The sequence below is a fragment of the Escherichia sp. WS2035 genome (assembly GCF_046487065.1).
Classification (GTDB): Bacteria; Pseudomonadota; Gammaproteobacteria; order Enterobacterales; family Enterobacteriaceae; genus Escherichia; species Escherichia coli.
In genome coordinates this window covers 230,685-346,027 of record NZ_JBJQKD010000002.1, presented here as the reverse complement: position 1 = coordinate 346,027, position 115,343 = coordinate 230,685, and the positions used below count along the sequence as shown (strand labels likewise).

Here is a 115,343-nt window from a genome sequence, read left to right as displayed (position 1 = left end):
CAAGGAAAATCCTGGAAAAATTTGAACTATGATTGCAAGCTAACATGCTGTTTTTATTGTACTTATAAAAAAGACAACGGCAGTGAGATTCAATGAGCAAAACTTATGCTATGAATCTTCACTGCCGTTTTTAATTACTTACTGACCGACACTTCCAGTCAGGAATTTGTTACTCGCTTAACAGCTTCTCAATACCTTTACGGAACTTCGCCCCTTCCTTCAGGTTACGCAGCCCATACTTCACAAACGCTTGCATATAACCCATTTTCTTTCCGCAGTCGTAACTGTCCCCAGTCATCAGCATTGCGTCAACTGCTTGTTTTTTTGCCAACTCAGCAATGGCATCAGTCAGCTGAATACGTCCCCATGCACCAGGCTGAGTACGTTCCAGTTCCGGCCAAATATCGGCAGAAAGCACATAGCGACCTACGGCCATGATGTCTGAGTCCAGCGTCTGCGGCTGATCCGGTTTTTCGATAAATTCAACAATGCGGCTGACTTTACCTTCACGATCCAGCGGCTCTTTAGTCTGAATGACGGAGTATTCAGAGAGGTCACCCGGCATACGTTTTGCCAGCACCTGGCTGCGGCCCGTTTCGTTGAAACGTGCAATCATGGCAGCAAGGTTGTAACGTAGCGGGTCGGCGCTGGCATTGTCGATCACAACGTCTGGCAGTACCACGACAAATGGGTTGTCACCAATGGCAGGTCGCGCACACAAAATGGAGTGGCCTAAACCTAAAGGTTCGCCCTGACGCACGTTCATAATGGTCACGCCCGGCGGACAGATGGACTGTACTTCCGCCAGCAGTTGACGCTTCACGCGCAGTTCAAGGAGAGATTCTAATTCATAAGATGTATCGAAGTGGTTTTCGACCGCGTTCTTGGACGCATGAGTTACCAGGAGGATTTCTTTGATCCCTGCAGCCACAATCTCGTCAACAATGTACTGAATCATTGGCTTGTCGACGATCGGTAGCATCTCTTTGGGAATCGCCTTAGTGGCAGGCAACATATGCATCCCTAGACCCGCTACAGGAATAACTGCTTTTAAATTCGTCATTATTTCATCCACCTGTAAAATGGTTGCTGAATTATAGCTTGTTCGATTTTTTTCGCCAGCATCAATTACCCTGAATTGATTACTGAATTACTTGTGATGTTACGCCGCTTCGTTGTGGATTGCAGTAGCATTGTTCCTAAGTATGACTCCATTTTTCCAGGAATGGTCGCAAATCTACTCTCTCCGTTCCGGCAATCTAAAGTTAATCTTTTCCACATTAACAATATGGTGATTAATCCTGTCGATATCGACGGAGCTTTGCCCTTTTTCATTCACCGCATGAACATTTGCAAGAGACAGCAGTGTTTCTTTTTTCGCCATAAACACGCCTCGAACGTCTTTGCGCATGTCAAAGTTCATGCTCAATGCTGGTCCAACTGAGGATTCCTGCATCACATTGATATTACGCATAAAAAGATGTTGCGGTTTGTTGTGTAACTCCAGCGACGCACGCTTCATCTCAATGTTAGTCAGCGCCACAAAGGAGACAGCATTCCCGGCGGAGATTTGGATGCCGCGCAATTTATAAGCAAGATGAGTATTATCCAATTGAATATCATTCACTCGGAAATTCTGCGGTATCGAGAGATATTTGCCTTTAATTACCCCATAGCCGATTAACATCCCGGCACTATTAATCATTTCAATATTATCAATCACAAAGTTGTCACAACCATAAATAGCAACTGTGGCGTTATCAATACCTGCTTTCTTACTGAAATCCGGCGTGATATTACGAGCTTTGATATTACGGATAACAAAATGTTTACCATTTTCAACATGGATCAGTTGCCGACAATCCGATCCCGTGATATTCGCCACGACAAAGTTTTTCACTGCCTGATCTTCTGGGTAATTATTATCATAAGTGCTTCCCGCAAGGCCTATGCCAATGCCCCAGTTGATTTTGCCATTAGTACAGTTGATGCGCTCGATGACATGGTCGGATATCAAAATATCACTGTCGTTAATCGCCACGTTCCATTCAATAGCGTCGCCCTGTAAGTCGCTGAACTTACAGTTGGTGATGTTGGCACCGATTATCTGGTTATGAAATCCCTGGCGTAAGATGGCGTAATTAGCGTGGCTAACGGTCAGGTTATCGATGGTCAGGTTGTGCATGACCCGTTTGTTTTTGCCGCCGATATAAATCTGCGTTACCGGACCAAAGCCGCTCATCGCCAGCCCTTTGATGGTGCAGTCAGAGCCGCGCACATCCAGGGTGATGTTATGCATACTGCCGCCCCCCTCCCCTGTCACCTGGCTGCCGTCCTGTAAGACAAATCGCCCTTTGCCGTTGCCGCGCAGGCTTCCAAGGATGTGTAACGTTTTGCCAGGAGGAATGAAGATGCCGGTGTTGATATTGTCACAAACCAATCCGGCGGGCACGACGACCGTTTGCCCTTCGCTGAAGGCTTGTTTAAATGAGGCGATCCAGTCGTGAGGGTTGTAGTCGTTAATGTTAACGCTTTGTTGAGCGGGAAGTGCGCGGGCGAAAGGCGTATGGAGGAAGGCAAGCACAGAACTTGCCGTCAGGAAGGTGCGTCGGGAGAGTTTTTTAAATGGCATGCGTTCTCCTCTATAAAGCCTGCAGCAAGCTGGCGAGTTCTCGATTGATCACCTGCTGGTTAAAATCGTGTTCGACTTTTTCGCGAGCACGTTTGACGACAGGAGCCAGTTCGTCGCTGTCCAGTTGGCTAAACGCCGCCAGTCGTTGCGCCAGTGCGCGAGCATCGTTCTCAGGCACCAGCCAGCCGGATTTGTCAGCCTCCACCAGTTCAGGAATTCCGCTATGCAGAGTAGAAACCACCGGAATACCGACCGCCATCGCTTCCATTAGCGCCACCGGAATACCTTCCATATCGCCATCCGCACCCGTAACCGATGGCAACAGGAAGACATCCGCGTCATCGAGCATCTCTTTCACTTCATGGCTCGGTTTAAAGCCCGGCATCTCCACCACATCTTCCAGTTGATATTGTTCGATGAGGGTGCGCAGGCGTCGTTCCCACGGGCCAATGCCGAGGATGCGATAGCGAAATGCCACGCCCTGCTCTTTCAACTGACGGCAGGCTTCAATCGCCACATGCAGGCCTTTTTTCTCGGTTAAGCGTGCGACGGAAATGATTTCCAGCGGCGTTGCAGGCGCTTTCACCGGACGCGGGCTAAAGCGCGTCATGTCCACGCCCATGCGCGATACGGCGATTTTTTCCCTCGGGCAGCCCATTTTTTGCAGCCTTCCGGCCCACAGATCGCTTATTGGTAGCATCAGGTCGCCACGGCGAAACAGTTGCTGATATTCGGGAGTGTAATGGTTGAGCACCTCCCGACTGGAGATATCAATGCCGTGGAAGATAGTGGCAATTTTGCCGCGAATGACACCCAGTTCGCGGAGTTTTGCTGCGGTTACCCCCGCAGGGCCAAAATGTGCGATAAAGACATCGGCATGTAACGATGTTGCGACCTGACCACAAATGGCAGACAAAATCAGGTTCCGCGACTCTGCGCCATAGCGTTTGAGGTTGAGCGCCTGCCAGGTATTTTTACGATGAATGCCGCGTAAGGTCTGGCTGGCTCGGTGGCGCAGCTTCGCCACTTTGCCCGTAGGTTCGTCCTGTAACCAGCGGGTTCTGGCGGCAAGGTTGTATTTCGTCCATGCCGCGTGGGTGTTTTGTGTGTCGCCTTTTTGCAACGCGACAATCTCCACCTCAAAGCCCATATCAATAAACGCAGTGATTTGGTTGAGGACGAAGGTTTCCGACGACAGCGGAAATTTCAATAAAAAGAAGCCGACCTTCATTTCACCTCCCCGATGCGCTCAAGCACAGACTGCACCATCTGCATTCCTGTCTGACGTTCGCGACTGACGGCTTCGTTAAGTCGTGCGTTCAGCGCCGGAAGTTGGCCTAAGGTATCCGCAACCATCGCTTGCAGGCTGCCGTCTAATAAATGACGGATATCAATCGCCATCTCCGGTAGTCCCAGCTGCTGCATGATCCCGGCGGATTTATGTTCATAGTTGATGGCAATCGCCGGGGTGGCAAAGTTCATTGAGATAATGGCGGAGTGCAGGCGCGTACCGACGGTGAGTTCACAGGCCCCCAGAATTTTGCCCATTTCCAGATCGTTGAGTTCATCCATCACCACGTGGTAACGGGCAGGATCGCTGATGTGCTGGCGCAGATTGAGCGCCACCATGCGGTCGTCTTTGTTATAGCTGTCGATGCCCGTACAGGTGGAGAGCGCAATCACCTGATAGCCTTCGTCGAGAATGCGATTGACCACCCCGGCAAAGGCTTTTTCATACGCTTGTTGAGTGGTGCCGAGGCGTTTGTCGAACGGTGCCAGTTCACGCAGGGTAATGGCCACCGCTTTCTGTTGTGCGGCAACGTCCAGCCAGTGTTGAACAGCATAGCTGGCGGTGAAGTCTTCTGTGTGGTGATCGACCAGCCACGCGGTATCGACGCCATGTTCAACTTTTGCGGTAGTGATATTGCTGCGTTTCATCAAATCAAGGCTGACCGATTCGCGCAGGATCAGCGCGTCGCAGTGACCAAAAACGTAGTTCGCCAGTTGGTTAAATTGCTTATCCTGGAACGGGCCGACGCTGTGACCAATCATAAACAGCGGCTTTTTCGCCATAAACGTGCAAAGCGCATGTTCAAACTGCGGCACGCCATAGAGATCGACAAAAAACGATCCGCCGACCTGAATAATGGCGTCGTAACCTGACAGCAGGCGCACGAAGTCAGTGAATCCCTGGGCGATGGCGATATTACGCAACTTGCCAGTGTCGGTGACGCGTGAGAGCAGTACCTGATGTTGGTAACGGCGACGGAGGACTTTTTTAACGCGCCCGACAACGCCCGCTGCACTGTTGTGTTGTTTCATTTGCAGGAACAGCGGATCGCCCATTACCGGGCGGTTGAGCAGCCAGGAAGAACTGACCGGATAGCGACTCATCACGTCCACTTCGGCATGTGGATTGAGGATATTGATGGCATCAAGTAAGCCGCGCAGGATGGCGCTGTCGCCGCGATTGCCGCAAGTGTGGTTGCCCAGAATAAGTAATTTCATTTTTTCCTCATAAATTTGATGCCAGGTGAGGCTGTGTTTGTTGTTTTCATTGCTGTTTTTTGCCTGATGCGACGCTGACGCGTCTTATCAGGCCTACAAGATCCGAGCACAGAACCGTAGGACGGATAAGGCGTTCACGCCGCATCCGGCATTCAGTGCCTGATGCGACGCTGACGCGTCTTATCAGGCCTACAAGACCCGAGCACAGAGCCGTAGGACGGATAAGGCGTTTTACGCCGCATCCGGCATTCAGTGCCTGATGCGACGCTGACGCGTCTTATCAGGCCTACAAGATCCGAGCACAGAACCGTAGGCCGGATAAGGCGTTCACGCCGCATCCGGCATTCAGTGCCTGATGCTACGCTAACGCGTCTTATCAGACCTACAAGATCCAAGCCCAGCCCCCCAGGACGGATAAGGCGTTTTACGCCGCATCCGGCAACCGTTGCCGGAACCGAAAACAACCATTCACCCCGCCCGTAAAAGCATTTTCATTTTTTCGCTGCGACAAAACTGACGCTTCACTTCCACCACCAGCGGATGGCGCGACAGCACAATCATCACCACAAACGCCAGCACGCCCGTGGCTATTTGCACCGCCAGCAGCATCCCCAGCGCCAGTTGCCCTTTCAGCACAATGCCCAGCGCATAACTGACCACCAGCGTCGGCAGCGAGAGATAAAACGGCAGCCACAAACTCAGGATGTACTGGCGATAACTGGAACCGAGCACCGGTTTAATCATCACGAAATAGCTCAGAATGGTGTTGATAATCTGCACCAGCAGGAAGCCAAGCGTGACGCCGATTGCGCCCGCCATCTGCCCACCAATGATGATTGCCGGAATAAACAGAAAGGTTTTGAATACGTTGAATTTAAAGCTGATATCGACCCGCGCTTTCGCCATCAGCAGCGAACCAATCGGGTTACCCACGGAGCGCAGTAGCCCCACAATACACAGCAATTGCAGCACCGGAATAATGCTGCTCCACTTTTCGCCAAATACCAGCGGTACAAAGTTATTCGACACCACCATTAGCCCCAGCAGCGCCGGAAAGTTGATAATCCCCACCACCGACAGCAGCTTGTAGAAGTTGACGCGCAGCTTTTCTGTATCGTCCTGAATTTTGGCGAACGCCGGAAACAACACGCGGGTGATGATCGGGTTCAGCTTCATCGGTGGCACAACGGCCACGTTGTACGCCAGGTTGTATCCCCCAGCCACGCCCGCGCCGAGAATACGCGCCAGCACCAGCGTTGAAAGGTTGGTGTTGAGATAGTTGATGATGCTGTCCGCCGTCAGCCAGGCACCAAAGCGTAAGTTCGGTGCCACCGACGCCAGCGAGAAATGCAGACCGGGGCGATAAATTTTGCGGCCAAAGTAGCCAAACAGCAGCGTTCTCACCGCACTATTGACCAGATAACCGAGAATCGCGGTCATCGCCAGCGGCCAGAAATGGGCGCTAACCACCGTAAAAGTAAAGCCCGCCAGCACCGCGCTGGTTTCGATCATGCCGATTTTGTTGAACTCCAGCTCCTTTTGCATCAACGCGCGGAACTGTTGCCCGTGGGGGATCACCACAAACGCCAGCGACAATGTTTTAATCAACGGTGCCAGGTCCGGGTTATTCAGCAAGTCGCCGATGAGATCACTCAACAAAAACACCGCCACGCACACCACGATCCCCAGCCCGACGTTCAGCCAGTACAGCGTGGTGAGTTCAAGGTGGCTGATTTCTTTTCGCTGAATAATGGAGTTAGCGATACCGAAGTCAGAAAGCGTATCTGCCAGCGCGATGATCACCAGCGACACGGTAAGCAAACCGAACTGGTGGTTATCTATAATCCGCGCCAGCACAGTCATTTGCACCAGACCGAGGCCGATGATGATCACCGTGGCAATCGCCGACCACTTCGCGCCGCTGATGGTTTTTTCACGTAAGCTCATATCAATATGCCGCTTTGTTAACGAAGCCCTTGAATACCGTCAGGAAAACGATTTTGATATCGAACCAGACGCTCCATTCGCGGATGTACTCAAGGTCGAACTCGACGCGTTTTTCCATTTTCTCCAGCGTGTCGGTTTCGCCGCGCCAGCCGTTAATCTGCGCCCAGCCGGTAATGCCCGGTTTCACTTTATGGCGCAGCATGTAGCCTTCAATGAGCTGGCGATACTGTTCGTTATGCGCCACCGCGTGCGGACGCGGACCGACAATCGACATCCCGCCAGTCAGCACATTGATAAACTGCGGCAATTCGTCCAGCGAGGTGCGGCGCAGAAAGTTCCCCACTTTGGTGACGCGCGGATCGTTCTGCGTCGCCTGGGTCACCACTTTGTCGTTCTCCATCACTTTCATGGAACGGAACTTCCACACTTTGATCGGCTTGCCATCCATGCCGTAGCGAGTCTGGCGGAAAATAACCGGCCCCGGTGAGCTCAGTTTCACCGCCAGCGCAATGCAGCACAGCACCGGGGAGATCAGCAGCAGGATAAGCGTCGCCAGCACAATATCTTCCGCACGTTTTATCAGGCGGTTAACCCCGGAAAGCGGCGTGTCATACAGCGGCACCACCGGTACGCCGTTCATCTCTTCGATACGGGAATGGAGAATGTTGAAGGTAAAGACATCGGGGATCAGCAGCACCGAACAGGTGGTGTCCGCCAGTTGATGGACCAGTTTTTTCACTCGCGCGCCGTCGCACATCTGCATCGCGATATAGACGTTATGAATCTTGCCCGCTTTCGCATCCTCGACCAGCTGTTGCAGATTACCCGCCCAGTCGTTAGAAACGCCACCCGGTTTCGGGTCGTGGTAAACGCCCACCACTTCAAACCCTAACCACGGCTGATTACGGAAGCTCTCCATCAGCATTTGTCCGGCGGCTAAATCCCCCGCCACCGCGACCATGCGCTTGTTATAGCCATGATTACGCAGCCAGCCCGCCCCAATACGAATACATGAACGGCAAACCACCAGTCCGATGCTGGTCAGCCCATACCACGCCAGCCAGATTTTCAATTGCGTGTCGAAATCATTGTTGAACGCCACCAGTCCGGCGCTGAAAATCACGCTTAACGTCCAGTTTTGTAGCAACAGGGCAAATTCTGTCGCTGCCCGAACACCGCGCCATGAGCGATAAAAATCGGTGATGCCGCCCAGCATCTGGAACACCACCAGCGTAATCAGCGCCACCAACAGGTGCATGTAGAGGAATGACAGTCCGCTCACTTCGCAAACCAGCCATAGCCCGGCAAACATGATGGTGATATCTGAAAAGCGTTGCACCATAGAGATTAACGATGCATTGGTTTTCGCTCGCTCGCGCTTTTTTAGATTTGTCATCGTTGTTCCTGTTTTTAGCCCCTTACCCGCAGTGGGGGTAAGGGAAGATCCGACATTACTCGTTCAGCAACGTCAGCAGAGTTCGCGTTCGCGCTTCCATCAGCGGCACATCACCGCGTGATTCCACATTCAACCGCACCACCGGTTCGGTGTTGGAGGAGCGCAGATTAAAGCGCCAGTCGGCAAAGGTCATGCTGATGCCATCGGTACGATCCACCGCCAGTGCCTCACGGCTAAAATGCTGTTCCACGCGGTTAATCGCCTCAACGGGTTGCGCCAGTTTGCTGTTGATCTCACCGCTTGCCGGGAATGCCGCCATCCGGTCGCGCACCAGTTCGCCCAGCGTTTTTCCTTTCAGACACACCAGTTCGGCGACCAGCAGCCACGGGATCATGCCGCTGTCGCAGTAAGCGAAATCACGGAAGTAATGGTGGGCGCTCATTTCGCCACCGTAGATGGCGTCTTCCTTGCGCATACGTTCTTTAATAAAGGCGTGTCCGGTTTTCGACATTACCGGGGTGCCGCCTGCGGCAGTCACCACATCAACGGTGTTCCAGGAGAGACGTGGATCGTGGATGATCTTCGCGCCGGGATTTTTTTCGAGGAACGCTTCTGCCAGCAAACCGACAATGTAGTAACCCTCGATAAACTGCCCTTTTTCGTCAAACAGGAAACAGCGGTCAAAATCGCCATCAAAAGCAATGCCCATATCCGCGCCGTGTTTAATGACCGCATTGCGGGTGTCGTCGCGACATTCCGGCAGTAGCGGGTTAGGAATACCGTTGGGGAAATTGCCGTCCGGCGTGTTATGCACTTTGATTAACTCCACCGGTGCGCCGAGGGCTTTAAAGCGGGCTTCAATGGCGTCCACCACCGGACCCGCCGCGCCGTTCCCGGAGTTAATCACCAGCTTGAGCGGCGTGAGGTTTTTGACGTTGATATAACCGAACAGGTGATCAACGTAAGCGTCACGCAGATTGATTTGCTGATAGCGACCGCGTTTGGTTTCATCGACGGGAGGAAAGTCGTTGGCTTCTGCCAGACGCTGGACGTCGCGCAGTCCGGTATCGCCGCTGATCGGGCGAGCCCCTTCGCGCACCAGCTTCATGCCGTTGTAATCCATCGGGTTATGGCTGGCGGTAACTTCAATGCCGCCATCCACGCCGAGATGGAACGTGGCGAAATAGATTTCTTCGGTGCCGGACATGCCGATATCCAGCACGTCGACGCCCGCATCCTGTAAACCTTTCGCCAGCGCCAGTTTTAAGGTTTCGCTGGTGAGGCGGACATCACCGCCTAACACAATGGTTTTCGGTTTGAGAAATTCGCCATAGGCGCGACCAATGCGCCAGGCGATATCTTCATTCAGTTCTTCGCCTAATTTCCCGCGAATATCATAGGCTTTAAAGCAGGTTAATTTTTTCATATCGTTACCCTTTTTCAGGCAATAGTTGGCCCTGACCGAAACGGCCAATTTTGTTTTTGTCGTTATTTACATCGCGGTTTCGCATTCATTGCCTGATGCGACGTTTACACCCGTCCGTAGCGATCCGCGAAGCGCACCACATCATCCTCTTCGAGATAAGAGCCGGAGCGCACTTCAATTAAATCGAGCGGAATTTTCCCCGGGTTTTCCAGGCAATGCGTCGCCCCCAGCGGAATATAAATGGACTCGTTTTCACCAAGCAGTTTGATATCACCGTCGATAGTGACTTTTGCCGTTCCCGCGACAACCACCCAGTGTTCCGCGCGGTGATGATGCATCTGTACCGACAACCCTTCGCCCGGTTTCACGGTGATGCGTTTCACCTGGTAGCGGTCGCCCGCGTCGATAGAGTCATATTTGCCCCACGGACGATACACTTCGCGATGCACCCGATGCTCATGGCGACCATCAGCTTTGATCTGCTCGACCACTTTTTTCACATCCTGCACCGCGTTACGGTCAGCAATCAGCACTGCATCTTTGGTCTGCACTACCACCAAATCTTTCACCCCGACGGTGGTGACCAGGCCAGATTCGGCATACACATAGCTGTTTTCAGTTTTGTGATTAATCACATCGCCATGGCAAACGTTGCCCTCGGCGGTGTGGGCACTGATCTCCCATAAAGAGGACCAGGAACCGACATCACTCCAGCCCGCATCCATCGGCACCACAACGGCATCTGCCGTGCGTTCCATGACCGCGTAATCTACCGACTCTTCCGGACAGGCGAGAAACGCCTCTTCATCCACACGAATAAAATCGAGATCCGGATCGACGGCGCTCATCGCTTTTTCACAGGCATCGAGAATATCCGGACGATACTTTTTCAGTTCTTCGAGATAACGTCCGGCACGGAACAGGAACATACCGCTGTTCCAGTAATATTCGCCACTTGCCACATAGGCCTGCGCGGTTTCCAGATTCGGTTTTTCGACAAACTGCGCCACTTCAAAGGCCACCGTATCCTGCTCACCCGCCGACACTTCACCGCGACGAATATAGCCATATCCGGTTTCAGGTAGATCCGGCACAATGCCGAAGGTCACCAGCTTGCCCGCTTCGGCATACGGCATGGCATTACGCACGGCGGCACGGAACGCGTCTTCATCGGCAATCACATGATCCGCCGCCAGCACCAGCATTAATGGGTCGTTCTCCGGGCTATGACGTTTTGCCGCCAGCGCCGCCAGCGCAATGGCAGGTGCGGTGTTACGCCCCGCCGGTTCGAGAATAATGTTCTCGGTGAGTTTATTTAGTTGACGCAGCTGTTCCGCGACAATAAAGCGGTGCTGCTCATTGCAAATCACCACCGGGCTTTCGCACTCCACGCCGTTCAGGCGGCAGATGGTGGTTTGCAGCATGGTGAGATCGCCTTTCAGGCATAAAAACTGCTTGGGGTAAAGTACGCGGGAAAGCGGCCATAAGCGGCTACCGGAGCCACCTGCCATCACAACTGGATAGAGTTTCGACTGCGCCATAATTATCCCCGAATATCATTTATAAATTGACGTAACACGTTCTCTTTATCGAGCGTGCGTTCGGCATATTCACGTGCCACCGTGTTGTGTTTGGGCAGCAGGAGCGCCTGACGAATCCCCGCCACCAGCGCCTCGACCGATTCCGGTTCCACGCAAACCGCAATGCCCGGAAAGGTTTCGCAAAGCTGCCCCAGTTCGGTGTGGGCTTCTGCGGTAATCACCGCGTTACCGCCTACCGCCAGAATATTGGTCAGTTTCGACGGCAATACGGCATCTGCCGCGCCGCGTTTTTGCACCACCAGATGGCAATCCCCCATCTTCAGCAGTGCGGGTAAAGCGTCATACGATTGCAGCGGAAAAAATTGCATGTTGCGCAGTCCACGCTGCTGCGCCATTTTTTCCAGCCGCGCTTTGCCGCCGCCCTGCCCGACAATGGCAAAAATAAGCGGTTCATCGCGCAGGCGATCGGCAGCTTCAATAACGTTTTCCAGCCCCTGCTTTTCACCAATATTGCCGGAGTAAAGAATGATTTTTTTGTTATCCGGCAGGCCAAGCTGGTTACGAAGGGCATCAACATCGGCGTCTGCGACATGCTGAAAACGGGCGATTTCCGACCAGTTTGGGAAGAAAATGACGTTTTCCGCCGCCACGCCTTTTTCGATGGCTTTATTCATCATCGAACGCGAAATCGTGGAGACGTTATCGACGTTATGCAGTCCGCTACGTTCGAACGCCGTCGCCAGCTGTGCCACTTTGCCGCCTTTGCCTTTTCCGGCAAGGCCCAGCCCCAGCATGGCGTCCACTTCGTAATCCTGAATATGCAGCACGGTACGCGCACCAGAGAGTTTCGCCAGCAGGCGCATTCCCGGCGTGCAAAACAGCGTTGGCACTACGCCGATAATGCGATCCGGCTTCCAGCGACGTTGCGCCATCAGTGGAAAGAAACTGCTGACGGCAAAACTGCCGAGATGCAACAGGCGTTTCAGAGTGCTCGGCTGTTTTGGCACGTACAGCGGGCAGCGCCACACCATGGCGGCCCCCTCTTCCCGTTTGTACCGCCAGGCGGAATAGTTCTCGCCCACCTGCCACTGCGGGTAGTAAGGCGGCGCGGTAATGACCCGCACCTCATGACCTTGTGCCGCCAGCCATTCCACCATCTCGCCGGTGTATTTGCCGATGCCGGTTAACTCCGGCGAGTAGTTAATGCCGTAGACCAGTATTTTCATAATCCGGGTACTCCGGCACGCTTCTCAGCGAGAAAATAGGCGCGGCTGTTAGCGTGAACATTGTCACTGGCGAGCAACGCGTCCGGCGTCAGCCAGCGGTAATCGTCATGCTGCTCATCCGGCAGTAACAGCTCTTCCTCCGCTACTCTGAAGCGAAAACCGAGCACCACATAGTGAGTGGTAAAATCCGAGCCGGAGAAGTTATCGTCATAAAAGTGCTGCCAGACACCGTAAAACTGGCCTGCTGTTATCGGCAGACGCAACCCCAGTTCCGCCATCGTCAGCCGCTCAAATGCGGCTTCCAGCGTTTCGTCTTTCTGCACGCGCCCTCCCGGCACAAACCAGTAACCCTGCGCCGGGCGGTTGGTTCTTTTGCCAAGCAGAAACTCGCCGCGACTGTTCTCGACAATAAAGTCGAGAGAGACAAGCGGAGTGGAGCGCACTACCGTGGCAAAGTCTTCCTGACGTAAAAACATCATTACCCCCGAAAGCGGTCTTGATTCTCAAGGAACCACTGGTAAGTGCTGGCAAGCCCCGCTTCCAGTGAGATTTCGTGATACCAGCCAAGCTGATGCAGCCGCGTCACATCCAGCAGTTTGCGCGGCGTGCCATCCGGTTTGCTGGCATCAAAAACCACCCGACCTTTGTAACCCACCACTTTGGCGATGGTTTGCGCCAGCTCACGGATAGTGCAGTCAACGCCCGTGCCGACGTTAATGTGCGACAGCATCGGCTGGGTGTTCTCCTGCCAGACTTCGTGTGCCAGCTCCATGACATGAATGCTCGCCGCTGCCATATCATCAACGTGTAGAAATTCGCGCATCGGCGTACCGCTGCCCCACACCACCACGTCCGGCGCATTCTGTGCCGTCGCCTCATGGAAGCGACGCAGCAATGCTGGGATCACATGCGAATTACTCGGGTGGAAGTTGTCGTGTGGCCCGTACAGGTTGGTTGGCATGACTGAGCGGTAATCCCGTCCGTACTGGCGATTGTAAGATTCACACAGTTTGATCCCGGCGATTTTGGCAATGGCGTAAGGCTCGTTGGTCGGCTCCAGCGTGCCCTGCAACAACTCGCTTTCTGCCATCGGCTGTTTTGCCAGTTTCGGGTAGATGCAGGACGATCCGAGAAACAGCAGTTTGTTCACGTCGTTCTGATGCGCGGCGTGAATGATGTTGCTCTCAATCATCATGTTCTGGTAGATGAAATCTGCCGGATACGTGTTGTTGGCAACAATACCACCCACTTTCGCCGCCGCCAGATAGACCTGGTCAATGCTTTCGCTGGCAAAGAAATCATGCACCGCGCGGCTGTCCAGCAGGTTCAGTTCATCGCGGGTGCGTAATACCAGCTCCACATCACCGCGCTGTTCGAGCTGCCGCCTGATGGCGGAACCGACCATCCCGCGATGGCCAGCAATAAAAATGCGTTGTTTACTCATGCTTATGACTCCAGCGCGATCGCCACGTCGTAGCCGTGAGATTTCAGCAGAGAGTGTTTTTTCGCCGCTTCAAGGTCATTAGCCACCATTTCAGACACCATCTCTCTGAGGGTGATTTCCGGTTTCCAGCCCAGTTTTTCGTGCGCTTTGGTCGGGTCACCGAGCAGCGTTTCAACTTCTGCCGGACGGAAGTAGCGCGGGTCAACGGCGATAATCACATCACCCGGTTTAACGCCCGGCGCGTCATGCCCGGTGACGGAAACCACAATGCCCTTCTCTTCAACACCCGTGCCTTCAAAGCGCAGTTTGATGCCCAGTTGTGCCGCCGCCATTTCCACGAACTGACGCACGGAGTACTGAACGCCGGTGGCAATAACGAAATCTTCCGGTTGTTCCTGTTGCAGCATCATCCACTGCATTTTTACGTAGTCTTTGGCGTGGCCCCAGTCACGCAGGGAATCCATATTGCCGAGATACAGGCACGACTCCAGCCCCTGGGCGATGTTGGCGATTGCGCGGGTGATTTTGCGGGTAACGAAAGTCTCGCCACGGCGCGGGGATTCATGGTTGAAGAGAATACCGTTACAGGCGTACATGCCGTAGGATTCGCGGTAGTTAACGGTGATCCAGTAGGCGTACAGTTTGGCAACCGCATACGGAGATCGCGGGTAGAACGGCGTGGTCTCTTTCTGCGGAATTTCCTGCACCAGACCGTACAGTTCAGAAGTAGAAGCCTGATAGAAACGGGTTTTCTTTTCCAGACCGAGGAAGCGGATCGCCTCGAGCAGGCGCAGCGTACCCATCGCATCGACGTCTGCGGTATATTCCGGTGACTCAAAAGAAACCGCAACGTGGCTCATTGCCCCCAGGTTGTACACTTCATCCGGCTGCACTTCACGCAAAATGCGCGTCAGGTTGGAGGTATCACTCAGGTCGCCATAATGCAGATGGAATTTCGGGTTGCAGGTGTGCGGATCCTGATAAATGTGATCCACGCGCTCGGTGTTGAATGACGATGCACGACGCTTAATACCATGCACCTCGTAACCTTTTTCCAGCAGAAACTCTGCCAGGTAAGAACCGTCTTGTCCGGTTACACCGGTGATGAGAGCGACTTTTGACATGTCTTATTCCTCTGTATTTTTTGAATTTATTCAGTTTCAACGCGTTTGCGTATCACCACTGCGGGGTGCCCCCGACAAACCACATTTGCCGGAAGCGATTTAAAAACACTGCTTCGCGCACCCACGACGGTGCCGTCGCCGATCGTGACGCCAGGGGCAACAAAGACATCGGTTGCCAGCCAGCATTTCTCGCCAATCACAATAGGCGTGGCGTTAATGGTGAAATGTTGACTTGCATGGTCGTGGCTACCAGTGCATAAATAACTTTTTTGCGATATCACCGAATGTGCGCCAATGGTTATTTCACCGAGGGTATATAAATTGACCTCATCGCCGACCCACGCGTAATCACCTAACGTTAATTTCCACGGATAGGTAATTTTTACTGACGGACGAATGACTACGTTTTTTCCTATTTTTGCGCCGAATAAACGTAATAAAAATGCCCGCCAGCGATACAATACTTGTGGCGACCAGGCAAATATTGTTGCCTGTACTGCCCACCACAATTGCACTTTAATAGCGTTGCCACCCCGGAACCCTTTCGGCACCGAGAATCCACTTAAATCCTGCATCGTTTTCCCTTATATTCAGCTTTTGTTATATAAGGCTTTCGTCTTTGAGGTCGTACGTTGGCGTAAATGCCAGGATAATTCAGCCCAAAAGCCAGGCACGTGCAATATTTGCCGTTGGACTTTTTTGGCGTCAGCACACAATTCCATATTATTGGTGGTAGATACCCCACCCATAGAAAATTCAGACACCAGGCCATTGAGTTTTTTAAATGCATAACCGGCTTTATACATTTTGGCCGCCAGCGCGTAATCGGAAGAAACTTTATACTCCAGGTCATAACGCCATTTCTTCAAGCCGGACACCGGGAAAAATATCGCCTGATGACTGGCGGGCAGGCTGTGGTAAATATACCAACCCGGTTTGGCGCTACGTTTAATTTTATGCCCGTCGCCAAAATCCAGCAGCGCATCGCCGGTGATCATCACGTTATCTTTTTGCACTTTTAACTTACGGACAAAATATGCGGCATCCTGATGAAAAATATCGCCCGAGTTGAGAAACAACGCGAACTTGCCTTGCGCCATTTCAATACCTTTGTTCATGGCGTCGTAGATACCGTTATCTGGTTCGCTGACAAAGTGTAAGTTATAGATACCATTGAGATTTTCCAGATACTCACGGGTGCCGTCGTTGGAACCGCCATCAACAACAATCCATTCGAAGCTGATATCGTCCGCCTGCGCCAGATGCGCCAGCGAGGCGTGTGTTTTGACTATTCCTTCGAGGTTACGAAACGCGACAGTGATTATGCTAAGCAACATGTTTTACCTCGTAATACCCGTCATACTTCAAGCTGCATGTGCGTTGGTTTTCCTCGCTCACCCACTTCCTGCAACTCGAATTATTTAGGGTGTATATTTAACGCTTTTCGCAAAATAAACGGGCAGACGATTAAAAACGCATATTCTGGGCTAAATATCGAACCGGTAAAAAACAGCGATACCGGAGTAAAAAGATATAATTGCACGCGAAAATTGCGGTTATCACCAAAAGCGTTGATCATCATTTTTATCACTTTTCCCATGTACCACAGCGATAAAAACACTGCGAACCAGGAAAAATAAATAATCAGCAGATACAAACCATTGTCTATGGTTTTTCCGACATCCGCACCGTTAAATATTCCGAATGATGCGACATATTCATAAAGTGAGCCAAATCTGACTACACCGTCAATATGGGTTAAAGAATAACCGACCATCACCAGCGGACCGACAATACGATAATACGATGACGATCCTTCTGTACCTAAATCGCCCAGACGGGTGGAAATATAAGGGAACGCGATTACCACACCAACCAGGAATACAGCCAGAGAAATCAATGCTAACGGTAACTTTTTCTTAATCGCCTCTTTATTCAGATATTGAAATGCCCACTCCAGCAAATAAAAAAGGATAAAGGTCATAACCCCTGAAAATGAACCGGATAATATTATCCCTGCGAGAATCATAGCATCTGTTTTAGGCGTTTTGATACCAAACTGTTTGATGCTGAGCCAAATTGAGATTAATGCCAGAGCGAAAAATGCCGGTTCGAAATAAAGTGCTGTCGTGCGCTTGCCGCCGAATTTAATGAAATTCAGCACATAGCTGTTGCTGTAAATCAGATATTTCGAAATCGACTCCATAATACTGCTACCGCCGGTGAGGATAATTTGCGCCATCTCCACCGCCGCCAGCACCACCACCAGCCCGACCACCAGATAAAAGAAACGTAATATCTTGCGATGGTTGTGTGGCGAAATCGTTTTAAAGCGAATACTCCACACCATGCCAATAATGATCACAATATAGACAAACAGCATGGTTGAAGTGACGTATTTACTGGCATCCAGCGACTGACCAAACAGGTAGTTAAACGCCGTAAGTCCCGCGCCAATCCCCAAGGCAATCATCAATTTTTTAACGCTGATGCGCTCTAAAAACAGCAGTAACAGGACAGGTAAAAAAGTGACGATGGTGATGGGGAAACTTTCGCCAAGCTGGGCGATTTTGACGTTAACCAGCAGGTAGATCAGCGGCAGCAGCAGGTAGCTACAGATTCTGATAGAAGTTGACATACTCCTCCAGCATCTGTTGTCCACTGTAGGCGGCGCGGCTGCGCTGGCTGAATTCAGCCAGCGTGGTACCAAATATCGCCTGTGCGATTTCCGGTTTGCTTAACTGCACCAGTTGCAGCACATCTTCTTCGCTGACGGTTTTACCACCGGATTTTTGCAGCACTTCCCGCGCCGCATCGCTATGGGTGGCGATCACCGGCACGCCAATCGATAACGCCTCACACAAAATCAGCGGGTAGTTATCGACGCGAGAACTGAACACCAGCGCATCCATCTGATTGAGCACGCTCATTAACTTGCGCTTGTCAGTTTCAAAGCCGTGATTGACAACGTTACCAGCGGTGAACGGCGAGAACTTACCAAAGGTATGCAGTTCGATTTTGTCACCCAGCGCCATCATCTCGCGTACCAGTTGCTGGTTAGTTTTGCCGTCGTAACGCAGGTCATGCGCCACCACCGCGATTTTCGGCTTGCCCTGGGTTTCGCGTACCGGAGGCAAGTCCGCCAGAATCGCTTCGGTTGCCATATCAATGCCATTATTGATAATCCGGCAACGCCCTGGACCGTACAGACTATTGAAAGCATCAGCCACATGCTGGCTGGGGGAAATAAACTGACAGCCCAGTGCCAGCATCTCGCGGAATAACTGGCGTTTACCCGCCACCAGCTGGTGCGCGCGATCAATCTTCACCGGTGGATAGTTATTTAAGGTCGGGCATTTCTGGCAGCCCGTTTTCCAGCCTTCGCAACCGTCGGTAAAGGCGCAGCGTCCGGTAACGCTCCAGTGGTCGTGTAGCGTCCAGACCAGAGTGACATCCGGTTTATGGTTTTTCACTTTTTCGCAAAAGCGCACCACGCTCTTAAGATTCAACCAGTAGCTGTGCAGCACATGAAAATGCAGAACCACCGGGCCCGGTGTGCGAGTAATGGTGCGATATAACTCATTGAAATTGCCGAACAGATCGCGATTAAGCAGACGAAACAACGCAATGTTCGCCATCGCGGTCATCCGTGGCGTATGTTTGATGACCTGCGGATAGTTCTGATGGCTGACGCTCTCTTTGCCGCCTTTGCCGTAGCCGTAGACAAAATGTGACGCCAGCCCCTGTTGCAGCGCGCGCTGGTGGAGATCTAATGCCACACCTGCTGCCCCGCCTTCCGCCAGTCGCACATTAAATTGCAGAATATTCATTTAATTACCTTCACTCGCGCTTTTTCTCCCACCACCAGCGCGTTGTCCGGGACAGAGTCGAGCACCACGCTGCCCGCGCCCACGGTGACGTTGTTACCAATCGTGATATCACCAAGAATAATGACGTTGGCACCGAGTTCGACGCCGTTGCCAATGTGTGGACATGCCATGTTATCGGCACCACGATTGCCGATAGTGACGCCGTGACGAATGGTGAAATCATCCCCCGCGACCACGTTTTTATTGATCACTACGGCGTAACCGTGATGGATAGTAAAGCGTCGGCCTATGGTCGCGGCGGCCTGGATTTCATAACCGAAAAAGCATTCGGTGATAATGCGATACAGCACCAGCAGCGGGGCCGCCCAAAGATTGTTGAGGACGTTCTTTTTGCGCCACACCGAACAAAAATGAGCGGCACGATAGGCAAGAACCATGCAGCACGGGCGTAAACTCCAGCTGTTGGCGCGCAGATCTTCCAGCATCTTTAGCGCCCCCGAATACCATCAGCCAGACGTTTGCCGTTACGCACCGACAGCAGCGTCAGCAAAGTGCGCCAGGTCATGCGTTTATTGCGGATCTGGTAGAGGGTAAACAGCTGATATTTTTTGCTGGCGCGGTCGAATTTGTCTTTGTGCTTGCGGTAAAAGTGGAAGTATCCGGAGAATTTTTTCGGTGACGAGGTGATCTGCATTTCGCCGTGATTGATATGCAGGATCTGCGTCGCCTCTTCCACTTTCCACGGTTCGCCGTACTCCACCACCATCCGCAGGAAGATGTCGTAATCCTGTGCCGCTTTCAGTTCGGTATCGAACAAGCACTCTTTGAAACGCCACGCCCAGGTAAAGACCTGATTGCCAATGATATTGCGTTTGTAAAACAGGCGGCGTGAATACGGCGATTTGGGATACAGCGGCAAGCTTGCCGGTTGGGAATAAACTTCGCCCTGGCAAACGTAGTCGTTAGCGTACAAAAAGGCGTGTGTGACCAGTTGCTGTTTATGGGCGAGGAAGACGCTCAGGCGGTTGGGTGTCCATTCATCATCGTCATCGATCCCGGTGATGTATTCCCCTTGCGCCAGCATAATCGCCTGGTTACGTACCGCGCACGCCCCGCTGTTAATGTCGTTGTGAATGTAAGTGATACGCGGATCGTTGAGGGCGGTGACGTACTGTTGTAGTTGTTCCCAGGAGGTGGAGCAATCATCCACGATGATCATCTCCCAGTTGTTGTAGTCCTGGCGCAGGACCGATTTTATCGCCCGAATCGCCAGTTGTTGGCGGTTCCAGGTCGGCATATAGATTGAAATCAGCGGATTGTCTTTCATAGGTTGTTCTCCCGGAGTATCGAGATGTTCTGCCGGTTTATAAGCTGGTTTACAGGTTCTGTTGCCGGATGCGGCGTGAACGTAGGTCGGATAAGATGCGTCAGCATCGCATCCGACAGCGGATCTCGTTATTTCGCATCCGACTTATATTCGTATTCGTAATAGCCATAATCCTGATACGCGCTGGCGCGGCGGAAGATGGAGTTCAGAATCACCCCTTTCACCGGAATACCGTTTTGCTCAAAGCGGCTCAGACTGGTTTCCACTTCTTTCAATGTGTTGACCGCATAACGCGCCACCATCAACGTGGTTCCGACATGACGACCAACAATTGCCGCATCGGTCACTGCCAGAATCGGCGGCGTATCAATCAACACCAGGTCGTAGTTTTTACTCGCCCACTTCACCAGTTCGGCAAAGCGTTCGCTCATTAACAGTTCAGAAGGATTTGGCGGTACCTGACCGCGCGGGATCAGGTCAAATTTGGCAATAGAGGTCGGTTTAGCAGCGGTAGTAATATCGCCCTGTCCAATCAGAATTTCCGACAGGCCATTAACGTTATTAGTGCCCAACAGCTCGTGGGTGTAGCCTTTGCGCATATCGCAGTCGATCAACAACACCCGTTTATTGGTCTGGCTAATCACCGCCGCCAGGTTGGCGCAGACAAAGGTTTTACCGATTGACGGGCTAACCCCGGTCATCATCAACACATTGTTCTGTGCCTGCATCATCGCGAAGTGCAGACTGGTACGCAGACTACGGATGGCTTCAATCGCCAGATCGGTTGGATTCCCCACCGCCAGTAGCTGGCTCTGTTTATAGCGTTTAATCCCTTTGATGGTTTTGACGCTATCGCGCGCTTTCTGCCACTCCGACAGCGGGATGCTGGCATAAACGCTGATACCGTGTTCTTCCAGCACCTGCGGGCTTTCGATACCGCGATTAAACAACGAGCGCAGCAGCACACCCACGATAGAGAGCATCAGGCCAAGGATAATCGCCCCAAGGATAATCAGCACTTTCTTCGGTTTCAGTACACCTGGCTGGGTGATTGCCGGGTCGACAATGCGCACATCGCCGACGGTGCTGGCTTCGGTGATTTTCAGCTCCTGCTCTTTATTCAGCAGTTGCATATAGACCTGCTGACCAGACTCGACATCGCGGGTCAGACGCACAATTTCCTGCTGGGTTTTCGGCATCGCCGTTACGCGACCATTAAGTTTGGCTTTTTCGTCTTCCAGCGCCTGCCGTTTCTCCAGCAGCGTGCGGTACGCCGGGTGAACTTTGGTGTACAGCTTGGAGATTTCCGCCTCTTTAAAGGTCAGTTCGTTCAACTGCGCGTCGATGTTCACCATCGAATCGAGCACCGCTTTCGCTTCCAGCGGCAGATCAACTGAATCTTTATCCTGACGGAAGGCATTCAGTTTGTTTTCGGCAACATCAAGGCGGCTACGTACTTCCGGTAACTGTTGCGCGAGGAAAGCGAGGCTTTTCGACGCTTCCGCCGATTTGCGCTCAATATTTTGTTCCTGATAGTTACGGGCGATGCTGTTAAGAATGTCGCGGATCTGTTCGCGATCTTCACCGGTGTAAGTCAGGCTCAGAACACCTGCGTCTTTGCCGTTCTCCGTTACCGTCAGGCTGTTTTGCAGTTGGTTGATCATCCCCAGCGTGGAGTATTTGGTGACGGTAAACTCACTGCCCGGGCTGGCGTGAATGGCTTCAACCATCAGCGTGACGCCTTCTTTTTTCAGCATCTGGCCCGCTTGCCCACGGGCGCTAAAGCCGCCATCGCTGCTCAGGGTGTAGTTTTTGTTGTCCAGCACATTAAGCGTAAACACCTGATCCGCCATCTCCTTCGGTCGGTTAAAGGTGGTCACTTTCACCGTCTCGTTCTGGCGTCCCGTCAGGCGCTCCCAGCCCGCACCGAAAATCGGGAACGTGTTTTTGCTCACCGCAATATCAAGGTCGAGATCGTCCACCGTTTTACCAAGCACCAGACGCGAACGAATCAACTGGATCTCGGCGTCCGATGCAGGCGGTTTGTTGGCTAATGCCGATCCGATATCCTGCACTAACGAATTGCCGCTGCTTTGTTCGATTTGTACCAGTGCGTCGGCGCTGTATATCGGCGTAGCGAAGAAGGTGTAAACCACGGCACAGAGGGCGAATACGGCGGTAATGCCAATCACCCACCAGCGTGCTTCAATGATGGTGCCAACCAGGCGACCAATATCGATTTCATCACTGCCCGTTACCGGAGCGGCATGTTGTTTTACTTTTTCTGTCATTCTTATACCTGCTCTGCGTTCAATGCCTGCGCCCACTGGTGGGCAGACCGTTCAAGTAATGCGTACACCGCTGCAAACGTTTCCCGGCTTTTGCGATATGGATCGGGGATTTCACATTCGTTATCCCAGTGACCAAACAGCATCACTTTGCCGCGCATCTCGGGTGCCATCTCGCATAAGCGTTCGATATGGCGCTTTTCCATGGTCAGAATCAGGTCGTAGTTGCGACACAGGCGGCGGCTGATTTGCCGTGCACAGTGACCTTCCAGGGACAGTTGATGTTCTGCGGCGACGCTGATAGCGGTAGGATCAGCGCCCTTACCGACCAACGCGCCGAGTCCAGCGGACTCCACTTTTAGCTCCGGGTGATAACGTTGCAGTAAGCGTTCCGCCGTCGGGGAACGGCAAATATTGCCGACACAGACAACTAAGATGTTGTTAAACATGACGATTACCAGTTATGAATGTCGCTGGCTGTATCCGTCATGTAACGGACACCGCTAATAGTTGGCAGCAACTGATTGATCAGACGGTTCCAGCGGGATACCGGGGCGGTGGTGACATACACCACGTCATAAGGTTGCAGGCGGAATTCTGTCGCCATTACCAGCGACGTCGCATCGGACATATCCAGCTGGTAGATATTGGCAATCTTGCCGTTACGCCCGCTCTCGCCTTTCAGCGGACGAATGACAAAGATGCCGCTGGCGTTGGAGGTGGTCATGTCGATGCCTTCAGCATTGCCCAGGGCTTCAGTCAGGGTCATGCCGCTAAAGTCCATTTTCAGGGTGCTCTGTTTCTTCACTTCACCCATCACAAACACTTTCAGATCATCATTACGTGGCACGTAAAGAATATCGCCGGGGTAAAGCAGTCGGTTCTGATTGAGGTCGCCGTTTTGCATCAGCGCCTGCAAAGAAATGCGCTCTTCACGACCATTGTGTGTTAGCACCACGTTGCGCCAGTCAGCGGTGTCGGTCAGGCCACCTGCGGCGTTGATGGCGTCGAGAATGGTCAGTGGCACGTTGGTAATGGCCTGTTGACCGGATTTATTCACCTGACCGGAGATATAGGCTTTTTGCGAGCGGAAGGCGGCGATATTAACGTCCACCTGCGGGTCAGCGATGTACGTCGCTAAGCGCCCGGTAATATCACTGCGGATTTCAGCGAGCGTTTTCCCCACCACGTGAACTTTGCCGATATACGGGTAGAACATGGTGCCGTCAGGCTGTACCCAGTTGCCGGTGTCGCTGGAGCTGCGGTACTGACCGGCTGGCGTGGTGAGTTCCGGGTGATCCCAGACGGTGACATTAAGAACGTCCCCCGGCCCGACGCGATACTGGTAATTCGCGATCTCGCTTTCCAGCGTCATATTGGGGCGCGCTACATTCGGGCGTGGGCGTAATTGATCAATCAGGCGCGGGGTCAGCGGATAAACATTCACCATTTTGTCGAGATCGAAATCAGCGTCCTGCTGTTTGATGACGTCTTTCCCCAGCGTCGACATATTGCTGCCCGGAAGTACTGTGCAACCGCTTATCAAGGTTACTGACACCAATAATGGCATCAATTTCATTTTGGATTTCATCATTGTTTATTTATCACTTTGGCAGAGTAATTATCCTGTGCACTATTAATAGCAATGTCGCCATGCACATTTACCTTGCAGTTAATTGAATAAAAATTTAACTGGCATCAGTCCTAAAAAAAATTGATTTCATCCGCAGGCTATTGACAGAATAATTCAGACTGGTCTTTCAGGCATCCAGACACGCTACCGCCCCTGGCTTTTTAGCTACCAACACACTGATTTAGCTTAATTTTTCACACCCTCTCTGCATACAGTCGTTGATGAGAAAGGGTTATTGCGGAAATTAACTTCCGAATATAAGGTGACATTATGGTAATTGAATATTGGCTCTCCAATAATGCAGGAGGAAGTGTTACAGCTAACGGAATAGCAGGCAAGGTAACAATTCGGCAATTGGCTATTTTTAAGAATTATATTAAGTGTCGTTCAATATGGTTTTTAGGAGTTTCTTTAGATTGACAATATTTAATATAGTGTCTCCACATGCGATATTTCTTAAATAATGTTTTATTATTAGCACCTTTAATTCTGGGATAATGTGAGGTTATAACCCTCAAATAATATGAGATAAATAGTGCTGCAACATTGCATTTTTGCCCCGATTTATCCATGATCGAATTGTGACATTTGTCATACAACGAATAGGTTTTGTACTTACTATGGAATGGATTGCCGATCCGTCTATCTGGGCTGGGTTAATCACGCTGATTGTGATCGAACTGGTCCTCGGCATTGATAACCTGGTCTTTATTGCCATCCTCGCCGAAAAACTGCCGCCGAAGCAGCGCGACCGCGCACGGGTTACCGGGCTGCTGCTGGCGATGTTAATGCGCCTGTTACTGCTGGCGTCAATCTCCTGGCTGGTCACCCTGACTCAACCGCTGTTCAGCTTCCGCTCGTTTACCTTTAGCGCCCGCGATTTAATCATGCTGTTTGGTGGTTTCTTCCTGCTGTTCAAAGCCACGATGGAGCTGAACGAACGGCTGGAAGGGAAAGACAGCAATAACCCCACGCAACGCAAAGGTGCGAAGTTCTGGGGGGTGGTGACACAAATTGTGGTACTGGACGCCATCTTCTCACTCGACTCGGTGATTACCGCCGTCGGGATGGTCGACCATTTACTGGTCATGATGGCCGCCGTGGTTATCGCTATCAGCCTGATGTTGATGGCCAGCAAGCCGTTAACGCAATTTGTTAACAGTCACCCGACCATCGTTATTCTCTGCCTAAGCTTCCTGTTGATGATTGGCTTTAGCCTGGTGGCAGAAGGTTTCGGCTTCGTCATTCCGAAAGGCTACCTGTACGCTGCTATTGGTTTCTCGGTGATGATCGAGGCGCTCAATCAGTTGGCTATCTTTAACCGGCGACGTTTTCTTTCCGCTAATCAGACGCTGCGCCAGCGGACTACCGAAGCGGTAATGCGCCTGCTTAGTGGGCAAAAAGAAGATGCGGAACTGGACGCCGAAACCGCGTCTATGCTGGTGGATCATGGTAACCAGCAAATCTTTAATCCGCAGGAACGGCGGATGATTGAGCGGGTACTTAATCTTAACCAGCGTACCGTCAGCAGCATTATGACGTCGCGCCACGATATTGAGCATATCGATCTCAACGCGCCGGAAGACGAGATCCGCCAGTTACTGGAGCGAAATCAGCATACGCGGCTTGTCGTTACTGATGGCGATGACGCAGAAGATTTGCTCGGTGTTGTTCACGTTATCGACCTGCTACAACAGTCACTGCGCGGCGAACCGCTCAACCTGCGGGTGTTGATTCGCCAGCCGCTGGTGTTCCCGGAAACCTTGCCGTTGTTACCTGCCCTGGAGCAGTTCCGTAATGCCCGCACACACTTTGCTTTTGTGGTGGATGAGTTTGGCTCGGTGGAAGGGATTGTGACATTAAGTGACGTCACTGAAACCATTGCCGGTAACTTACCGAACGAAGTGGAAGAGATCGACGCCCGCCATGATATTCAGAAGAATGCGGACGGTTCCTGGACGGCGAATGGTCATATGCCGCTGGAAGATCTGGTGCAATATGTGCCGTTGCCGCTGGATGAAAAACGTGAATATCACACCATTGCCGGGCTATTGATGGAATATTTGCAACGTATTCCAAAACCTGGCGAAGAAGTTCAGGTGGGGGATTATTTGCTTAAAACGTTGCAGGTGGAAAGCCATCGCGTGCAGAAGGTGCAGATTATTCCGCTGCGTAAGGATGGCGAGATGGAGTACGAGGTGTGATGGCATCGGCCATTTTACCCAATGCTGCGTAACGCCTTATAACTTCAGCAATGAAGCGTTGTCTGTGGTACATGGACATCACAGCGGGGGTGTGGGTCCGGCTGTAAATCGCCGAATCGTTTCCTGTAGGCCGGGGCAGCCCACATGGATGTGGGCTGAGGGCGCGTTTTACAGGGATGTTACCTCGCGCCCGTACCCGATAGCCGAAAGGAATAAGATGAGGGAACCGCGCCAGCGGCGATTTACCGCCGGGAGCCCGGGTTGCCAGGGTGGTGGCGATTGAGCCACCCTGGCACGTTCACCGGCTTGAGCGTTCCATAGTAGCGAGGAACATCAAGTGAACGGAACAGCCTTCGATCTTACATATTCAGAATATAATGGTGCCGCCACGAACGCCTGATGCGACGCTTTACGCGTCTTATCAGGCCTACAGGACAGGTCACCTGGTAACCTACATCTTCTCCAGCAACTTCTTCACATCTTTGCCATTGCGGGAATCTTTATTCCGCTCGGCCCAGTCGTTAAGACGGCGTTTTGCTTCATCCTGTAGATGTTTACGCAGTAACTGATCCACTTGCAGGCTGTAATTAAGTTGCTGCCAGTTGCCATAAACCCGCAGCGGTACTGGCGTTTCTTTGAGGAAATCAATCAGTTTGCTTTCCCCGTTCCAGCCACCCACGACCCGAATATCAAACTGGGTGTCGCAGGTTTGATCTGCCAGATTCAACATGCCTTCCCCTGTCAGCGCCAGCACAGGCGATTGACCTTGCATGTCGTTTAACGTCACGACGCCATCCTTCAACGTCAAATCGGTGGTAAAGCGGTCAAGACGCGTCACGTTATCGAAGTTTTCAGCGGCCTTCACATCACCACCATTACGTTCTACCGCTTGCTGAATCATCTGCTGGAAGTTCATCCCTTCCATGCGTGTATCAGTCATTTCGACATGTGCCTGTCCTTGCCAGTTGTGGCGGAATGCGTCGGCATCTATGTCAGCACCGGAGAAATCACCAGCCAGTGACATCTTTCCGGTCAACGAAATCGGATAGTTAAACGCCTTCAGAATGGTGCCAATCTCAACGTTTTCCAGCCGTGGCTGGAAGTTTATCCGCGGATTTATTGATGTCGCGTCCAACGTGCCCGGCAGTGAAACCTGTCCACCGTTAAGTTTGCCCTGCAGTTGAGTAATTTCCAGCAAACCCGACTTGTTGGTCATTTGCGTGGCAACATCTGTAAAATTCATTCCGCGCCAGCGCACGTTACTGGCCTGCAACAAAATATCAGCCGTAAAGCCTTGCAGTCCCTGATAGGCCGGTTCATCAATACGCGAAGAAATGACCGGGCGCGGCAACGTTGATTGGCTCTGCCCTTGCTGCGCGGCACCGTTCTCACCGTTCGCTGTTTCATTAAGGGGGATGAGGTTGTCAAGATTCAGTTGCGGGAATTGCAGTCTCAGCTGCCATTCCGGTTTCTCTGTCAACGTGACCTGTGCTTGCCCGCTCAGCGTACTGTCATTGGCGGTCAAACTGATTTGGTTAAATGAAAGGCGTTTATGTGACTCCTGCCACTGGGCCTGGAAACTCCCCTGCCCCTGAATACCTTGTTTTGGTAAATCGGCCCCCTGCAACTGCCAGTTAATTTGTTCAATAGCCGCCGTTAAATCATGCGGATAATCAGAAGCATCTACTGTACCGTTAAGGGATAATGTGAGATCGCGCTGATCGCGATTAACCCGCCCGGAAAACTCAAATGAGCCACGATGTTGGGGATCTTGTTCCATTTGCAGGCGGATATTGCGGATTGTCACCTGCTCGTCATCTTCATGCTGGAACACCAGAACGCTGTCCGCCACCTTAAGACTGGATATATCAAACGACCATCCGCGATCGTCTGACAGATCCGGCAAGGTATTGTCGCGCGGTGCAACCGGAGCGTCTTCACTGCGCACCGCTTCCGTCTGCGGCGTCAGTTGGATCACTGCCCCTTTTAGCATCACCTGCTTAACGCTCAGTTGATGACTCAGTAGTGGTAAAAGCGCCACGTCCAGACGCATGTTGTCGGCGCGAACCAGTGGCTGGCTTGCGCCCTGGGCGGTGAGAGACATTCGCCCGGAGAGGATACTAAGCTGCGGCCAGACGTGCCAACGCAGTGGCCCGTCGAGCTGCAATTGATAACCGCTACGTGCAGCAACTTGCTTGACCATATAGTCGCGGAAATCATTCGGATTCACCAGCAACACTAACGCAGATAACCCGGCCACCAGCACGACCAGGAGTATCATCAGCGTCGTCAGAAATCGTCTCATGGTATCCTCAATGGGCCTGAATTAGTCTTTATCGATTCGGCTGGCTACCGCGCCCTGCTGGTTGCGATATTTCGCATCTTCACGGCGGTTGTAAGGTCGCGCCGCCGGGCCGGAGAGCGGCTCAAAGCTCAGCGCACCAATTAACATGCCCGGACGCAGCGCCAGCGGCAGCTTACCGGAGTTGTAAAACTCCAGCACAATGCAGCCAGACCAGCCCGGATCGATACGGTGCGCGGTGACGTGCACCATCAGCCCCAGACGCGCCAGTGAAGAACGCCCGTCCAGCCAGCCCACCAGATCGGCTGGCAGCGTCACCGACTCCAGCGTCACCGCCAGCGCCAGCTCTCCTGGGTGAAGATAAAACGCCTCGCCCTCGTCGAGCACGATTTCATCGCTCATCACGCGGTCAAGCGCGGCGCTCACTTCATCTTTGGGACCGCTCAGATCGATAAACGCTGCCGTGTGACCACGGAAGGTACGAAATTTATTGCCCAGGCGCACATCCACCGTCGCGCCGTTAATACGCTCCACTGGCGGACGTGGGTTGATCGACAAACGGCCTTCATCAAGCCAGGCTTCAATATCTCGGTCACACAGACGCATGGCATTTTCTCCTTTCGAGCATCACTCCCTTAACGCCAATTACGTCAAGGGCATACCAGGTTATCACTGAACGGTACACAATTTATCAAGCTTATTCAAAGAACTGACTTATTTTCGCTTTCAATATATCGATCGCGATGCGGTTTTTCCCGCCGCGCGGCACGATAATGTCCGCATATTGTTTAGAAGGCTCAATGAATTGCAGGAACATCGGGCGCACGGTTTTTTGATATTGCGCCATCACTGAATCCATTGAACGCCCACGCTCGTTAACGTCACGCTTGATGCGGCGCATCAGACAGATATCCAGCGGGGTATCAACGAAAATGGAGAAGTTAAGTTCGTCACGTAAACGCGCATCCGTCAGCAACAAAATGCCTTCGAGAATGATGACCTTCTTCGGCTCAACCGTCACCGTTTCTTTCATACGCGTATGTTCAACATAGCTGTAAACCGGCAGGTCAATTGCCGAGCCGCGTTTCAACGCTTGTAAATGCTCAAGCAGCAGGCTGTGATCCATCGCGCTGGGATGGTCGTAGTTGGTCTTAACGCGTTCTTCCATCGACAGATGGCTTTGATCTTTGTAATAGCAGTCTTCGGGAATTACGCCGATGTGTTCATCACCGACTTGCTCACGTAATTCACGATAAAGGGTACTGGCAATAAGACTCTTGCCGGAAGCCGATGCGCCAGCGATACCGATAATGACGCACTGATGAGACTGATCAGTCATATATTTAGCGACCTGATTAACCTGGATGTTAGGAAGGGGGCGACGAAGCGCCAAACGCGGCAATTATAGGGATTTCATCCGCCTGATACCAGTCGAATAGCGTTGCCGCGCGCTCAGAGTTAATTGTTGACGAAGAATTCCCGGTGGCAAATTACGTTGATCAGTTTTATACAAGGTAAAAAATGTTATACGCAGTTGCGCAAATTATCCGCCTTTACGTCACTTTATGAGCAATTCGCATATAAAATGTAAAACTTTTGTACTAGCATGAACACAGAAACGAATACTGACGACCTGGCCTTGCGGATAAAGCGGTAATGAGCAAACAATCACAGCATGTATTAATTGCCCTGCCCCACCCGCTGCTTCACCTGGTCAGTTTAGGTTTAGTCTCGTTTATCTTCACCCTTTTCTCACTTGAGCTTTCGCAGTTTGGCACCCAACTCGCCCCACTGTGGTTCCCGACGTCCATCATGATGGTGGCGTTTTATCGCCATGCCGGGCGCATGTGGCCGGGAATTGCGCTGAGCTGCTCGCTGGGAAATATCGCCGCATCCATCCTGCTTTTTTCCACCAGCTCGCTGAACATGACCTGGACGACCATCAATATTGTTGAAGCCGTGGTCGGGGCAGTGCTGCTACGTAAATTGCTGCCGTGGTATAACCCCTTGCAAAATCTGGCTGACTGGCTGCGTCTGGCACTCGGCAGCGCCATTATTCCGCCTCTGTTGGGGGGTGTTCTGGTTGTCCTGCTGACGCCCGGAGACGATCCTCTCAGGGCATTTTTGATATGGGTACTGTCAGAATCCATCGGCGCTCTGGCACTGGTGCCGCTGGGATTGTTATTTAAACCACACTATCTGCTGCGCCATCGCAACCCAAGGTTGCTTTTTGAGTCGCTGCTCACGTTAGCTATCACGCTGACGTTAAGCTGGCTTTCGATGCTGTATCTGCCGTGGCCTTTTACTTTCATTATTGTGCTGTTGATGTGGAGCGCCGTGCGCCTGCCACGAATGGAAGCCTTTTTGATCTTCCTTACCACAGTGATGATGGTATCGCTGATGATGGCCGCGGATCCCTCTCTGCTTGCTACGCCGCGTACGTACCTGATGAGTCATATGCCGTGGCTACCGTTTTTGCTGATCCTGCTGCCCGCCAACATCATGACCATGGTGATGTATGCCTTTCGTGCGGAACGCAAACACATTTCCGAAAGCGAAACCCGCTTTCGGAACGCGATGGAATATTCCGCCATCGGCATGGCATTAGTGGGCACCGAGGGACAATGGCTGCAATCCAACAAAGCGCTCTGCCAGTTTCTCGGTTACAGTCAGGAAGAACTGCGCGGACTCACCTTTCAGCAACTGACCTGGCCGGAGGATCTCAATAAAGATCTGCAACAGGTTGAAAAGCTGATCAGCGGTGAAATAAACACCTATTCAATGGAAAAACGCTACTACAACCGCAATGGCGATGTTGTCTGGGCGTTGCTTGCCGTCTCACTGGTGCGCCACACGGATGGCACGCCGCTCTATTTTATCGCTCAGATTGAAGACATTAACGAGCTAAAACGCACCGAACAGGTGAACCAGCAACTGATGGAGCGCATCACGCTGGCTAACGAAGCGGGCGGGATTGGCATCTGGGAGTGGGAGCTAAAGCCGAATATTTTTAGCTGGGATAAGCGGATGTTCGAGCTGTATGAAATTCCTCCGCATATCAAACCGAACTGGCAGGTGTGGTACGAGTGCGTGCTGCCGGAAGATCGCCAGCACGCCGAAAAAGTGATTCGCGATTCATTGCAATCACGCTCTCCCTTTAAACTGGAATTTCGCATTACCGTGAAAGACGGCATTCGCCATATCCGCGCCCTCGCTAACCGGGTACTGAATAAAGAAGGCGAAGTCGAACGCCTGCTCGGCATTAATATGGATATGACCGAGGTTAAACAGCTTAACGAGGCATTGTTTCAGGAAAAAGAGCGCCTGCACATTACGCTGGATTCCATCGGTGAAGCCGTGGTCTGTATTGATATGGCGATGAAAATTACCTTTATGAATCCGGTGGCGGAGAAGATGAGCGGCTGGACGCAGGAAGAAGCGTTAGGTGTTCCGCTCCTGACGGTGTTGCATATTACTTTTGGCGACAACGGACCATTAATGGAGAACATTTACAGTGCCGACACCTCACGTTCCGCGATTGAACAAGATGTGGTGTTGCACTGCCGAAGCGGCGGCAGCTACGACGTGCATTACAGTATTACGCCGTTAAGTACTCTGGACGGCAGCAATATTGGTTCGGTTCTGGTGATTCAGGACGTCACCGAATCGCGCAAAATGCTGCGCCAGCTGAGCTACAGCGCCTCCCATGATGCACTGACGCATCTCGCCAATCGAGCCAGTTTTGAGAAGCAACTACGCATCCTGCTGCAAACGGTAAACAGTACACATCAGCGACATGCACTGGTGTTTATCGATCTTGATCGCTTTAAAGCGGTGAATGACAGCGCCGGGCACGCCGCTGGCGACGCTTTACTGCGCGAACTGGCGTCATTGATGCTGAGTATGCTGCGCTCCAGCGACGTGCTGGCGCGACTCGGTGGCGATGAATTTGGTCTGCTGCTGCCAGATTGTAATGTCGAAAGTGCGCGTTTTATCGCTACACGCATTATCAGCGCCGTGAATGACTATCACTTTATCTGGGAAGGACGTGTACATCGGGTAGGTGCCAGTGCAGGGATTACCTTGATTGATGACAACAATCATCAGGCGGCTGAAGTGATGTCGCAGGCTGATATCGCCTGTTATGCCTCCAAAAATGGTGGCCGGGGCCGGGTGACGATTTACGAACCGCAGCAAGTTGCCGCACATAGCGAACGGGCTGTGATGTCGCTTGATGAACAGTGGCGGATGATTAAAGAGAATCAGTTGATGATGATCGCCCACGGTGTCGCTTCGCCGCGGATCCCGCAAGCGCGTAATTTGTGGCTGATTTCACTTAAGCTCTGGAGTTGCGAAGGCGAGATTATTGATGAACAAACATTTCGTCGTAGCTTCAGCGATCCGGCACTTAGCCATGCTCTTGACCGACGGGTATTCCACGATTTTTTCCAGCAGGCCGCAAAAGCGATTGCCAGTAAAGGCTTAAGCATCGCCCTCCCCCTTTCCGTTGCCGGTTTGAGTAGCGCCACGCTGGTGAATGAACTAATTGAGCTGCTGGAAAATAGCCCTCTATCACCACGGTTATTACATCTGATTATTCCGGCAGACGCGATTTTAGATCACGCAGAAAGCGTGCAAAAACTGCGGCTGGCGGGATGTCGGATCGTATTCAGTCAGGTGGGCCGCGATCTGCAAATCTTCAACTCGCTGAAAGCGAATATGGCAGATTACCTGCTACTTGATGGTGAGTTATGCGCCAACGTGCAGGGAAATTTGATGGATGAGATGCTGATTACGATCATTCAGGGGCACGCTCAGCGGCTCGGGATGAAGACCATCGCCGGGCCAGTCGTTTTACCCTTAGTGATGGATACGCTTTCTGGCATCGGCGTCGATCTGATTTATGGCGATGTGATTGCCGATGCCCAACCGCTGGATTTGCTGGTGAATAGCAGTTATTTCGCGATTAACTAAGGGAGCGTTTGCCCATTGCCTGATGCGACGCTAACGCGTCTTATCAGGCCTACAAATCGCTCATTCCCCAGGCCGGATAAGCTCGCACCGCATCCGGCAACCAACGTCATGCTTCGTCTGGTTGCCAGCCTTCCGTATACCAGATATGCAACAACGCATAAGAACGCCAGGGCTTCCAGCGTTCGGCATAACGGCGGATTTGTGCCGGTGTCATTCCCGGAAATCGCTGTTTAATCAGATAATCATCCGGCAGAAAAACATCTTTCGCCTGCCAGCCACGCAAAGCAAAATAATTTGCCGTCCAGCGCCCGATACCCGGAAAGGTTTGCAGCGTTTTCATCGCTTGTTCTACGTCGCCCGGTATTGTCATTGGTAAGGTGCCCTCCAGCGCCGCATTTGCCAGATGAATCAGCGCCTCTGCCCGTTTCAACGGCATACCTAACGCTTTTAATGCCTGCGGGTCGGCTACTGCCAGCCGCTGAGGCGTGGGGAAGCAGACATAATCCGGAAAATCATCCAGCCGTTCGCCATAAAGCTGTGCCACTCTGGAGGTCAATTTTGCCGCCATCGCCACGCTCACCAGTTGGCCTAAAATCGCCCGCACGCCCTGCTCAAAAGCGTCAACACAACCAGGTAAACGCAATCCGGGCCGCCCCGCGCCTAACTTTCCCAACGCACCGTTAACAATCTGCGGGTTACATTGCAGATCAAACAGGCGGCTCATTTTCGCCAGACACTCAGCGGCAACAGGTTCTAAACCTACACTTAAATTTATGTGCAGAGTATGGCGGGCTATATCCGGAATAGCAGTCACCACGCCGCGATATTCGCCTACCGCCAGACTACGGGCATAATAACTGTCCGCGACCGTTTCCACGCCGCTCACCGCACGGGCGGCGAGAAATCCCAACATCCACGACCAGTCATACGGCGGCTGCCAGTTCAGGGTATACATCGCATCTCCTTGTTAATCCGCTTTCAGCATAAACGTTATTCAGACGTTACGCTTTGCTTTCATATTCCGGTTGTCGCGACGGCAACATTTCGCTAAAGTCACGCCCCTTCTTCACCGGCATGGGGATTATTTCGTGTTTATTGGTTTTGATTACGGTACAGCAAACTGTTCAGTGGCGGTCATGCGCGACGGTAAACCGCATTTGCTAAAAATGGAAAACGACAGCACGCTGCTGCCTTCAATGCTTTGCGCGCCAACGCGTGAAGCGGTAAGCGAATGGCTGTACCGCCATCATGATGTTCCGGCAGACGACGATGAAACGCAGGCGCTGTTGCGTCGGGCGATTCGTTATAACCGCGAAGAAGATATCGATGTCACGGCGAAAAGCGTGCAGTTCGGTCTTTCTTCACTGGCACAATACATTGATGATCCGGAAGAAGTGTGGTTTGTGAAATCACCAAAATCGTTCCTCGGTGCCAGCGGCTTAAAACCGCAGCAGGTAGCGCTGTTTGAGGATCTGGTCTGCGCAATGATGTTGCACATTCGCCAACAGGCGCAGGCGCAGCTGCCGGAGGCAATTACTCAGGCGGTGATTGGTCGCCCGATCAACTTCCAGGGGCTGGGCGGTGATGAAGCAAACACCCAGGCGCAAGGGATTCTGGAACGCGCGGCGAAGCGTGCCGGGTTTAAGGATGTGGTATTCCAGTACGAGCCGGTCGCGGCTGGGCTGGATTACGAAGCCACCTTGCAGGAAGAAAAACGAGTGCTGGTAGTGGATATCGGCGGTGGTACGACTGACTGTTCATTGCTGCTGATGGGGCCGCAATGGCGTTCGCGTCTCGATCGTGAAGCCAGCCTCCTGGGTCATAGTGGTTGCCGTATTGGTGGTAACGATCTGGATATCGCACTGGCGTTTAAGAACCTGATGCCGTTACTGGGCATGGGGGGCGAAACCGAAAAAGGCATCGCCCTGCCGATTCTGCCGTGGTGGAATGCGGTTGCCATCAACGACGTACCTGCGCAAAGTGATTTCTACAGTAGTGCCAACGGTCGTCTGCTTAACGATCTGGTACGCGATGCCCGCGAACCGGAAAAAGTGGCCCTGTTACAGAAAGTCTGGCGTCAGCGTTTAAGCTATCGCCTGGTACGTAGCGCAGAAGAGAGCAAAATTGCGCTTTCAAGCGTAGCGGAAACCCGCGCCTCACTGCCGTTTATCAGCGATGAACTGGCTACGCTGATTAGCCAGCAAGGGCTGGAAAGCGCCCTCAACCAGCCACTGGCGCGGATTCTGGAACAGGTGCAACTGGCGCTGGATAACGCCCAGGAAAAACCGGATGTTATCTATCTGACCGGCGGTAGCGCCCGTTCACCGCTGATTAAAAAAGCGCTGACAGAACAGTTGCCGGGCATTCCGATTGCAGGTGGCGATGACTTTGGCTCCGTCACCGCCGGGCTGGCACGCTGGGCGGAAGTGGTGTTTCGTTAATTGAAAACTGGCTCAGCAACGGCTTAAATCAGCCTGCGCCTGAGCCAGTTTTTCTGCCGCCTGACGTAACGGTTCCATCAACGGCATGGTCCGTGCTGGAGCTTGAAGGCGGAATCGCTGCAACTCTGTCGCACCGACAGTCAGCGCCGATTCCAGCCGATGTCGTTTGGCGGCCATTTTTGCCATTACCGCTTGTCTGTCTGCAGGCGTTACCGCTTCGTTCGGCCTGAAAACAAAACGGCGTTCGCAACTCGCTTTCCAGTCGATAACCGCCTGGGTCAGATGATCACCAAAACCCCTAACTTGCTTAACGCTCCGTCGGGTAACGTCCGCTGCTGTTTCAATACCAAAGGACCGTAACGCCGCTTTACGCGCAGGGCCAACGCCGGGAATAGAGGCAACATCAATAAAAAATCCCTCCAGAAACTTCTGCTTCTGCCGTTCCCTTGCGGTGTCGTGAAGTGCTGCCAGATCGCGCTTTTCTTCTTCCGGTAACCCAAGAATTTCGTCCTTCATTTTTTCGAGCATCGCCCGTTTGGCGATAAAACCTTCCAGCCCGCCCAACTGTTGGATCTGGCTGACTAAATGGTCATAGTCCATTTTTGCGCGATTAAAAGCCTCTCTTCGTCGCTGGACTTCTACTTTGTACGCTTTGCTTGTCAGGCTGCCAATAATCCAGATAGCCGCCAGCACGGGAACCAAAATGATATAACGCGGTTCTGTCTGAAGGCCGCAAAGCAGCAGCGATAACCCTGACAGTGCGATCTCAATCAGAATGATGTATTCGCGCCTTAACAGGCCTGAAGGAAGCGGCCTGCCAGCAGCCTGGAAATGATCGGGTAATGGCAATTGCAATGCTGGCGGTGCTACTGACGCCATCACCATCGCCCAGACTTTCGCCAGCACAAAATTCCCGCCGGTGGTAATGACCTCTTCGCCGAGATCAATAAAATAGATAACACCTTGATTATCCAGCGCACACCATGGGCAGTCAGCCAAATGACCGGGATAAACATGCATTGCCGAAACGGTACATTTCTTTAACTGTTGGCGTAGTAAATCAAGTGCCGCTACCCACGCTTTTGCCGTCGGACGCCCGGTTGCCACGCCACTTTCCGTGAATGCCTGCTGAAACATGGCTTCAACATCGCCCGGTAACATCGACAGCGGAATCGATCGTGGCGGCGGTTTTAAACCACGTCGCTGATTATCTGACGCGTAGGCATAACGGAAATGGGCAATATCCGTCTCCAGCGCATTACCCGCATCAGAGATAAGCGGTACACCGGAATAAGGATGCCGCCCACCAAACAAGACGTGAAATATCAGCAACGCAAGGCCAAAATTATCGTGATTTTCTGTGCGTTCAAAGCCGACAAATGATGGCATGGTTTGCAGCTCTGGCGGCGTAAAATGCGACACGCCGACTTCGCATAAATGCAGTGTACCATTGGCATTAATCTGAAAGGAGTCGCTATCAATCATCACCACTTTGCTGTCGCGACCTACCATAAAGCTGTTCTGGTTTACGTCACCCACGACGTGCCCGTGCTCGTGAACCGTAGCAAAAGATGAAGCAATATTGCGCGCAACATAGAGTAGAAAATCCCACGCACAATGAGGGTAACTCTGGCGACGATGTGCCGGGCTATAGATCATATGAATCGGTTCTTTACCAGAAACTTTTGGCATCATAAAACCGATAACTTTTCCACCTCGTCCACCGTGAAGCGTTGCCTGCGGCCAGGCGACATAATTCAACAACTGCGCGTCAGCTGTCGCAGCCATAAAGGCAAGTTTGTCCTGTTTTAAGGCGGGAGGCGACGTGTGATAAATCTTGGCGACGCTCTCGACAAACTCCTCGATATCATAAACCGCACCTTCGCCGCCTTTGCCCAGTTCACGGCCTGGCGTAACGCACTCACCAGTAGCAGTATATAAAGTGGGTTTCATGGTAACCACAGCGCCAGTGCCAACGTTTTATCATCATCCGTACGCTCGTTTACCGCCGGGCTGGACAAAAACTGCTTTAACAATTCAGGTAATAAATCGAGTTGTTCCTGCGTTGCTGACGCCAGTCCATTGAAAAACGGGGTAAAGAAAGGCATATGCGGAGAATTATCCAGCATATTTAACGCCAGTCGCTGAATACCATCCGTAAATGCTGCAACTTTGTGCGCACGCTCAGTGCTGGTGAAAGTATCCAGTCTGGAAACGGCATCTTCATCAGTAATGAAGTGCGTCATATTGGCATATTCCCCCACCATCGGCGTGAGCGGCAGTTGCAAACCGTGACCCAAATCTACCACCACGCCGCCATCGCCAATCTGCATAATCAAGGTGCCATTAGCTGATGAAATCAATCCCAAAAACGTGCAGGCAAAATCGCGAACCGCTAATTCTTTGGCTTCCGCCTCGGCAAAAAGTCGCTGACGAATGGTCAGCACAATGTCCGTTGCGAGGACATCATTAAGCCCCAATTCCCCGCCCTGCACTTTTTGCGACATATAAGCCATCGCTTCATTGACGGCGAGCATCGCACCTTCGCCTCCCTGCGAGGCGCTACCTGCGCCATCAGCGACAAATACCGACAATAATGGCTGCTGGTCATTTAGCCAGGCAACCTGTATCTGGCAGGCATCCTGGCAAGGCAAGTCCGCACTGATGTGCGACGTTCCAACGGCTGATGCATAGACCAGTCGCCAGCTCACACTGACGTCCAGCCTTTTGGCGCTTCCAGCACAACTTCCGTTCCCGGCGTGGAGCGGGAAACCGAACGCAGCGAACTGGATAACCAGCTAAACAGTTCACGGAATTGTAATCCCTGCAGTGGCAAAGGCTGACGAACGCTGATTTGTGCCAGCGTCTTCATATCCGCCCCCTGAACGCCGATGGTAAAGAAGGCAAACTTCTTATCTTCTTCCCCCTGAAACACTTTGTTGGCGGCAGCCTGCCACTCATCGGTTGGTGCACCATCGGTGATCAGGAAAATCCACGGACGATAATAGGAAATACCATTGGCACGATATTCACGTTTCCGCTCCTCAACCATATCCAGGGCTTTGGTAATGGCAGAGCCCATTGGTGTATCGCCCTGGGCAAACAGGATGGGCGGGAAAAAATTAGCGGCGCTGGTAAAGGGTTGTTCCACATGCACCGGGCCGAACGTCACAATGCCGAGTTCCACTCTTTTTAAGGCCAGCGAATCGGCAAGCAGCTCATCGCGAAAGGTAACCAATCCGGCGTTAAGTTCATTAATGGGTCTACCGTTCATAGAACCAGAAACATCCAGCAGCAAAATGCAGGGGCAACGTGGTTCCGGGTTACTGGCAAAATCGCTGGTGGCAAACGTGATTTGTTCGCTCATAAGAAATCCTTTCTTAGAGAATTATTGAGGTCCGGTATCATACCGACTGCAATAATGAAATAAGAGCAAACGAAGAAACTTTCAGAATTAGGCCCGGCGGCGCAGAAGATTTTGCTATTCGCCTCGCAAGAACGTGGGCTTACAGATTGACAACAAGGGTTGAGTGACATAATTTCAGGAGTGAGGGTAGAGCGGGGTTTCCCCCGCCCTGGTAGTCTTAGTATGCTGGGTAGCTAATGACTAAGAGCACCACGATGATGAGTAGCTTCATCATGACCCTTTCCTTATTTAAGGCCCCTTCCTCGGGAGGGGCTTTCCCGTTTCAGCGTCCCGCTGAAATCTTCGGCTTACCTCCTTTCGCCCTGTATGCAGTCTATCGCTGACTTGCGGATAAAATAGTTTCAAGTGTGATTATTGCGTAACGACTCGCAAAGAATATTTGCTGGCAGGATCGCAGACTGCAAAGTCTGCGGATTGACAATTGGACCGTGAAGGCATACTTTCAGGAATGAGGGTTGAGCGGGGTTTCCCCCGCCCTGGTAGTCTTAGTAAGCCGGGAAGCTTATGACTAAGAGCACCACGATGATGATCCACTTCATCATGACCCTTTCCTTATTTATGGCCCCTTCCTCGGGAGGGGCTTTCCCGTTTCAGCGTCCCGCTGAAATCGTCGGCTTATCTCCTTTCGCCATGCAAGCAGTCTATCGCTAACGCGTAGATAAAATAGTTTCATGTGTTATTACTGGATGCGTGCTCGCAAAAGTGCCCGTCATTCAGACGATTCCCGACAGTGTTTCATAATTCCTCCATTTTTCTCCCTTATTGGCTGGCTACACTAGTATCATTCCGCGAAACGTTTCAGGAAGAGAAACTCTTAACGATGAAAGGCAGTTATAAATCCCGTTGGGTAATCGTAATCGTGGTGGTTATCGCCGCCATCGCCGCATTCTGGTTCTGGCAAGGCCGCAATGACTCCCAGAGTGCAGCCCCTGGGGCGACGAAACAAGCGCAGCAATCGCCAGCGGGTGGTCGCCGTGGTATGCGTGCCGGCCCATTAGCTCCTGTTCAGGCGGCGACCGCAGTAGAACAGGCTGTTCCACGTTACCTCACCGGGCTTGGCACCATTACCGCCGCTAATACTGTTACGGTGCGCAGCCGCGTGGACGGTCAACTGATGGCGTTACATTTCCAGGAAGGCCAGCAGGTCAAAGCCGGCGATTTACTGGCAGAAATTGACCCAAGCCAGTTCAAAGTTGCATTAGCACAAGCCCAGGGCCAACTGGCAAAAGATAAAGCCACGCTCGCCAACGCCCGCCGTGACCTGGCGCGTTATCAACAACTGGCAAAAACCAATCTCGTATCTCGTCAGGAACTGGATGCCCAACAAGCGCTGGTCAGTGAAACCGAAGGCACCATTAAGGCTGATGAAGCAAGCGTCGCCAGCGCGCAGTTGCAACTCGACTGGAGCCGTATCACCGCACCAGTTGATGGTCGCGTTGGTCTCAAGCAGGTTGATGTTGGTAACCAAATCTCCAGTGGCGACACCACCGGGATTGTGGTGATCACCCAAACACATCCTATCGATCTGGTCTTTACTCTGCCGGAAAGCGATATCGCCACCGTTGTGCAGGCGCAAAAAGCCGGAAAACCGCTGGTGGTAGAAGCCTGGGATCGCACCAACTCGAAGAAATTAAGTGAAGGCACACTGTTAAGCCTTGATAACCAAATCGATGCCACTACCGGTACGATTAAAGTGAAAGCACGCTTTAATAATCAGGATGATGCGCTGTTTCCCAATCAGTTTGTTAACGCACGCATGTTAGTCGACACCGAACAAAACGCCGTGGTGATCCCAACCGCCGCCCTGCAAATGGGCAACGAAGGCCATTTTGTCTGGGTGCTGAATAGCGAAAACAAGGTCAGCAAACATCTGGTGACACCAGGCATTCAGGACAGTCAGAAAGTGGTGATCCGCGCAGGTATTTCTGCGGGCGACCGCGTAGTGACGGACGGAATTGATCGCCTGACCGAAGGGGCGAAAGTGGAAGTGGTGGAAGCCCAGAGCGCCACTACTCCGGAAGAAAAAGCCGCCAGCCGCGAAGACACGAAAAAAGGAGCACGCTCCTGATGCAGGTGTTACCCCCGAGCAGCACAGGCGGCCCGTCGCGCCTGTTTATTATGCGTCCTGTCGCCACCACGCTGCTGATGGTGGCGATCTTACTCGCCGGGATTATCGGTTATCGCGCCCTGCCCGTTTCGGCGCTGCCGGAAGTGGACTATCCAACCATTCAGGTGGTCACGCTTTATCCAGGTGCAAGCCCGGATGTCATGACCTCTGCCGTTACCGCGCCGCTCGAACGCCAGTTCGGGCAGATGTCTGGCCTGAAACAGATGTCGTCGCAAAGTTCCGGCGGTGCGTCAGTTATCACTTTACAGTTCCAGCTAACATTGCCGCTGGATGTCGCCGAGCAGGAAGTGCAGGCCGCGATTAACGCTGCGACCAACCTGCTACCGAGCGATCTGCCTAACCCGCCGGTTTACAGCAAAGTGAACCCGGCAGATCCACCGATCATGACGCTCGCTGTCACCTCAACCGCCATGCCGATGACGCAGGTGGAAGATATGGTGGAAACCCGCGTCGCGCAGAAAATCTCGCAGATTTCCGGCGTAGGGCTGGTGACACTTTCCGGCGGGCAGCGTCCGGCGGTACGCGTAAAACTCAACGCTCAGGCAATTGCCGCTCTCGGCCTGACCAGCGAAAGTGTGCGCACCGCCATTACTGGCGCGAACGTTAACTCAGCGAAAGGGAGCCTTGACGGCCCTTCTCGCGCGGTCACGCTGTCAGCGAATGACCAGATGCAATCCGCCGAAGAGTATCGCCAGCTAATCATCGCCTACCAGAACGGCGCACCAATTCGTCTTGGCGATGTCGCAACCGTAGAGCAAGGAGCAGAAAACAGCTGGCTCGGCGCGTGGGCGAACAAAGAACAGGCCATTGTGATGAATGTTCAGCGCCAGCCCGGTGCTAACATTATCTCCACCGCCGACAGCATCCGGCAGATGCTACCACAGCTCACCGAGAGTCTGCCGAAATCGGTGAAGGTGACGGTACTTTCTGACCGTACCACCAATATCCGCGCATCGGTCGACGATACCCAGTTTGAGCTGATGATGGCTATCGCGCTGGTAGTCATGATTATCTACCTGTTTTTGCGCAATATTCCGGCGACCATCATTCCCGGTGTTGCTGTACCGCTGTCGTTAATTGGCACCTTTGCGGTCATGGTGTTTCTCGATTTTTCAATCAATAACCTGACGTTGATGGCGTTAACTATCGCCACCGGATTCGTGGTCGATGACGCCATCGTGGTGATCGAAAACATTTCCCGCTATATCGAAAAAGGCGAAAAACCGCTGGCAGCCGCGCTCAAAGGCGCGGGTGAAATCGGCTTTACCATTATCTCGCTGACCTTCTCGCTGATTGCGGTATTGATCCCCCTGCTGTTTATGGGCGATATCGTCGGGCGACTGTTCCGCGAATTTGCTATTACCCTGGCAGTCGCGATTTTGATCTCAGCAGTGGTGTCGCTGACCCTGACACCGATGATGTGCGCGCGGATGCTCAGCCAGGAGTCGCTGCGTAAACAGAACCGCTTCTCCCGTGCCTCGGAGAAAATGTTCGACAGGATAATCGCCGCCTATGGTCGTGGACTGGCGAAAGTGCTGAATCATCCGTGGCTGACCTTAAGCGTAGCGCTCAGCACGCTGCTGCTTAGCGTGCTGCTGTGGGTGTTCATTCCGAAAGGTTTCTTCCCGGTACAGGACAACGGCATAATTCAGGGCACTTTGCAGGCACCGCAATCCAGCTCCTTTGCCAATATGGCCCAGCGGCAACGCCAGGTCGCGGACGTGATTTTGCAGGATCCGGCAGTGCAAAGTTTGACCTCATTTGTTGGCGTTGATGGCACTAACCCGTCGCTGAACAGTGCGCGTTTACAGATCAATCTCAAACCACTGGATGAACGAGATGACCGGGTGCAAAAAGTCATCGCCCGTCTGCAAACGGCGGTGGATAAAGTGCCGGGCGTAGATCTCTTCCTGCAACCAACGCAGGACCTGACTATTGATACTCAGGTCAGCCGCACCCAGTACCAGTTTACCTTGCAGGCCACGTCACTGGATGCGCTCAGTACCTGGGTGCCACAGTTGATGGAAAAACTCCAGCAGCTGCCACAGCTTTCTGATGTCTCCAGCGACTGGCAGGACAAAGGGCTGGTGGCGTATGTCAATGTCGACAGGGACAGCGCCAGCCGTCTGGGGATCAGCATGGCGGATGTCGATAACGCCCTGTACAACGCGTTTGGTCAGCGACTGATTTCCACTATTTATACTCAGGCTAACCAGTATCGCGTGGTGCTGGAACACAACACCGAAAATACCCCAGGCCTCGCGGCGCTGGATACCATTCGCCTGACCAGCAGCGACGGTGGCGTGGTGCCGTTAAGCTCAATTGCCAAAATTGAGCAGCGTTTTGCGCCGCTTTCCATCAACCATCTGGATCAGTTCCCGGTAACGACTATCTCCTTTAACGTGCCGGATAACTATTCGCTGGGCGATGCGGTGCAGGCGATTATGGACACAGAGAAGACGCTGAATCTGCCGGTGGATATCACCACGCAGTTCCAGGGCAGCACCCTCGCCTTCCAGTCGGCGCTGGGCAGCACTGTCTGGCTGATTGTCGCGGCGGTGGTGGCGATGTATATCGTGCTCGGCATTCTGTACGAGAGCTTTATTCACCCGATCACCATTCTCTCGACGCTACCCACCGCAGGGGTCGGCGCGCTGCTGGCGTTAATGATTGCCGGTAGCGAACTGGATGTGATTGCCATTATCGGCATTATTTTGCTGATCGGTATCGTGAAGAAGAACGCCATCATGATGATCGACTTCGCGCTGGCTGCTGAGCGCGAGCAAGGCATGTCGCCGCGCGAAGCTATTTACCAGGCCTGTCTGTTGCGTTTTCGTCCGATCCTGATGACCACTCTGGCGGCTCTGCTTGGTGCGCTGCCGCTGATGTTGAGTACCGGGGTCGGCGCGGAACTGCGTCGTCCGTTAGGTATCGGCATGGTCGGCGGTCTGATTGTCAGCCAGGTGCTGACGCTGTTTACCACGCCGGTGATTTATCTGTTGTTCGACCGTCTGGCATTGTGGACCAAAAGCCGTTTTGCCCGTCATGAAGAGGAGGCGTAAGTGAAGTTTTTTGCCCTCTTCATTTACCGCCCGGTGGCGACGATTTTACTGTCGGTCGCCATTACCCTGTGCGGCATACTGGGTTTCCGTATGCTGCCAGTCGCCCCGCTGCCGCAGGTCGATTTTCCGGTGATCATGGTCAGCGCCTCGCTGCCCGGTGCGTCACCAGAAACAATGGCGTCTTCCGTTGCCACGCCGCTGGAGCGCTCACTTGGGCGCATTGCCGGAGTCAGCGAAATGACCTCCAGCAGTTCGCTCGGCAGCACGCGCATTATTTTGCAGTTTGATTTTGACCGGGATATCAACGGCGCAGCGCGCGATGTGCAGGCGGCGATCAACGCCGCGCAAAGTCTGCTACCCAGCGGGATGCCCAGCCGTCCGACCTATCGCAAAGCGAACCCATCGGATGCGCCAATTATGATCCTCACGCTGACATCCGATACTTATTCGCAGGGTGAACTGTACGATTTCGCCTCGACACAGCTGGCTCCGACGATTTCGCAAATCGACGGTGTCGGTGATGTCGATGTTGGCGGCAGCTCGCTGCCCGCCGTACGCGTCGGGCTGAATCCGCAGGCGCTGTTTAATCAGGGCGTCTCGCTGGACGACGTACGCACCGCCATCAGCAATGCCAACGTGCGTAAACCGCAGGGGGCGCTGGAAGATGGTACTCACCGCTGGCAGATCCAGACTAACGATGAACTGAAAACCGCCGCTGAATATCAGCCGCTGATTATTCATTACAACAACGGCGGAGCGGTTCGTCTGGGCGATGTGGCGACGGTGACCGACTCAGTACAGGATGTGCGCAACGCCGGGATGACCAACGCCAAACCGGCTATTTTGCTGATGATCCGCAAGCTGCCGGAAGCCAATATTATCCAGACGGTAGACAGCATCCGCGCCCGTCTGCCGGAATTACAATCCACCATCCCGGCAGCAATTGATCTGCAAATTGCCCAAGATCGCTCCCCTACTATCCGCGCGTCGCTGGAAGAGGTTGAGCAGACGCTGGTAATCTCAGTTGCACTGGTGATTCTGGTGGTGTTTTTGTTCCTGCGTTCGGGTCGCGCCACCATTATTCCCGCCGTTGCGGTGCCGGTTTCGCTGATTGGTACGTTTGCGGCGATGTACCTGTGTGGTTTCAGTCTCAATAATCTTTCGTTAATGGCGCTCACTATCGCCACTGGCTTTGTGGTGGATGACGCCATCGTGGTGCTGGAAAACATTGCCCGTCATCTGGAAGCGGGGATGAAACCGCTACAGGCCGCGCTACAAGGTACTCGCGAAGTCGGCTTTACGGTGCTGTCGATGAGTCTGTCACTGGTGGCGGTGTTCCTGCCGCTGCTGTTGATGGGCGGATTGCCGGGTCGCCTGTTACGCGAGTTTGCCGTGACGCTTTCTGTCGCCATTGGTATTTCGCTGCTGGTTTCCCTGACGTTAACGCCGATGATGTGCGGCTGGATGCTAAAAGCCAGCAAGCCGCGCGAGCAAAAGCGACTGCGTGGCTTTGGTCGCATGTTGGTAGCCCTGCAACAAGGCTATGGCAAGTCGCTGAAATGGGTGCTCAATCATACCCGTCTGGTGGGCGTGGTGCTGCTTGGCACCATTGCGCTGAATATCTGGCTGTATATCTCGATCCCGAAAACCTTCTTCCCGGAGCAGGACACCGGCGTACTGATGGGTGGGATACAGGCTGACCAGAGTATTTCGTTTCAGGCGATGCGCGGTAAGTTGCAGGACTTCATGAAAATTATCCGTGACGATCCGGCGGTGGATAATGTCACCGGCTTTACCGGCGGTTCACGGGTGAACAGTGGAATGATGTTTATCACCCTTAAACCACGCGGCGAGCGGAGCGAAACGGCCCAACAGATTATCGATCGCTTGCGTAAAAAACTGGCTAAAGAACCGGGAGCGAATCTGTTCCTGATGGCGGTACAGGATATTCGCGTTGGCGGACGTCAGGCTAACGCCAGTTACCAGTACACGTTGTTATCCGACGACCTGGCGGCACTGCGCGAATGGGAGCCGAAAATCCGCAAAAAACTGGCGACATTGCCAGAGCTGGCTGATGTTAACTCCGATCAGGAAGATAATGGCGCGGAGATGAACCTTATTTACGATCGCGACACCATGGCGCGATTGGGAATTGACGTGCAAGCCGCCAACAGCCTGTTAAATAACGCCTTCGGTCAGCGGCAAATCTCGACCATTTACCAGCCGATGAACCAGTACAAAGTGGTGATGGAAGTGGATCCGCGCTATACCCAGGACATCAGTGCACTGGAAAAAATGTTCGTTATCAATAACGAAGGAAAAGCGATCCCGCTGTCGTATTTCGCTAAATGGCAACCGGCGAACGCTCCACTGTCGGTGAATCATCAGGGATTATCGGCGGCCTCGACCATTTCGTTCAACCTGCCGACCGGGAAATCGCTCTCGGACGCCAGTGCGGCGATCGATCGCGCAATGACCCAGCTTGGTGTGCCTTCGACGGTGCGCGGCAGTTTTGCCGGAACAGCGCAGGTGTTCCAGGAGACGATGAACTCACAGGTGATCCTGATTATCGCCGCCATCGCCACGGTATATATCGTACTGGGTATCCTTTACGAGAGTTATGTGCATCCACTGACGATTCTCTCCACCCTACCTTCGGCGGGCGTCGGAGCGCTGTTGGCGCTGGAGCTGTTCAATGCCCCGTTCAGCCTAATTGCGCTGATAGGGATCATGTTATTAATCGGCATCGTGAAGAAAAACGCCATTATGATGGTCGATTTTGCGCTTGAAGCCCAACGGCACGGTAACCTGACGCCGCAGGAAGCTATTTTCCAGGCCTGTCTGCTGCGTTTTCGCCCGATTATGATGACTACCCTGGCGGCGCTGTTTGGTGCGCTGCCGCTGGTATTGTCGGGCGGTGACGGCTCGGAGTTGCGGCAACCATTGGGGATCACCATTGTCGGCGGTCTGGTCATGAGCCAGCTTCTGACGCTGTATACCACGCCGGTGGTGTATCTCTTTTTCGACCGTCTGCGGATGCGTTTTTCGCGTAAACCTAAACAAGCGGTAACCGAGTAAATGACAGATCTTCCCGACAGCACCCGCTGGCAATTGTGGATTGTGGCTTTCGGCTTCTTTATGCAGTCGCTGGACACCACCATCGTTAACACCGCGCTTCCCTCAATGGCGCAAAGCCTCGGGGAAAGTCCGTTGCATATGCACATGGTCATTGTCTCTTATGTACTGACCGTGGCGGTGATGCTGCCCGCCAGCGGCTGGCTGGCGGACAAAGTCGGCGTGCGCAATATTTTCTTTACCGCCATCGTGCTGTTTACTCTCGGTTCACTGTTTTGCGCGCTTTCCGGCACGCTGAACGAACTGTTGCTGGCACGCGCGTTACAGGGCGTTGGCGGCGCGATGATGGTGCCGGTCGGCAGGTTGACGGTGATGAAAATCGTACCGCGCGAGCAATATATGGCGGCGATGACCTTTGTCACGCTGCCCGGTCAGGTCGGGCCGCTGCTTGGCCCGGCGCTCGGCGGTCTGCTGGTGGAGTACGCATCGTGGCACTGGATCTTTTTGATCAACATTCCGGTGGGAATTATTGGCGCGATCGCCACACTGATGTTAATGCCGAACTACACCATGCAGACGCGGCGCTTTGATCTCTCCGGCTTTCTGTTGCTGGCGGTTGGCATGGCGGTATTAACCCTGGCGCTGGACGGCAGTAAAGGTACAGGTTTATCGCCGCTGGCGATTGCTGGCCTGGTCGCAGTTGGCGTGGTAGCACTGGTGCTTTATCTGCTGCACGCCCAAAATAACAACCGCGCCCTGTTCAGTCTGAAACTGTTCCGCACTCGTACCTTTTCGCTGGGCCTGGCGGGGAGCTTTGCCGGACGTATTGGCAGTGGCATGTTGCCCTTTATGACACCGGTTTTCCTGCAAATTGGCCTCGGTTTCTCGCCGTTTCATGCCGGACTGATGATGATCCCGATGGTACTCGGCAGCATGGGAATGAAGCGAATTGTGGTACAGGTAGTGAATCGCTTTGGTTATCGTCGGGTACTGGTGGCGACCACGCTGGGCCTGTCGCTGGTCACCCTGTTGTTTATGACTACCGCTCTGCTGGGCTGGTACTACGTTTTGCCGTTCGTCCTGTTTTTACAAGGAATGGTCAACTCGACACGTTTCTCCTCCATGAACACCCTGACGCTGAAAGATCTCCCGGACAACCTGGCGAGCAGCGGCAACAGTCTGCTGTCGATGATTATGCAATTGTCGATGAGTATTGGCGTCACCATCGCCGGGCTGTTGCTGGGACTTTTTGGTTCGCAGCATGTCAGCGTCGACAGCGGCACCACACAAACCGTCTTTATGTACACCTGGCTTAGCATGGCGTCTATCATCGCCCTTCCGGCGTTCATCTTTGCCAGAGTGCCGAACGATACGCATCAAAATGTGGCTATTTCACGGCGAAAAAGGAGCGCGCAATGAAGTTCTGGCGACCCGGTATTACCGGCAAACTGTTTCTGGCGATTTTCGCCACCTGCATTGTCTTATTGATCACGATGCACTGGGCGGTACGTATCAGTTTTGAGCGCGGCTTTATCGATTACATCAAGCATGGTAATGAACAACGGCTGCAAATGCTCGGCGATGCGCTTGGTGAGCAGTACGCCCAGCACGGGAACTGGCGCTTCCTGCGTAATAACGATCGCTTTGTATTTCAGATCCTACGTTCACTGGAGCATGATAACAACGAAGATAAGCCCGGCCCCGGTATGCCGCCACACGGCTGGCGCACACAATTTTGGGTGGTTGATCAAAACAACAAAGTGCTGGTTGGCCCGCGAGCACCAGTTCCACCCGACGGCACACGGCGGCCCATTATGGTCAATGGTGCGGAAGTTGGCGCGGTGATCGCCTCCCCTGTTGAACGACTGACCCGTAATACTGATATCAATTTTGACAGACAACAGCGGCAAACCAGTTGGCTGATTGTGGCTTTATCTACCTTATTAGCGGCGCTGGCGACATTCCCACTGGCGCGCGGTTTGCTGGCTCCGGTAAAACGACTGGTGGATGGCACGCACAAACTGGCAGCGGGTGATTTCACTACTCGCGTAGCCCCCACCAGCGAAGATGAGTTGGGCAGACTGGCAGAGGATTTCAATCAACTCGCCAGCACACTGGAGAAAAACCAGCAGATGCGCCGCGATTTTATGGCCGATATTTCTCATGAACTGCGCACGCCTTTAGCAGTACTGCGCGGCGAACTGGAAGCCATTCAGGATGGTGTGCGTAAATTCACGCCGGAGACGCTGGCTTCTTTACAGGCAGAAGTAGGTACACTGACAAAACTGGTTGACGATCTCCATCAATTGTCTATGTCTGATGAAGGCGCTCTCGCCTATCAAAAAGCACCGATAGATTTGATCCCACTGCTGGAAGTGGCGGGAGGCGCATTTCGCGAACGATTCGCCAGCCGTGGCCTGAAATTGCAATTTTCCCTGCCAGACAGTATTACCGTATTTGGCGATCGCGATCGTTTAATGCAGTTGTTCAATAACTTACTGGAAAACAGCCTGCGCTACACTGACAGCGGCGGCAGCCTGAAAATCTCTGCCGAGCAGCACGACAAAACGGTGCGCCTGACCTTTGCCGACAGTGCGCCGGGTGTCAGTGACGATCAGCTACAAAAATTGTTTGAACGTTTTTATCGCACCGAAGGTTCCCGCAACCGCGCCAGCGGTGGTTCCGGGCTGGGGCTGGCGATTTGCCTGAACATTGTTGAAGCACATAACGGCCGCATTATTGCCGCCCATTCGCCTTTTGGCGGGCTTAGCATTACAGTAGAGTTACCGCTGGAACGGGATTTACAGAGAGAAGTATGACCGAGTTACCAATCGACGAAAACACACCGCGTATTTTGATCGTGGAAGATGAACCGAAGCTGGGGCAGTTGCTCATTGATTATCTGCGTGCTGCGAGCTATGCGCCAACGTTGATTAGCCACGGCGATCAGGTACTGCCATATGTGCGCCAGACACCACCGGATCTGATCCTGTTGGATCTGATGCTCCCTGGCACCGATGGCCTGACGCTGTGCCGGGAAATTCGTCGTTTTTCTGACATTCCGATCGTGATGGTGACGGCAAAAATCGAAGAGATCGACCGCCTGCTGGGGTTGGAGATTGGCGCAGATGACTATATCTGCAAGCCGTACAGCCCACGGGAAGTGGTAGCGCGCGTCAAAACCATTTTGCGCCGTTGCAAACCGCAGCGTGAGTTGCAGCAACAGGATGCTGAAAGCCCGTTGATTATCGACGAAGGTCGTTTTCAGGCTTCCTGGCGCGGTAAAATGCTTGACCTGACGCCTGCAGAATTTCGACTGCTGAAAACGCTCTCTCATGAACCAGGAAAAGTGTTCTCCCGCGAGCAGTTGCTGAACCATCTTTATGACGACTACCGCGTGGTAACCGACCGTACCATCGACAGCCACATTAAAAACCTGCGCCGCAAGCTGGAATCTCTCGACGCCGAACAGTCATTTATCCGCGCCGTTTACGGCGTCGGTTACCGCTGGGAAGCCGACGCCTGCCGCATCGTTTAACATTTTTACCTGCCGGATCTGGCCTTCAGACCAGATCCGGCAACATTATCCCACGCATAGTCAGCAAACTGACATGATCTCTCCGCCCTGGCAGGCACCAGAAAATCGCTCATACTTTAATCGGCAAACAGTCCTTTTAGATGCTGTTTTCGATACGCAATTTCAATCAAGGAGTCATTATGGCTGGTTGGTTTGAACTCAGTAAGAGCAGTGATAATCAATTCCGGTTTGTGCTAAAAGCGGGCAATGGTGAGACTATCCTCACCAGCGAGCTGTATACCTCAAAAGCCTCTGCGGAAAAGGGCATCGCGTCGGTACGTAGCAACAGCCCGCAAGAAGAACGCTATGAGAAAAAAACGGCAAGCAACGGCAAATTCTATTTCAATCTGAAAGCCGCCAATCATCAAATTATCGGCTCCAGCCAGATGTACGCCACCGCGCAATCTCGTGAAACCGGAATTGCCTCCGTTAAAGCAAATGGCACAAGCCAGACGGTGAAAGACAATACGTAATTACGATGCCGGGCGTAGGTTGTTGGCGTCCGGCGCTTTACCAGTTACCTCCACAGCGCTACAATGCCCGCCCTTAAAGTGGGGGCACTCCCCTGACCGCTTCATCAGGTGAAGCGGATCTGACCTGTCATCAGAACGAGAGAATTATGTTTAAACCGGAACTCCTTTCCCCGGCGGGAACGCTGAAAAATATGCGTTACGCTTTCGCTTATGGCGCAGATGCTGTTTATGCGGGCCAGCCGCGTTACTCCCTGCGTGTGCGCAACAACGAATTCAACCACGAAAATCTTCAACTCGGCATTAACGAAGCCCACGCGCTGGGGAAAAAGTTTTATGTCGTGGTCAACATTGCACCGCACAACGCCAAGCTGAAAACCTTTATCCGTGACCTGAAACCGGTGGTGGAAATGGGGCCGGATGCGCTGATTATGTCCGATCCAGGGCTGATTATGCTGGTGCGTGAGCACTTCCCTGAAATGCCGATCCATCTCTCGGTACAGGCTAACGCCGTGAACTGGGCGACGGTGAAATTCTGGCAGCAAATGGGCCTGACCCGCGTGATCCTCTCTCGCGAACTGTCACTGGAAGAGATTGAAGAGATCCGCAATCAGGTGCCGGATATGGAAATCGAAATCTTCGTTCACGGCGCGCTGTGCATGGCCTACTCCGGTCGCTGCCTGCTCTCTGGCTATATCAACAAGCGCGACCCGAACCAGGGCACCTGCACCAACGCCTGCCGCTGGGAGTACAACGTCCAGGAAGGGAAAGAAGATGACGTTGGCAACATCGTACACAAGTACGAGCCGATTCCGGTGCAAAATGTTGAGCCGACGCTGGGTATCGGCGCGCCAACCGACAAAGTGTTTATGATCGAAGAAGCCCAGCGTCCGGGCGAGTATATGACCGCGTTTGAAGATGAGCACGGCACTTACATCATGAACTCGAAAGATCTGCGCGCCATCGCCCATGTTGAACGCCTGACCAAAATGGGCGTGCATTCGCTGAAAATCGAAGGCCGTACCAAATCTTTCTACTATTGCGCACGCACCGCGCAGGTTTACCGTAAAGCTATCGATGACGCCGCTGCGGGCAAACCGTTCGATACCAGCCTGCTGGAAACTCTGGAAGGTCTGGCGCATCGTGGCTATACCGAAGGTTTCCTGCGTCGTCATACTCACGACGATTATCAGAACTACGAATACGGTTATTCAGTTTCTGACCGCCAGCAGTTTGTTGGTGAGTTTACCGGTGAGCGCAAGGGGGACCTCGCGGCGGTAGCGGTGAAAAATAAATTCTCCGTTGGCGACAGCCTTGAGCTAATGACGCCGCAAGGCAACATTAACTTTACCCTTGAGCACATGGAAAACGCCAAAGGTGAAGCTATGCCGGTCGCACCAGGCGATGGTTATACTGTGTGGCTCCCGGTGCCGCAGGATCTTGAGCTAAATTACGCGCTGCTGATGCGTAATTTCTCCGGGGAAACCACGCGTAACCCCCACGGTAAGTGATTAATTTCGATTATTTTTCCCGGATGGAAAATTCTTAGAAACCGATCACATACAGCTGCATTTATTAAGGTTATCATCCGTTTCGCTGAAAAACATAACCCATAAAATGCTAGCTGTACCAGGAACCACCTCCTTAGCCTGTGTAATCTCCCTTACACAGGCTTATTTTTTATGCATAAGCCCTATCCCTGGTCACCGTCTTCCATTGACCACATCGATAGAATCTCCCTTAATAGCACGATGCCTTTCACTTATCGACATCGTGCTCGCACAGGTTCCGGTTACGCACAGCCAGAACGCGCATGTTTGACGCTTACCAAAAAATGAACCTAAAGCATTGGAATATTTTTGACATCATTTTCTGATGGCTGCATAAAATAAAAATTCTGCTTTAGTTTCATCTATCTGTTTGTCATTATTACTCACATTCAATAATGGTGTTGAAGAATATCCCATCACAGATAAAATAAATATGTGCATGGTAGTCTTGAATCTATTCTCACTCTCCACATTTGAATGTCAGACGAGCAACGCCATGTAATCCTGCACCTTCTGTCTTCAATTTAACTATCTGCATTTTTTTGCCCTGAGTAACACAGAAATGGGCTGCATCATTTTTTACTATATTTTCTGCACCAGATATTCTGCCCCTGGCTAAAGAAGCTTCGGCTTCGGTGTAGTATTGGTTATCGAGTTTACGCTGAATATTACTTTTATATGCAAGACCAAATTTACCGATACTTGTCTCATCATTATGTACAGCACACCCAGACATAAGAAAAATACTAATTAATGATATAGCAGCTATCTTTTTCATCTCACCTTCCCCCATTAAATACCAACGACACGCTCTGGTGTTTAAATATAATAATGGCATGATTATTATAATTGAATAGGATTATAATAAATGTTCTGTACAACATTTCCTACATAAGTAGGAATTACAGACATAGAGGCCCTTCCGGGTAACCCCATGGGGGACTTTAATATATTTTGAATAGTATATTGAAGATGCCACTGTTTAGTTGAATATTAGGTATATTCTCTTTTTTAAAATTTATCAGTGGCTACCGTTAATATTCGCTGTCCCCATTGTAAGGTCCTGGTGGTAAGCACTGAATCCCCATACCTGAACTGACTTTTTATCCTCCGACTTTCATCCTGTTCTGACTCCACCTTTTCTTTTCTGCTCTACACTATCTACAGACCAATCATAAAGGCACATACGATCATGGCAGAATTTCCCGCCAGCTTACTGATTCTTAATGGCAAAAGTACTGACAATCTACCCTTGCGCGAAGCAATTATGCTGTTGCGTGAGGAAGGAATGACGATCCATGTGCGGATCACCTGGGAGAAAGGCGATGCTGCACGATTTGTAGAGGAGGCCCGGAAGTTAGGCGTCGCAACAGTGATTGCCGGTGGTGGCGATGGCACCATTAATGAAGTTTCTACGGCATTGATTCAATGTGAGGGGGATGACATACCCGCGCTGGGAATTTTACCATTAGGAACTGCCAATGATTTTGCCACTAGTGTAGGGATTCCTGAGGCACTGGATAAGGCGCTGAAACTGGCAATTGCCGGTAACGCCATTGCGATAGATATGGCGCAGGTCAACAAACAAACCTGTTTTATTAATATGGCGACAGGCGGGTTTGGGACGCGTATTACCACAGAAACGCCGGAAAAATTAAAAGCCGCGCTGGGTGGCGTCTCTTACATCATTCATGGCTTAATGCGCATGGACACTCTGCAACCGGACCGTTGTGAAATCCGCGGTGAAAACTTTCACTGGCAAGGTGACGCCCTGGTCATTGGTATTGGTAACGGGCGTCAGGCCGGTGGCGGTCAACAATTGTGCCCGAACGCATTAATTAACGATGGCTTGCTGCAACTGCGCATTTTTACCGGCGATGAAATTATTCCGACTCTCGTATCAACCTTAAAATCTGACGAAGATAACCCGAATATTATCGAAGGTGCTTCGTCGTGGTTTGATATACAAGCCCCACACGAAATCACTTTTAATCTTGATGGCGAACCGTTGAGTGGGCAAAACTTCCATATTGAAATACTTCCGGCGGCGTTGCGTTGTCGATTACCACCAGATTGTCCATTGTTGCGTTAATCAAACTATTCTCTGTTGAACCAGAGAGAATCCGTAATGCCGGATACGGTGTAAACACCTTATCCGGCATACAGAACAATACTACACCGTAATTAATTTTACCCGTGTCTTCTGCAATGCCAGTTTATCCACCTCAGACACAGCATCATCGGTAATAATAATGTCAATTTTTTCGATTGGCAGTACCTGATTAAAACCGCGACGATTAAATTTCGATGAATCAAGAACGGCAATCACTTTATTCGCCGCTGTCACCATCGCACCGCTAACGGAATAACCTTCATTAAAGGTCGTAATACCATTAACCGCATCAATACCATCAGCACCGACAAACATTAAATCGGCATTAATATCCTGCAGGGAACGTTCAGCAATAGATCCATGCATCGAGCGCGTTTTATGGCGGACCGTGCCACCGCAGACGACCAGAGTAATGTCTTTATTTTCGGAAAGGGCAAACGCCGCCGGGAGACTGTTGGTAATCACCGTGATATTTTTGGCGGTCATTAATCCTTCGGCGATAAGCATTGTGGTACTTCCGCTGTCGAGAATAACGGTCATCCCTTCGTGGATCATTTTGACTGCCGCCTGCGCTATTCTGTTTTTCGGCGCGCTGGCGAGCTGAAATCGCTCTTTAAACCCGACTTCCTGGGTCTCGGTTTCGCTATTACCTGACATTATTTTCGCCGCACCGCCATGAAAGCGCGTAACCACGCCTTTTTGTTCGAGAAAGCGCAAATCGGCACGGATTGTCGCTTCCGAGGCAGCAAATACTCCCGCCAGATCCTGAACAAGCACGGTTCCCTGTTCATTCACTAATTGGATGATCTTATTCCTTCGCTCGAATGAATTCATCGTCATTTACCCATATTCAATTGTGGCTAGTGTAAACGAAGGGGAACCATTGGTGAATGATCTGTTTTGCACAATACCGGGCCAGCATCACGCTGGCCCGCGGTTTCAGGGAATGAGCAACACTTTGCCCGGCATAGCATTACGAGCGATGTCACGCACCGCCTGGGCAAAGCTTTCAAAGCTTCCACGGTGAGCGATTAATGGCTCCAGGCTTAACTTACGTTCTGTCAGCAACCGGCTCGCCGTTTCCCACTCCTGCCCCGGCCAAGGGCTGGAGTAGTTCATCCAACTGCCGATAACCGTCAGCTCTTTACGCAATATTTTGCCAAACGTTGCAGATGTTAAATGCAGATCCTGATGCAACGTGCCCACCAGCGCCAGTTGGGCATGAGGACCGGCAATCTCTACCGCCAGTTCGACGGTTTGCGGGACGCCAGCCGTCTCGAGGATAAGCTGATTAAAGCGCAGCTCGCGTAAAACGCCCTGTATTTGCGGCGCGCTCATTTCACGGCTGTTAAATGTTTGCATCGCACCGAAAGATTTTGCCAGTGCCAGTTTTTCTGAGCTAATGTCGATAGCCGTCACACTCTTTGCTCCCAGCGCGACAGCGCACTGAATTGCCAGCAGGCCAATGGTTCCGGCACCAATAATAATAACGTTTTTATTCTCACATCCTTGCGCTAAATGGAACGCATGCAGGCCAACGGTAATCGGTTCAATAAAAGCGCCATCCTCAATAGGCATATCCGCAGGTAGTGCAAAGACATTGTTTCGCTTAACGACAATATATTCGGCAAATCCACCATCACGCCGTGAGCCAATAAAATCATATTTTGCGCACTGGGAATAAAACCCTTTCAGACACTCTGGACAAGTAAAACAGGGTAATAACGGCACACAGGCAACCGCATCGCCGGGGTGTAAATCATCAACACCGGATCCCACCGCATCAATATAGCCACTAAATTCATGGCCTAACGTTATTGGATAATAATGTGCACCATTTTTAAATATCCTGGGTAAATCGGAACCACATAAGCCCGAGCTGGCAATTTTTACCCGCACCTCATCCTGATGTTTAATTTCAGGAATGACGCTTTCTGCTACGCGCACGATACCATCAGTATCATTCACCACTGATTTCATAAAAACTCCTGATTGTTAAGGGGGATAACCTCCCCCTCAGGTAAAAATTATTCTGCGAGAACGGCTTTCTCTTGTTTAATAAAACCACGCGCTCTACGCCAGGTCATGAAAATACCGGTAAGATAAATTGCGCCGATAACAATGAAACCGGGAATATTTTGCGGGGAGAAAACCTGAATCAGTAACCAGGTAATGGGAGAACCGCCCTGATCCATTGAAGCCACCATACCCCCGGCTTTTAACGCGCCCGCATTAGCCGCCAGTTGGGTGTGCAAACCAATAGTTTGCGTCGCGATCCACAGGGTGATGCTCATAATGATGACACCCGAGATTAAGGTGCGGAACAGATTTCCACGATGCACCGCGACCGCCATCGCCACAAAGAAGCCGATGGTGGCAAGGTCGCCAAACGGCAGCACCTGATTACCCGGCACACAAACAGCAATTAAAATGGTGAGTGGAATAAAAATCAGGCTTGCCGATACCACCGCCGTATGTCCCAGCAGCAACGCCGGATCAAGGCCAATCAGGAACTCCTGACCGCCGAACTTCGCCTGTAAACGACTACGGGCCTGCTTAGCGATGGGCGTTAAACCATCCATGATGGGTTTAATCACCCGTGGCATCAGCAGCATAACTGCCGCCGTTTTTACCGCCAGCTGCAATACACCTTTGACATCGTAACCCGCGAGGATGCCGATAATCAGCCCCATCACAAAACCCACGGTGACCGGTTCGCCAAAAGGGCCAAATTTGCGCTGAATATCATCGGCGCTAAATTTAATTCGGTTAACGCCTGGGATTTTCTCGATGATAGCATCGACCAGCACAGCAATTGGCCCCATATACGCCGACGTACCGTGCGGAATAGCAATGCCTTCCAGCTCAAAGAAATCACGGGTATCGCGGGCAAACCAGTCGCCGAGCTTATAAACAAACGCCGCGTGAATTACCACACCCGCCATCCCTATCATCCATGAACCGGTTGCCAGATGCAGCAACGCGCCGGTGAAGGTCATATGCCAGATATTCCAGATATCAACATTTACCACCCGCGTCATACGGGTCAGTAACATCGCCACGTTAACCAGAATCGCAATCGGAATCGCCACCAGCGCAATTTGCGACGCCCAGGTCATGGGTGAAGAGCCCGGCCAGCCGACATCGACCACATGCAGATTCAGGTCGAAATTTTCCGCCATCGCTTTCGCCGCCGGGCCAATGGAATCCAGCATTAAGCCAATCACAAGGCCAATGCCAACAAAGCCAATCCCGATATGCAGACCCGCTTTAAAGCAATCGCCTGCCTTCATGCCTAATATTTTAGAAAAAATAATGATGACAATCGGCAGCATCACCGTAGGGCCGAGGTCGAGAATATAACGCATGACTTCTGAAAACATAGGTCACCCCTGTAAGATAGTCAGAATTTTATTTTGTAATGCTTCGATACCGACACCAGAAACAAAAGGCATGCCGTGAACTAACGGAATATCGCCAAAACTGCGTTCAACTTTGGCGGTAGTACATATCAAATGCACGCCATCCATATAGGTTTCTATTTCATTAACCCGACACTGGATTAATTCAACAGGAATATTATGACTCTGACACAACTCTTTAATTTCTTCCGCCGCCATCGTAGAGGTCGCTACCGCGCCTCCGCAAGCGACAATAATTTTGCGTTTCATAAATAGTCCTTTTTATTGTTACAGAGGGATTTATTCGTCTGAATCTAAAACATACTTTGTGAAGTATTCCTTTAACTGGGGTTCAGGAAGAGTGATTAGTGTCTCGACGATATCGGGCTGTTGTAACTTGCCAAATAAACAGCGTAAAAGTTTCAATTGCTGCTGCGGATTTTCCACAATCAACGCAATAACCAACGATACCGCCACGTCGTTATCATCATCCGCTTGCTGAAAAAGAACTTTATTTGTTGGCCTTAACAGATAAATGGCTGACGACTTAGCATGAATCGCCTCACAATGCGGTATTGCAATGGCGTGCTGCTCAAGCATTATCCCGGTAGGGAATTCTGCTTCTCTGGCAATTAATGCCTGTGGCCAGGTATCATGAACCACACCTTTCGCGAGCATCTCATTACCGATATGGGTTAAAACTTCGCTACGATCGACAAAAGAAATTCCGCCACGAACAAACAGGTTAGTCATATACCGTCCTTATTCCGCACAGCCGTAGCGATAGGCGCGCAAAACATCATAAATTTTATCCATAATAAGCTGATGCGGTATTGCTGATAATTCCCCGGACTGAATGCGTTCAAATTGTTTCGGAAGATACTGACTAATCATGCCCAGTGGGATGTCTACGCCTTCCAGATTCACCATCATCGTTTCGACGCTATTTTTAATCCGGCTATGCGGCCAGTAATAACGAATACGATCCGACAGGCTGTAACGAATATCCAGTAATGAATCGTTAAAACCCGTGCGATAATATTTCTTCCAGTACTGCGGTTCGTCGAGCATCACTTCTTCAATTACCGCCAGGCAACCACTGCTATTTTCGGGGGCGATAAGTTCCTGCTCAATTTGCGCCAGCGCAAATATCGCCTCGCGTAACGCAAAGGTTAATGCCGGACCGACTTTCAAAATTGCAAAATGATCGCGAACTAATTCCCGATAGGCCGCCTGAGTCTGGTAATCGGTGGAATGCGCTTCATAAACCATTTTGGTTTTTTCTATCCATTGCGCCAACGCCTGAGCTTCTTGCGCCTGATAATGAATAATATTGCTATGGTCAAATTCCACACCAGGCTGCACCACGATGGCAATCACGCGTGTTAACGCCTCTGCCAGACCGCGGGCAATAAACGCTTTTTGATGCGTGCGTAAAGTATTGGCGGCATCTTCAACCTGGGTGATGTGTACTGACTGAATGGCGCTGGCCTCACCGCCCGGGACCGGAACTTCAGTGCCAATGACATAGTTCAGTTGCTCACGCTGGCAATCAGTCGCCACACTTTCCGCCGCCAGACAAAGCACAGCGGCACGTTCAGCAACCGTTTCTGGCGCTAACGGTATGGAATCGTCAGCGCAGGACATTGACGCATCAAGATGAATTTTACTGAAGCCGGCACGAACATATGCCTTTACCAGCTCGACGGATTTTTCCATCGCCGCATCCGCATTTTCTTGCTGCCAGCAGTTTGGTCCCAGATGGTCGCCGCCGAGAATAATACGCTCACGAGCAAATCCGACTTTATCGGCAATAGCAAAAACAAATTCGCGAAAGTCTGCCGGTGTCATTCCGGTATAACCGCCAAATTGATTGACCTGGTTTGACGTTGCTTCAATCAGCACTTTACGCGTGCTGTTGCGATCAAATGCCAGCGCCGCTTCGATAACCAACGGATGTGCAGAACAGACTGAACATATGCCAATATGTTCACCAGCTTTATGCCGGGCAATTAACGTTTTCATGTTTTTTCCTTGTTAAATGGCAGGTGCGTTATGCCCTGCCCTCGCAGCCACAATCGGCAATCACTTTGCTCACCACATCGCGCATTGCAGATTTAGCCGACTGCAAATAATCACGGGGATCGGTCGCTTCGGGGTGCTCGGTCAGGTAATTTTTTAACGCCTGCGAGAAGGCATTTTTCAGCTCCGTTGCAACGTTGATTTTGCATATCCCCAGTTTGATGGTTTGCTGAATATCCTTAGTCGATAATCCTGACGCGCCATGCAGCACCAGCGGTAAATTCACCCACTGGCGAATGTTCTCCAGTCGAGAAAAATCAAGCGCCGGTGCTCTGGCATACATACCGTGAGCCGTGCCGATGGCGACCGCCAGGGAATCAATCCCGGTTGCCTCGGCAAATTCACGCGCCTGAACGGGGTTGGTGTACAACGCATCTGCTTCATTGACTTGCACATCATCTTCCTGGCCGCCAAGTTGCCCCAGCTCCGCTTCGACGCTGACATCAAAGCGATGGCAAAAATCCACCACCTCTTTGACCCGTGAAATATTTTGCGCAAAAGGCAAATGCGAGGCGTCAATCATGACTGAGCGCACGCCAGAACGAACCTTCTGAGCGATATCGTCAAATTTTGTGTGATGGTCGAGATGAATCGCCAGTGGATGGTGATATTGCTTCGCCATCGCGCTGACCAGCGCCATCAGATTTTCTGTACCGGCATGAGTAAATGTGCCGGGCGTTCCGGCGATGATGACCGGCGCATGCATGCTGGCAGCGGTTTCCACCACCACTTGCATCGTTTCGAGATTGTGAATATTGAATGCCGGAACCGCATAACCGCCGCGCTGCGCGTTGTTCAGCATCTGCTTTGTCGATACCACGTACATTTTCACATCCTGTCATTTGTTTTCGATTTCAAAATATAATGAAATTATTTGTTTTCAAATGTCGAGATAACGATCACAAAAACGACAATGTGAAAATTAATCAGAATGACAGGCAAAAAAAACGGCCTCCCGGGGGAAGCCGTAACGAAGTGCGCGTGTTTTTATGCCGGATGCAACGTAAACGCCTTTTCCGTCCTACGGGGTGGTTCTGTTCGTATGAGGCGCATCAGGCGATAGTAATTTTACTATCGAGATAAACGTCCTGTACGGCGTTAATCAGTTTCACGCCGTCAGCCATCGATTTCTTGAACGCCTTACGTCCAAGAATCAGCCCCATTCCGCCTGCGCGTTTGTTGATAACCGCAGTACGCACTGCATCGCTGAGGTCAGTTTCACCGCCTGCAGCACCGCCGGAGTTTATCAACCCGGCCCGGCCCATATAGCAGTTAGCTAACTGATAACGCACCAGGTCAATCGGGTTTTCACTGGTCAGTTTGCTGTAGACTCGATCGTCGGTATAACCGTAATTAATCGCTTTATAGCCGCCGTTATTTTCCGCCATTTTTTGTTTGACGATATCTGCACCTATGGTTGCCGCCAGATGGTTCGCCTGACCGGTCAGGTCGGCGGAAACATGGTAATCAACGCCATCTTTCTTAAAGGCGGAGTTACGCAAATAGGCCCACAGCACTGTCACCATGCCCAGCTCGTGCGCACGTTCAAAAGCCGCAGAACTTTCTTCAATCTGGCGACGTGACTCTTCCGAGCCAAAATAGATAGTCGCACCAACCGCCACCGCGCCCATGTTGAACGCCTGCTCCACGCTGGCATACAGCGTTTGATCGTAGGTATTCGGGTAACTTAGCGTCTCGTTGTGATTAAGTTTGACGAGGAATGGAATGCGATGCGCGTAACGCCGCGATACCGATGCCAGCACGCCGTAAGTTGACGCCACACAGTTACAGCCCGCTTCGATCGCCAGTTCAACAATGTTTTTCGGGTCAAAGTAGAGCGGGTTAGCGGCAAATGAAGCTCCGGCAGAGTGCTCAACGCCCTGGTCAACCGGCAGAATAGAAAGATATCCTGTGCCAGCCAGACGCCCGGTGTTGTACAACGTCTGCATATTACGTAACACCGCTGGCGGGCGATTATTGTCAATCATCACGCGGTCTACGTAGTCATGTCCGGGGAGATAAAGCTGGTCAGAAGGAATAGTCATACAACGGTGCTGTAAAAGGTTGTCGGCGTCTTTGCCAAGCAACTGCGCAATATCTGTCATTACTATGCTCCCGTAAATTCCGATTGGATATCGGCTATGGATTGTCCTGGCCCGCCTTTTGCGGGCAATCATAATCCTGGTCGTTACGGGCGAGTTTTTCCATCTTTTGGATGTTTTTTCAGCGTTTTCTGTTGGCTCGATTCATCAGAAAAAATGTTACCGCGGTCAAGTTTTCACCGCAAAGGTATTTAAAAGGTATTACTAAGTGGTATTGTCATCGCGTACCTTACATTACCTGTCATGAAGGAATTAAAAGATGAAAACAACAGCAAAGCTGTCGTTCATGATGTTTGTTGAATGGTTTATCTGGGGCGCGTGGTTTGTGCCATTGTGGTTGTGGTTAAGTAAAAGCGGTTTTAGTGCCGGAGAAATTGGCTGGTCGTATGCCTGTACCGCCATTGCGGCGATCCTGTCGCCAATTCTGGTTGGCTCCATCACTGACCGCTTTTTCTCGGCGCAGAAAGTGCTGGCGGTATTGATGTTCGCTGGCGCGGTACTGATGTATTTCGCTGCGCAACAGACCACTTTTGCCGGGTTCTTCCCGTTACTGCTGGCCTACTCGCTAACCTATATGCCGACCATTGCGCTGACTAACAGTATCGCTTTTGCCAACGTGCCGGATGTGGAGCGTGATTTCCCACGCATTCGTGTGATGGGCACTATCGGCTGGATTGCCTCTGGTCTGGCATGTGGATTCTTGCCGCAAATGCTGGGTTATGCCGATATCTCACCGACTAACATCCCGCTACTGATTACCGCCGGAAGTTCTGCTCTGCTCGGTGTGTTTGCGTTTTTCCTGCCCGACACGCCGCCAAAAAGCACCGGCAAAATGGATATTAAAGTCATGCTCGGCCTGGATGCGCTGATCCTGCTGCGCGATAAAAACTTCCTCGTCTTTTTCTTCTGTTCATTCCTGTTTGCGATGCCACTGGCGTTCTATTACATCTTTGCCAACGGTTATCTGACCGAAGTTGGCATGAAAAACGCCACTGGCTGGATGACGCTCGGCCAGTTCTCTGAAATCTTCTTTATGCTGGCATTGCCGTTTTTCACTAAACGCTTTGGTATCAAAAAGGTATTGTTGCTTGGTCTGGTCACCGCTGCGATCCGCTATGGCTTCTTTATTTACGGTAGTGCGGATGAATATTTCACCTACGCGTTACTGTTCCTCGGTATTTTGCTGCACGGCGTAAGTTACGATTTTTACTACGTTACCGCTTACATCTATGTCGATAAAAAAGCTCCCGTGCATATGCGTACCGCCGCGCAGGGGCTGATCACGCTCTGCTGCCAGGGCTTCGGCAGTTTGCTCGGCTATCGTCTTGGCGGTGTGATGATGGAAAAGATGTTCGCTTATCAGGAACCGGTAAACGGACTGACTTTCAACTGGGCCGGGATGTGGACTTTCGGCGCGGTGATGATTGCCATTATCGCCGTGCTGTTCATGATTTTTTTCCGCGAATCCGACAACGAAATTACGGCTATCAAGGTCGATGATCGCGATATTGCGTTGACACAAGGGGAAGTTAAATGAAAACAGAACGTATTCTCGGTGCTCTTTATGGGCAGGCGTTAGGGGATGCGATGGGGATGCCCTCCGAGCTTTGGCCGCGCAGTCGCGTCAAAGCACACTTTGGCTGGATTGACCGTTTTCTGCCTGGGCCAAAGGAGAATAACGCGGCCTGTTATTTTAACCGCGCCGAATTCACCGACGATACCTCGATGGCGCTGTGTCTGGCGGATGCGTTACTGGAACGTGAAGGCAAGATCGATCCGGATCTGATTGGGCGTAATATTCTCGGCTGGGCGCTGCGTTTCGACGCCTTTAACAAAAACGTACTAGGTCCGACCTCGAAGATTGCGCTTAACGCCATTCGCGACGGTAAACCCGTTGCTGAACTGGAAAATAACGGCGTGACCAACGGCGCAGCGATGCGCGTCTCGCCATTAGGTTGTTTGCTTCCGGCGCGCGATGTTGATTCCTTTATTGATGATGTGGCGCTGGCCTCCAGCCCGACCCATAAATCCGATCTGGCGGTTGCGGGGGCGGTAGTCATCGCATGGGCGATTTCTCGTGCCATTGACGGAGAAAGCTGGTCAGCGATTGTTGATTCACTGCCTTCAATTGCGCGACATGCTCAACAAAAACGCATCACTACCTTCAGCGCCTCACTGGCAGCACGTCTGGAGATTGCGCTGAAAATTGTGCGCAATGCCGATGGCACCGAATCCGCCAGCGAACAGCTTTACCAGGTCGTTGGCGCAGGTACCAGTACTATTGAGTCCGTTCCGTGCGCCATTGCGCTGGTTGAACTGGCACAAACCGACCCGAACCGTTGCGCCGTCCTGTGCGCTAACCTTGGCGGCGACACAGACACCATCGGTGCTATGGCGACGGCAATTTGCGGCGCGTTGCATGGCGTTAACGCTATCGATCCTGCGTTAAAGGCGGAACTGGATGCAGTAAATCAGCTTGATTTCAACCGCTATGCCACAGCGCTGGCGAAATATCGTCAACAACGGGAGGCGATATGAGCGGCGCTCGATTACACACGCTGCTGCCTGAATTAACCACGCGTCAGCCAGTGATGGTCGTCGGCGCGGCGGTCATTGATGTGATCGCCGACGCTTACGCTCTGCCCTGGCGTGGGTGCGATATCGAACTGAAACAGCAGAGCGTTAACGTTGGCGGCTGCGCACTGAATATTGCCGTGGCGTTAAAGCGCCTCGGCATCGAAGCGGGTAATGCCCTGCCGCTCGGTCAGGGCGTGTGGGCGGAGATTATTCGCAACCGGATGGCGAAAGAGGGGTTAATCAGCCTGATCGATAACGCTGAAGGCGATAACGGCTGGTGTCTGGCGCTGGTTGAGCCGGATGGCGAACGCACTTTTATGTCATTCAGTGGTGTGGAAAATCAGTGGAATCGCGAATGGCTGGCGCGATTAACCGTTGCGCCTGGCAGCCTGCTCTATTTTTCCGGTTATCAACTGGCCTCGCCCTGCGGCGAATTGTTAGTGGAATGGCTGGAAGAGCTGCAAGACGTGACGCCATTTATCGATTTTGGCCCACGTATTGGCGATATCCCGGATGCATTACTGGCGCGGATCATGGCCTGTCGACCTTTAGTGTCACTCAATCGTCAAGAGGCTGAGATTGCCGCCGAACGTTTTGCTTTATCCGCAGAGATAACAACACTTGGCAAGCAATGGCAGGAGAAATTTGCCGCGCCGTTGATCGTTCGTCTCGATAAAGAGGGCGCATGGTATTTCAGCAACGACGCTTCTGGCTGCATTCCGGCATTTCCAACGCAAGTTGTAGACACCATTGGGGCGGGCGACAGTCATGCCGGCGGCGTACTTGCCGGGCTGGCCTCTGGTCTGCCACTGGCGGATGCCGTATTACTGGGCAATGCAGTGGCGTCGTGGGTTGTCGGGCATCGGGGCGGTGATTGTGCGCCAACGCGCGAGGAACTACTCCTCGCACACAAAAACGTATAGATCGCTGCGACAGTGGCTGATGCTGTACTCAATAGGCCGTTGCTGTTGGTCAAGCGCCACTTGCTTGATCACCAGCACCGGTATTTTGCTATCTAACTGAATATGTGACTGAAACTCGGCATCCGGCATCCGGGCGCTAACGCGGGAACGCGTACGTTGTGGGTAAATGTGCTGGCTGCGGAAGTAGTCATAAAGAGAAATCCCGATGGCATCAACATCATGAATTAAATGTGCCGGAACCCACGATTCCTCAATCGATACCGCCTCTTCATCGACATAGCGAATACGCTTAAGCAAAAAAACATCACTTCCTGCCTCGACCGCCAGCTGCTGCGCGACGTCTTCGGGACATTTCACGACACGCTTGTTAACCCATAGCGTATCGGGCTTTTTCCCGCGCAACACCACCTGCTGAGAAAAACCTCGCGCTTCTTTCAACGAGTATTCGAAGATGTTGTTGATCTGCGTGCCGTAACCACGCGAACGCGTCACCACGCCCTCTTCTTCCAGCGACTGCATCGCCTTGCGCACCGTAATGCGCGAAACGCCGGTTAACTGACTTAAATCACGCTCACCGGGCAAAATATTGCCATGCTCCAGCACCCCGCTGCGCACGGCATTTTTTACCGTTTCGGCAAACTTAATATAAAGCGGCGTGTTATCCGCCGCTAAAATACGCTCGTTCAGTTGGGCAATCAGCTGGGTATGCGCTTGTTCCATTTGTCTTTTTCCTGCCGGGGAATCTGGTGGGAGTATATCACTGCTTCTTATTTAAGGCGTTTCTTTAATCCCATCAACGAATCCCTGCAACTCCTCCTCTGTGCCATTAAACACATTAAAATCCACCGGACCATTAATGCCATCGACCTGTCCACGGTCGGAATGCTGCCAGAAGCGCCAGGCCATGCCGTCATTGTCCGGGCGACGTTGATAATAGTGAGCCACCCACCACGGATATTCATTGAAATAGCCCGCCAGATTGGTGTGATAAAAAACGGCTCCTGAGTAAATAATCGGCTTTTTTCCCGTACGTTTTTCGACCATTTTTAGCCACTGACTTACCCGCTTGCGTAATTCTTTTGCCGATAATTTTCCTCGCTCTTCTACGTCCAGTACCGCAGGGAAATCGCCTTGTGAGAAATCCACCGTTTGCAGAAATAATCGCGCCTGAACTGAAGCGGATACTGACGGGGAGAAATAATGATACGCCCCGCGCAGCAGGCCATTTTCCCGGCTTAGTTGCCAGTTACGCGAAAAATAGGGGTCCACCAGCTTTTCGCCTTCCGTCGCCTTAATAAAAGCAAACTGTAAGCGGATACCGTTGTCGCGCATTTTTGCCACCCGCTGCCAGTCGATCCGCTCCTGCCAGCGCGAAACATCTATTCCGTGAATGGTGTAACTGGCAGGAATGCGAATAGCGAAAGATTTAACCGGGCGATAACCGTAGAAGTGGATGTAGTCTTTAATCTGAATTGCTGTCGAATAGAAAAAATTCACCGTCTGACGCGGATAAATTGCAACGATGGAAATTAGCCCAAGAGCGCATAATAAAACGGTGAATTTTTTTCGACTGGTGATTCTCAACTGCATTGGTTTCATCCCTGAATGTCAGCACCAAAGGCTGACAATAACCAAAGCAGCTATAGTACGGTGCTCACCACCAGGCGTGGAAGTGGTGAACCGGACCAATACCGTGACCAACTTCCAGCGTGTCGGCCTGGGCTAATGCCGATGAAAGCCAGCTTTTTGCCTCCTGTACGGTGTCAGCCCAGTTTGTATGGCGCGGGCGCAGTGCAGCCAACGCCGCAGAGAGCGTACAACCAGTGCCGTGAGTGTTTTTGGTCATAATGCGCTGTGCGGTAAACCGTTGTTCACCCTCGCGGGTAAACAGCCAGTCCGGGCTTTGCTCATCATCCAGATGACCACCTTTCATTAGCACTGCGCCACAGCCCATCGCCAACAGCGATCGCCCTTGTTCCAGCATTTCCTGTTCGGTGCGCGCGTGTGGCGCGTCGAGCAAGGCGGCTGCTTCGGGCAAGTTTGGCGTTATTAATGAAACCTGTGGCAATAATCGACTGCGTAGCGTGGCAACTGCCGAAGGTGAAAGCAGCGGGTCGCCGCTTTTTGCCAGCATAACGGTGTCGAGTACCACGTTTTGGATCTGATAACGTTGCAACCGTTCTGCCACCGCTTCAACAATATCGGTTTCCGCCAACATACCGATTTTAGTGGTGTCGATTCGCACATCGCTGAACACCGAATCGAGCTGGGCGGCGACAAAATCAGGCTCAATGCGATACACCGACTGTACACCACGGGTATTTTGCGCCACCAGTGCAGTAATAACTGAGCAACCATAAGCGCCAAGTGCCGAGAAGGTTTTAAGATCGGCCTGAATCCCCGCACCACCACTCGGATCAGTACCGGCAATCGTCAGAGCGTTAATTCGTTTCATGCCTGCACCTCCTGCGTCAATTGCCAGAGCGCATCAAGGAAATGTGGAACAAAACTGCCTGGCCCCTCGCTTCTGGCGACTGCGCGTTCTCCGGCTTGTTTCATCCAGTGACAGGCAGATGCGATATTTTCCAGCGTATCGCCTGGTAGCGCACAACAGGCAGCGACAACCGCCGATAGTGCACAGCCAGTTCCTACCACTTTGGTCATTAACGGATCGCCACCGTGAATGCCAATGATACGATGTCCATCGGTAACATAATCCACCTCGCCAGTGACCACGACGATTGCGCCAGTTTCCCGTGCCAGTGTTTGTGCAGCAGGTATCGCGTTAGCTGCGGCATCAGTGGTATCCACTCCCCGTCCACCATTAGCAACGCCAGCTGATGCCATGATTTCCGAAGCATTACCACGTATGGCGGTTGGCTTATGGGACAGAAGTTCCAGACAAAAACGGCGGCGATAATCGAGCGCACCAACCGCAACCGGATCAAGCGTCCAGGGCGTTTGTGATCGTGTTGCTTGCTCAACGGCAGCACTCATCGCTTGCGCTCGTGGCCGCGTCAGCGTGCCAACGTTAATCAACAAGGCACTGGCGATAGCCGCAAACTGACTGGCCTCTTCGGTTTCGATAACCATCGCTGGCGATGCGCCGAGCGCCAGCAAGGTATTGGCAGTAAAAGTTTGCACCACATCGTTGGTCATGCAGTGCACAAGAGGGGAATGTTGGTGAAAAAGGTGTAACGCGTGCGCAGATTGCGCTGAACTCAGCAGGTCGACTTGCATAGTTTGCTCCTGCCATAACGTGAAGAAGCAATGACCTGGTGGTCCGTGACTTCCCTACGCTGGCATTATCCAGATCAGGTGATACGGGTATTTCTCAGCCTTCACAAAGAAGGGCACCCCGAGTCGTTTGGTTGCGATAATAAATCGCAGAGGAGGATGGTAATGTCCAGCGCACGCGTTGTAAACGGGGAAAAACGGCGGTATTACAATAACGTTGTGAAATTATTTGATATAAGAATCCAGCACCTTCAGAACGACATCCAGATCTTCTTCACGTTTTAGCTCATCCCCCTGGTGAACGATGTGTTCCGTCAGATGGCCTTTAATCACTTCCCGCATCAGACCGTTTACCGCGCCACGGATAGCAGCAATCTGTTGTAAAACTGCAGCGCATTCATGCGGTTCGTCGAGCATTTTCTTGAGCGCCACGACCTGGCCCTGAATCTTACTGGCACGCGCTTTCAGTTTCTGTTTATCACGGATTGTATGAGACATGGCAACACCTGGTTAACAAGAATATGAAAAATCATAGCACTATTAATCTACTGGGGGGTAGTATCAGGTACTGGGGGGGAGTAGAATCAGATTGCCGAATTAATACTAAGAATTATTATCATGACCGAATTTACAACACTTCTTCAGCAAGGAAACGCCTGGTTCTTCATCCCCAGCGCCATCTTACTTGGTGCGCTTCATGGTCTGGAACCGGGGCACTCAAAAACGATGATGGCGGCGTTTATCATCGCCATCAAAGGCACCATTAAACAGGCGGTGATGCTCGGACTGGCAGCAACTATTTCGCATACCGCAGTGGTCTGGTTAATTGCCTTTGGCGGGATGGTGATCAGCAAACGCTTTACTGCTCAATCAGCAGAACCGTGGCTCCAGTTGATTTCCGCAGTGATCATTATTAGCACCGCGTTCTGGATGTTCTGGCGTACCTGGCGCGGCGAACGCAACTGGCTGGAGAATATGCACGAGCATGATCATGAGCATCATCACCACGATCACGAAGATCACCACGACCATGGACATCATCACCATCACGAACATGGCGAGTATCAGGATGCCCATGCACGAGCCCATGCCAATGACATTAAACGACGCTTTGATGGTAGAGAGGTCACCAACTGGCAAATTTTGCTATTTGGCTTAACCGGTGGCCTTATCCCCTGCCCGGCAGCAATTACCGTGCTGTTGATTTGCATTCAGTTGAAAGCCCTGACACTGGGCACAACACTGGTCGTCAGTTTCAGCCTCGGCCTGGCGTTAACGCTTGTCACCGTAGGCGTTGGCGCAGCAATCAGCGTTCAGCAGGTCGCAAAACGCTGGAGCGGATTTAACACTCTCGCTAAACGCGCTCCCTATTTTTCCAGTCTGTTGATTGGCTTAGTTGGTGTGTATATGGGCGTACATGGCTTCATGGGCATAATGCGATAACTCAATCCTTTAGGCTTGCATGTTATCTTCAGCCCAGGATGATTCTTAAATCAGCTATTTCCGCTGACTCTCTGCTCGCTAAGGATGCTTTTAGGGCATCCTTTCATTTACACTTTTTACGAAATCATGGGATCACTAACAAAATATCGCTTGTCAGTTATATTGTATGGCAGGAAAGATATGCGACTGATATTACAGATCCCCAAAGTGGAGAGTTTATGACCATTAAAAATAAGATGTTGCTGGGTGCGCTTTTGCTGGTTACCAGTGCCGCCTGGGCCGCACCAGCCACCGCGGGTTCGACCAATACCTCGGGAATTTCTAAGTATGAGTTAAGCAGTTTCATTGCTGACTTTAAGCATTTCAAACCAGGTGACACCGTCCCAGAGATGTACCGCACCGATGAGTACAACATTAAGCAGTGGCAGTTACGTAACCTGCCCGCGCCTGATGCCGGGACGCACTGGACCTATATGGGTGGCGCGTACGTGTTGATCAGCGACACCGACGGTAAAATCATTAAAGCCTACGACGGTGAGATTTTTTATCATCGCTAAAAAAAAGCCCCCTCGGAGAGAGGGGGGAATGCAGACACCTTAATATTTTTATTATTAGCCACTTGCTCGTCTTGCTTGTTATTAGTCGTATTTCACGTTGATTAATGCGGTTGCCTCCAGTGCGCCAGATTTAACTTTGTTTGTATCGTAGACGTAGTAACTGGCCGTTATCGGAATTGAAACCGTTGTATCTGTAAGTTTTGACTTTGCCGCAATTTCTTTTAAATTTGTATATCCTTTACTGCTGTTAGTGATATTTAAAAGTGTGACTGGCGTACCATTACTTTCAAGAATAAATCCTACGCCATTATCTTCCGCACCTTTCAGGATCGTGTTGCTGTTGGTTAACAAGTCAGAACTTGATAAATACACCTGCATTTTCCGTGATGTTTGATTTTGTTGACCTAATAAATTTTTACAACGCAGAATAATATCCCCTTTTTTACTATTTATTGTTGTTTTGTTACCTGTGGCTGGTAATTGTGAAACGGGAATACTCTCTAACGTAATTAATAAATCGTCCGGTTTGCAGGTTGTGGTTATCGGGTTGTATGACAATGTCAGATTAAAGGAATAGACACCTGCATTTTGTGCCAATGCATTTCTGTAGCTATTTACACATGCATCCCATGACTTACCACCTAATAAACACAGTAGAAATTGTACTGCGGCACTCCCACGTGTCGATGATGAAGCACTGGATAATGTCGCAACTCCATTAATCATCACTGAACCACCGCCCCCCGCAGAAACATTCACTTTTGCATTACTGGCCGCAGGTGTCACCGTTACCGAATAACCACTGGTGAAACTGGTCTGATTATTTGACAATGTAATGTTGTTTTTATTTGTCCATTCAAAATGTAAATTTAATTTAATGGTATCGTTATAAAGTCCAACAATAATATCCGACGGGCTCATAGGGGTGATAGTATTTGTACTCACGCATGACGAATCATTAAAATTATGCTCATATGTCGCCATTTGTGTTTGAGTAAGTGCAAAATCCCCCTGAACAACCAAATTGTGCTGAACAGATAACTCACTATAACATGCCGCATAGCTCACAGGCATAACCATCATCATTAATATAAATAGCATTATGCGAATTTCCATAGAACCACCTGACTATTACTGGCAAATATAATTTTTACTTTCATCAATCTCTTTACCGAAGGTGATTGTGCATGAAAGCCCTTGTTGCTTATCAATTGCCACATTAACCGATGGCGGTACTTCATTGGTGCGAATAAATAACTGGCTTCCCTGGCCGACAACACCAATATTATGACCATGGATATCATTGACTTCATAACCAAACGTTAATGGTTGCCCATCCGCTCTTAATGCTTTTATAAACCATGGCTTGCGCTGATCGGTATCAAAATTAACCAGTACAACCGCGCCGCGATAAGGGGCGGCAATTTTCCGGTTGCCACGTAATTCTGCTTCGCTATCGCTTTGTGACACATCCAACATCAGGTAATTTTCCCGATAAGGTGTCATTCCGTCGTATACCACCACTCCATTACGGTTTGTTGTGCGATATTTTTGCCCATTGACATAAGCATCTTTAATTCCTGGCGCATTCATCACAGCAAACGTTTCAGAAAGACGGTTTGCCAGATTAACGCCACCCGACCAGGCGACAATGCCCCCTGAAACACTGGCTCCAGCCTGTCGATAAGCACTCGACTGACTATAACTGCCATTCACTGTCGCAACCGGCGCGTTCCAGGTTAAATTCGCCCCAGCTGTCGTTTCATTTCCCTGATACTGATAACTCAGGTTGACCCCATAGTTAAACTGATCCCGGCTTCCAACGGTTCCTGATAATCCCGTATTATTTGAGGCAACCCCCTGATCATCAAACGTCGTTGAGTTAGACATATATATTTGCCGACGAGGCGTCGTAACGTCATCACCCCAATCAAAGGGAATCGATATAAAAATATTAAAACGTTTCTCTTCATGATGATTCTCGTCATAAGCATGGCTTGCCGCGAGGGTATAGCTTATCCTTCGCAGGTTGTTGGAATAACTCAACTGATAATCCTTACTGCTGCCGCTACGCCCCCAGTAATCTCGCCATAACGTACTTAAGGACACAGAACCCCAGCCTTCTGGCAATGACTGACTCATATTGGCAGAAAAGCTATTTTTACGGCCAAAATCGTTCTGGTAATAATCGGCAATGTCATAGATATCGTTTTCATCACGGCGATAATTATCTTTATTGTTTGCCCATACGTGATCATTAAATGTCCGATAATCACGCGACGAATAACGCCAGGCCGCCAGACCAAAACGTGTCGACGTTTGGCTCACAAATTTGTTGTAGGCAATTTGATAACTTTGCCCGTCAAACACATCGCCGTTGTCTTGTTTACTATGCGACTTTGTGGCATCGACGGAAATGGCACCAAAGCGTGTATTCCAGCCAGTCCCCAAAGTGAACGCGTAATAATTATTCGCGACCATCGAGCCACCATACAGCGTTAATAAGTTATTAAAACCATACTGATAACCCGCCTGGACAAAATCACTTTGTTTGCTCGCCCCTTCAATATGGCTACGACCCGCCGCAAAATCATATTTCGACACGCCGGGTTGCAGCATATTTGGTACCGCTGCATAAGGCACCAGATAGGTGGTTACCGAACCGTCCGCCTCTTTCACGCTAACATCAAGATCCGCTCCACCACCGGCCAACTGCAAATCTGTAATCGCAAACGGGCCTGGAGGAACCTCTTTCTGATAAACCACAAAACCATTCTGTTCAATAGTTACCAGCGCGTTACTCTGAGCAATCCCCTGCACTCGTGGCGTAAAATTTTGTTTCGAGTTAGGCAACATCTGCATATCACGAAACAACCGCACACCGCTGAAGCGAACAGAATCAAAAATATCGCTTGATGTGTACATATCACCCACACGAAGCGTGCCGAGAAGTTGGGCAAATCCACGTTCCAGATACAGGGTATTGCTCTTCCACACCCCTGGATTGTTATTTGTTTTACTGAAACTGGCATCAGAATGCAGTTGCCACCCCAATAAATTTAACCCGCTGTTAAAACGTACATATGTACTCTTGCTATTACCGGACGCTTTATAATCGCTGTAATACTGACTCATATAATAAGAGGTATAAAACGCATTAATACCCCGCTCCCAGTTTTCAGGTGGTACATAGCCAATTTCCAGTTCTTCCACCCAGGCTTGCGGGACACTGAAATCGAGACGAAAAACTCCGATATCCCAGGTATAGCTCCCGCCCTGAATAAGTTGCTTAAATGTTAAACATTGCTTACCGCTGGCAAAGTTATCGGTATTAATGCCTAACCGCTTGATCATTTCCCTTGATAAACATGTTTCTTGCGGGTTGTCTTTAACAATGATCTCATATTTCCCACGCCATTGCTTATTGACATAAATATCGATGTCATACTGCCCCGGCAAGGGTTGATTATCATCAAGACGAATATTTGCAACCTGCTGGTCTTTCATTCCACCTATCATGAAATGGGTATCAAAGGTTTCTTCAGCTGCATAAGCTTCAATGCCGATCAATAACGCTACGATTGCTGATGCAAGTGGGGTCATTCTCAACATAGGCAGCTCCTGCAATTAAATTTTGTCACTAATATAGTTGCCATGGTCATCGATAATGGTCAGATGCCAGTTATTTGCATTATTACTTTTGACATTAACACTCTGACTTTCTAAGGGGGCAATCATAATAGTTTCATAATTGACTTTGACATTATTAGCTTTGACATCCGAAATCGTCACCCAATTAGCTGAGTCATTTTTTATCACCAATCCATTGCCACTGCGATTTACCAGTAACTTTTTAAAGGTCGCTTTATTTACCGGAGCAATACCCGCTGGCCGGTAAAACAACTTAATTCTGTTTTGCATCGCAAACTTCAGTGCATTCTTACCTTCTTGTTCTGGACTATTTGGTGGAATATCCAGAACATTCAGATAAAAAATACTCTCTTTATTAGTGGGTAGTTTATTCGGCATAATTTTAATTTTTACTTGCTGCCCGGAATTTGCCCCTATTTTTGCCACTGGTGGCGTTAACATGAAAGGAACCTGAATTTTTTCTGGTGGTAATGACGTATCGCCATCATCAATCCACGCCTGCATCAGCGAAGAACGATTTCCCTGGTTCATCAGCTGCACCATCACTTCTTTGTGCTCTGCCGGGTAAATAATACGCGTCCCGTAGATAACAATACCGGCATGTGCAGGAAGGACCATAGAAGAAATGAGTAAAGCTAATAATCCTTTCATCTTAATGCCTCTTAAATTAAAAGGCCGCCATGGGGATAGCGGCCATGTTAATTACCTGAAGAATCTTGCAATTTTATTTATTAATCCTGCGCCACACGCATAACCAGGGAAGATAACACATCACCTGAATTCACTGAGTTATCTGTCAGTTTCAGGTATTTTGCTTTAAACGGAATGGCATATTGACCGTCCGCTATTTTATAACTCTCGATGTTGAAAGGTGCAGAAACATCCAGGACATCGCTGTTATCACCTAAATAGAGATAATAACCCACGGTATCGTTGCTACTGGCTATCGCCTTATCGTTTCCGGTTATTTTATCGTTGGTAATCAACGAGAGTTTTACACCAGCAACTTCTTTCGGACAGCTAATTTTTAACATGCTGCTGGTTACACCGACTGCATCATCATAGGTCGAGTATTTAGCTTTACCTTCAAAGACAGTGGTTGGTACAGTTGGCATATTAATACTTACTGAATCGCCACCCGCTTCGAATTTACACGGAGATTCTGCAATATTCCCTTTAATGGTTAATGTTCCGGTATCAACGTCTGCGGCAAATACCCCAGCGCTCATAAAAAAAGAAGAAAAAACAGCGGCAGCAATAATTGAACGTTTCATAATATGCTCCTTAATAAAATCTATTTTTGGTTGTTAAGAGTCTGTATCTCTTGGAAACAAATTTCTCACACCAAAAAAGTTGCCGCAATGTAAACACATTGTTTTATTGATTTAAAGCAAATTAACTATTGCAATATAAATACAACAAATACTTAAGCACATTAAATATTTATCAAATCTATTAATTAATGTGGATTTCTATAAATTGTATTATTAATATCAATAAAAAAGCTTAAACCATTCATGTAAATGATTTAAGCTTTCTAAATCCGATTAAAACCAGGGTGGCAAATTAATCGTAGCGATTTAACACGATTCGACGTTTGCTATCGCTATCTGCAGCAATCACTTCCGTCGTTACACCTTTAACTGGCGAAGAAACCTGATGACGGGTATCAACATTATACGTTAACTGACCACAATGCTGTTGAGGTTGACCATTAACCATAGCCATACTGCATGTCGGGGGACTGATCCTACCATTAATCGTTAATGTGGCAGTTTCTGAAGAGAACGCGGGAGAAGCCAATCCATAGGCAAGAAAAATAATTCCTGACAGCCAGTACTTATTCATTGAACGTTATCCCTGTAGTAAAGGTTATGCCTGGAAAGAATGAGTGCATAACAAACTATAGCTGTACATCCACTACACAGCCACGAAGGATGATAATGAAGCATCGCCGGTACGATCAATCGACTTTGTAGAGTTTCGGACGAAGGTCCGCAGAATATTCGCAACATTAAATAAGTGTTCATTAATGTTGCAAAAACAAATACACCGCATCAATGTAACATCTCTGCGGTGTATGAAGAATAACCAGAATGGTTAATACGCGTTAGACCGCGCGGAAGGAAATCTCGCCAGGAATGACTTCACCCTGCCAGTAGAGCTGAGCTGCAACGCGGTCAGCCAGCTGGCGGTAGATAGCGGTAAATTCGCTCTCAGGACGGCTGATAACCGTTGGCGTGCCTTTATCGAGATCCTCACGTAAGGAGATGTGTAACGGCATCTGCCCCAGCAGCTGCGTGTGGTATTTCTCGGCCAGTTTCTCTGCACCACCGGTACCGAAAATCGGCTCATGGTGACCACAGTTACTGCAAATATGCACACTCATGTTCTCGACAATACCGAGCACCGGAACCTCGACTTTCTCGAACATCACAATGCCTTTTTTCGCATCGATCAACGCGATGTCCTGCGGGGTGGTGACCACTACCGCGCCAGTTACTGGAATGTTTTGTGCCAGTGTCAATTGAATGTCACCGGTACCTGGCGGCATATCAAGCACCAGATAGTCGAGATCCGGCCACAAGGTTTCCTGCAACATTTGCATTAACGCCTTGCTCGCCATTGGGCCACGCCACACCATCGCATTGTCGTCAGTGACCAGATAACCAATTGAATTGGTTGCCAGGCCATGAGACATAATCGGTGCCATATGGGTACCGTCCGGCGAAGTTGGACGCTGATTTTCTGCGCCCAGCATGGTAGGGATTGATGGGCCGTAGATATCGGCGTCCAGAATGCCGACTTTCGCCCCTTCTGCCGCCAGTGCCAACGCCAGGTTTACCGCCGTGGAGGATTTACCCACGCCACCTTTACCGGAACTGACCGCGATAATGTTCTTCACGCCGTTAATTCCCGGCTGATTCTTCACGCGTTTCAGAGTGGCTATGTTATGCGACAGTTTCCAGTCGATAGCTTTCGCTCCGGTGATGCGCAGCAGTTCGGCGCTACATTGCTCTTTTAACTCTTCGAACGCGCTATGCCAGACGAATGGCATGACCAGTTCCACATGCAGCGTGTCGTCCATCCAGGCGACATGGTGCAACGCTTTCAGCGTTGTGAGGTTATGCTTCAGGGTTGGGTGCTGAAAATTGGCCAGTGTCCCGGCGACCATTGCGCGCAAGGCTTCTGGTGATTTGGCCTGGGATTGTTCGTTCATCCCGACTCCTTTTTTGTATAGATAAACCATCAGCTGATAGTTTACCTGAAGAATATAGAGAAGTACTTACTTAACATTTTCCCATTTGGTACTATCTAAGCCCTTTTCACTATTAAGAAGTAATGCCTACTATGACTCAAGTCGCGAAGAAAATTCTGGTGACGTGCGCACTGCCGTACGCTAACGGCTCAATCCACCTCGGCCATATGCTGGAGCACATCCAGGCTGATGTCTGGGTCCGTTACCAGCGAATGCGCGGCCACGAGGTCAACTTCATCTGCGCCGACGATGCCCACGGCACGCCGATCATGCTTAAAGCTCAGCAGCTTGGTATCACCCCGGAGCAGATGATTGGCGAAATGAGTCAGGAACATCAGACTGATTTCGCAGGCTTTAACATCAGCTATGACAACTATCACTCGACGCACAGCGAAGAGAATCGCCAGTTGTCAGAACTTATCTACTCTCGTCTGAAAGAAAACGGTTTTATTAAAAACCGCACCATCTCTCAGCTGTACGATCCGGAAAAAGGCATGTTCCTGCCGGACCGTTTTGTAAAAGGCACCTGCCCGAAATGTAAATCCCCGGATCAATACGGCGATAACTGCGAAGTCTGCGGCGCGACCTACAGCCCGACTGAACTGATCGAGCCGAAATCGGTGGTTTCTGGTGCTACCCCGGTAATGCGTGATTCTGAACACTTCTTCTTTGATCTGCCCTCTTTCAGCGAAATGCTGCAGGCATGGACCCGCAGCGGTGCGTTGCAGGAGCAGGTGGCAAATAAAATGCAGGAGTGGTTTGAATCTGGCCTGCAACAGTGGGATATCTCCCGCGACGCGCCTTATTTCGGTTTTGAAATTCCGAACGCGCCGGGCAAATATTTCTATGTCTGGCTGGACGCACCGATTGGCTATATGGGCTCTTTCAAGAATCTGTGTGACAAGCGCGGCGACAGCGTAAGCTTCGATGAATACTGGAAGAAAGATTCCACTGCCGAGCTGTATCACTTCATCGGTAAAGATATCGTTTACTTCCACAGCCTGTTCTGGCCTGCCATGCTGGAAGGCAGCAACTTCCGCAAGCCGACCAACCTGTTTGTTCACGGCTATGTGACGGTGAACGGCGCGAAAATGTCCAAGTCTCGCGGCACCTTTATTAAAGCCAGCACCTGGCTGAATCATTTTGACGCCGACAGCCTGCGCTACTACTACACCGCCAAACTGTCATCGCGCATTGATGATATCGATCTCAACCTGGAAGATTTCGTTCAGCGCGTGAATGCCGATATCGTGAACAAAGTGGTTAACCTGGCGTCCCGTAACGCTGGCTTTATCAATAAGCGTTTTGACGGTGTGCTGGCAAGCGAGCTGGCTGACCCGCAGTTGTACAAAACCTTCACTGATGCCGCTGAAGTGATTGGCGAAGCGTGGGAAAGCCGTGAATTTGGTAAAGCTATCCGTGAAATCATGGCGCTGGCTGACCTGGCTAACCGCTATGTCGATGAACAGGCTCCGTGGGTGGTGGCGAAGCAGGAAGGTCGCGATGCCGATCTGCAGGCGATTTGCTCAATGGGCATCAACCTGTTCCGCGTGCTGATGACTTACCTGAAACCGGTACTGCCGAAACTGACCGAGCGCGCAGAAGCATTCCTCAATACAGAACTGACCTGGGATGGTATCCAGCAACCGCTGTTGGGCCATAAAGTGAATCCATTCAAGGCGCTGTATAACCGCATCGATATGAAACAGGTTGAAGCACTGGTGGAAGCATCCAAAGAGGAAGTAAAAGCCGCTGCCGCGCCAGTAACTGGCCCACTGGCAGATGATCCGATTCAGGAAACCATCACCTTTGACGACTTTGCTAAAGTTGACCTGCGCGTGGCGCTGATTGAAAACGCAGAGTTTGTTGAAGGTTCTGACAAACTGCTGCGCCTGACGCTGGATCTCGGCGGTGAAAAACGCAATGTCTTCTCCGGCATTCGTTCTGCTTACCCGGATCCGCAAGCACTAATTGGTCGTCACACCATTATGGTGGCTAACCTGGCACCACGTAAAATGCGCTTCGGTATCTCCGAAGGCATGGTAATGGCTGCTGGTCCTGGTGGGAAAGATATCTTCCTGCTAAGCCCGGATGCCGGTGCTAAACCGGGTCATCAGGTGAAATAATCCCCCTTCAAGGCGCTGCATCGACAGCGCCTTTTCTTTATAAATTCCTAAAGTTGTTCTCTTGCGATTTTGTCTCTCTCTAACCCGCATAAATACTGGTAGCATCTGCATTCAACTGGATAAAATTACAGGGATGCAGAATGAGACACTTTATCTATCAGGACGAAAAATCACATAAATTCTGGGCGGTGGAGCAGCAAGGCAACGAGTTACATGTCAGTTGGGGCAAAGTCGGCACTAACGGGCAAAACCAGGTAAAAAGCTTTGCTGATGCTGCGGCGGCGGAAAAAGCAAAGCTTAAGCTGATCGCAGAGAAAACGAAAAAAGGCTATGTGGAAAATGCTTCTGCAAACGTGCATATCACCCCCATCACCAAAGCCACTCCTGAAGTTGAAACTTCTCCTGAGAGTAAAAACCAACGCCCCTGGCTGGCTGATGATGCGGTCATTCGGCTAACTGACGATATTAATCGATTTGCTTTTCCTCATCGCTCTCGCCCCAGAGAGATCAATTATCTGCACAAAGATAGTCAAATATGGCAGCGCATCGCGAATAACACCAGGGCATATGATCCCGCCAACAATTACCGTTCTTATCCAGAAAACTGGCAGCAGGCTTTTGCTGAGTTACAAAGGCGAATTCTGGATAATCAACAGACAGGGAGTGCGCAATCTGATGCGGCATTGCTCTGGAGTTTCTGGAATTCTTACTCTGCAGATGAACTAGTCGATGACTTAATCATTCGCTGTGGTATGGAAAGTGCCGTTGAAATTGCCCTTCTCGCTCTTCAACTGAGATATAAACCAGTAAAAGGCGCAGTAACCACCATCATTCCACCTAATCACGAAGCAGAATCGCTACCGAGTTGGCATCAACGCCTATGTCATCATCTTTCACTCGCTTCAGAAGATGAGTGGCAACGCTGTGTAGATAAAGTACTCGCGGCTATTACGACGCTATCCCCAGCACGGCAACCTTTTGCGGCGTTACTGCTCCCTGAACGCCCGGATATTGCCAATGCTATGGCTCTACGCTATGCAGATCAAAACGTTCCGGCGATGACCTGGTTAAGACTGGTAGTAACCGATGAAGCCGCTCTGACTGCAGCCGAAAAATACGACTTTCCACCGTTATATCGTGATTTTCGCGCTTATCTGGCAATGTTGCTGGCAAATAATGGGGTGAGCGGTGTAAGCCGGATACTTACTGAGTTTGTGGAAGAGCATTCTGACAATCCCACTTATCTCTTCGAGCGCATCAGCGAGACTGAAGATCTTGTCAAATGGTTATGGAAAACGAATCACCCGGATGCGATTCAAATTCTGATCCTCGGTGTAATTGGCAAGAAAAAGCACCTGGAATACTTAAGCAAAGCATGTCAAAAACATCCCGCTGCGGCTATTGCCGCTTATGCAACTTTGCTGGCAATACATGAAGATAAAGAGTGGCATAAAGCGCTTGTCAAATTGATTACCATCACGCCAGAGTTAGTATGCGACGTCATTCCCTGGGTTAGTGCTAAAGCGGCAGGCATCTTATCTGAATGTCGTCCTCAGTCAGTAGCTGAAGAATGTGAGTATGCCACTGCGGATATGTTGCCAGAGCTGTTTGTTTCGCCGCCCTGGATGACTAAAGAGAAAAAGAAAAATTCGCCGGTGTTTGATCTTCCTGTACTGCCAGTTCCTTCTGTTTCTGACGTCACTCCAGAGATTGCCAAAAAACTAACCCGTACATACCTTGTCACCCGCTTCCAGCAAATAGCCCAACAGCAGGCAACAAAACAAATATTGTTTACCGACCTGCCGCCGATGGAAAAAGCAAGCTGGGAGAGACACTTAGTCCCCCTCACACCAGAACAGCAAATTCTGTGGTGTCTGGGTTTTGACAAATGGCGGGAGAGCGGAGAAAAAATATACGAAAAAATTCCGGCGCCACAAAGTGCCGTTGATGCCCTGCTACGCTTCGATTTTCCAGCACTCAATGCTGAATTTGCGCAATACCATAACAATGCTTACAAAAGCTGGAATCTCATTGCCCTCTGTTATCTACCTGGTCAACAGGCCATTTCTTTTCTTAACCAGATAGTCAAAGAAGATAACTACTCTGGTGAGGGATATATTCTGGCCATTTTTGGTAGCGCCGCCATTCCTGCATTTATGACCTGCCTGCAACGTGAGCCACAACGGTTGTGGTTTTTCACCTTCTTCCTTGGTGTCAATGAACTGGCATTGCCAATGGCGCAACGACTTCAGAAAAAAATGTCGTATGAAGATGCACGAAACTGGCTAACGGATTACCCACGCCATGCCGCCGCCGGGCTACTTCCTGTGGCACTGGGCAAACAAGGAAAAGATCGTGATTGTGCCCGCCAGGCGCTCCGTCTGCTGGTGAATTTAAACCAGCGAGAAACGATTGAGGAAATCGCCCAAGGATACAACCAACCTGATGTTTTAGCTGCGCTGGCAACATTATTTGATAGCGAGCCGCTGGAAGAATATCCCGCTAAAATCGCCCCACTGCCCGGCTTTTATCAGTTCACCTTATGGCGCAGACCACGGCTTAAAAGTAACAACCAGCCTCTGCCAGATGACGCTATGCGCCACCTCGGCATAATGCTGAGCTTTCCACGCGACATTACCCCCTACGCAGGGCTTGCGATCATCAAAGAAACCTTCACCCGCGAATCACTGGCTGAATTTGGCTGGGATCTGTATACCGCCTGGACAGAAGCTGGCGCACCCGCAAAAGAAAACTGGGCATTTACCTCGCTGGGGATTTTAGGCAATGACGACACCGCGCGTAAATTAACCCCGCTCATCCGCACCTGGCCGGGTGAATCCCAGCATAAACGCGCGGTTTACGGGCTGGATGTGTTAGCCAGTATCGGTAGCGACATTGCGCTAATGTTGCTTAATGGCATTGCGAAAAAGATTAAATTCGTTGCATTACAGGAACATGCCTGCGACAAAATCAACATGGTCGCTGAAAATCGCGGGCTGACTATGGCTGAACTGGAAGACCGCCTGGCACCGGATTTAGGACTTGATAGCAGTGGCTCGTTGACACTGGATTTCGGCCCACGTCAATTTACCGTTGGTTTTGACGAAACTTTAAAACCCGTGGTTCGCGACGCAAACGGCAAAGTTCTGAAAGATTTACCCAAACCAAATCAGAGCGATGATAAAACGCTGGCAACTGACGCGGTTAATCTCTTCAAACAGTTGAAAAAAGATGTACGCGCCATAGCCAGCCAGCAGATTGATCGTCTGGAGCAGGCTATGTGCCAGCGCAGACGCTGGACGGCAGAGCAGTTCCGCCTGTTCCTGGTGGAGCATCCGCTGGTACGTCACTTAACCCGACGGTTGTTATGGGGGGTATATACTGAGGAAAACACGCTGATTGCCTGCTTCCGGGTCGCAGAAGACAGCACTTACAGCGATGCGCAGGATGAGCTATTTACGTTGCCAGCAGGAAACATCGGTATTCCGCATGTGCTGGAAATATCTCCTGAATCCGCCGCTGCATTTGGGCAAATTTATACTGATTACGAACAGCTTCCTCCGTTCCGCCAACTCGATCGTGGTTATTACCACCTTGCTGATAATGAACGTGATTCCCATGAATTGATACGCTGGCAAGGACGTCTTTGCCAGGCCGGGCGCATTGTCGGGCTGGAACGCCGAGGCTGGCAACGTCTGGAAGAAAGCGGCAGCGTTTACGCGATGCGCAAATCTACTCCTTATGGCGATCTCGAACTTGAAACAGAACCTTTTTCATTAATTTATGGTGAAACGGGGTATGGCGACCAGCTACCGGTTGAAAGCGTAAAAATCACCTCGCCTGATAATCGCTACGGTAAACAATCCTCACTCACTTTTTCCGCGCTCGACGACATCACCGCCAGCGAACTCATTAACGACATTGAATCACTGTTTGATTAAAAGGATTTAGCAATGAAAACCTATATTTATCAGGACGAAAAATCACATAAATTCTGGGCAGTAGAGCAGCAGGAAAATGAACTGCATATCAGTTGGGGCAAAGTCGGCACTAACGGGCAAAGCCAGATAAAAAGCTTTGCTGATGCGGCGGCGGCGGAAAAAGCGGAGCTGAAGTTGATTGCGGAGAAAACGAAAAAGGGCTACGCAGAAGAAGTATCCGTGACGACACCGACATCTGCCCCCGTCCAGGTTATCGCATGCTCTGAAAAAGCCCCTTTGCCGCAAGACAAACCACCATTTGCTGAAGACCACCTTCCCTGGCTGGCAGACGACGCCCAAATCATTTTACCGACAGAGGTCGCACCAACCACACTAAGTCATCGACGCTGGCCTGGCGATTCTGTGCCACAGGAGAATGAATTAACTCTGCTACGCTCCGTCGCCGCGCATACTCACCGGCGTTTTAAAAAGGTGATCACCTTCGATTACAGCACCTGTTCACTGGACTGGCAGCAGGCGATTACACAAGCAGTGGGCCTTATCGACTCACCGATTAGCACCGCACTACCACCGATGGTTCTGGCGGTACTGGTTGCGCTGGAACAAGGCTTCAATCGCAACGATCACGAAGAGTTAATGGATCAAATTGTCCAGGAGGGTGGTCTGGAATATGCCACTGAGGTTGTCATTGCATTGCAAGCCATCCGCTTTGACTGGAATTATGATGCCCACCTCATTACGTTTACCCCGGATAACAAGCAGCCTGGCTATCTGTCACGCTTTGCCTCGGTTGAAATGCGTCTGCGTAAACATCTCTCACTAGCAAATGACGATGTATGGCAGCGCTGCGCCGACAAACTGATTGCAGCTCTCGGAAACATACCCGCCTGGCATCAGCCGCTGGTTGCGTTATTGTTGCCGGAAAAACAAGATGTGAGCCATGAGATTGCCAGACGTCTTTGCGGACAAAAAGGGTTATATGCGCTGGAATGGCTAAAACTAACGGCCGCCGACGAGCAGGTATTGGCAGAACTGGGGAAATACTATCCAGGACAGCCAGGGCAGGTATTTGATGATTATTACGGCGGTAAAATCTGGTGCGCAACGATACTCAAGGAGCAAGGTGTCGGTGCGCTGGCCCGTTTTGCTCCTTACGCTGCTGGTGACACATGTGGTGAAGTGTTGATGCATATCAACCACCCGCAGGCACTTACACTACTTATCCATGCAAGCGAGCAGGGAAAGCGTTGCCACGATCGCATGACAAAGACTTTCGTTCGCTTTCCACATGCAGCGCTGGCGGCATTAGCAGAACTTCTGGCACAAAAAGATCAAAAGCGTTGGCGCATGATGCTAATGACAATGCTTATCTCACAACCAACATTAGCAGAGCGAGTAATCCCCTGGCTCTCAACACCCGCAGTTGCCGTACTGAAATCATGCCAGCAACAACTGACACAGCCCTCAAACCATGCCAGCGCTGATATGCTGCCTGCCGTATTAGTCTCACCGCCCTGGCTTTCGAAAAAGAAAAAATCTGTAATGCCGGTATTGGATTTAACGCCATTACCGCTGGAGTCATGCTGCACATTGACCGAGACGGCAGAAAAAGAGATTCATGCAAGGCATCGCTGGCACGCACATCAAATAGACATCGGCCAAAAAGAGGATATTCAGAACTACCTGACACGTCTGGGTTTCAATCGCTGGAATAATGGCCAGTATATGAAAGCGTCTGATGCTGTTGTAGAACTCTGGCAGAGGGGAGATTATTCTGCGCTAATCAGCGAATTTAAAACCTTCTGGCACTCCTATCAACGGGAATGGCAGCTTTACATGTTAGCCGCCCTGCCTATCGAAAAAACAGCGCAGGCGTGGAATGTCCTCAGTAAAGAGCCACACGTCGGTGTCGAGTTTGTCATGACGCACCTGCAACTCGCTGGGTTACAGGGTTTTATTCACTCCTTTTCACGCTATCCACAAGAAGCTCTGCCTGTAGCACAATATTTTGCGGCTATCGAATTAGCGCCACTGATCGCCCGCGCCTTCAACAAACTCAAAACATTACGACAAGACGCCCGTATCTGGCTGCTGAAATACCCGGAACACGCCATTACCGGCCTGCTGCCTGCAGCGCTCGGCAAAACCGGTGAAGCACAGGACAACGCCCGTGCTGCCTTGCGTATGCTTACCGAAAACGGTCATCAGCCATTGCTGCAAGAAATCGCCCGGCGTTATAACCAGCCGGAAGTAACCGATGCGGTGAACGCTCTACTTGCGCTCGATCCCTTAGATAATCACCCGACAAAAATCCCCACTCTTCCGACCTTTTATCAGCCATCGCTCTGGACGCGCCCGTTATTAAAAGCAAACGCCCAATCACTGCCTGATAGCGCACTCCTCCACCTCGGTGAAATGCTCCGCTTCCCTCAGGAAGAGGCACTGTATCCAGGATTATTGCAGGTGAAAGATGCCTGTACCACCGACTCACTGGCTGAATTTGCCTGGGATCTGTTTACCGCCTGGCAGACCGCTGGCGCGCCGTCGAAAGAGAGTTGGGCGTTCACTGCGTTAGGCGTTCTCGGTAACGATGACACCGCCCGCAAACTGACGCCATTAATCCGTGCCTGGCCTGGCGAATCCCAGCATAAACGTGCCACCGTTGGGTTGGATATCCTCGCCGCTATCGGTAGTGATATCGCCCTGATGCAGCTTAACGGCATCGCCCAGAAACTGAAATTCAAAGCATTACAGGAGCGGGCAAAAGAAAAAATAGCCAACATTGCCGAGAGCCGCGAACTCACGGTGGCGGAGCTTGAAGATCGGTTAGCACCGGATCTCGGTCTGGATGATAACGGTTCGTTGCTGCTGGATTTCGGCCCACGCCAGTTCACCGTCAGCTTTGATGAAACCTTAAAACCGTTTGTGCGTGACGCTTCCGGCAGTCGTCTGAAAGACCTGCCCAAACCAAACAAAAGCGATGATGAATCACAGGCGAACAATGCTGTTAACCGCTACAAATTGCTGAAAAAAGATGCGCGTACCGTCGCCGCCCAGCAGGTAGCAAGGCTGGAATCCGCCATGTGCCTGCGTCGCCGCTGGTCACCGGAAAACTTTCAGCTCTTCCTGGTTGAGCATCCGCTGGTCCGCCACTTAACCCGCCGTCTGATTTGGGGCGTTTATAGCGCCGAAAACCAGCTACTGGCTTGCTTTCGCGTAGCGGAAGATAACAGCTACAGCACCGCTGACGATGATCTTTTCACCCTGCCGGAAGGCGATATCTCTATTGGTATTCCTCACGTTCTGGAAATATCACCGACGGATGCTGCCGCCTTCGGGCAGCTTTTTGCCGACTACGAACTGTTACCACCGTTCCGCCAGCTTGATCGTAACAGTTACGCGCTGACAGAAGCCGAGCGCAATGCCAGCGAACTGACACGCTGGGCAGGCAGAAAATGCCCGAGTGGTCGGGTAATGGGGCTGGCAAATAAAGGCTGGATGCGTGGTGAACCGCAGGACGGTGGCTGGATCGGCTGGATGATCAAACCTCTGGGCCGCTGGTCGTTAATCATGGAAATCGATGAAGGTTTTGCGGTCGGCATGTCGCCAGCCGAACTCAGTGCCGAGCAACTCTTAAGCAAGCTGTGGCTATGGGAAGGCAAAGCGGAAAGCTATGGCTGGGGGAGTAATTCAACACAGGAAGCGCAGTTCTCCGTACTCGATGCCATCACCGCCAGCGAGCTAATTAACGATATTGAAGCCCTGTTTGAATAAGGAAAGAGCATGGACAAGGAATTACCGTGGCTGGCGGATAACGCCCAACTGGAACTGAAATATAAAAAAGGCAAAACACCACTCAGCCATCGCAATTGGCCAGGCGAACCGGTACCTGTTATCACTGAAAACATCATTCAGACACTGGGTGATGAATTGCTACAAAAAGCAGAGAAGAAAAAAAACATTGTCTGGCGTTATGAAAACTTTTCACTGGAGTGGCAGTCCGCCATCACGCAGGCCATCAACTTGATCGGCGAACACAAACCCTCAATCACGGCCCGGACAATGGCGGCGCTAGCCTGTATCGCGCAAAATGATAGCCAACAGTTGCTCGACGAAATCGTCCAACAAGAGGGGCTGGAATATGCAACTGAGGTGGTGATTGCACGCCAGTTTATTGTACGGTGTTATGAGAGTGATCCTCTGGTAGTAACATTGCAATATCAGAACGAGGACTATGGCTATGGTTATCGCTCAGAAACCTATAACGAATTCGATCTCCGATTGCGTAAGCATCTCTCTCTGGCAGAGGAAAGCTGCTGGCAGCGTTGCGCCGACAAACTCATTGCCGCACTGCCAGGAATAACCAAAGTTCGCCGCCCTTTTATTGCGCTGAACCTCCCGGAAAAACCCGAAATCGCCAACGAGCTGGTAAGCCTTGAATGTTCGCAAACTCATTTTCGCTCAAAAGAGTGGTTAAAAGTTGTTGCTGATGACCCTAAGGCGGTGAAAGAACTCGCACGCTACTGGAGCCAGGATATATTTAGCGATCGAGAAGCCAGCTACATGTCGCATGAAAACCACTTCGGCTACGCGGCCTGCGCTGCCCTTTTGCGCGAACAAGGACTGGCAGCCGTTCCGCGCCTCGCGATGTATGCACATAAAGAAGATTGCGGCAGTCTGCTGGTACAAATTAACCATCCGCAAGTCATCCGCACCTTGCTACTGGTGGCTGATAAAAACAAACCCAGCCTGCAACGTGTGGCTAAATACAGTAAAAACTTCCCCCATGCGACGCTCGCCGCACTGGCAGAGCTGCTGGCGTTAAAAGCCCCCCCTGCGCGCCCTGGTTATCCCATCATCGAAGACAAAAAGCTGCCTGCACAGCAAAAAGCACGTGATGAATACTGGCATACGCTGTTACAAACGCTGATGGCATCGCAGCCACAACTGGCAGAAGAGGTGATGCCGTGCTTATGTACACAAGCCCAGGCAGTGGTGAATGGTTATTTATCGGCATCGCCAAAACTTGCTTTCGAGAGTACTCATAGCAACGACCTGCCAGAAATACTTGTTTCTCCACCGTGGCGAGGTAAGAAAAAAACGGCATTGCTGCGCCTTGATTTAGTGCCTCTTGAATTAGCGCCCAAAGCCCGCTGGCAACCAGGCGAACGAGAGAGACTTGCCGCCACAGAGTCTGCCCGTTATTTCAGCACGGGATCTTTTACGGAACGCATGGAACGAAAAAGTGGTCGAGTTGTACTACAGGAGCTAGGTTTTGGGGATGATGTATGGCTGTTCCGGAATTATATACTGCCCGGCAAACTGGATGCGGCGCGCAAATCATTAGTGGGTCAGTGGCATTACTCCCCGCGCAGAGTAGAGGAAATCAACAATGGCTGGCACTCCACGGAAGCAAAATCAGCCGAACAGGCGCTTCGTTCCGGCGACGTTGAAGCGTTAATTAACACCTGGGAAAATGATAGCTACTCGCATTATCGTCAGGAAAAGAGTGTCTGGAACCTGTATTTATTGGCGCAGTTGCCACGTGAGATGGCTTTGACTTTCTGGCTGCGTATCAATGAGAAAAAGCATCTATTCGCGGGTGAGGACTATTTTCTCAGTATCCTCGGGTTGGATACATTACCTGGCCTGTTATTGGCTTTTTCACATCATCCAAAAGAAACATTTCCGTTAATTTTAAATTTCGGCGCAACAGAACTGGCCCTGCCCGTTGCCCGCGTCTGGCGACGTTTCGCGGCGCAGCGTGATCTGGCTCGCCAGTGGATTTTACAATGGCCGGAACATACGGCTACTGCACTTATCCCTCTTGTCTTTACAAAACCCAGCGATAATAGCGAAGCTGCATTACTTGCCCTGCGTTTACTGTATGAACAAGGGCATGGCGAATTACTGCAAACCGTGGCAAACCGCTGGCAGCGTACAGATGTATGGCCTGCCCTGGAGCAATTACTTAAACTGGGTCCAATAGAAATTTACCCGGCACGTATTCCAAAAGCTCCTGATTTCTGGCATCCGGGAATGTGGTCCAGGCCGCGCCTTATCACTAATAATCAGCCTGTTACCGATGACGCTCTGGAAATTATCGGCGAAATGCTGCGCTTTACCCAGGGCGGACGTTTTTATGGCGGACTGGAACAGCTGAAAACGTTTTGCCAGCCGCAAACGCTGGCAGCTTTTGCCTGGGATCTTTTCACCGCGTGGCAACAAGCTGGTGCCCCCGCAAAAGACAACTGGGCATTTCTGGCGTTAAGTCTCTTTGGTGACGAAACCACGGCACGAGATCTGACGACACAGATCCTCGCCTGGCCACAAGAAGGCAAATCTGCCCGTGCTGTCAGTGGCCTGAACATCCTTACCCTGATGAATAATGATATGGCGCTGATACAGCTGCACCATATATCCCAACGGGCGAAATCCCGCTCCTTACGTGATAACGCGGCGGAATTTCTTCAGGTGGTCGCAGAAAATCGCGGGCTAAGCCAGGAAGAGTTAGCGGACAGATTAGTCCCAACATTGGGCCTTGATGATCCGCAGGCGTTGAGTTTTGATTTTGGTCCCCGGCAGTTTACCGTTCGCTTCGATGAAAACCTCAACCCGGTTATCTTTGATCAGCAAAACGTTCGCCAGAAAAGTGTTCCCCGGTTGCGCGCCGATGACGATCAACTGAAAGCGCCCGAGGCACTGGCCCGACTAAAAGGGCTAAAAAAAGATGCCACTCAGGTGAGCAAAAACCTGCTCCCACGTCTTGAAGCAGCCCTACGTATCACCCGCCGCTGGTCGCTGGCAGATTTTCATTCTCTGTTTGTTAATCATCCCTTTACCCGCCTGGTTACCCAGCGATTAATATGGGGGGTTTATCCGGCAAATGAACCTGGGGGGTTTATCCGGCAAATGAACCGCGTCGTTTACTCAACGCCTTTCGTGTGGCCGCAGAGGGGGAGTTCTGCAATGCACAAGATGAGCCCATTGACCTGCCTGCGGATGCTCTGATTGGCATTGCCCACCCGTTAGAAATGGCAGCAGAAATGCGCAGTGAATTTGCACAGCTTTTTGCCGATTACGAAATTATGCCGCCTTTTCGCCAGTTGGCGCGGCGCACGGTGCTGCTCACACCTGACGAGTCAGCCAGTAACAGCCTGACTCGCTGGGAAGGTAAATCCGCTACCGTTGGGCAACTTATGGGAATGCGATACAAAGGCTGGGAGTCAGGCTATGAGGACGCATTTGTCTATGACTTAGGTGCGTACCGGCTGGTCCTTAAGTTTTCACCCGGTTTTAACCACTACAATGTTGATAGCAAAGCGCTAATGAGCTTCCGTTCTCTTCGGGTTTACCGTGACAATAAATCCGTCACTTTTGCCGAACTTGATGTGTTTGATTTGAGTGAGGCATTAAGCGCACCTGACGTCATTTTCCATTAAAACACAGCGGGCAGTGATGCAACTGCCCGTTATCAACACGACCTACCAGCGGGGGAAGCGATGATCGTGCAAAAAGAGCTGGTTGCTATTTACGATTATGAGATCCCTGTACCTGAAGAGCCGTTTTCCTTCAGACTTGAAATCCATAAATGCTCTGAATTATTTACAGGTTCCGTCTATCGACTGGAGCGATTCCGGCTACATCCAACATTTCATCAACGTGATCGAGAAGATGCCGACCACTAATAAATGATGCGTTGATTTATATAAGAGATGAGTTTATTGATGAGCGGAAATTACGAGGTGAATCACATGAAACAGTAATAGCAATTTTTAATTGTGAACTACAGAATATATTCAACCAAGAAATAGAATAATATACTCTAGATAATTCAAGTCGCAGGAAGGCGATAAGCGAGTGAGTCCCCAGGAGCTTACTAAAGTAAGTGACAGGGGTGAACGAACGCAGTCGCAGCACATGCAACTTGAAGTATGGCGAGTATAGCTTTATTAAAGGGGGAAACGGTATTCCCCCTTAGATGCGTTTCAATTTGCCCGTTACTTCAACAAATCAATCAACCGTAACAGAGCCACTAATAGCTCCAGTACAGCAATGAGCACGGTTAACTTTTGTGTCAGCGTGTCCATCCGCTCTCCTTTTAAGGAGCGCAACACCAGCACCTTACCCTTACACTGCCTGTCGATACTGGTTTACGTATGTTGGACCACGATGTTGCACTCCGGATCAGGCACCACCTGCAGCACCACCCGTCCGGTAGCCAGGACTTGAAATTGGTTCGATCCGGCGCAACCTCCCAACAGTCAGGATTATAAATCTCATTATCTTAATTGCAACGGGGTCCAGCGGTGGTTATAATTCGTTCGTTGGAACACGATGTTGCACAGGCTGCGGTGTTAGGCCTGAAAGTAGTAAATAAAAGAACCTGCCTCACCAGCAGGTTTTTTTATTTTTTGCGATCTGCTTTCCAGATATTTTCCGCTCAAACAACTAATGCGCCAAACATTTATTGCGCGTAAAATATCGTTTATTTCATTAATACATTTCAGGGATGAATATATGTCACCGCAGAATAATCACCTGCAGCGTCCGCCTGCTGCTGTGTTATACGCCGTTGAACTGGCAAAATTAAAACAAAATGATAACGCACCTTGCCCGCCCGGTTGGCAGTTAAGTTTGCCTGCGGCCCGTGCTTTTATTCTTGGCGACGAAGCGCAAAATATTCGCCGTAAAGTGGTGATTAGTCCCTCTGCTGTCGAACGCATGTTAGTCACTCTTGCCACCGGGCGCGGTTTGATGTTGGTGGGGGAACCGGGTACCGCAAAATCTCTCCTGTCTGAATTACTGGCAACCGCTATTAGCGGCGATGCCGGGTTAACCATCCAGGGCGGCGCATCTACCACCGAAGATCAAATCAAGTACGGCTGGAACTACGCCCTGCTTATCAATCATGGTCCGTCAACGGAAGCGCTGGTCCCTGCCCCGCTTTACCTGGGAATGCGCGACGGCAAAATCGTCCGTTTTGAAGAGATAACGCGTACTCCACTGGAAGTACAAGACTGTTTATTAGGTATGCTTTCTGACAGGGTTATGACGGTGCCGGAACTCACTGGTGAAGCCAGTCAACTCTATGCTCGGGAAGGCTTTAATATTATTGCCACTGCCAATACGCGCGATCGCGGCGTCAATGAAATGAGTGCCGCGCTAAAGCGTCGCTTCGATTTTGAAACTGTCTTTCCGATTATGGATTTCGCCCAGGAGCTGGAGCTTGTCGCCAGTGCTTCGGCGCGTTTGCTGGCCCATAGCGGCATTCCGCATAAAGTGCCTGACGCGGTACTGGAGTTACTGGTCCGCACCTTTCGCGATCTGCGTGCCAACGGCGAAAAGAAAACGTCAATGGATACACTGACAGCGATTATGTCCACCGCTGAAGCCGTGAACGTGGCCCACGCGGTGGGCGTCCGCGCCTGGTTTTTAGCGAATCGAGCAGGTGAGCCAGCCGATCTGGTGGACTGTATTGCCGGAACCATCGTCAAAGATAACGAAGAAGACCGCGCGCGCCTGCGCCGTTACTTCGAACAACGTGTTGCCACACATAAAGAAGCTCACTGGCAGGCTTATTATCAAGCTCGCCACCGCCTGCCGTGAGGAAAGATGCATGAGCGAGCCGTTAATTGTCGGCATCCGGCATCATAGCCCGGCCTGCGCCCGGCTGGTGAAATCGTTAATCGAAAGCCAGCGGCCACGATACGTATTGATTGAAGGCCCGGCTGATTTTAATGACCGGGTAGACGAACTGTTTTTAGCCCACCAGCTTCCGGTAGCTATTTACAGTTATTGCCAGTATCAGGACGGTGCGGCCCCCGGGCGTGGTGCCTGGACGCCATTTGCTGAATTTTCGCCGGAGTGGCAGGCGCTACAAGCCGCACGTCGTATTCAGGCACAAACTTACTTCATCGATTTGCCTTGCTGGGCGCAGAGTGAAGAAGAGGACGATTCGCCTGATACACAAGATGAAAGCCAGACCTTACTGCTGCGTGCCACCCGCATGGATAACAGCGATACCCTGTGGGATCACTTATTCGAAGATGAAAGCCAGCAAACTGCATTACCCTCTACGCTGGCGCACTATTTTGCCCAACTGCGGGGCGATTCCCCCGGAGATGCTCTCAATCGTCAGCGCGAAGCCTTTATGGCTCGCTGGATTACATGGGCGATGCAGCAAAACAATGGCGACGTGTTAGTCGTCTGCGGCGGCTGGCACGCTCCTGCACTGGCAAAAATGTGGCGCAAATGCCCGCAGGAAATGAACAAGCCAGAATTGTCCTCGCTGGCAGATGGCGTTACAGGTTGTTATCTCACACCCTACAGTGAAAAGCGCCTTGATGTGCTGGCAGGATACCTTTCCGGAATGCCTGCCCCGGTCTGGCAAAACTGGTGCTGGCAGTGTGGCTTACAGCAGGCAGGTGAACAACTGCTGAAAACGGTTCTTACCCGTTTGCGCCAGCACAAATTGCCCGCTTCTACCGCTGATATGGCTGCTGCTCATCTGCATGCGATGGCACTGGCACAGTTGCGCGGCCATACACTACCTCTACGCACTGACTGGCTGGATGCCATAGCTGGCTCGCTGATTAAAGAAGCCCTGAATGCGCCGTTGCCGTGGAGCTATCGCGGAGTTATTCATCCCGATACCGATCCGATTTTGCTAACGGTGATAGACACATTAGCGGGTGACGGATTCGGTAAACTTTCCCCTTCTACGCCACAACCGCCTCTGCCAAAAGATGTCACCTGCGAACTGGAACGTACCGGAATCTCTCTTCCGGCGGAGCTTACCTTAAATCGCTTTACCCCCGATGGACTGGCGCAAAGTCAGGTGTTACATCGGTTGGCAATACTGGAGATCCCAGGGGTTGTGCGCCAGCAGGGAAGTACGCTGACACTTGCAGGCAACGGTGAAGAATGCTGGAAATTAACCCGCCCGCTTAGCCAGCATGCGGCATTGATTGAGGCCGCCTGCTTTGGTGCCACACTCCAGGAAGCCGCACGCCATAAATTAGAAGCCGATATGCTGGACGCGGGTGGAATCGGCTGTATCACCACATGTCTTAGCCAGGCAGCGTTAGCGGGTCTGGCGTCTTTCAGTCAGCAATTACTGGAACAACTCACATTATTAATTGCCCAGGAAAATCAATTCGCCGAAATGGGCCAGGCGCTGGAAGTGCTATATGCCTTATGGCGGCTGGATGAAATTAGCGGTATGCAAGGCGCGCAGATATTACAAACGACATTATGCGCGGCCATCGATCGCACGCTGTGGCTATGTGAATCCAACGGCAGACCGGATGAAAAGGAGTTTCACGCTCACCTGCATAGCTGGCAGGCGCTTTGCCATATCCTGCGCGATCTACATAGCGGCGTTAATTTACCCGGCGTTTCGCTTTCTGCGGCGGTAGCCTTACTGGAGCGCCGCAGTCAGGCGATTCATGCCCCGGCGCTGGATCGCGGCGCGACTCTTGGCGCACTGATGCGTCTGGAACATCCCAACGCCAGTGCCGAAGCGGCGCTGACGATGCTGGCGCAGTTATCCCCGGCACAATCCGGCGAGGCGCTGCACGGTTTGCTGGCATTAGCCCGTCATCAACTGGCCTGTCAGCCGGTATTTATCGCCGGTTTCAGCAGTCATTTAAATCAACTGAGTGATGCCGATTTTATCAATGCCCTGCCCGATTTACGCGCGGCGATGGCCTGGCTACCACCACGAGAACGCGGGACGCTGGCGCATCAGGTGCTTGAGCATTACCAGCTCACACAGCTTCCCGTTTCAGCGCTGCAAATGCTGTTGCATTGTCCACCACAAGCCATTGCACATCATCAACAACTCGAACAGCAGGCACTGGCATCGCTGCAACACTGGGGAGTTTTCCATGTCTGAACTGAACGATCTTCTGACCACCCGTGAGCTACAACGCTGGCGATTAATTCTTGGCGAAGCGGCAGAAACGACCCTTTGTGGGCTGGATGACAACGCCCGGCAGATAGACCACGCGCTGGAGTGGCTGTATGGGCGCGATCCTGAACGGCTCCAGCGTGGTGAACGTTACGGTGGATTAGGTCGTTCAAATCTCACCACCCCTGAGTGGATTAACAGCATTCACACGCTGTTTCCGCAACAGGTGATTGAGCGGCTGGAAAGCGATGCCGTGCTGCGCTACGGCATTGAAGATGTGGTGACGAATCTCGACGTGCTGGAACGTATGCAGCCTTCTGAAAGCCTGCTACGCGCCGTTTTGCACACCAAACATCTGATGAATCCCGAAGTACTGGCTGCCGCCCGCCGGATAGTGCACCAGGTTGTGGAAGAAATTATGGCTCGACTGGCAAAGGAAGTTCGTCAGGCTTTTTCTGGAGTACGCGATCGCCGTCGCCGCTCATTTATTTCACTGGCGCGAAACTTTGATTTCAAAAGTACTCTGCGCGCCAACCTGCAACACTGGCACCCGCAACACGGCAAGTTGTATATCGAATCCCCCCGCTTTAACAGCCGCATAAAACGCTATAGCGAACAATGGCAACTGGTCCTACTGGTTGATCAAAGCGGATCGATGGTTGATTCGGTGATCCACTCCGCAGTGATGGCGGCCTGTTTATGGCAGTTACCCGGCATTCGTACCCATCTGGTCGCTTTTGACACCAGCGTGGTTGATCTCACGGCAGACGTTGCCGATCCGGTAGAGCTATTAATGAAAGTGCAATTAGGCGGCGGGACCAATATCGCCAGTGCTGTGGAATATGGTCGGCAACTTATTGAACAACCAGCGAAAAGCGTCATTATCCTCGTGAGCGATTTTTACGAAGGGGGGTCATCATCATTGCTGACGCATCAGGTGAAAAAGTGTGTCCAGAGCGGCATCAAAGTGCTGGGACTGGCGGCGCTCGATAGCAGCGCAACACCTTGCTATGACCACGATACGGCCCAGGCGCTGGTTAATGTCGGCGCACAAATAGCCGCAATGACACCGGGCGAGCTGGCTTCCTGGCTTGCGGAGAATCTTCAGTCATGAATTCACTACGTCCGGAATTATTAGAACTGACGCCGCAGGCTCTGACGGCGTTAAGCAATGCCGGTTTTGTTAAGCGCAGCCTTAAGGAACTGGAAAATGGCAACGTCCCGGAAATCAGTCATGAGAACGGCGCTTTAATCGCCACCTTCAGTGACGGTGTCCGTACCCAGCTGGCGAACGGCCAGGCACTGAAAGAGGCTCAGTGCACCTGCGGGGCCAGCGGCATGTGCCGTCATCGCGTGATGCTGGTGTTAAGTTATCAACGACTTTGTGTCACCGCCCAGCCTACGGAAAAAAAAGAAGAAGAGTGGGATCCAGCAATCTGGCTGAAAGAACTGGCTAACCTGCCCGATGCCACCCGCAAACGCGCGCAGGCGCTGGTCGCTAAAGGCATCACCATTGAGTTGTTCTGTGCGCCTGGCGAAATTCCCTCTGCCCGATTACCGATGAGCGATGTGCGTTTTTATTCCCGCAGCAGCATTCGCTTCGCACGCTGTGATTGCATTGAAGGCACACTTTGCGAACATGTCGTACTGGCTGTGCAGGCCTTCGTCGAGGCCAAAACTCAGCAAGCGGAATTTACTCATTTAATCTGGCAGATGCGCAGTGAACACGTGACATCATCTGATGATCCGTTTGCCAGCGAAGAAGGCAAAACGTGTCGTCAATATGTTCAGCAATTAAGCCAGGCATTATGGCTGGGCGGGATAAGTCAACCGCCAATCCATTACGAGGCCGCTTTCAGTCGCGCGCAGCAAGCGGCGGAACGCTGCAACTGGCGATGGGTGAGTGAATCGCTACGGCAATTGCGCGCCAGTGTTGATGCCTTCCACGCCCGTGCCAGCCACTACCATGCCGGAGAATGCTTACGTCAGCTTGCGGCATTAAACAGTCGATTAAATTGCGTACAAGAGATGGCGCGACGCGACAGTATCGGTGAAGTTCCTCCCATGCCGTGGCGCACGGTCGTTGGCGCTGGCATTGCCGGAGAAGCAAAACTTGATCATCTGCGGCTGGTGTCTTTAGGTATGCGTTGCTGGCAGGATATTGAGCAGTATGGTTTACGCATCTGGTTTACCGATCCCGACACAGGAAGTATTTTGCATCTTTCGCGTAGTTGGCAGAGAAGCGAACAGGAAAACTCACCGGCAGCGACGCGTCGGCTGTTTAGTTTTCAGGCTGGCGCACTGGCAGGTGGGCAAATTGTTTCACAAGCTGCAAAACGCAGTGCCGATGGCGAGCTGCTGTTAGCGACCCGTAACCGCTTGAGTAGTGTTGTTCCACTGTCGCCAGACGCCTGGCAAATGTTGAGCGCGCCGTTGCGCCAGCCGGGCATTGTGGCTTTGCGGGAATATTTACGCCAGCGTCCCCCCGCCTGCATACGACCACTCAACCAGGTCGATAACTTATTTATTCTGCCGGTAGCGGAGTGTATTTCGCTCGGTTGGGATAGCAGCCGCCAGACACTGGATGCGCAGGTAATCAGCGGCGAAGGAGAAGATAATGTGCTGACGTTATCCCTTCCGGCATCTGCCTGTTCTCCTTTTGCCGTTGAACGCATGGCGGCGCTTTTGCAACAAACAGACGACCCCGTGAGTCTGGTTTCTGGCTTTGTCAGTTTTGTAGAGGGGCAATTGACACTGGAACCACGGGTGATGATGACAAAAACCCGCGCCTGGGCGCTGGACGCAGAAACTGCGCCTGTGGCACCGCTACCTTCTGCCAGCGTTCTGCCTGTGCCGTCTACCGCTCATCAGTTGCTGATGCGCTGCCAGGCGTTACTTATTCAACTGCTCCATAACGGCTGGCGCTATCAGGAACAGAGTGCTATTGGTGAGGCAGAGTTGCTGGCGAATGACCTCACCGCGGTGGGTTTTTATCGGCTGGCACATGTGTTGGGACAATTTCGTAATACAGAAAGCGAGGCACGGGTAGAAGCAATGAATAACGGTGTTTTGCTTTGCGAACAATTATTCCCCATGCTTCAGCAACAAGGATGAAATAGTGCTTTTTATTAAGAGTTCTACTCCTGTTCCGGACTGCTCACGCCACAGTATTAGGCATATCCTATATAGCCCCTGGTGAGAGTCACCAGTTCCTTGATTAAATAAAATGGAGTTTTACATGAAGGCTTTCAATAAGCTGTTTTCCCTTGTTGTTGCATCTGTTCTGGTTTTCTCTCTTGCTGGCTGCGGTGACAAAGAAGAATCAAAGAAATTCAGCGCCAATCTGAACGGCACTGAAATTGCCATTACCTATGTCTACAAAGGTGACAAGGTGCTTAAGCAATCTTCTGAAACCAAAATTCAATTTGCCTCCATTGGTGCAACCACCAAAGAAGATGCCGCCAGGACACTTGAGCCGTTAAGCGCCAAATACAAAAACATCGCGGGTGTTGAAGAAAAATTAACCTATACCGATACCTACGCGCAGGAAAACGTGACTATTGATATGGAAAAAGTGGATTTTAAAGCCCTGCAGGGTATTTCAGGAATCAATGTTTCTGCTGAAGATGCCAAAAAAGGTATCACTATGGCGCAAATGGAACTGGTGATGAAAGCCGCTGGTTTTAAAGAAGTGAAATAATCTGTCGGCGGCCATGTTTCGCATGGCCGCCATACCCGTCTTAGCTTTTCTTCACATGCTGGCGCGCTGCCAGTCCACGCAGAAAATAACGTAAAAATTGATCGCCGCATTCGCGGAAGTTTTTATGATCCGGTGCACGCATCATCGCCGTAATTTCCGGCATCGAAACGCGGAACTGCTGTTCGGTGAGGATTGCCAGAATGTCATCGGTTTTAAGCGAAAACGCGATGCGTAATTTTTTCAGCACGATGTTGTTATTAATGCGACGTTCCGGCTCCAGTGCCGGAGCAGACTCATCCTTGCCGCGTTTTTCATAAATCAGGCCATTGAGGAATGAAGACAAAACAATGTCCGGACAACGCTGAAAACCCTCTTCGTCTTCTTTACGTAGCCAGACGGCGATCTGTTCCGCGGTGGCTTCGACATTACCCAGCGCCAGAATACGCACCAGGTCATTATTATTGGCTTTCAAAATGTAGCGCACGCTGCGCAGAATATCGTTACTTAGCATGAGGCCTTCAGGTGTTGATGAGGCAAAAAGCCATTTTAGCAGTCTTTTACAGGCCAATCGCCTCTTTTAAGCTTTTCAGATAACGGCGGCTGACCGGCACGGTTAAGCCATTACGCAAAATCAACTCGGCCTGGCCGTTATCTTCCAGACGGATCTCCTGTAAATGCGCGAGGTTAACCAGATACTGACGATGGCAGCGCAGTAATGGTGTACGACTTTCCAGGGTACGTAATGTCAGTTCGGTAAAGCCCTCTTTCCCTTCGTGACTGGTAACGTAGACACCGCTCATCCGACTGCTGACAAATGCCACATCTTTCATTTGCAGCAAATAAATCCGACTATGCCCCGTACAAGGGATAAATTTCAGCGCCTGTTGATTTTCCGGTAACAGCGAAACATCCTGCTTGCTGCGCTCCTGACGCAATCGCGCCAGCGTTTTCTCCAGTCGCGCTTCATCAATTGGCTTCAGCAGATAATCAAAGGCATGTTCTTCAAAGGCTTTAATGGCGTATTCGTCAAACGCGGTGAGAAAAACAATATACGGGCGATGTTCCGGGTCAAGCATCCCCACCATTTCCAGACCACTGATGCGCGGCATCTGGATATCGAGAAACAGCACATCCGGGCGCAGTTTATGCACCGCGCCGATCCCTTCCACGGCGTTTGAACACTCTCCAACGATTTCAATATCGCTCTGCTCCTGCAAAAATACGCGCAGGTTCTCCCGTGCAAGCGGTTCATCATCGACAATTAAGACTTTAATCATGCCTCGTCCCTCCATGGTAGTCGTAACGTTATTCGGGTGTAACTATCAGGCTCACAGGCGACGCTTATCCCATAGTCATCGCCAAACCGTTCACGTAAACGCTTATCCACCAGATTCATCCCCAGCCCACTGGCATTGGTTACCGGTTGATACAAACCGGCATTGTCTTCGATCTCCAGCATCAAATGTTGCCCCTCACGTCGGGCGCTGATTGCCACTCGCCCTGTATCCAGCAGTTGTGATGTCCCATGTTTAATGGCGTTTTCCACTATCGGTTGCAGGGTAAACGCGGGCAATTGCTGCTGGGATAATTCTTGCGGAATAGCAATGTTGACCTGCAACCGCGACTGGAAGCGCGCCTTTTCAATTTGCAGATAAGCGTTCACATGTTCAATTTCGTCGGCGAGAGTAACAAACTCCGAAGGCCGCTTTAAGTTTTTGCGGAAAAAAGTGGAAAGATACTGCACCAGCTGGCTGGCCTGTTCGCTGTCGCGGCGGATCACCGCTTTAATGGTGTTAAGCGCATTAAACAAAAAATGGGGATTCACCTGGGCGTGAAGCAGTTTGATCTCTGACTGGGTGAGCATCGCTTTTTGCCGCTCATATTGCCCGGCGAGGATCTGCGCCGAAAGCAGTTGCGCAATCCCCTCGCCCAGCGTGCGGTTGATTGAACTGAATAAACGGTTTTTGGCTTCATACAATTTGATGGTACCCATCACTCGCTGATTTTCACCACGCAACGGAATGACCAGCGTCGACCCCAGTTTGCATTGCGGATGCAAAGAGCAACGGTAAGGCACTTCGTTGCCATCAGCGTAGACCACTTCACCGGTTTCAATCGCTTTTAAGGTATAAGTCGAAGAAATCGGTTTGCCGGGTAAATGGTGGTCGTCACCAATTCCGGTAAAGGCCAGCAATTTCTCTCGATCGGTAATCGCGACTGCACCAATATCCAGCTCCTGATACAGCACCTGTGCCACTTTCATGCTGTTCACTTCGTTAAACCCCTGGCGCAAAATGCCTTCCGTCGAGGCCGCCACTTTCAGCGCAGTGGCAGAAAAAGCCGAAGTGTATTTTTCAAACATCGCGCGTTTATCGAGCAATATACGCATAAACAACGCCGCGCCGACGGTATTGGTGACCATCATTGGCGCAGCAATATTACTCACCAGACGCACCGCATCTTCATAAGGTCGGGCGATCGCCAGGATGATCAACATTTGCACCATTTCAGCGACGAACGTGACGGCACCGGCGGTAATGGGGTTAAAGACTTTATCAGTGCGCCCGCGACGGATCAGGATGCTGTGAACCAGGCCGCCGAGCAATCCTTCAACGATGGTCGAGATCATGCAACTTAGCGCGGTCATGCCCCCCATCGAATATCGATGTAACCCGCCGGTCAGACCAACCAGCCCACCGACGACCGGACCGCCGAGTAAGCCGCCCATTACCGCGCCTATCGCACGGGTATTGGCAATAGAATCGTCAATGTGCAACCCAAACCAGGTGCCCATGATGCAGAAGATGGAAAAGACGATGTAGCAGAGAAATTTATGCGGCAGACGAACCGTGACCTGCATTAACGGTATGAATAATGGCGTTTTACTCATTAACCACGCAATGACTAAAAAAACGCACATCTGCTGAAGCAGCAGCAACACCAGATTAAAATCGTACATACCCGCAAACCACACTTCCCTTTAAAATGCGTAACATACATTGCTTGCGTTTAACTTTCTTTGAACTCTTGCAGAAAAATGAGAATTCGTGAGTACGATCACTCAAAATCGCCTGGCAAAAATAAAATCACCCTATAGATGCACAAAAAACGGGCAAAACTACCTGGTTCGCAAAACTGCGTCTAAAGTTAAACCGGGACCTCGCGAGCAAGGGTGAGACGATGGCGCTTTACACAATTGGTGAAGTGGCGTTGCTTTGTGATATTAACCCTGTCACGTTACGCGCGTGGCAGAGGCGTTACGGATTGCTGAAACCGCAACGGACAGACGGCGGCCATCGGCTGTTCAACGATGCCGATATTGACCGGATCCGCGAGATCAAACGCTGGATCGACAACGGCGTGCAGGTCAGCAAAGTAAAAATGCTGCTCAGTAATGAAAATGTTGATGTGCAGAACGGCTGGCGCGATCAGCAAGAAACATTACTGACTTACCTGCAAAGCGGCAATCTGCATAGCCTGCGAACGTGGATCAAAGAGCGCGGTCAGGATTACCCCGCCCAGACACTCACCACACATCTGTTTATTCCTCTGCGCCGACGGCTTCAGTGCCAACAACCGACTCTCCAGACGCTGCTGGCGATCCTCGACGGCGTACTGATCAACTACATCTCTATTTGCCTGGCTTCGGCGCGCAAAAAACAGGGTAAAGATGCACTGGTGGTTGGCTGGAATATTCAGGATACCACTCGTCTGTGGCTGGAGGGCTGGATTGCCAGTCAACAAGGATGGCGCATTGATGTCCTCGCCCACTCGCTCAATCAACTACGCCCTGAACTGTTCGAAGGCCGTACATTGCTGGTGTGGTGCGGTGATAATCGAACCTCCGCCCAACAGCAGCAACTCACCAGTTGGCAAGAACAAGGCCATGATATTTTCCCACTCGGCATTTAATGATTCGTTAACAAATGCGCTTTACTGTACAATCCTTTCGTTAACATAAGGAGTGCATTATGCGCATAGCTAAAATTGGGGTCATCGCCCTGTTCCTGTTTATGGCGTTAGGCGGAATTGGTGGCGTCATGCTCGCAGGTTATACCTTTATTTTGCGTGCTGGCTGAACGCCTGCACCAGCCTTTCAAACAGGCGGTCTGCGATGATCGCCGCCAGTGCCACCAGTAACGCTCCCTGGATCACATACGCGGTATTAAATCCGCTAAGTCCGATGATGATGGGCGTACCCAGCGTGCTGGCCCCTACCGTTGAGGCGATCGTCGCCGTACCAATGTTGATAATCACCGAAGTTCGCACGCCAGCCAGAATCACCGGAGCCGCCAGCGGTAGCTCGACCTTACGCAGTCGCTGACCACGACTCATTCCCATACCTTTCGCAACTTCTGTCACGCTGGCATCAATCGCTCCCAGCCCGGCAAGTGTCGCCTGCAGGACGGGCAGCACGCCGTAAAGGATCAAGGCGATAATCGCTGGTTTCAGACCAAAGCCGATCACCGGAACGGCAATCGCCAGCACCGCGACGGGCGGAAAAGTCTGCCCAACGGCGGCAATAGTTTCCACCAGTGGGCGAAATTCCGCACCCCACGGGCGAGTGACAGCAATTCCGGCACCAGTACCAATGATCACCGCAAACAAACTCGAAATTCCCACCAGCCAGAAATGAGCCAGTGCCAGAGCTGCAAAACTTTCTTGCTGATAAACGGGTCGTGGCAGTTGTGGGAACAAGGCAGCAAACAGCGGCTGGCTATAAGGTAGCCAGAAAATCAGTGCCACAAACAAAGCAATGAGCCAGAACAGCGGATCGCGCAACATCTTCATACGCTTACGCCTCCTCCAGCAGATCCTGAAAATGCAGCGTGCCGCAAGGCTGGCCCTGCGTGTTCACCACCGGCAGCACCTCGCATCCCCGCGCGACAAACAGAGAAAGCGCATCGCGTAGCGTCATCCTTTCTTCCAGTGCCTCACCTTCAGCCCGTTCTTCACGGCGCACGTAATCTGCCACGCTACGTAACGAAAGCAGGCGTACACCCAGCTCACTACGACCAAAAAACTGGCGGACAAAATCATTCGCCGGATGAGTCAGCATCGCCAGAGGATTGCCCTGCTGCACGACTTCACCGTGATCCATCAATACCAGATGTTCTGCCAGCCGTAGCGCCTCATCAATATCATGAGTGACCAGCACAATGGTACGCCCCTGCAAACGGTGAATGCGCGTCATCTCTTGTTGCAACGCGCCGCGCGTTACCGGGTCCAGCGCGCCAAAAGGTTCATCCATCAGTAAGACTTGCGGATCGGCAGCCAGTGCGCGCGCCACTCCCACACGTTGCTGCTGACCACCGGAAAGCTGATGCGGATAACGCTCACGCAAATTTGGCTCCAGCCCCAGTAGCGCCATTAATTCGTCGATACGATCGTCGATCCGCGCCCGTGACCATTTTTGCAATTGCGGCACGGTGGCGATGTTTTGTGCCACGCTCCAGTGGGGAAACAGGCCAATAGATTGAATGGCATAGCCCATCCGGCGGCGCAACTCCAGTACTGGCAGCGAGCGAATTTCTTCTCCGGCAAAGCGGATCACCCCGCTGTCATGCTCCACCAGGCGGTTAATCATTTTCAGAGTGGTGGATTTACCGGAGCCTGATGTACCAATCAGCACCGAAAAACTCCCTTCCTGAAAATTGAGATTGAGATCGTTAACGGCTTTTTGTGCGCCGAACAGTTTGCTGACATGGCTAAATTCAATCATTACGTTTCACCTTCAGCAGTGCGATAAGCAAATCGAACAGCGCGTCGGTAAGCACCGCCAGAACAATTACCGGGATCACCCCCAGCAACACTAAATCAATGGCACTGCTTAGCAGCCCCTGGAAAACCAGCGCACCAAAACCGCCTGCGCCGATTAACGCCGCAATCACCGCCATGCCAACGGTTTGCACCATCACCACCCGCAGGCTGCGCAGAAATACCGGTAACGCCAGCGGTAACTGAACATGCAGGAAACGCTGCACCCCGCTCATCCCCATCGCTCTGGCGCTCTCCAGCACATCGCGCGGGATCTGGTTCAAGCCGACTACTACGCCGCGCACCAGCGGCAGCAAGGCATAGAGCACCAGCGCAATAAGTGCGGGTGTCATTCCGGTTCCTGCTATGCCGAGCGTTCCCAGCCACGGAAAGGCCGTAACCAGCGCGGCAAGCGGCGCAATCAGCAGGCCAAAGAGCGCTACCGAAGGCACGGTCTGAATGACATTCAGCAGAGAAAAAATCGCCCCCTGCCGCGCGGTGGAAAAGTAGCACCAGATGCCCAACGGCACACCAATCACTAACGCAGGCAGCACCGCACCAAACAGCAACGTCAGATGTTGTGCCAGAGCGTCGTCAAACACATCCTGACGGTTGGCGTATTCTTTCATTAACGAGAGATCGTTAAGCGTGCCGGAGTACAGCAACCACAGCGGAATAATGGCAATCTGCATATGCAACAACCAGCGCCACAGCGGATGCGTGGAGATTCGGCGGATGGCATCGCTACAGGCCAGCAGTGCCAGCGCCGCAGCCAGCCAGAAACCACTGCCGAGGCTGGTACGTGCCAGCGCACTGCCATTTTGCGCCAGTTGTGTCGCCGCCTTTCCAGCTCCCCACACCAGCAATACGAAGACGAATTGCGCCAGAATGAGTGCAAAAATGCTGCCTTTTTTAGCGGGAATAAAACAGGCTGTCAGCCAGGCGCAACCAACGCCCACCAGCATCCAGAGAGTTTGCGGCCACAGCTGCCAGAGATGACGCCCCTCACCCGAAACTAAACGATTAGGCGCGTAACTGATAAACGGCAGCGCCGCTGCGATTGCCGTCAGCAACAGCAGCAGCGCCAGAACAGGATTAATACGTAGATAAGTCACGGGAAATTACTTCGTCCACCCTTTTTGTTTCAGGTAGTCGGCAGCCACTTTTTTGGCATCCAGTCCTTCCACAGCAATGCTGGCATTCAGTTGCTGCAATGTTTTTTCATCGAGGCTGGCGAAGACTGGCTGTAGCCACTGTGCCATTTGTGGATACTCTTTCAGCACCGACTCACGCACCACTGGTGCAGGCGCGTAGATAGGTTGCACGCCTTGCGGATCGCTTAAGGTTTGCAGCCCCAGCGCCGCGACCGGGCCGTCAGTGCCGTAAGCCATTGCGGCATTAACGCCAGAGGTTTGCTGGGCAGCGGCTTTGATCGTTACCGCCGTGTCGCCACCAGCCAGTGACAGCAACTGATCCTGACCGAGCTTAAAGCCATAGGCTTTTTCAAACGCGGGTAAGGCATCGGCGCGTTCAATAAACTCTGCCGAGGCTGCCAGTTTGAAGGTGCCGCCCTCTTGCAGATAACGACTCAGGTCGGCAAGCGAAGTGAGCTTGTTTTTCTCTGCCACATCCTGACGCACGGCGATGGTCCAGGTGTTATTTGCAGGTGCGGGCGTCAGCCAGATTAACTTGTTTTGCTCTGCATCGAGTTTTTTGACTTTCTCGTAACCTTGCTGCACGTTTTTCCACGCTGCATCGTTTTCATCTTTAAAGAAGAACGCCCCATTGCCGGTATATTCCGGATAGATATCCAGCTCGCCAGAAGTGATCGCGCCGCGCACCACAGGAGTCGTTCCAAGTTGCACTTTATTTACCGTAGGAACGCCGTGACTTTCCAGCACCTGCAAAATGATATTGCCGAGCAGCGCGCCTTCCGTATCGATTTTTGAACCAACCTTAACGGGGGAAGCTGCCTGTAGCGGCAGGCTCACGGCTGCCAACAAAACCAGTGAACCTGCCCAGACCTTTGAGAGTGGCATGATGCTTTCCTCATTCTTTTACTGTTGTTTTCAGCGAATTAAGAGAAAAGCATAGTTGATAATGACAGGGTTAGCCTGTCTGGGTGGATTCAGTTGCAGAATCAGATAAATACTTAAAAGGCATATTTTGCCCGGCGTTTCTTGCCGGATGCGGCGTAAACGCCTTATCCGGCCTACAAACATCGAAAATTACAACAACTCAAACTCGGCTTTCTTAACGCGTGCGGAATCAGTGCCGATAAAGACATTGAACTTGCCAGGCTCGGCGTCATATTTCATCTGTTGATTCCAGAACTTCAGCGCCTCAATATCAATCGGGAAGCTGACGGTCTGAGTTTCGCCCGGTTTCAGAGTGATTTTCTCAAAGCCTTTCAGCTGCTTCACCGGGCTACTCATGGAAGCCGTCACATCCTGCAAGTACATCTGTACTACCGTGGCCCCTTCGCGTTTACCGGTGTTCGTCACCTGCACGCTGGCCGTCACTTTGCCGTCACGCTTCATGGTCGGCGCAGAAAGTTTCACATCAGAGACGGTGAAAGTGGTGTAGCTCAGCCCATAGCCGAACGGATAAAGCGCCCCGTTAGCTTCATCAAAATAACGCGAAGTGTATTTGTTCGGCTTGTCGGCATTATACGGACGCCCGGTATTCAGATGGCTGTAGTACACCGGGATCTGCCCGACAGAACGCGGGAAGGACATCGGCAGCTTGCCGGACGGGTTATAATCGCCAAACAATACATCGGCAATTGCATTACCGCCTTCAGTCCCCGCAAACCAGGTTTCCAGAATCGCATCAGCCTGCTGATCTTCTTTCACCAGCGCCAGCGGACGCCCATTCATCAGCACCAGCACCAGCGGTTTACCGGTGGCTTTCAGCGCCGCAATCAAGTCACGTTGGCTTTGCGGAATAGTGATATCGGTACGACTGGAAGCTTCGTGCGCCATCCCCTGAGCTTCACCGACCACAGCCACCACCACATCAGATTGTTTCGCGGTTTGCACCGCTTCATCAATCATCTCTTGCGGCGAACGCGGATCGACTTTGACCGCTTCTTCATACTGATTCAGGAAATCGATAATGCCTTTGTCACTGGTAACGTTCGCCCCTTTGGCATACAGCACTTTACCGTTTTCACCGACGGCGTTTTTAATCCCGGTTAGCACAGTAACAGATTGATCGGCGACACCTGCTGCCGACCAGCTTCCCATCACGTCACGCTTGCTGTCTGCCAGCGGGCCAACCACCGCAATGGTTGCAGATTTTTTCAGCGGCAGCGTTTCGAGACGGTTTTTCAGCAACACCAGGCTTTCGCGCGCCACTTCACGCGCTTCTTTGCGGTGCAGGCGGCTTTCGGCATTGGTATCCACCGGGTCAGACTCTTTCGGCCCCAAATGGCTGTATGGATCGTTAAACAATCCCATATCATATTTAACGTTCAGTACATGGCGGGCAGCATCGTCCAGCTCTTCCATCGTCACTTTGCCGGATTTGATCAACCCAGGCAGATACTTCGAGTAATACTCGTCGCTCATGCTCATGTTGATTCCGGACTTCAGCGCCACGCGTACCGCATCCTCTGGGTCTGCCGCCGTGCCATGTTTAATCAGTTCTTTGATTGCGCCGTGATCGGAAACGGTGATGCCTTTAAAGCCCCACTGGTCGCGCAGAACATCTTTCAGCAGCCAGGAGTCGGAGGTGGCTGGCGTGCCGTTCAGCGAGTTCAGCGCCACCATCACCGCACCGCTGCCTGCATCCAGCCCCGCTTTGTACGGCGGCATATAGTCGTTAAACAGGCGCTGCGGACTCATATCGACGGTGTTGTACTCTTTACCGCCTTCTACCGCGCCGTATGCGGCAAAGTGTTTGACGCTGGTCATCACCGAGTAGCGATCTGCCGGGCTTTTACCCTGCATCGCTTCCACCATGGTTTTACCCATTATTGAGGTGAGATACGTATCTTCGCCAAAACCTTCGGAAGCACGTCCCCAGCGCGGATCGCGCGAGACATCGACCATCGGTGCCCAGGTCATATTCAGGCCATCATCTGCCGCTTCATAAGCAGAGACACGCCCGACTGTTTTCACCGCATCGAGGTTAAAAGACGAGGCCAGACCGAGACTAATCGGGAACACCGTGCGCTGACCGTGCAGCACGTCGTAAGCAAAGAAAAGAGGAATTTTCAGGCGGCTTAATTCCATCACCTGATCCTGCATGGCGCGGATATCCTGACGGGTTACGGTGTTGAAAATCGCCCCAACCTGACCGTCTTTGATCATCTCGCGGATCGCCTCTTTCGGGTTATCCGGGCCGACGCTGATTAAGCGCAGCTGACCAATTTTCTCATCAACTGTCATTTTCTTAAGCAGTTCGGTGACGAACGCATCCCGCGCTTCGGGCGTTAATGGATGGTTGCCGAATAAATCATCCGCCAGTGCTGGCTGCAGGGCCAGACTCACCGCGATTCCTACTGAACATAGCCATTTCATATGGATTTTTCTTCCTTTGTTGCCCGACGTGGCAGCGAAAATGGTGCAAAAACCGTAGTTTGCCATAAGCATGATGGAGAGAGAAAAAGAATGCTCAGTTTATTGTCTGAATTTTCAAAATATTCACTCGCTGAATTGTCATACAAGGCGCTATTCTAGTTTGTGATATTTTTTCGCCACCACAAGGAGTGGAAAATGTCTTCCATGACAACAACTGATAATAAAGCCTTTTTGAATGAACTTTCCCGTCTGGTCGGTCATTCACACCTGCTCACCGATCCCGCAAAAACGGCCCGCTATCGCAAGGGCTTCCGTTCTGGTCAGGGCGACGCGCTGGCTGTCGTTTTCCCTGGCTCACTACTGGAATTGTGGCGGGTGCTGAAAGCCTGCGTCACCGCTGACAAAATTATTCTGATGCAGGCGGCCAATACAGGCCTGACCGAAGGATCGACGCCAAACGGTAACGATTATGATCGCGATATCGTGATCATCAGCACCCTGCGTCTCGACAAGCTGCACGTACTCGGTAAGGGCGAACAGGTGCTGGCCTATCCGGGCACCACGCTCTATTCACTGGAAAAAGCCCTCAAACCGCTGGGACGCGAACCGCACTCAGTGATTGGATCATCGTGTATAGGCGCATCGGTCATCGGCGGTATTTGTAACAACTCCGGCGGCTCGCTGGTGCAACGTGGCCCGGCGTATACCGAAATGTCGTTATTCGCGCGTATAAATGAAGATGGCAAACTGACGCTGGTGAACCATCTGGGGATTGATCTGGGCGAAACGCCGGAGCAGATCCTTAGCAAGCTGGATGACGATCGCATCAAAGATGACGATGTGCGCCACGATGGTCGTCACGCCCACGATTATGACTATGTCCACCGCGTTCGTGATATTGAAGCCGACACGCCCGCACGTTATAACGCTGATCCGGATCGGTTATTTGAATCTTCTGGTTGCGCAGGGAAGCTGGCCGTCTTTGCAGTACGTCTTGATACCTTCGAAGCGGAAAAAAATCAGCAGGTGTTTTATATCGGCACCAACCAGCCGGAAGTGCTGACCGAAATCCGCCGTCATATTCTGGCTAATTTCGAAAATCTGCCGGTTGCCGGGGAATATATGCACCGGGATATCTACGATATTGCGGAAAAATACGGCAAAGACACCTTCCTGATGATTGATAAGTTAGGCACCGACAAGATGCCGTTCTTCTTTAATCTCAAGGGACGCACCGATGCGATGCTGGAGAAAGTGAAATTCTTCCGTCCGCATTTTACCGACCGTGCAATGCAAAAATTCGGTCACCTGTTCCCCAGCCATTTACCGCCGCGCATGAAAAACTGGCGCGATAAATACGAGCATCATCTGCTGTTAAAAATGGCGGGCGATGGCGTCGGTGAAGCCAAATCGTGGCTGGTGGATTATTTCAAACAGGCCGAGGGCGATTTCTTTGTCTGTACGCCGGAGGAAGGCAGCAAAGCGTTTTTACACCGTTTCGCCGCTGCGGGCGCAGCAATTCGTTATCAGGCTGTGCATTCCGATGAAGTCGAAGACATTCTGGCGCTGGATATCGCTCTGCGGCGTAACGACACCGAATGGTATGAGCATTTACCGCCGGAGATCGACAGCCAGCTGGTGCACAAGCTCTATTACGGCCATTTTATGTGCTATGTCTTCCATCAGGATTACATCGTGAAAAAAGGCGTGGATGTGCATGCGTTGAAAGAACAGATGCTGGAACTGCTTCAGCAGCGTGGCGCGCAATACCCTGCCGAACATAACGTCGGTCATTTGTATAAAGCACCGGAGACGTTGCAGAAGTTTTATCGCGAGAACGATCCGACCAACAGTATGAATCCGGGGATCGGTAAAACCAGTAAGCGGAAAAACTGGCAGGAAGTGGAGTAATAATTACGGATGGCAGAGTATCGCCATCCGTCATTCATTTAATCGTTCTGTGCCGTCTGCCCCGCCGCCGCCATTTGGGCGGCTTTTTGTTTTTTATAGCTCAACGCTGCTGCCGGAACAGGCATCACTTTACCGGTTTCAATCCAGGTACGCAGGCGGCTGGCATCGGCAAAATGGGTATATTTGCCAAACGCGTCCATCACTACCAGCGCCACCGGTTTATTATTGATAACCGTGCGCATCACCAGACAATGGCCCGCCGCATTGGTAAAACCGGTTTTGGTTAACTGAATATTCCAGTTATCACGATACACCAGATGGTTAGTATTGCGGAACGGCAGCGTATACGTCGGGTTAGAGAAGGTTGCCATATCTTCCCGGGTAGTACTTAACTGCCCGATCAACGGATATTGTTTGCTGGCAATGAGTAGTTTGGTTAAGTCACGGGCGGTTGAAACGTTATGCACCGACAATCCGGTTGGTTCAACAAAGCGCGTGTTGTTCATTCCGAGCGATTTCGCTTTCGCATTCATCGCCTTAATAAAGGCTTTGTAACCACCGGGATAATGGTGCGCAAGGCTTGCCGCCGCGCGGTTTTCTGAAGACATCAGCGCCAGCAACAGCATATCTTTACGGCTGATTTCGCTGTTCAGTCGTACGCGCGAATAGACCCCTTTCATCTCCGGCGTCTGGCTGATATCCACTTTTAGTTTTTCATCCAGCGGCAGTCGTGCATCCAGCACAACCATCGCGGTCATTAATTTGCTGATAGACGCAATCGGACGCACCAGATCCGGGTGGTTCGAATAGATCACTTTGTTGGTATTCAGATCAACAATCATCGCGCTACCGGAGGCAATTTCCGGTTGTGACGCGGTGGTAGCGGCTGCCGTTTTCGCAACGGCCTGCGGTGCAAAAGGCACAGCCAGCATCAGGGCCAGGCTAAATAAAGAAACTCGAAATTTCGGCATGATGAGCATTCAGATAGTGGTTCACGCGCACGGGTTGCGCACCGCCGGAGTAAGGATTTACTGAGGCTAGCGACGCCATCATAACGAGCAAAAAGTGCGATCGTCAAAGGAGAATCGTGAGGAAATGCTGCATTGCTGACATTTACGCCAGCAATGCAGCGCAAAAGAACTTTCTAGAACAAACGATAACCGTAGCCCCATAGTATAACGGTAAGGGCGAGCAGCACTTCCAGCACCAGCACGCCTATCGCCAGTGTCGAACTGGAGAAGCTAAGTCCTTCCTCTTTGTTGATATTCAGGAAGCTCGGAATACCGAGATACAGCAGGTAGCCGGTGTAAAACAGCGCCACCGTGCCGACCAGCGCACACAACCAGACCAGCGGGTAAAGCGCCACCAGACCGCTTAAAAACAGCGGAGTTGCAACGTAGCCCGCGAAGACCATGCAGTGCGCAAGTGACGGACGCTGCGGATAATTACGCGCCATCCACCAGATGACCCGCCCCATCACCGCAACCCCAGCCAGCATAACGCCGTAAAACAAGACAGCCAGCGCCAGTCCGGTAAACCAGGATAACTTCAGGATAGTGCCATCGCCAAAATTCCAGCCAATCTGTGTAGTGCCAATGAAGGCGCAAATCACCGGAATCGCCGCCATCAGCAAAACGTGGTGGGTGTAGTGATGAGAAATCGTTTCGTTTTCGCGATTAATCACCTGCATTTCACGATCGGGATGGGAAAACAGTCCCCAGACATGGCTCATACCGCCCCCTTGTTGTGAGTTCATGAACCTGACAGTTCAAGTATAAGTCAGCTTGTGATTATTTTTTGTTCACTCATGTAATTTGCACCGTCTGATGTACGTCCTTTTTCAGCGTGAATGATTCACAGGGTGTATGCTTACAGGCAAGCAAAGGGAGACAGACTGTCCTATGGATCTCAATACACTCATCTCACAATATGGTTATGCCGCGCTGGTGATCGGTAGCCTGGCGGAAGGTGAAACCGTGACTTTGCTGGGAGGCGTTGCGGCACATCAGGGGCTATTAAAGTTCCCGCTGGTGGTACTTTCTGTGGCGCTTGGCGGCATGATTGGCGACCAGGTGCTTTATCTGTGCGGGCGGCGGTTTGGCGGCAAGCTATTACGCCGTTTCTCGAAACATCAGGATAAAATTGAGCGGGCGCAGAAACTGATCCAACGCCATCCGTATCTGTTTGTCATTGGTACGCGTTTTATGTATGGCTTTCGGGTCATTGGCCCGACGCTGATTGGTGCCAGCCAGCTGCCGCCGAAAATCTTTCTGCCACTGAATATCCTCGGCGCATTTGCCTGGGCGTTGATTTTTACCACTATCGGTTACGCTGGTGGTCAGGTGATTGCGCCGTGGTTGCATAATCTCGACCAGCATTTGAAGCACTGGGTCTGGTTGATTCTGGTCGTGGTTCTGGTGGTAGGCGTGCGCTGGTGGCTGAAACGACGCGGGAAGAAAAAGCCGGATAATCAGGCGTAAAACCATTGCCTAGGATAAGGCGTTCGCGCCGCATCCGACATCCGGTGCACCATGCCTGATGCGACGCTTGTGCGTCTTATCATGCCTACCCAAATATTACCCATTGAAATA

At 51.4% G+C, this 115,343-nt stretch carries 90 protein-coding genes, 2 pseudogenes and 1 riboswitch; of the genes and pseudogenes, 32 read left to right on the top strand and 60 right to left on the bottom strand.

Annotation, left to right across the window (positions count from 1 at the left end; translation table 11 throughout):
• Positions 1–169: 169 nt before the first annotated feature.
• From galF to wza, 21 genes are all read right to left on the bottom strand, one after another.
• A complete protein-coding gene (gene galF, locus ACJHX4_RS06300; RefSeq protein WP_000183040.1) occupies positions 170–1,063 on the bottom strand; it encodes a UTP--glucose-1-phosphate uridylyltransferase GalF in 894 nt (297 codons plus the stop codon).
• 174 nt (positions 1,064–1,237) lie between these two features.
• Complete coding sequence (gene wcaM, locus ACJHX4_RS06295; protein ID WP_001116066.1) at positions 1,238–2,632, bottom strand: colanic acid biosynthesis protein WcaM; 1,395 nt, start codon at positions 2,630–2,632, stop codon at positions 1,238–1,240.
• A 10-nt stretch (positions 2,633–2,642) separates the two neighbouring features.
• Positions 2,643–3,863, bottom strand: coding sequence for a colanic acid biosynthesis glycosyltransferase WcaL (wcaL, locus tag ACJHX4_RS06290; RefSeq protein WP_000862687.1), 1,221 nt, complete (start codon positions 3,861–3,863; stop codon positions 2,643–2,645).
• Positions 3,860–5,140, bottom strand: a complete 1,281-nt coding sequence (wcaK, locus tag ACJHX4_RS06285; RefSeq protein ID WP_000770830.1) for a colanic acid biosynthesis pyruvyl transferase WcaK — start codon at positions 5,138–5,140, stop codon at positions 3,860–3,862. Before wcaK ends, wcaL begins: the two co-directional genes overlap by 4 nt.
• Positions 5,141–5,608: 468 nt before the next feature.
• On the bottom strand, positions 5,609–7,087 hold the full coding sequence (gene wzxC / locus ACJHX4_RS06280; RefSeq protein WP_000058422.1) for a colanic acid undecaprenyl disphosphate flippase WzxC: 1,479 nt from the start codon (positions 7,085–7,087) through the stop codon (positions 5,609–5,611).
• Position 7,088: 1 nt separating this feature from the next.
• A complete protein-coding gene (gene wcaJ, locus ACJHX4_RS06275) occupies positions 7,089–8,483 on the bottom strand; it encodes an undecaprenyl-phosphate glucose phosphotransferase (protein WP_000183119.1) in 1,395 nt (464 codons plus the stop codon).
• Between the two features lie 55 nt (positions 8,484–8,538).
• Positions 8,539–9,909 (bottom strand): colanic acid biosynthesis phosphomannomutase CpsG, encoded by a 1,371-nt coding sequence (gene cpsG, locus ACJHX4_RS06270; protein ID WP_001296216.1) that lies wholly within the window; start codon positions 9,907–9,909, stop codon positions 8,539–8,541.
• Between the two features lie 104 nt (positions 9,910–10,013).
• Entirely contained in the window at positions 10,014–11,450 is a 1,437-nt protein-coding gene (gene cpsB / locus ACJHX4_RS06265; protein WP_000079263.1) for a mannose-1-phosphate guanyltransferase, read from the bottom strand.
• A gap of 2 nt (positions 11,451–11,452) precedes the next feature.
• The gene (gene wcaI / locus ACJHX4_RS06260; protein ID WP_000699670.1) at positions 11,453–12,676 is read right to left on the bottom strand and encodes a colanic acid biosynthesis fucosyltransferase WcaI; all 1,224 of its coding nucleotides are present in this window, start codon (positions 12,674–12,676) and stop codon (positions 11,453–11,455) included.
• Positions 12,673–13,152, bottom strand: coding sequence for a GDP-mannose mannosyl hydrolase (gmm, locus tag ACJHX4_RS06255; RefSeq protein ID WP_000479831.1), 480 nt, complete (start codon positions 13,150–13,152; stop codon positions 12,673–12,675). Before gmm ends, wcaI begins: the two co-directional genes overlap by 4 nt.
• 2 nt (positions 13,153–13,154) lie before the next feature.
• Positions 13,155–14,120, bottom strand: coding sequence for a GDP-L-fucose synthase (gene fcl / locus ACJHX4_RS06250; RefSeq protein WP_000043618.1), 966 nt, complete (start codon positions 14,118–14,120; stop codon positions 13,155–13,157).
• A 2-nt stretch (positions 14,121–14,122) separates the two neighbouring features.
• On the bottom strand, positions 14,123–15,244 hold the full coding sequence (gene gmd, locus ACJHX4_RS06245; protein WP_000048190.1) for a GDP-mannose 4,6-dehydratase: 1,122 nt from the start codon (positions 15,242–15,244) through the stop codon (positions 14,123–14,125).
• 26 nt (positions 15,245–15,270) lie between these two features.
• On the bottom strand, positions 15,271–15,819 hold the full coding sequence (gene wcaF / locus ACJHX4_RS06240) for a colanic acid biosynthesis acetyltransferase WcaF (RefSeq protein ID WP_001153557.1): 549 nt from the start codon (positions 15,817–15,819) through the stop codon (positions 15,271–15,273).
• A gap of 15 nt (positions 15,820–15,834) precedes the next feature.
• Positions 15,835–16,581 carry a colanic acid biosynthesis glycosyltransferase WcaE gene (gene wcaE / locus ACJHX4_RS06235; RefSeq protein WP_000927030.1) on the bottom strand — a complete coding sequence of 249 codons (747 nt, stop codon included), beginning with the start codon at positions 16,579–16,581 and terminating at the stop codon, positions 15,835–15,837.
• Between the two features lie 80 nt (positions 16,582–16,661).
• Positions 16,662–17,882: a colanic acid polymerase WcaD gene (gene wcaD / locus ACJHX4_RS06230; protein ID WP_000107832.1), complete on the bottom strand. Its 1,221-nt coding sequence runs from the start codon at positions 17,880–17,882 to the stop codon at positions 16,662–16,664.
• The gene (gene wcaC / locus ACJHX4_RS06225) at positions 17,857–19,074 is read right to left on the bottom strand and encodes a colanic acid biosynthesis glycosyltransferase WcaC (RefSeq protein WP_001023935.1); all 1,218 of its coding nucleotides are present in this window, start codon (positions 19,072–19,074) and stop codon (positions 17,857–17,859) included. The genes wcaD and wcaC overlap by 26 nt, the downstream gene beginning before the upstream one ends.
• Positions 19,071–19,559, bottom strand: a complete 489-nt coding sequence (gene wcaB / locus ACJHX4_RS06220) for a colanic acid biosynthesis acetyltransferase WcaB (RefSeq protein WP_000888713.1) — start codon at positions 19,557–19,559, stop codon at positions 19,071–19,073. The genes wcaC and wcaB overlap by 4 nt, the downstream gene beginning before the upstream one ends.
• A 2-nt stretch (positions 19,560–19,561) precedes the next feature.
• On the bottom strand, positions 19,562–20,401 hold the full coding sequence (gene wcaA / locus ACJHX4_RS06215; protein ID WP_000654487.1) for a colanic acid biosynthesis glycosyltransferase WcaA: 840 nt from the start codon (positions 20,399–20,401) through the stop codon (positions 19,562–19,564).
• A gap of 128 nt (positions 20,402–20,529) precedes the next feature.
• Entirely contained in the window at positions 20,530–22,692 is a 2,163-nt protein-coding gene (wzc, locus tag ACJHX4_RS06210) for a tyrosine-protein kinase Wzc (protein ID WP_000137092.1), read from the bottom strand.
• A 2-nt stretch (positions 22,693–22,694) separates the two neighbouring features.
• Entirely contained in the window at positions 22,695–23,138 is a 444-nt protein-coding gene (gene wzb / locus ACJHX4_RS06205) for a low molecular weight protein-tyrosine-phosphatase Wzb (protein ID WP_000482899.1), read from the bottom strand.
• A 5-nt stretch (positions 23,139–23,143) separates the two neighbouring features.
• A complete protein-coding gene (gene wza, locus ACJHX4_RS06200; RefSeq protein ID WP_000978080.1) occupies positions 23,144–24,283 on the bottom strand; it encodes a polysaccharide export protein Wza in 1,140 nt (379 codons plus the stop codon).
• A 309-nt stretch (positions 24,284–24,592) separates the two neighbouring features.
• Between wza and ACJHX4_RS06195 the strand changes: the two genes are divergently transcribed.
• Together ACJHX4_RS06195 and ACJHX4_RS06190 are read left to right on the top strand one after the other, a co-directional pair.
• Positions 24,593–24,742: a hypothetical protein gene (locus ACJHX4_RS06195; RefSeq protein WP_162863342.1), complete on the top strand. Its 150-nt coding sequence runs from the start codon at positions 24,593–24,595 to the stop codon at positions 24,740–24,742.
• Between the two features lie 200 nt (positions 24,743–24,942).
• On the top strand, positions 24,943–26,526 hold the full coding sequence (locus tag ACJHX4_RS06190) for a TerC family protein (protein WP_001296218.1): 1,584 nt from the start codon (positions 24,943–24,945) through the stop codon (positions 26,524–26,526).
• 451 nt (positions 26,527–26,977) lie between these two features.
• On the opposite strand, the gene asmA is transcribed toward ACJHX4_RS06190, so the two are convergent.
• From asmA to udk, 3 genes are all read right to left on the bottom strand, one after another.
• The gene (gene asmA / locus ACJHX4_RS06185; RefSeq protein WP_001252365.1) at positions 26,978–28,831 is read right to left on the bottom strand and encodes an outer membrane assembly protein AsmA; all 1,854 of its coding nucleotides are present in this window, start codon (positions 28,829–28,831) and stop codon (positions 26,978–26,980) included.
• 21 nt (positions 28,832–28,852) lie between these two features.
• Positions 28,853–29,434 carry a dCTP deaminase gene (gene dcd / locus ACJHX4_RS06180; protein WP_001234767.1) on the bottom strand — a complete coding sequence of 194 codons (582 nt, stop codon included), beginning with the start codon at positions 29,432–29,434 and terminating at the stop codon, positions 28,853–28,855.
• 91 nt (positions 29,435–29,525) lie between these two features.
• On the bottom strand, positions 29,526–30,167 hold the full coding sequence (udk, locus tag ACJHX4_RS06175) for a uridine kinase (protein ID WP_001295424.1): 642 nt from the start codon (positions 30,165–30,167) through the stop codon (positions 29,526–29,528).
• Between the two features lie 317 nt (positions 30,168–30,484).
• On the opposite strand from udk, the gene ACJHX4_RS06170 reads away from it, so the two are divergent.
• The gene (locus ACJHX4_RS06170; protein ID WP_000043719.1) at positions 30,485–33,802 is read left to right on the top strand and encodes a diguanylate cyclase; all 3,318 of its coding nucleotides are present in this window, start codon (positions 30,485–30,487) and stop codon (positions 33,800–33,802) included.
• A gap of 106 nt (positions 33,803–33,908) precedes the next feature.
• Here ACJHX4_RS06170 and alkA read toward each other — a convergent pair whose 3' ends face one another.
• Positions 33,909–34,757, bottom strand: a complete 849-nt coding sequence (gene alkA / locus ACJHX4_RS06165) for a DNA-3-methyladenine glycosylase 2 (RefSeq protein WP_000288402.1) — start codon at positions 34,755–34,757, stop codon at positions 33,909–33,911.
• A gap of 133 nt (positions 34,758–34,890) precedes the next feature.
• On the opposite strand from alkA, the gene yegD reads away from it, so the two are divergent.
• A complete protein-coding gene (yegD, locus tag ACJHX4_RS06160) occupies positions 34,891–36,243 on the top strand; it encodes a molecular chaperone (protein ID WP_000469704.1) in 1,353 nt (450 codons plus the stop codon).
• Positions 36,244–36,255: 12 nt separating this feature from the next.
• Here yegD and yegI read toward each other — a convergent pair whose 3' ends face one another.
• The 5 genes from yegI to ACJHX4_RS06135 form a co-directional block, all read right to left on the bottom strand.
• Positions 36,256–38,196: a protein kinase YegI gene (yegI, locus tag ACJHX4_RS06155; RefSeq protein WP_001296219.1), complete on the bottom strand. Its 1,941-nt coding sequence runs from the start codon at positions 38,194–38,196 to the stop codon at positions 36,256–36,258.
• Positions 38,193–38,954, bottom strand: a complete 762-nt coding sequence (gene pphC / locus ACJHX4_RS06150) for a protein-serine/threonine phosphatase PphC (protein WP_000119036.1) — start codon at positions 38,952–38,954, stop codon at positions 38,193–38,195. Before pphC ends, yegI begins: the two co-directional genes overlap by 4 nt.
• A complete protein-coding gene (locus ACJHX4_RS06145; RefSeq protein ID WP_000003165.1) occupies positions 38,951–39,610 on the bottom strand; it encodes a vWA domain-containing protein in 660 nt (219 codons plus the stop codon). Before ACJHX4_RS06145 ends, pphC begins: the two co-directional genes overlap by 4 nt.
• Positions 39,611–39,827: 217 nt before the next feature.
• The gene (locus ACJHX4_RS06140; protein WP_001386901.1) at positions 39,828–39,884 is read right to left on the bottom strand and encodes a type I toxin-antitoxin system Ibs family toxin; all 57 of its coding nucleotides are present in this window, start codon (positions 39,882–39,884) and stop codon (positions 39,828–39,830) included.
• Positions 39,885–40,155: 271 nt separating this feature from the next.
• Positions 40,156–40,212, bottom strand: a complete 57-nt coding sequence (locus ACJHX4_RS06135) for a type I toxin-antitoxin system Ibs family toxin (protein WP_012767741.1) — start codon at positions 40,210–40,212, stop codon at positions 40,156–40,158.
• A gap of 278 nt (positions 40,213–40,490) precedes the next feature.
• Between ACJHX4_RS06135 and mdtA the strand changes: the two genes are divergently transcribed.
• The 8 genes from mdtA (at position 40,491) to yegQ (ending at position 53,493) form a co-directional block, all read left to right on the top strand.
• The gene (gene mdtA, locus ACJHX4_RS06130; RefSeq protein WP_000678942.1) at positions 40,491–41,738 is read left to right on the top strand and encodes a multidrug efflux RND transporter subunit MdtA; all 1,248 of its coding nucleotides are present in this window, start codon (positions 40,491–40,493) and stop codon (positions 41,736–41,738) included.
• Positions 41,738–44,860, top strand: coding sequence for a multidrug efflux RND transporter permease subunit MdtB (gene mdtB, locus ACJHX4_RS06125; protein ID WP_001197836.1), 3,123 nt, complete (start codon positions 41,738–41,740; stop codon positions 44,858–44,860). The genes mdtA and mdtB overlap by 1 nt, the downstream gene beginning before the upstream one ends.
• The gene (mdtC, locus tag ACJHX4_RS06120; RefSeq protein WP_000667564.1) at positions 44,861–47,938 is read left to right on the top strand and encodes a multidrug efflux RND transporter permease subunit MdtC; all 3,078 of its coding nucleotides are present in this window, start codon (positions 44,861–44,863) and stop codon (positions 47,936–47,938) included. It begins immediately after the preceding gene.
• Entirely contained in the window at positions 47,939–49,354 is a 1,416-nt protein-coding gene (locus ACJHX4_RS06115) for an MFS transporter (RefSeq protein WP_000130870.1), read from the top strand. It abuts the gene before it with no gap.
• The gene (gene baeS / locus ACJHX4_RS06110) at positions 49,351–50,754 is read left to right on the top strand and encodes a two-component system sensor histidine kinase BaeS (RefSeq protein ID WP_000675176.1); all 1,404 of its coding nucleotides are present in this window, start codon (positions 49,351–49,353) and stop codon (positions 50,752–50,754) included. Before ACJHX4_RS06115 ends, baeS begins: the two co-directional genes overlap by 4 nt.
• The gene (gene baeR, locus ACJHX4_RS06105) at positions 50,751–51,473 is read left to right on the top strand and encodes a two-component system response regulator BaeR (RefSeq protein ID WP_000137877.1); all 723 of its coding nucleotides are present in this window, start codon (positions 50,751–50,753) and stop codon (positions 51,471–51,473) included. Before baeS ends, baeR begins: the two co-directional genes overlap by 4 nt.
• A gap of 179 nt (positions 51,474–51,652) precedes the next feature.
• Entirely contained in the window at positions 51,653–51,985 is a 333-nt protein-coding gene (locus tag ACJHX4_RS06100) for a YegP family protein (RefSeq protein WP_000929408.1), read from the top strand.
• Between the two features lie 146 nt (positions 51,986–52,131).
• Positions 52,132–53,493 carry a tRNA 5-hydroxyuridine modification protein YegQ gene (yegQ, locus tag ACJHX4_RS06095; protein ID WP_000476014.1) on the top strand — a complete coding sequence of 454 codons (1,362 nt, stop codon included), beginning with the start codon at positions 52,132–52,134 and terminating at the stop codon, positions 53,491–53,493.
• Positions 53,494–53,992: 499 nt separating this feature from the next.
• Here the strand turns inward: yegQ and yegR are convergent, their stop codons facing one another.
• Complete coding sequence (yegR, locus tag ACJHX4_RS06090) at positions 53,993–54,310, bottom strand: protein YegR (protein ID WP_001531820.1); 318 nt, start codon at positions 54,308–54,310, stop codon at positions 53,993–53,995.
• 414 nt (positions 54,311–54,724) lie between these two features.
• On the opposite strand from yegR, the gene yegS reads away from it, so the two are divergent.
• The gene (yegS, locus tag ACJHX4_RS06085) at positions 54,725–55,624 is read left to right on the top strand and encodes a lipid kinase YegS (RefSeq protein ID WP_000807341.1); all 900 of its coding nucleotides are present in this window, start codon (positions 54,725–54,727) and stop codon (positions 55,622–55,624) included.
• 81 nt (positions 55,625–55,705) lie between these two features.
• Here yegS and ACJHX4_RS06080 read toward each other — a convergent pair whose 3' ends face one another.
• The 8 genes from ACJHX4_RS06080 to fbaB form a co-directional block, all read right to left on the bottom strand.
• Positions 55,706–56,479, bottom strand: coding sequence for a DeoR/GlpR family DNA-binding transcription regulator (locus ACJHX4_RS06080; RefSeq protein WP_001367074.1), 774 nt, complete (start codon positions 56,477–56,479; stop codon positions 55,706–55,708).
• Positions 56,480–56,584: 105 nt separating this feature from the next.
• A complete protein-coding gene (gene gatD, locus ACJHX4_RS06075) occupies positions 56,585–57,625 on the bottom strand; it encodes a galactitol-1-phosphate 5-dehydrogenase (protein ID WP_000844233.1) in 1,041 nt (346 codons plus the stop codon).
• A gap of 47 nt (positions 57,626–57,672) precedes the next feature.
• Positions 57,673–59,028, bottom strand: a complete 1,356-nt coding sequence (locus ACJHX4_RS06070) for a PTS galactitol transporter subunit IIC (protein ID WP_000490658.1) — start codon at positions 59,026–59,028, stop codon at positions 57,673–57,675.
• A 3-nt stretch (positions 59,029–59,031) separates the two neighbouring features.
• Positions 59,032–59,316, bottom strand: coding sequence for a PTS galactitol transporter subunit IIB (gene gatB / locus ACJHX4_RS06065; RefSeq protein WP_000823284.1), 285 nt, complete (start codon positions 59,314–59,316; stop codon positions 59,032–59,034).
• A 30-nt stretch (positions 59,317–59,346) separates the two neighbouring features.
• Positions 59,347–59,799 carry a PTS galactitol transporter subunit IIA gene (gene gatA, locus ACJHX4_RS06060; protein ID WP_000182880.1) on the bottom strand — a complete coding sequence of 151 codons (453 nt, stop codon included), beginning with the start codon at positions 59,797–59,799 and terminating at the stop codon, positions 59,347–59,349.
• 9 nt (positions 59,800–59,808) lie between these two features.
• Positions 59,809–61,071, bottom strand: a complete 1,263-nt coding sequence (gene gatZ, locus ACJHX4_RS06055; protein ID WP_000853832.1) for a tagatose-bisphosphate aldolase subunit GatZ — start codon at positions 61,069–61,071, stop codon at positions 59,809–59,811.
• A gap of 28 nt (positions 61,072–61,099) precedes the next feature.
• Positions 61,100–61,954: a tagatose-bisphosphate aldolase subunit GatY gene (gene gatY, locus ACJHX4_RS06050; protein WP_000289802.1), complete on the bottom strand. Its 855-nt coding sequence runs from the start codon at positions 61,952–61,954 to the stop codon at positions 61,100–61,102.
• A gap of 226 nt (positions 61,955–62,180) precedes the next feature.
• The gene (fbaB, locus tag ACJHX4_RS06045; protein ID WP_000129562.1) at positions 62,181–63,233 is read right to left on the bottom strand and encodes a class I fructose-bisphosphate aldolase; all 1,053 of its coding nucleotides are present in this window, start codon (positions 63,231–63,233) and stop codon (positions 62,181–62,183) included.
• A gap of 256 nt (positions 63,234–63,489) precedes the next feature.
• Between fbaB and ACJHX4_RS06040 the strand changes: the two genes are divergently transcribed.
• The 3 genes from ACJHX4_RS06040 to ACJHX4_RS06030 are packed head-to-tail and all read left to right on the top strand — an operon-like array spanning position 63,490 to position 66,730.
• Complete coding sequence (locus ACJHX4_RS06040; RefSeq protein ID WP_000858523.1) at positions 63,490–64,767, top strand: nucleoside permease; 1,278 nt, start codon at positions 63,490–63,492, stop codon at positions 64,765–64,767.
• The gene (locus ACJHX4_RS06035; protein WP_000846228.1) at positions 64,764–65,768 is read left to right on the top strand and encodes an ADP-ribosylglycohydrolase family protein; all 1,005 of its coding nucleotides are present in this window, start codon (positions 64,764–64,766) and stop codon (positions 65,766–65,768) included. Before ACJHX4_RS06040 ends, ACJHX4_RS06035 begins: the two co-directional genes overlap by 4 nt.
• Positions 65,765–66,730 (top strand): carbohydrate kinase family protein, encoded by a 966-nt coding sequence (locus tag ACJHX4_RS06030; RefSeq protein ID WP_000011972.1) that lies wholly within the window; start codon positions 65,765–65,767, stop codon positions 66,728–66,730. Before ACJHX4_RS06035 ends, ACJHX4_RS06030 begins: the two co-directional genes overlap by 4 nt.
• Here ACJHX4_RS06030 and ACJHX4_RS06025 read toward each other — a convergent pair.
• The 5 genes from ACJHX4_RS06025 to rcnR form a co-directional block, all read right to left on the bottom strand.
• Positions 66,704–67,450, bottom strand: coding sequence for a GntR family transcriptional regulator (locus ACJHX4_RS06025; protein ID WP_000434047.1), 747 nt, complete (start codon positions 67,448–67,450; stop codon positions 66,704–66,706). The two genes, ACJHX4_RS06030 and ACJHX4_RS06025, sit on opposite strands and share 27 nt — an antisense overlap.
• 51 nt (positions 67,451–67,501) lie before the next feature.
• Positions 67,502–68,320, bottom strand: coding sequence for a glycoside hydrolase family 25 protein (locus ACJHX4_RS06020; protein ID WP_001296225.1), 819 nt, complete (start codon positions 68,318–68,320; stop codon positions 67,502–67,504).
• A 64-nt stretch (positions 68,321–68,384) separates the two neighbouring features.
• Positions 68,385–69,185 carry a bifunctional hydroxymethylpyrimidine kinase/phosphomethylpyrimidine kinase gene (thiD, locus tag ACJHX4_RS06015; RefSeq protein WP_000822280.1) on the bottom strand — a complete coding sequence of 267 codons (801 nt, stop codon included), beginning with the start codon at positions 69,183–69,185 and terminating at the stop codon, positions 68,385–68,387.
• Complete coding sequence (gene thiM, locus ACJHX4_RS06010; RefSeq protein ID WP_001195621.1) at positions 69,182–69,970, bottom strand: hydroxyethylthiazole kinase; 789 nt, start codon at positions 69,968–69,970, stop codon at positions 69,182–69,184. Before thiM ends, thiD begins: the two co-directional genes overlap by 4 nt.
• Before the next feature lie 34 nt (positions 69,971–70,004).
• Positions 70,005–70,101, bottom strand: a riboswitch (TPP riboswitch).
• A gap of 91 nt (positions 70,102–70,192) precedes the next feature.
• Positions 70,193–70,465 carry a Ni(II)/Co(II)-binding transcriptional repressor RcnR gene (gene rcnR / locus ACJHX4_RS06005; RefSeq protein ID WP_000019944.1) on the bottom strand — a complete coding sequence of 91 codons (273 nt, stop codon included), beginning with the start codon at positions 70,463–70,465 and terminating at the stop codon, positions 70,193–70,195.
• Positions 70,466–70,585: 120 nt separating this feature from the next.
• Here rcnR and rcnA point away from each other — a divergent pair, with 120 nt between their 5' ends.
• Both rcnA and rcnB read left to right on the top strand, forming a co-directional pair.
• Positions 70,586–71,410: a nickel/cobalt efflux protein RcnA gene (rcnA, locus tag ACJHX4_RS06000; RefSeq protein WP_000134616.1), complete on the top strand. Its 825-nt coding sequence runs from the start codon at positions 70,586–70,588 to the stop codon at positions 71,408–71,410.
• 218 nt (positions 71,411–71,628) lie between these two features.
• Entirely contained in the window at positions 71,629–71,967 is a 339-nt protein-coding gene (gene rcnB, locus ACJHX4_RS05995) for a Ni(II)/Co(II) efflux transporter accessory subunit RcnB (protein WP_000153067.1), read from the top strand.
• Positions 71,968–72,048: 81 nt separating this feature from the next.
• On the opposite strand, the gene ACJHX4_RS05990 is transcribed toward rcnB, so the two are convergent.
• The 6 genes from ACJHX4_RS05990 to apbC form a co-directional block, all read right to left on the bottom strand.
• The gene (locus ACJHX4_RS05990) at positions 72,049–73,083 is read right to left on the bottom strand and encodes a putative fimbrial-like adhesin protein (RefSeq protein WP_000405718.1); all 1,035 of its coding nucleotides are present in this window, start codon (positions 73,081–73,083) and stop codon (positions 72,049–72,051) included.
• Between the two features lie 15 nt (positions 73,084–73,098).
• Positions 73,099–75,579, bottom strand: a complete 2,481-nt coding sequence (locus ACJHX4_RS05985) for a fimbrial biogenesis outer membrane usher protein (protein WP_000945369.1) — start codon at positions 75,577–75,579, stop codon at positions 73,099–73,101.
• A gap of 15 nt (positions 75,580–75,594) precedes the next feature.
• Entirely contained in the window at positions 75,595–76,269 is a 675-nt protein-coding gene (locus tag ACJHX4_RS05980; RefSeq protein WP_000677331.1) for a fimbria/pilus periplasmic chaperone, read from the bottom strand.
• Between the two features lie 80 nt (positions 76,270–76,349).
• Positions 76,350–76,892 carry a fimbrial protein gene (locus tag ACJHX4_RS05975; protein WP_000830464.1) on the bottom strand — a complete coding sequence of 181 codons (543 nt, stop codon included), beginning with the start codon at positions 76,890–76,892 and terminating at the stop codon, positions 76,350–76,352.
• A 292-nt stretch (positions 76,893–77,184) separates the two neighbouring features.
• On the bottom strand, positions 77,185–77,466 hold the full coding sequence (locus tag ACJHX4_RS05970; RefSeq protein WP_001046487.1) for a YehE family protein: 282 nt from the start codon (positions 77,464–77,466) through the stop codon (positions 77,185–77,187).
• A gap of 262 nt (positions 77,467–77,728) precedes the next feature.
• A complete protein-coding gene (gene apbC / locus ACJHX4_RS05965; RefSeq protein ID WP_001005448.1) occupies positions 77,729–78,838 on the bottom strand; it encodes an iron-sulfur cluster carrier protein ApbC in 1,110 nt (369 codons plus the stop codon).
• A gap of 131 nt (positions 78,839–78,969) precedes the next feature.
• On the opposite strand from apbC, the gene metG reads away from it, so the two are divergent.
• From metG to ACJHX4_RS05915, 10 genes and pseudogenes are all read left to right on the top strand, one after another.
• On the top strand, positions 78,970–81,003 hold the full coding sequence (gene metG / locus ACJHX4_RS05960; protein WP_001296226.1) for a methionine--tRNA ligase: 2,034 nt from the start codon (positions 78,970–78,972) through the stop codon (positions 81,001–81,003).
• A 140-nt stretch (positions 81,004–81,143) separates the two neighbouring features.
• The gene (locus ACJHX4_RS05955; RefSeq protein ID WP_001215663.1) at positions 81,144–84,944 is read left to right on the top strand and encodes a DUF4132 domain-containing protein; all 3,801 of its coding nucleotides are present in this window, start codon (positions 81,144–81,146) and stop codon (positions 84,942–84,944) included.
• Between the two features lie 12 nt (positions 84,945–84,956).
• Positions 84,957–88,718, top strand: coding sequence for a DUF4132 domain-containing protein (locus tag ACJHX4_RS05950; protein WP_000860751.1), 3,762 nt, complete (start codon positions 84,957–84,959; stop codon positions 88,716–88,718).
• A gap of 9 nt (positions 88,719–88,727) precedes the next feature.
• Positions 88,728–92,386, top strand: a pseudogene (gene yehI / locus ACJHX4_RS05945) (DUF4132 domain-containing protein YehI).
• A gap of 60 nt (positions 92,387–92,446) precedes the next feature.
• Positions 92,447–92,763: pseudogene (gene yehK, locus ACJHX4_RS05940) on the top strand (protein YehK).
• Positions 92,764–93,464: 701 nt separating this feature from the next.
• Positions 93,465–94,553: an ATP-binding protein gene (locus tag ACJHX4_RS05935; protein ID WP_001296229.1), complete on the top strand. Its 1,089-nt coding sequence runs from the start codon at positions 93,465–93,467 to the stop codon at positions 94,551–94,553.
• Between the two features lie 10 nt (positions 94,554–94,563).
• Positions 94,564–96,843 carry a DUF5682 family protein gene (locus ACJHX4_RS05930; RefSeq protein WP_001294398.1) on the top strand — a complete coding sequence of 760 codons (2,280 nt, stop codon included), beginning with the start codon at positions 94,564–94,566 and terminating at the stop codon, positions 96,841–96,843.
• A complete protein-coding gene (locus ACJHX4_RS05925) occupies positions 96,836–97,972 on the top strand; it encodes a vWA domain-containing protein (protein WP_001292786.1) in 1,137 nt (378 codons plus the stop codon). The genes ACJHX4_RS05930 and ACJHX4_RS05925 overlap by 8 nt, the downstream gene beginning before the upstream one ends.
• Positions 97,969–99,972 carry an SWIM zinc finger family protein gene (locus ACJHX4_RS05920; RefSeq protein WP_021533504.1) on the top strand — a complete coding sequence of 668 codons (2,004 nt, stop codon included), beginning with the start codon at positions 97,969–97,971 and terminating at the stop codon, positions 99,970–99,972. The genes ACJHX4_RS05925 and ACJHX4_RS05920 overlap by 4 nt, the downstream gene beginning before the upstream one ends.
• A gap of 124 nt (positions 99,973–100,096) precedes the next feature.
• Positions 100,097–100,558, top strand: a complete 462-nt coding sequence (locus ACJHX4_RS05915) for a YehR family lipoprotein (protein ID WP_001296231.1) — start codon at positions 100,097–100,099, stop codon at positions 100,556–100,558.
• 40 nt (positions 100,559–100,598) lie between these two features.
• On the opposite strand, the gene ACJHX4_RS05910 is transcribed toward ACJHX4_RS05915, so the two are convergent.
• The 3 genes from ACJHX4_RS05910 to btsS are packed head-to-tail and all read right to left on the bottom strand — an operon-like array spanning position 100,599 to position 103,517.
• On the bottom strand, positions 100,599–101,069 hold the full coding sequence (locus ACJHX4_RS05910) for a DUF1456 family protein (RefSeq protein WP_001295430.1): 471 nt from the start codon (positions 101,067–101,069) through the stop codon (positions 100,599–100,601).
• Between the two features lie 46 nt (positions 101,070–101,115).
• A complete protein-coding gene (btsR, locus tag ACJHX4_RS05905; RefSeq protein WP_000598641.1) occupies positions 101,116–101,835 on the bottom strand; it encodes a two-component system response regulator BtsR in 720 nt (239 codons plus the stop codon).
• Positions 101,832–103,517, bottom strand: a complete 1,686-nt coding sequence (btsS, locus tag ACJHX4_RS05900) for a two-component regulatory system sensor histidine kinase BtsS (RefSeq protein ID WP_001295431.1) — start codon at positions 103,515–103,517, stop codon at positions 101,832–101,834. The genes btsR and btsS overlap by 4 nt, the downstream gene beginning before the upstream one ends.
• Before the next feature lie 221 nt (positions 103,518–103,738).
• Here btsS and mlrA point away from each other — a divergent pair, with 221 nt between their 5' ends.
• On the top strand, positions 103,739–104,470 hold the full coding sequence (mlrA, locus tag ACJHX4_RS05895) for an HTH-type transcriptional regulator MlrA (protein ID WP_001240408.1): 732 nt from the start codon (positions 103,739–103,741) through the stop codon (positions 104,468–104,470).
• 59 nt (positions 104,471–104,529) lie between these two features.
• Positions 104,530–104,637: a protein YohO gene (locus ACJHX4_RS05890; protein WP_001216963.1), complete on the top strand. Its 108-nt coding sequence runs from the start codon at positions 104,530–104,532 to the stop codon at positions 104,635–104,637.
• On the opposite strand, the gene yehW is transcribed toward ACJHX4_RS05890, so the two are convergent.
• The 5 genes from yehW to bglX all read right to left on the bottom strand — a co-directional run bounded on the left by yehW (position 104,618) and on the right by bglX (position 110,841).
• On the bottom strand, positions 104,618–105,349 hold the full coding sequence (yehW, locus tag ACJHX4_RS05885) for a glycine betaine ABC transporter permease YehW (protein WP_000783109.1): 732 nt from the start codon (positions 105,347–105,349) through the stop codon (positions 104,618–104,620). The genes ACJHX4_RS05890 and yehW overlap by 20 nt on opposite strands.
• Before the next feature lie 4 nt (positions 105,350–105,353).
• Positions 105,354–106,280 (bottom strand): glycine betaine ABC transporter ATP binding protein YehX, encoded by a 927-nt coding sequence (yehX, locus tag ACJHX4_RS05880; RefSeq protein ID WP_000569347.1) that lies wholly within the window; start codon positions 106,278–106,280, stop codon positions 105,354–105,356.
• Positions 106,273–107,430 (bottom strand): glycine betaine ABC transporter permease YehY, encoded by a 1,158-nt coding sequence (gene yehY / locus ACJHX4_RS05875; RefSeq protein ID WP_000221815.1) that lies wholly within the window; start codon positions 107,428–107,430, stop codon positions 106,273–106,275. The genes yehX and yehY overlap by 8 nt, the downstream gene beginning before the upstream one ends.
• Before the next feature lie 6 nt (positions 107,431–107,436).
• Complete coding sequence (gene osmF, locus ACJHX4_RS05870; protein ID WP_001131267.1) at positions 107,437–108,354, bottom strand: glycine betaine ABC transporter substrate-binding protein OsmF; 918 nt, start codon at positions 108,352–108,354, stop codon at positions 107,437–107,439.
• A gap of 189 nt (positions 108,355–108,543) precedes the next feature.
• Positions 108,544–110,841: a beta-glucosidase BglX gene (gene bglX / locus ACJHX4_RS05865; RefSeq protein ID WP_247773321.1), complete on the bottom strand. Its 2,298-nt coding sequence runs from the start codon at positions 110,839–110,841 to the stop codon at positions 108,544–108,546.
• 195 nt (positions 110,842–111,036) lie between these two features.
• On the opposite strand from bglX, the gene dld reads away from it, so the two are divergent.
• Positions 111,037–112,752 (top strand): D-lactate dehydrogenase, encoded by a 1,716-nt coding sequence (gene dld / locus ACJHX4_RS05860; RefSeq protein ID WP_000097409.1) that lies wholly within the window; start codon positions 111,037–111,039, stop codon positions 112,750–112,752.
• A 38-nt stretch (positions 112,753–112,790) separates the two neighbouring features.
• On the opposite strand, the gene pbpG is transcribed toward dld, so the two are convergent.
• On the bottom strand, positions 112,791–113,723 hold the full coding sequence (gene pbpG / locus ACJHX4_RS05855; protein WP_001319943.1) for a D-alanyl-D-alanine endopeptidase: 933 nt from the start codon (positions 113,721–113,723) through the stop codon (positions 112,791–112,793).
• Positions 113,724–113,896: 173 nt separating this feature from the next.
• On the bottom strand, positions 113,897–114,484 hold the full coding sequence (locus tag ACJHX4_RS05850; RefSeq protein WP_001295454.1) for a Yip1 family protein: 588 nt from the start codon (positions 114,482–114,484) through the stop codon (positions 113,897–113,899).
• Between the two features lie 169 nt (positions 114,485–114,653).
• On the opposite strand from ACJHX4_RS05850, the gene ACJHX4_RS05845 reads away from it, so the two are divergent.
• Positions 114,654–115,232 (top strand): DedA family protein, encoded by a 579-nt coding sequence (locus ACJHX4_RS05845; RefSeq protein WP_000365433.1) that lies wholly within the window; start codon positions 114,654–114,656, stop codon positions 115,230–115,232.
• The last annotated feature ends 111 nt before the right edge of the window (positions 115,233–115,343 follow it).

What these genes read in the sequence shown, in the direction of transcription:
- ACJHX4_RS06115 (WP_000130870.1), top strand. Translation starts at nt 47,939, where the DNA reads ATGACAGATCTTCCCGACAGCACCCGCTGGCAATTGTGGATTGTGGCT.
- ACJHX4_RS05950 (WP_000860751.1), top strand. Translation starts at nt 84,957, where the DNA reads ATGAAAACCTATATTTATCAGGACGAAAAATCACATAAATTCTGGGCA.
- wcaL (WP_000862687.1), bottom strand. Translation starts at nt 3,863, where the DNA reads ATGAAGGTCGGCTTCTTTTTATTGAAATTTCCGCTGTCGTCGGAAACC.
- ACJHX4_RS06040 (WP_000858523.1), top strand. Translation starts at nt 63,490, where the DNA reads ATGAAAACAACAGCAAAGCTGTCGTTCATGATGTTTGTTGAATGGTTT.
- ACJHX4_RS05925 (WP_001292786.1), top strand. Translation starts at nt 96,836, where the DNA reads ATGTCTGAACTGAACGATCTTCTGACCACCCGTGAGCTACAACGCTGG.
- cpsB (WP_000079263.1), bottom strand. Translation starts at nt 11,450, where the DNA reads ATGGCGCAGTCGAAACTCTATCCAGTTGTGATGGCAGGTGGCTCCGGT.
- yegQ (WP_000476014.1), top strand. Translation starts at nt 52,132, where the DNA reads ATGTTTAAACCGGAACTCCTTTCCCCGGCGGGAACGCTGAAAAATATG.
- dld (WP_000097409.1), top strand. Translation starts at nt 111,037, where the DNA reads ATGTCTTCCATGACAACAACTGATAATAAAGCCTTTTTGAATGAACTT.
- asmA (WP_001252365.1), bottom strand. Translation starts at nt 28,831, where the DNA reads ATGAGACGATTTCTGACGACGCTGATGATACTCCTGGTCGTGCTGGTG.
- ACJHX4_RS05985 (WP_000945369.1), bottom strand. Translation starts at nt 75,579, where the DNA reads ATGTTGAGAATGACCCCACTTGCATCAGCAATCGTAGCGTTATTGATC.
- thiD (WP_000822280.1), bottom strand. Translation starts at nt 69,185, where the DNA reads ATGAAACGAATTAACGCTCTGACGATTGCCGGTACTGATCCGAGTGGT.
- ACJHX4_RS06195 (WP_162863342.1), top strand. Translation starts at nt 24,593, where the DNA reads ATGGTAATTGAATATTGGCTCTCCAATAATGCAGGAGGAAGTGTTACA.
- galF (WP_000183040.1), bottom strand. Translation starts at nt 1,063, where the DNA reads ATGACGAATTTAAAAGCAGTTATTCCTGTAGCGGGTCTAGGGATGCAT.
- rcnR (WP_000019944.1), bottom strand. Translation starts at nt 70,465, where the DNA reads ATGTCTCATACAATCCGTGATAAACAGAAACTGAAAGCGCGTGCCAGT.
- alkA (WP_000288402.1), bottom strand. Translation starts at nt 34,757, where the DNA reads ATGTATACCCTGAACTGGCAGCCGCCGTATGACTGGTCGTGGATGTTG.
- ACJHX4_RS05955 (WP_001215663.1), top strand. Translation starts at nt 81,144, where the DNA reads ATGAGACACTTTATCTATCAGGACGAAAAATCACATAAATTCTGGGCG.
- wcaA (WP_000654487.1), bottom strand. Translation starts at nt 20,401, where the DNA reads ATGAAAGACAATCCGCTGATTTCAATCTATATGCCGACCTGGAACCGC.
- osmF (WP_001131267.1), bottom strand. Translation starts at nt 108,354, where the DNA reads ATGCCACTCTCAAAGGTCTGGGCAGGTTCACTGGTTTTGTTGGCAGCC.
- ACJHX4_RS06100 (WP_000929408.1), top strand. Translation starts at nt 51,653, where the DNA reads ATGGCTGGTTGGTTTGAACTCAGTAAGAGCAGTGATAATCAATTCCGG.
- ACJHX4_RS05850 (WP_001295454.1), bottom strand. Translation starts at nt 114,484, where the DNA reads ATGAGCCATGTCTGGGGACTGTTTTCCCATCCCGATCGTGAAATGCAG.
- wza (WP_000978080.1), bottom strand. Translation starts at nt 24,283, where the DNA reads ATGATGAAATCCAAAATGAAATTGATGCCATTATTGGTGTCAGTAACC.
- baeS (WP_000675176.1), top strand. Translation starts at nt 49,351, where the DNA reads ATGAAGTTCTGGCGACCCGGTATTACCGGCAAACTGTTTCTGGCGATT.
- wcaK (WP_000770830.1), bottom strand. Translation starts at nt 5,140, where the DNA reads ATGAAATTACTTATTCTGGGCAACCACACTTGCGGCAATCGCGGCGAC.
- wcaD (WP_000107832.1), bottom strand. Translation starts at nt 17,882, where the DNA reads ATGTCAACTTCTATCAGAATCTGTAGCTACCTGCTGCTGCCGCTGATC.
- gatB (WP_000823284.1), bottom strand. Translation starts at nt 59,316, where the DNA reads ATGAAACGCAAAATTATTGTCGCTTGCGGAGGCGCGGTAGCGACCTCT.
- apbC (WP_001005448.1), bottom strand. Translation starts at nt 78,838, where the DNA reads ATGAACGAACAATCCCAGGCCAAATCACCAGAAGCCTTGCGCGCAATG.
- gatD (WP_000844233.1), bottom strand. Translation starts at nt 57,625, where the DNA reads ATGAAATCAGTGGTGAATGATACTGATGGTATCGTGCGCGTAGCAGAA.
- mdtB (WP_001197836.1), top strand. Translation starts at nt 41,738, where the DNA reads ATGCAGGTGTTACCCCCGAGCAGCACAGGCGGCCCGTCGCGCCTGTTT.
- ACJHX4_RS05930 (WP_001294398.1), top strand. Translation starts at nt 94,564, where the DNA reads ATGAGCGAGCCGTTAATTGTCGGCATCCGGCATCATAGCCCGGCCTGC.
- wzb (WP_000482899.1), bottom strand. Translation starts at nt 23,138, where the DNA reads ATGTTTAACAACATCTTAGTTGTCTGTGTCGGCAATATTTGCCGTTCC.
- wzxC (WP_000058422.1), bottom strand. Translation starts at nt 7,087, where the DNA reads ATGAGCTTACGTGAAAAAACCATCAGCGGCGCGAAGTGGTCGGCGATT.
- btsR (WP_000598641.1), bottom strand. Translation starts at nt 101,835, where the DNA reads ATGATTAAAGTCTTAATTGTCGATGATGAACCGCTTGCACGGGAGAAC.
- ACJHX4_RS06070 (WP_000490658.1), bottom strand. Translation starts at nt 59,028, where the DNA reads ATGTTTTCAGAAGTCATGCGTTATATTCTCGACCTCGGCCCTACGGTG.
- mlrA (WP_001240408.1), top strand. Translation starts at nt 103,739, where the DNA reads ATGGCGCTTTACACAATTGGTGAAGTGGCGTTGCTTTGTGATATTAAC.
- ACJHX4_RS05845 (WP_000365433.1), top strand. Translation starts at nt 114,654, where the DNA reads ATGGATCTCAATACACTCATCTCACAATATGGTTATGCCGCGCTGGTG.
- baeR (WP_000137877.1), top strand. Translation starts at nt 50,751, where the DNA reads ATGACCGAGTTACCAATCGACGAAAACACACCGCGTATTTTGATCGTG.
- gatY (WP_000289802.1), bottom strand. Translation starts at nt 61,954, where the DNA reads ATGTACGTGGTATCGACAAAGCAGATGCTGAACAACGCGCAGCGCGGC.
- metG (WP_001296226.1), top strand. Translation starts at nt 78,970, where the DNA reads ATGACTCAAGTCGCGAAGAAAATTCTGGTGACGTGCGCACTGCCGTAC.
- bglX (WP_247773321.1), bottom strand. Translation starts at nt 110,841, where the DNA reads ATGAAATGGCTATGTTCAGTAGGAATCGCGGTGAGTCTGGCCCTGCAG.
- gatZ (WP_000853832.1), bottom strand. Translation starts at nt 61,071, where the DNA reads ATGAAAACGTTAATTGCCCGGCATAAAGCTGGTGAACATATTGGCATA.
- ACJHX4_RS06170 (WP_000043719.1), top strand. Translation starts at nt 30,485, where the DNA reads ATGAGCAAACAATCACAGCATGTATTAATTGCCCTGCCCCACCCGCTG.
- ACJHX4_RS05980 (WP_000677331.1), bottom strand. Translation starts at nt 76,269, where the DNA reads ATGAAAGGATTATTAGCTTTACTCATTTCTTCTATGGTCCTTCCTGCA.
- wcaB (WP_000888713.1), bottom strand. Translation starts at nt 19,559, where the DNA reads ATGCTGGAAGATCTGCGCGCCAACAGCTGGAGTTTACGCCCGTGCTGC.
- fcl (WP_000043618.1), bottom strand. Translation starts at nt 14,120, where the DNA reads ATGAGTAAACAACGCATTTTTATTGCTGGCCATCGCGGGATGGTCGGT.
- pbpG (WP_001319943.1), bottom strand. Translation starts at nt 113,723, where the DNA reads ATGCCGAAATTTCGAGTTTCTTTATTTAGCCTGGCCCTGATGCTGGCT.
- ACJHX4_RS05990 (WP_000405718.1), bottom strand. Translation starts at nt 73,083, where the DNA reads ATGGAAATTCGCATAATGCTATTTATATTAATGATGATGGTTATGCCT.
- ACJHX4_RS06145 (WP_000003165.1), bottom strand. Translation starts at nt 39,610, where the DNA reads ATGAGCGAACAAATCACGTTTGCCACCAGCGATTTTGCCAGTAACCCG.
- ACJHX4_RS05975 (WP_000830464.1), bottom strand. Translation starts at nt 76,892, where the DNA reads ATGAAACGTTCAATTATTGCTGCCGCTGTTTTTTCTTCTTTTTTTATG.
- ACJHX4_RS06030 (WP_000011972.1), top strand. Translation starts at nt 65,765, where the DNA reads ATGAGCGGCGCTCGATTACACACGCTGCTGCCTGAATTAACCACGCGT.
- btsS (WP_001295431.1), bottom strand. Translation starts at nt 103,517, where the DNA reads ATGTACGATTTTAATCTGGTGTTGCTGCTGCTTCAGCAGATGTGCGTT.
- wcaM (WP_001116066.1), bottom strand. Translation starts at nt 2,632, where the DNA reads ATGCCATTTAAAAAACTCTCCCGACGCACCTTCCTGACGGCAAGTTCT.
- ACJHX4_RS05935 (WP_001296229.1), top strand. Translation starts at nt 93,465, where the DNA reads ATGTCACCGCAGAATAATCACCTGCAGCGTCCGCCTGCTGCTGTGTTA.
- thiM (WP_001195621.1), bottom strand. Translation starts at nt 69,970, where the DNA reads ATGCAAGTCGACCTGCTGAGTTCAGCGCAATCTGCGCACGCGTTACAC.
- ACJHX4_RS06080 (WP_001367074.1), bottom strand. Translation starts at nt 56,479, where the DNA reads ATGAATTCATTCGAGCGAAGGAATAAGATCATCCAATTAGTGAATGAA.
- ACJHX4_RS06190 (WP_001296218.1), top strand. Translation starts at nt 24,943, where the DNA reads ATGGAATGGATTGCCGATCCGTCTATCTGGGCTGGGTTAATCACGCTG.
- yegS (WP_000807341.1), top strand. Translation starts at nt 54,725, where the DNA reads ATGGCAGAATTTCCCGCCAGCTTACTGATTCTTAATGGCAAAAGTACT.
- gmd (WP_000048190.1), bottom strand. Translation starts at nt 15,244, where the DNA reads ATGTCAAAAGTCGCTCTCATCACCGGTGTAACCGGACAAGACGGTTCT.
- yegI (WP_001296219.1), bottom strand. Translation starts at nt 38,196, where the DNA reads ATGAAACCCACTTTATATACTGCTACTGGTGAGTGCGTTACGCCAGGC.
- ACJHX4_RS06020 (WP_001296225.1), bottom strand. Translation starts at nt 68,320, where the DNA reads ATGCAGTTGAGAATCACCAGTCGAAAAAAATTCACCGTTTTATTATGC.
- yehW (WP_000783109.1), bottom strand. Translation starts at nt 105,349, where the DNA reads ATGAAGATGTTGCGCGATCCGCTGTTCTGGCTCATTGCTTTGTTTGTG.
- fbaB (WP_000129562.1), bottom strand. Translation starts at nt 63,233, where the DNA reads ATGACAGATATTGCGCAGTTGCTTGGCAAAGACGCCGACAACCTTTTA.
- rcnA (WP_000134616.1), top strand. Translation starts at nt 70,586, where the DNA reads ATGACCGAATTTACAACACTTCTTCAGCAAGGAAACGCCTGGTTCTTC.
- yehX (WP_000569347.1), bottom strand. Translation starts at nt 106,280, where the DNA reads ATGATTGAATTTAGCCATGTCAGCAAACTGTTCGGCGCACAAAAAGCC.
- wcaE (WP_000927030.1), bottom strand. Translation starts at nt 16,581, where the DNA reads ATGTTGCTTAGCATAATCACTGTCGCGTTTCGTAACCTCGAAGGAATA.
- wcaF (WP_001153557.1), bottom strand. Translation starts at nt 15,819, where the DNA reads ATGCAGGATTTAAGTGGATTCTCGGTGCCGAAAGGGTTCCGGGGTGGC.
- wzc (WP_000137092.1), bottom strand. Translation starts at nt 22,692, where the DNA reads ATGACAGAAAAAGTAAAACAACATGCCGCTCCGGTAACGGGCAGTGAT.
- wcaI (WP_000699670.1), bottom strand. Translation starts at nt 12,676, where the DNA reads ATGAAAATACTGGTCTACGGCATTAACTACTCGCCGGAGTTAACCGGC.
- wcaC (WP_001023935.1), bottom strand. Translation starts at nt 19,074, where the DNA reads ATGAATATTCTGCAATTTAATGTGCGACTGGCGGAAGGCGGGGCAGCA.
- ACJHX4_RS05915 (WP_001296231.1), top strand. Translation starts at nt 100,097, where the DNA reads ATGAAGGCTTTCAATAAGCTGTTTTCCCTTGTTGTTGCATCTGTTCTG.
- ACJHX4_RS06025 (WP_000434047.1), bottom strand. Translation starts at nt 67,450, where the DNA reads ATGGAACAAGCGCATACCCAGCTGATTGCCCAACTGAACGAGCGTATT.
- gmm (WP_000479831.1), bottom strand. Translation starts at nt 13,152, where the DNA reads ATGTTTTTACGTCAGGAAGACTTTGCCACGGTAGTGCGCTCCACTCCG.
- cpsG (WP_001296216.1), bottom strand. Translation starts at nt 9,909, where the DNA reads ATGAAAAAATTAACCTGCTTTAAAGCCTATGATATTCGCGGGAAATTA.
- ACJHX4_RS05910 (WP_001295430.1), bottom strand. Translation starts at nt 101,069, where the DNA reads ATGCTAAGTAACGATATTCTGCGCAGCGTGCGCTACATTTTGAAAGCC.
- ACJHX4_RS05970 (WP_001046487.1), bottom strand. Translation starts at nt 77,466, where the DNA reads ATGAATAAGTACTGGCTGTCAGGAATTATTTTTCTTGCCTATGGATTG.
- gatA (WP_000182880.1), bottom strand. Translation starts at nt 59,799, where the DNA reads ATGACTAACCTGTTTGTTCGTGGCGGAATTTCTTTTGTCGATCGTAGC.
- wcaJ (WP_000183119.1), bottom strand. Translation starts at nt 8,483, where the DNA reads ATGACAAATCTAAAAAAGCGCGAGCGAGCGAAAACCAATGCATCGTTA.
- rcnB (WP_000153067.1), top strand. Translation starts at nt 71,629, where the DNA reads ATGACCATTAAAAATAAGATGTTGCTGGGTGCGCTTTTGCTGGTTACC.
- dcd (WP_001234767.1), bottom strand. Translation starts at nt 29,434, where the DNA reads ATGCGTCTGTGTGACCGAGATATTGAAGCCTGGCTTGATGAAGGCCGT.
- mdtA (WP_000678942.1), top strand. Translation starts at nt 40,491, where the DNA reads ATGAAAGGCAGTTATAAATCCCGTTGGGTAATCGTAATCGTGGTGGTT.
- yegR (WP_001531820.1), bottom strand. Translation starts at nt 54,310, where the DNA reads ATGAAAAAGATAGCTGCTATATCATTAATTAGTATTTTTCTTATGTCT.
- ACJHX4_RS06035 (WP_000846228.1), top strand. Translation starts at nt 64,764, where the DNA reads ATGAAAACAGAACGTATTCTCGGTGCTCTTTATGGGCAGGCGTTAGGG.
- udk (WP_001295424.1), bottom strand. Translation starts at nt 30,167, where the DNA reads ATGACTGATCAGTCTCATCAGTGCGTCATTATCGGTATCGCTGGCGCA.
- ACJHX4_RS05890 (WP_001216963.1), top strand. Translation starts at nt 104,530, where the DNA reads ATGCGCATAGCTAAAATTGGGGTCATCGCCCTGTTCCTGTTTATGGCG.
- ACJHX4_RS05920 (WP_021533504.1), top strand. Translation starts at nt 97,969, where the DNA reads ATGAATTCACTACGTCCGGAATTATTAGAACTGACGCCGCAGGCTCTG.